This window comes from Mesorhizobium sp. LjNodule214 (assembly GCF_964252735.1).
Classification (GTDB): Bacteria; Pseudomonadota; Alphaproteobacteria; order Rhizobiales; family Rhizobiaceae; genus Mesorhizobium.
In genome coordinates, this window is the sequence record NZ_CAXUPE020000005.1 from 57,672 (window position 1) to 170,182 (window position 112,511).

The window sequence follows — 112,511 nt, forward strand, 5'->3', positions numbered from 1 at the left end:
CTCCTTTGATGCCGGAATCGACGCTGAACTCTGTAATGACGGGACTAGCCATGTCGAATCTCCTTTACGCCCGTGGCTTTCCGGGTCTCGAGCGGGATGGGGGAAAGTGTGTGCGGTTTTCGCCCGCCGCATCCCGCTCTAACCTGTTGGGATCGACCCCCGGCCATCCGGGGAAGTCGCTTGCATGGTTCGTGGCCCAATCGTGCCAAACGCCGGAAGCGCCACCCGCAACAGTATTGAACCGGCTACCGTCGAAACGGATGCCAATTTTGGCTGCTGCCTCGGCGATCCGGGGGGCCGAGTGCGCTCTCCGCGCCTTGATCATGGTGATCCCAGGCGGGAAAATCGAGCTGCCGTTCCCGGTCGGCTCCGGATCACAGGCTGGGTTGTAGCCGTCCTTGCCGGTTTCGACGGTGAAGCGGTGGCTGCGATCAGCAGGCTCGGGACTGGCCAGGTTGAACTGTTCCATGGATAAAAGTTGACCGCGAAGACCGTGGCGGATCCGTTGCGCCTTGGAGCGACTTTTCGCCATGTCGAACGCTCGACATGAGCGCGCGGAAACGCGCCGCAGCCTATTTCCGCGCGTTCTTCAGTTTGTTCAGGGTGGATAGATAAGTTTGGAACTCGCTGCTAATCCCACCAGAAGCGGCGGGTCCTGTCGATAATTCAGGTGCTCTTTCGTGAATCGGCGTAGGACGCGAGCACTCGCGGTAGTAGACCGCTTGTCTTGGAAGAGCCTCGTGCCGACAGGCGATATGTCTCTTCTTGGCAAGCTACCGCACTCGCGGTGAACTGTTTCCACTCATCCCGTTGCTGCGAACGCCGCCCCGGCGTCATATCCTCAATGAACGACACAACTACAACGTTTTTGCTCCAGCTATGATAATACCAGCTTGGCGTACCTCAAACAACGTGCGAATCCGCATTGCATTTGTCAGGACATGTCGCCGAAGCGCTATGTTCCGGGCCGCCGGCCTCCGAAGCAGGAGTAGACATGAACCCGACGGGATTTCGCGCGCTGAAGGTTTGTCGCCTTCCTTCGATAATCTCCAGGTCGTGGATGGCTGACATGGCCGCGTGGAGTCGACCCTCCATCGACTCAAGCCGTAGGGCGAACGGCGGCTCTGGAGAAGCGCCAGGAAGATCCGGAACTGGCGCGGCCGAGACGGCCGGCACATGGGCTCGGATTATACCGCGATGGAGCGTTCTACGTCTCAATCGGGTGGCAAGCGGAAAAGCAGCCATCAATCTCCAATTACCGGATTGTTCCCGCATAGCTGGCATTGCTCGAGCCGCTTTTTACGGCGAGTTGCTCCCGCTGCCATGGGACTGCAATGCTCTCAAAGAGGCTCATCGTCGGAAAGCGGACGTGATAATCTGAAGCCACATGCTTTTCGCGGCGGCTAGCGCCCAGTGGAGAGAGGGCACATCAAAAATGAGCGGCGGGCTGGAATTTGACGAAGAGACCAGCCGAAAGGTCGAAGCGCTCTATTTGACTCCCGACGTGGTCGAACAGCGGTGCCAAGTGCTGAAGGCACTGCAGCTGAGGGAGGGCGAACGGATTCTCGACATCGGTTCTGGCCCCGGACTCCTGGCTTATGACATGGCAGCTTCCGTCGGGCCCGACGGCCGTGTGTGCGGTATCGACATCAGCGACGACATGCTGGCCATGTCCAGAAAACGTTGCGCCAATCGGCCTTGGGCCGAATTCCTGCGGGCGGAGGCAACCAAACTGCCCTATCCGGACGATGATTTCGATGCTGCCGTATCAACTCAGGTCTACGAATATGTTGCCGATATTCCGGCAGCGCTCGCGGAGCTTTACCGGGTAACGCGCCCGGGCGGTCGCGTGGTTGCTCTGGATACGGACTACGATTCGTTGGTAATTTACACGGGCGATCAGCCGCGCATGGAGCGGGTGCTTTCGGCTTGGGACGAACATTTTGTACACGGCGGGCTACCCCGGACCTTGTCGGGGCAGCTCCGCGACGCCGGGTTCACGATTCGACAACGCGATGTGATTCCGATGTTCAATCCCGAGTACCACGACAATACCTACGCCAGACGCATGCTGGCTATCATGGCGTCCTTTGTAGTCGGGCGCAGAGGCGTGTCCCAGGAGGAAGCAAACGCTTGGCTTGCTGAGTTTTCTGAACTTGGCAAGCAGGGAAAGTTCTTCTTCAGCCTCAATCGGTACCTTTTTGTCGCGGACAAGGTTGCGGTTACATGACCGGTGATGTTCAGTGGAATCAATGTCGCGTTAGCGGTCAACTTCCGTCGTACCCTGCTCGATCGCGGATGGCCGGATTGGGTCAACTCAAGCGCGAACGGCGGCTCTGGAGAAGCGCCAGGAAGGTCGGCAATTGGCGCACGTGGTCGGGTTGGTGCGTTCAGACTTCAGATTGCCTGATGAGGCTCGGGAAAGTCCCGCCGGGTGAACTTTGCCGTCTGGGCCGGATTACCGGAACGGGCAGTGAGCGCACAGAAGCGGACGTCCTGTTAGAGCGAACTGAATCTGCCTGTCTATGGTCCTCAAAAAGTGGCGTCGATCTGAGCAGCGACCAATCTTTGTAGGCGCCACAAATAACGGTCTCGAATACCGCGCTTTTCCAGGTGGAAAACGGGGTTGTAGAGGTATTCGGCTCCGGACCCCCAGTGTCCACAGGCCCTTACATGTCGATCAAGAGATTCTTCGTTCCCACTATTCCGACGTTCCAGGCAACGTGGACTATGTCTGGGGGCGGTGGCGTCCCGCCGACCTCGACGAACTCATAAAGACCTGGCCAGCGCGTTCGGGAGCCAAGCCGGAGATTGATGGCGCAGTCTGGTGGCAGCCGAGTCTCGACGAACTCAGGGTTGCGCGAAAGTCGGCTCGCAGACTGGAGAGACGGCGCAGCCGGCTGTGAAGCCTAATTGCCGCCGTTCAGGCTCTTCTCGATCTGCCCGGCTGAGGCCAGGATGTCGTCAAAGCTCGGCGGAGTGCCGAAGATCATGGCGGTGGTGTTCTCGTAGTCCCGGGCCAACGCGTCCACCATCTCGGGTATCGGCGTGATCGCGAAGCTGCCCGTTACGGCCGAGGCGAGATCATAGTCCGGACGATCGAAAAACATGCGCGCGTGGCGCACGCAATCGGCGCCAAGATCGAGGTCGGCGAGCGCAGCCTTGCCGGCTTCCGACTGCATGAGACAGTGCAGGTCATAGTAGTGCCGTGAAACCCGCTGCCCTGCCTGCCGCAGTTCGCCGCGCCGCTCATACCAGCGGCGCAGTCCGTGAGCGATCACCACCTTATCCCAGAACGTCCGCGTCGCCTTGATCGTGGTGACTTCCGGTACGGCGAGATCAAACCCTGCTGCTTCCCCGGCGACGTAGGGGGTAATCGTGAGGGGACCGTGGGGATCGAGCGCCGATTTTGCCCCGGATTCGAGACGTATCGCCGGTCGGACATAGGCTCCGTCGCGCGGTTCCACCTCAGGATACCAAAGCAGCAGGGTTTGCCCGTCGGGATCGGCTTCGTCGATCTCCACGCGGCCGGTCCCGTTGATCACGTCCGCCAATTGAGCAGCGAGGAAGTCTCGCAGCGGGCCCGTGATGTAGGCGCGACATGCGTCCCGGATGGCGTCGAGTTTGGCGCGGCGCTTCTTGTTCGACAGCGCCTCGAGTTCTTCGACAGCGGCAGGCTCTTCGAGATCGTCTCGGAACACGGTGACGTCGATGTCCTCGGAGAAGCGCTTGATGAGGTCATAGCCCTTCGACAGCGACGTACCGCCCTTGAACAGCAGCCGCGGCTCTCCCGCAGGCCGTTCGTGATAGAGCGCATTGAGCGCCCAGCAGACCCAGAAATCCTTTTCTATATTGCCGACCGGGGCACCAATGCGATTGGCCGTGGCGAGGAACAGATCGAGCCGGTCACGTGGCGGCGCGGCAATAATCTGACGGTAGGCATAGGTACTCATGGCTTGCCCTCGAGCCCAGCGCTCGGGCTGAGCAGTTGGCGCAGGAACTCCTGCATCCAGATCGGCACGGCGGGGAGACCGGCGCGCAGATCCTCGCGGATCGCCTCACCGTGTTTGGGGTCGGCAAACAGGCGACGCAGCGTTGTCTCAATGCGCTTGCGTTCTTCCGGCTTGGTGAGCATGTCCTGTAGCCAATGCAGAGCCTGGACGACTCGCATTCCTGGCCGGTCCGCCCAATAGAGGCGGCTCGGGGCCGCGTACTTGAAGTGGATTTCCTGGCTACCGAGCTTGATCGGCTTCAGCCGGGCATCGACCAGCACCTCAATCCGCGCTGGGACCGCAGTGGTGAGGCCGAGATCGTTGGCGGCCGTCATGCCGTCGATGACGGTGCGCGCGTTGTCGCGACGCGTCACGGCACGGATCACGGCGCGATAGTCCGGCACGGTGGCCCGGCCGGTCAGACTGTTTGTCCGCGGTCGATCGTAGAGCCCCCGGTCAATGCGACGCAGCTCGCCGCTTGCCGCCAGGCGCTGCAGGCTCTTATCCACCGCCGCCCGACCGCCCAGGTTAGCGAAGTCGGCCGGCGTCCAGACCTCGTCGGGTTTCGCTTCGATCCGCGCCAGCACGCGCGAGCGGATGTCGGTATCGAGGTCAGCTGTCATGTCCGAAATATGCGACAAATTTCGGACCGAGGCAAGGAGAAGTCCGAAGAATGCTACAAATTTCGGACAACGCTTTGGCCCGCGCCTCAACCGAAACGACGTTCACTTTTTGTGCTTCGAAAGTCGCATAAAAGGCAGTCTGGAACTCAACAGCGGACCTATGGGCTGCTTCCTGATCCATCACCAACCTGCCGAAGGAGAGATCTGACCAAAAACGGACTCTGCGAGACGTTTCGCCAGCCGGCTCCCAGTCGCCTATTGGCAAACTGGTCGAACGGCCTCGAACCTGAGACGGCCCCTGCAGCTCCCAACATATCCAAGATTCGCTCTTATTCAGGCGCTTTCGTCCAGCCAGACGTTTTCGAAATTCTGTTCGAACGTCGGATGGATGCCGTAGTTCTTTACCGACTTCGTCGAGTGATTGTAGATCTTGCGCCAGTAGGGCTGGATGATGACGCCGGACTCCTGCAGGATCTTCTCGATGTCGACCATCAGTTCGCGCCTCTTGTCGATGTCGGCGACGGTCAGCGCCTTGGCGATCTTTTCATCGAGTTCCTTGTTGGAATAGGCGGATTCGTTCCACGATTCGCCGGTGCGATAGGCGAGCGCGATGACCTGCACGCCGAGCGGGCGCATGTTCCAGTTGGTCATCGAGAAGGGATATTTCGTCCAGTCGTTCCAGAAGGTGGAGCCCGGCAGGACGGTCCGCTTGACCTTGAACCCGGCTTCGCGGAGCTGGGCTGCGATCGAATCGGCGGTGTTCTTGTGCCAGTCCTGGTCGAGCCCGATCAGTTCGTGTTCGAAGTCCATCTGCCCAGCCTCCGTCATCAATGCCTTGGCCTTGGCGATGTCGCGCGACACTTTCGGCAACTTGGCATATTCGGGATGGATGGCGCAGACGTGATGATTTTCGCCGAGCGTGCCGGTATCCCCATAGCCAAGCTTCAGCACGGTCGCATTGTCGACGGCGAGCTGGATGGCCTGGCGCACCTTCTGGTCGTCGTAAGGCTTGTTGTTGACGTTGGTGCGCGCCACGATGGTGTTGGCAGTCACCACCTCGTGCTTGACCAGCCCTATCTTGTCGAGGATGTCGACATAGTCCGCCGTGGTCTCGTAGTTGGTGTTGACCTCGCCGGATTCGAAGGCGCTGATCATGGCGTTGGCCTCGGTGCCGTAGTCGATGAATTCGATACCGTCGAGATGGGCTTCGCCGCCCCACCACTTGCCATTCACCCGGCGCTTCAGCACGACTTTCGAGCCGACATCGTAGGACACCAGTTCGAAAGGTCCGGTGCCGATCGGGTGGGCGACGAAATTGCTGCCCATTTTCTCGTAGTCGCGGTGCACGATCAGCGCCGGATAGTCGGAGAAGCCGGCGATGATCGAGATGTCGGAGGCCGGCAGCTTGAGCTTGATCGTGTAGTCGTCGACCTTGGTGATGGCGCCTTCTAGCGGCTTGCCTGTCTTGGCGTCGATGAGCGCGCCCATGCGCGCCGCCATCGAATTGCCCTCGGCCGACTTGTCGCACCAACGCGTCAGGTTGAAGACCACGTCATCGGCGTTGAAATCGTCGCCATTGTTCCATTTGACGCCCTGGCGCACCTTCAGCGTGTATTCCGTGGCGTCGTCGTTGATTTCCCAGCTTTCGAGCAGGATCGGCTTGAAGGTGAATTCGTTGGTGTATTTGACCAGCGGCTCGAGCGTCTGCCGAGTGACATTGGCCATTTCGGACCAGTCATAGGTCCGCGGATCCTTCTGTTCCTTGACGCTGGTTGCGACTTTCAGCACGCCGCCCTTTTTCGGCTCCTCGGCCCGCGCAACCGTCGGCGCGGCGAGGCCAAGCATTGCGTAAGCCGCGGCTGTCGTAGCGCCGAAAGCGCTGGCGATCGCCAGAAACTCACGACGGTCGACCGTGCCTGCCTTGGCGCTCTCGGCCATTGCCTCGACGAAATCGGGAATGCGGCCGCCATCGTTCTTGAGCATTGTCATCAAACTCTCCCCTTGGTTTCCGTCCCGGACGCGCTGTTGCTTGCAGCGGCTCTTGGCCGCATCGTAGACTTTGGCCAGCGCGATGGGATCGAAAAGAATTCAGCACCGGCTGAGAATAATTCCAGTTTGATGTGACGATCGCCCTCGCTCGCGCCCTGGCAAGTCAGCGATCAAGCGGCGCGACCACCAGATCGATCAGCCGGCTAAGTCCTTCGCTGTCCAGCGCGTCGAAGGAGAGCGCCATCGCCTCCATGTCGTCGGCCCGGTCCTTGCCGATCAAGCCATCGGTGAAGGTCACATATTTCTGATGAAACTCGTCCGCGCTCATCGGGTTGTCGCGGTCGCCTTTCGGCGTGCGCGGCTCCGACATGATTTCGCGGCCGTCCTTGAGATAGAGCGTCACGTCGGCCCAGCGCTTGCCGACGCTGATGCGAGTGTAGTGCTCGGTTTCGACCAACTCGGTGGCGTTGGAAATACGACGGATCTCTTCATCCTGCAGAACCTGCGGCAGTAGCTCCTGCGGTCCGATCTTGCCTCGCACGATCATCGTCGCGACCGGGAACGCGATCGAATAGCTCATCTCGTCCAGCGTCTTCGGATTGTGGCCGGCAAGCCGCACCGCATAGTGAAACGTCTGGATGCGCACGCGCGCGACATCCTTGCTCGACAGCTTGTTGTCGCGGATCAGATCGCGCGCGGCATCGATCGAGGGATGTGCCCAGCGACACACGGGGTAGGGTTTGTATGAGGTATCTTCGACGACACGCCAGGCCTGTCCGAGATCGCGCCACCAAGGCGCGGCGGCTTCCCCTTCTGCCGTGATCGCCGGTGCACCGGTGAAGCCGAGTTCCGCCATATAGGCCGCCATGACGCCCGATGGCGCGCCCCAGCCGACGCCGTCGCGCAGCATGGTCGGGAAATCGATGCAGCGCATCATCTGGCTGCGTGGACCGTGATATTCGGCGATGCCCGCGGCATGGCGCGTCTGCTCTTGGCTGAGCCCCAACAGCCGGGAAACACCGGCCGCCACGCCGACCGCGGTCCACGCCCCGGAGGTGTGGTAGTCGGGTACGGTGGCGTGAAGCGTCAGCCCGGCGCGATAGGCAACCTCGTAGGCGACGGCCAGCGCAATCATCAGGTCTTCGCCGGAGATAGCGGCGCCCGAGGCCCTGAGCGAATCCGCAACGGCGAGCAGGGCCGGAAACACCGCCGAGCCGGCGTGGCCTTTGCAGGGGCTGGTGGTGTCATGCCCGTCGATGGAATCGATGGTGAAGGCGCCGGCAAAGGCGGCGCCGGCCGGACTGACCGGGCGTCCGTCGAAGATCATCCGGGCCGCGCCGATTTCCGGCGACGAACGCCACAGGCGATCGGCAACCTTCCTGGTGATCGAAGAGATCTCTGTCGTTGAGCCCACCGCCGCCACGCCGAGCGTGTCGGCAAAACTGCGCCTGAGGATGGTGCGGACCTCTTCGGGGATGGCGTTGTATGTCAGGCTGGCGGCAAAGTCGGAAAAACGGATCACGTCGAAAACCTCCTGCAGTCTCAATAGGACAGGCGCCGCTTGAGCGTTCGTCGGCTGTTCAAGGTGGACACGGTCATGTTCGGGCCGAGATGGTCGACGCCAACTTTGACGTGGATGACCGCAGCTTTGCGGCTTGCCAGTGCGCGCTCGAATGCCGGCGCGAACTCGTCGGTTGCTTCCACCGTTTCGCCATGGCCGCCATAGCCGATCGCCACGGTGGCAAAGTCGGGATTGGTGAGGCCGGTGCCGGAGTTGCGGCCGGGAAAGGCGCGTTCCTGGTGCATGCGGATGGTGCCATAGGAGCCGTTGTCGACGATGATGAAGATCGGATCCAGGCCGTACTGGATCGCGGTGGCGAACTCCTGGCCGTTCATCAGGAAATCGCCGTCGCCGCCGACATAGATTGCGGGCGCGTCCTGGTCGGCGATCTTGGCGGCAACCGCCGCCGGCACGCCAAAGCCCATGGCGCCGCAGACCGGCGCCAGCCCGCCGCGAAACCGGCGATAGCGGAAATGGATGTTGGGCCAGTCGGACGCATTGCCGGCGCCGGTGGTCATGAAAGCGTCGGCCGGTAGCTGCTGGCTGAGGAAGCGCATGACCGCGCCCATATCGACCGGGCCGGGCTGCGGAACAAGCTCGAGCATGGCTTCGTAGCGGCGGCGCGCCGAGGCGCAAATCGCAGTGCGTGTGGGATGCTCCTTGCGTGGAATCAAGGTCAGGGCGGTGGCAAAGGCGTTGGGGTCGGCCTGCACCAGAAGATCGGCCTGGTAGAGCCGGCCAAGCTCCTCGGCGCCCGGGTGCACGTGGACCAGCCGGCAATGCGGGATCGGTGCTGGAATGAGCGAGAATTTCAGCGTCGTGCCGTCACCGAGACGGCTGCCGACGACAAGGATGAGATCGGCCTCTCGGCAATAGTCGTTGGGCATCGGCGTGCCGCCGAAACCAAGGTTGCCGATGTAGTGCGGATGGTCGTTTGGAAACAGGCCCTGGCGGCGGAAGCCGACAGCGACGGGAAGGCCGAGAGTTTCCGAAGCCTGGATGATGGCGTCGTGGCCGGCTTGCGTCCAGTTGGCGCCGCCAAGCAGCAGCAGCGGCCGCTTCGAGTGCGTGAGCAAGGTCTCGATCGTGACCATGTCGGAAGCCAATGGCGCGACAGGCGTCGCCATCGCCGGTTTCAGGTCGGGCGTGTCGCTTTCGGCCTTGAGAACATCTTCCGGCAGAACCAGAACCACGGGACCGGGTCGGCCGGAAATCGCGGTTCGCCAGGCCCGGTTGACATATTCGGGGATGCGCGACGGCCGATCGATTTCCGCCACCCATTTGCTCATCGGGCCGAAAACACGGCGGTAGTCGAGTTCCTGGAACGCCTCGCGGTCGCGATGCGCCGTCGGGATCTGGCCGACCAGCAAGATGAGCGGCGTCGAGCCCTGATAGGCGGCGTGCAGGCCGATCGCGGCATTCATCGCACCCGGACCGCGAGTGACGAAACAGACGCCCGCATCGCCGGTGGCGTCGGCGTAAGCCGTCGCCATGAAGCAGGCGCCGCCCTCTTGGCGACAGGTGAGGTAGCGGATGGCGTTGGCGTGCTGCCACAATGCGTCGAGCGCCGTCAGGTAACTCTCACCGGGAACGCCGAAGACCGCCTTGCAGTTGTTCTGCAAGAGCGCGCTGATGAGAATCTGACCGCCGTTTCGCAAGATCGCCCCGCTTTTCGCGCGACCGTAGGGGCGCGTCCGAAGCGTCTCAATCGAATAAAATTTCGATGCCGATGAATTTGATTGCGACCGGCGGCAAAGGTCAGGACCAAGCCCGTCACTCGACCCGAAGGCCTGTGCTGAGCGACAGCAGCCAAGCTTTGAAATGCTTGACCCGGGCGAGGGCGGCCGAGCGCTTCGGCGCGATGAAGTAGTAAGCGCCGCCGGTGGGTACGTCTTCAGCAAAGGGGGCGATCAGAGAACCTCGCTTCAACAGGAGGTCGCCATAAGGTCGCCGGTTCATCGCTACGCCCATGCCTTCGCTTGCGGCAAGCAAGGCGTGGGAGCGGGAGTCGAACATCAGTTTGGGTATCTGGTTCGAGCCGGGAACGCCCATCTTCTCGAACCAGAAATCCCATTCATGCGGCACGTATTCGCAGCCGATCAGCCGCCGCCCAAGCAGGTCCTCCGGCGTCTCGATCGGCCCGTTGTGGCGCAGATAGTCCGGTGAGACGACCGGCGCGATGACCTCGTCGATCAGCTTTTCGCACATGTGTTCCGCAGGTGCCGCCATGGCGTAGCGAATGTCGACGTCGATGCTGGAACCGGAGAACTCGATCTCATCCGGTTTGGTCATCAGCTTGACGGTGATCTCGGGATTGGAGGACAGAAAATCGTCCAGCTGCGGGATCAGCCACATCTGCGCCAGCGACTGGAACAGATGGATGGTCAGGCCGCCATTCTTGGTGACCTGCATCACCGACAGTGTGCTCGCCTCGATGCGGTCGAGCGCATCGCCCAGCCCTTCGAGATATTTCTCGCCGATTTCGGTGAGTTTCAGGCCGCTCTGCTCGCGCAGGAACAGCCTGGCGCTGACGAAGGTCTCGAGCGACTTGATCTGATGGCTGACGGCGGAACTCGAAATCAGCAGCTCTTCGGCGGCGTCGGCCAGGCTGCCGGCCCGTGCCGCCGCCTCGAAGGCCCGCAAGGCGGCAAAGGGAGGCAATCGCCTTGCCATTATTTTCGCAACTCCTCACCCACCGGAACCGACTGCTCCAGCGCGGCACCTATAGGGGTTTTCCGGAGGCGGTGGAAGATTTGGATTTTGGATATGGTGTCGTCACATCCGCATGCGCAGCCCTTGCGGGTCGTAGCGCGGTCCGTTGGATGCCGACGCAGCGCGGCGCTTGCCGTTGATCTCTACCTCGAAGCCGGCGCCGGTCTGGGCGACATGCGACTTGAGATAGCCGAGCGCCAGGCTTTCATGCGTCGCGTAGCCGTAGGCGCCCGACGTGACGTAGCCGACATAGGCATTGTCGCGGAACACCGGCTCGCCGCCGCTGCAATCGGCGTCGTCCGCGTCGACGGTCAGTGTGACAAAGCGCTCGACGGCGCCTTGCGCACGATGTCCGCGCGCCGCCTCTTCGCCGATGAAGCCCGAGCGTTTCCAATCGACGAAACGGTCCATGCCGGTCTCCATTACCGTGTAGTCCGGCGCGAGATCAAGGCCCCAGCTCTTGAAGGCCTTTTCGACACGCAGGCTGGCCAGCGCTCTGCTGCCGGCCGGCACCAGGCCAAGGTCGGCACCGGCCCGCAACAACGCATCGTAGAGGCCGGCCTGGTACATTGCGGGCGTGTAAATCTCGTAGCCGAGCTCGCCCGAAAACGAGACCCTGAGCACGACGGCGTCAGTCGCTGCCTCGATCTCCATGCGCCTGACCGACAGGAACGGAAACGCTTCATTTGACACGTCACTGTGCGTTACCTTGGCCAGAATCTGCCGCGCGCTCGGCCCGGCAAGCATCAGACCGCTCCAGCTGTCGGACAGGTTCTCGACCGATATGCCCGGTGTCTTGTGCGCATCGAACCAGCGCATGTGCTGACCCTGCATGGTGCCGGCGCCAAGCAGCAGATAGCTGCCGTCGTCGAGCTTCGAAACGGTCAGGTCGCCGGTCAGCCGGCCTTTTTCCGACAGCATCGGCGACAGTGCGACGGCGCCGGACCGCTCGGGGATCCGCCCCGCCAGCAGCCACCGCAGCCAGCCGGATGCGGCGTCGCCCGAGATCCGGTATTTGGCGAAGGTCGATATCTCGAACAGACCGGCGGCATTTCGCACCGCCTTGCATTCCTTGCCGACGGTGTTCCACCAGTTCTGGCGGGCATAGCCGAAAATGTCATGCTGCTCGTCGCTCTGGCGGGCAAACCAAAGCGGCTGCTCCCAGCCATTGTTGAAGCCGAAGACCGCACCCCTGGCCTTCTGCGCGGCGTAGGCCGGGAATGTCCGCAACGGCCGGCCGGCGGCGCATTCGAGATGAGGGTAGGGGCGTTCCTGCCGGTTCTCGTAATAATATTTGGTCCGCTCGAAGGTGAAGCGCTTGCCGGCCCAGCGGCCGAAGCGGGCGACATCCCAGAAATTCACGTCCATCTCCGGCTCGCCGTCGACGATCCATTCCGAGATCACCTTGCCGATGCCGGCGCCCTGGTTCAGGCCGCTCATCACGCCGCAGGCGCAGAAATAGTTCTTCAGCTCCGGGTGCGGCCCGAGCAAAGGTCCAAGGTCGGGCGAAAAGATCATCGGCCCGTTGATGACGCGCTTGATGCCGGCTTCACCCAGGCATGGCATGCGGTCCATCGCCACCTCGAAATTGCGATCCATGCGCGCCAGGTCGTTGGGCAGAAGCTCGTGGCCAAAATCGAGCGGCGTGCCATCGAAGGCCCAGTGATGGCAGGTGTTCTCATAGGCGCCGAGCAGGATGCCTTTGCCCTCCTGGCGCGAATAATAGCCGGCCTCGCTTTCGCCGATCGTCGGAAGTTCGTGGTCCATCGCCTCGATCTCGGGGATCGCATCGGTCACCAGATAATGATGCTCGACCGGCTGCAGCGGCAGCTTGATGCCGGCAAGTGCGCCGACTTCGCGCGCCCACAGGCCGGCGGCATTGACGACAAAGTCGGCATGGATGATGCCATCCGGCGTCTCGACATCCCAGCCGCCGTCGGCGCGCGGTGTCGTCGCGGTCACCGGCGTGTGGCGGTGGATTTTCGCGCCAAGCTTACGCGCGGCAGCAGCAAAGGCGTTGGTCGCCGATGACGGGTCAACGTGGCCCTTGATCGGTTCCCACAGCACCGCCTTGAGGCTTCTGGTGTCGAGGACCGGTGCGCGTTCCTTGGCTTCTTCGAAGGTGATCCATTCCGCCTCGACGCCGTTGCGCCGGGCACGGGCGCGGGCAATGGCCAACGTGGTGACCTCGTCGTTCGATGCCGCCAGATGCATGCCGCCGGTCGGGTGGTAGCCGACGGCCTGTCCGCTTTCCCGCTCGATCTCCGGATAGAGATTGATCGTGTAGACCTGCAGCCGTTGGGCATTGGAGGGTCTGGTCAGAGAGAACAAATTGCCGGCGGCGTGCCAGGTCGAGCCGGATGTCAGTTCCGAGCGCTCCAGCAGCACCACCTCCTTCCAGCCCTTCCTGGCCAGATGATAGAGGATGGCGCAGCCGGTTATCCCACCGCCGATCACCACCACGCGGGCATGTGTATCCATTCCGTCAGAATTCCACTTTTTGTTGTTGTTAAAGGGCGCTAGCGCAGCGCCTCCAGCTCGATCTTGCGCCGCGCGACGTAGTCCTCGAGCTCCTCGATCACCGCCGGATCGATGGCCGGCGCCTCATATTCGTTGACCATCTGCTTCCATATCCCGTTGGCGCGGCGGGCAGCGTCGGGGCTGCCCTTGTCCTGCCAGTTCTCGAAGTTCGACCAGTCGGAAACCAGTGGCTTGTAGAAGGCGTTCTCATAGCGGGCGAGCGTGTGCGCGGTGCCGAAAAAGTGGCCGCCAGGGCCGACTTCCTTGATCGAGTCCAGGCCGATCGTATCTTCATTGACGGTGAGCGGCGTCATCCAGGCGCACATCATGCGCACCATCTCGATGTCGAGGATGAACTTTTCGTAGGACCCGACCAAGCCGCCCTCCAGCCATCCGGCGCCGTGATTGAAGACGCTGGCATGGCCCGTCAGCGCGCCCCATAGCGACATCATGGATTCGTACGCCGCCTGCGCGTCGGGCGCGTTCGATGCGTTCACATTGGACGAGCGCCACGGCAAGCCATAGCGGCGCGCCATTTGGCCGGTGGCCTGGGCGCCGAGCGTGAATTCGGGTGTGCCGAAGGCCGGCGATCCGGTCTTCATGTCGGCATTGCAGATAAAGCCGCCGTAGATGTAAGGGCAACCGGGACGGATGATCTGAGTCAGCGCGCAGCAGGCCAGCGTCTCAGCATTCTGCATGACCAGCGCACCGGCAACCGTCGCCGGCGCCATCGCGCCTGCCAGGCCGAAGGGTGTCACGCAGACGACCTGTCCGAGCCTCGCATATTCGATGACGCCTTGCGCGATCTCGCCGTCGAGCACCAGCGGCGTGTTGGTGTTGGTGTTGACGAAGAACACAGGGTTGGCGGCAAGACCGTCCTCGTCTTCGCCGTACCAGATCTTGGCCATCTCGATGGCATCGCGGGCACGGTGGCGACCGATGGTCAGCGGCTTCCACGGCTTGTCCGACAGTTTGCAGCAGGCCAGGTAGAAGTCGAGATAGCGTGTGTCGGCCGGCAGGTCCTGGGCCTCGACGCTGGTGCCGCCCTCGATCTGCAGCACGTCTGTCATGTGCGTCATCTTCAGGAAATTTTCCTGATCGCGAAACGTGCCGGCGCGGCGGCCGTGATCGAGATCGGACACGAAAGGCGGGCCGCTGACCGCGGTGAAGGCGACCTGGCCTTGGCCCATGAAAAGCTTTTTTGCCGGGTCGCGGCCACGCACGGTGACGACCGCCGGCGCCTTGGCGACCAGCGCCAGCAGGCCCTCGCGATCGAAGACGACGCGTTCGGTGGCGTGGTCGACGGAAAAGCCTGCGCTGCCAAAGAGCTTGCGCGTCTCCTCGTCCTGGATGCGCATACCGACATCTTCGAGCACCGACATGGCGGCGTCGTGGATCGTCTCGACCTGCTCCTCTGTCAGAACCTCGATAGGGGCATGGGGATTGCGGAGCTGCAGCCACTCCCTGGAGAATTCCAGCCTGCCGTCGCGCACCCTGCGCACTCTGGCCGTCGTTCGCATGCCTGCCCCGCAGTGGTTCGATCTTCGGCCGCAAGTTGAGGAGCTTTGGCCACGAACGGCAATTGAAAACGCTTCAGCCGGCAATGAGTGAATTTCGTCGCTAGGCATATTGCCATACTCGCCTCGCGTCCCGCTCTTGGCGAATTCAGCAGCAAAAATCGCTCCACACAGGCGTCCTGATGCGCGGGGTTTCGTATCAGCCACTCATCTGCGCGTACGAGAACTTTTTCGATAGATGCCGCATCATCGCCGATTTATGCGAGGTCAAAATCGCATAAGATGCGGCGTGGAACTCGAACATTCCGCTCAGGGCAGGCGCGCGGCCGCAAACTGTGGTAGGTGCTCGTTGCACATATCTTGGTCGCCCAGAGTGCCTCGTTGAGGCCATGCCGGCAAAGGCGGAAAGATGTCGGCCTACACGCGTTGGCCCGTGGGCAAGGGCCGTAATTGCCCCTTGGCGTGCTCGGAGGTTAGGGCATGTGGAACGATGTCCCTATCGCAGTGTTAAAATGGCGAAAAGAGGGAGGCAGTACGGTGGCTGATCTCAAAGAGACGGCATTGGTCGGGCGGCTGGCGGCGCGGCACGGGTTGTCAAGGGACGCGGTAGAAACCGTGCTGCGTGCCCTGCGCTCGGGCGGCGGTTCCATGGCCCAGTTCAGCCATGCCGAATTCGGCGGCATGTCGCAGTGGTCATCAGGCATGACAATGGTCGGCGACATGTTCAACGATGCGCTAAGGGCGAAGCTGAACGCTGTGGCCACGGATCTCGCAGCTTATCTGCGGGAGAATCCTGAGGTCGCCCGTAATGAACCTGCCGAAGTGAGCTACAGATCGCAGCAGCAGGTAGCTAAAAGTTGGCCGAGCGGACTCGGCACGCCCTCATCGACAGGATCGCAGAACCATCTGCGCTACGCGATCTATCCCGACTCGCGGCGACTGGTCATCGAGGATGCCGGCCGGCGCACGATGTACGACACCGGCGATCACGTTATTTCGGGGATCGCCCAGGCGCAAAGTACGGATGCGACACTGACATTCCGCAGCCAGAACGGCCTTGTGCGGCTCTCGGAGCTGAAGAAGGTCGAGGCTTAAGGCGCGGCCCTACTAATGCCTCGCGGTGATGCTCGCGCCCCGCTCCATTCACCGCAGCGCGAGGCGCCTAAAGACGTCCTTCTTCGCCTCTTTTCGGTTCCGCCGCCGCTCCGTCTGCGGCCCGTTCGAGCGCAACCATTTTCTTGACCAGGGCCAGCAGGTCGCGCTTGGTGCCGTGCGGCAGAGACACGACCTGTTGGGCGAGTTCCATGGTGTCGCGCGCTTCCTCCGGGGTGCGGCCCCATAAATGCGGGGCAGCGCTGAACAGCATTTCCATCGGCATGAACCCGAGGATTTCGCAAAGGTGGATCATGCGGGTGACGTGCATTTTTGAGAATGCGCGTTCATAGCGGCCATAAACCTGCATCGAAAGGCCAAGCAAGGGCGCGAGCTCGGCGCGCGTCAGATCCTTGTTCTCGCGCGCCTTGCGGATGAAGGTGGCGATTCTTTCATCGATCTCGCCGAGGGTTTTGATGCCTTCGAACCCCGGGCGGCGGAAGACAGGTTTATCGATCTCGGGATCGATCGTCTCAACCAATTCCATTTTGTTTTTATAGGCGTCCATATCCTTATGCACGTCCTCTCCCTTCTTGCTTCTTTCCAGTCGCGGACAGGGCGACGACCTCAATCAAACATTCAAAACGGGATTGACCCAAGTAGGCCCCGGCACTCTCTTGCACCGCGATAAGCGGGGAGGCAGGACAGCGCTTTCGCTACTCGCAAATAAGCAACCATCAGGGCCGTGCTGCGCTCGCCTTGCATGGTTCTTTCCAGCGGAAGCCTGCATTCACAACGCCCTTGAGCTGGCGCGGGGACAGGCACAGCCCGCTGAGAGAAAATCAGCGCGCCCTGGCTGCAACCATTCGCCAAGCACCCGGCTTTCCCTGGAACACAGCTTCGACAAGTTTTTCCCCATCGACCCACCCCAGATGCGCGTTCGCACGCGACAGAATCTTTGCCAATACTAATACATCGCTTCACGGTAACCGTCGATCCAGTGCCGTGCATTGAGATATCCCAATTGGATAAGCGAAACAGCTCGCCTTTGGCGGTTTCGTCAGATGGCCGGATGGCCGCTGTGACAGCGGATTCCATAAGCCCGTTCAATGGAGAAGTGGCTTTTGAGCCTTCACCAAAGTCGAAGCCTCGGCGACCGATCAACGGTGCGGCGTAGATGCCAATAAGGATACCGATCGTAATCCCGAGCAGAAGGCTTCGACCGCTCACGGATCAATAGCCGTTGTCTCGGAGAAACTGGTCGATGGCGGCCTTTATGATCACCGTCATCTTGATGTCGTTGTCGAAGGCGGCCTTTTGCAGTCGCATCTTGGTGTCGTAGTCCAGCGGGCAATTGACGTAGTGCTTGGCTTCTCGCGTGTGCGCTCGTTTCAGGTCGCGCAGGCGATAGCGTCCCTCCTCCTGAGCCAAAGCACGTTCGATCGCCTTGCTCTTGCGCTCTTCCCCGCTCGGGTTCGGCAGACTGCGCCGCGGCCGTTCTCTTGTCGCATCCGCTTCTGAAGCCGGCGCCGCTGTTGGTTCCGGTACAGCCGTTCGCGCCTCCGCCTCTTCCGACACAGAGGCTGGCTTCATTGTGGCTTTGGATGTTTCCGGCTTCGGCCGTCGCGGTGCGATCGGAAAGTCAGAGACGGATAGTTTGCCTGGCTTAGACATTTCCCACCCTTTCCCGGTTTGCCGCGATATGGCGATCGAGCTCGGACACAAACGCCGCGACCTCCGCGCGACCCTTCATGACCGGGTCGGTCAGGTCGAGCATCTGCAAGGTGCCGAGGCCGTTACGAATTTCGCGGTAGCAATTTCTTTCGGTGAGCTCGGTTTCCATCAGCGTCGATTCATAGCCATTGTCGCGAAGATTGGTGATGAACGGACGGATCAGCCTGTAAGCCTCGAGAACGCGGCCCGGCAAGGCGATGCGTGTCACCACGTTGACGTGGGGAATCGTACGCCCCTCCCTATCGCCAATATCCGCCGTGATGGTGGCGGCTTCGCCGGCCGCCTTGATTTCATCCTGGTTCGGCTGAATTGGCGTCAGCACCAGGTCCGAGTTGCGGATGATCGTGTCGCGGATGACGCTGTCGACACCCGGTGAGTCCATCAGGATTACGTCGTAGACGCCGTCCTGTTCGGCGAGCGCGGTTTCAATGCTTCGCTGGGTTGCCGCGCTGAGCAGCTCGATGTTGGCCGGAAGATTGTCCTTGGCCTCACATCGCTTCCACCATTCGGCGAGGTTCTGGCGCGGATCGGCGTCGATCAGAAGAACCTTCTTTCCATGAATAGCGTACTCGCCGGCAACGAGGATAATGACCGTCGTCTTCCCGGCGCCGCCTTTTCCGCTGATCGCACAAATTCTTCGAGGCATATCTGATCCCGCTTTTGCCGTCTCCAAAGCTTGAACGCGGCAGGCCGTCGCCACGCTCATGCCTCCTCTTGAGCAACAGCATTTCCAAACGAAGTGAATGCGAAACCTCGCATTGCGTGTTCACCACGATGCGATCGCGCCTCACCTAGCGTGTGATACTTCAATCACATTTTAATTTCACATCATAACGTCGTCGCATGTGAACACATCGTGTGAAACAAGTCGTGTGAAACGAGATCAACCGCGCGCTGCCGCTTGAGTGATCCTGGAAGTCTCGACTGTCGCCCAATTCCCCTGGTTGACCGATGAAGTCGCCACCGGCCCTTCCCGCTGCTTTTGTGGTGAACCCCGGAGCCGCGCGAAGGTCGTCTGTGACGCTCGCACGCAGTCCGCCAGGGCGAAGAGCGGAGCGTCCCTTGCGGGCGAGTACGAGGGGCACACAAAGGCCGACAAAGCGGTCCTGGAGGTGAACCCTGGAGAGCGTTTTAGCGTTTGATGGGCAGCGGCCTTCGTCCGCTGCCCATGGTCGCGATAAAGTCGAGCGATGTGTGGGTCGCTCCAAGTTTTCCTCTGTTGAGTGAGAATTTCACGTCTATTGATGGTGGCAGGATACGGAAAAATGTGCGACATTTTTCCCGACGATCGAGGAACCAGCCCTCGATGCCTGCCGCAAGCGCCAGAGAGGGGGCCCAAGGCCAATGGACGACGCGAAATTCGAGGTCCGGCTCGAGCCGGACCGGAAGGGTCGGATGGTGCATGCCCGCGTCAGCGCGGACGAATATGCAGCGATCGAAAAGGCCGCGAAGGCGGCCGACATGACGGTTTCGGGATTTTTCCGGTCGCTGATCCTCGAAGGCGCCGGCGTACGACCGATCCTGACTAAGGATGATCGGCTCGTCATGGCGCTGCTGCTGGAGGACATGCGCGCGATCGGCGTGAACCTGAACCAGGTGGCGCGATCAATAAACAGCGGCAAGAGCGTTCACCCGAGCGAGCTCGACATCAATCTTGGCAACGTGCAGCGCGTCCAAGCGGCCGTTTTGACGGAGCTGCGATCGCTATCGAAACGTGCCGGTCACAAGCGGCGAGGGGAGGCGTAGTTGGAAATTTTCTTCGGCGCCTTCACCAGCGAATGGGAGCAGCGGCGCGCGGCGTTGCTGCATGAGTTGTCGCTTGGTGGAAAGCGGCGGTCGGCCGGGGAAGAAATGCGGCGGCGGCTGAAGGCCCTGGCAGAGCTAGGCGGCGGCGGTGGTGTTGGTGGCGGCGGAGGCAGCCAGCCGAAAATGCGGCGGACGGCCGACAGGCCGATCTTCGCGGCCGAGACGCGGGCAGCAGCGGCGTCCCGTCCAATAGAAGCGCGGCTTGCGGCGGTTGCCCAAGGCAGCCAGCCCGCGGTTGTCAAAATGGCATCCTATGGCGCCGGCGCGAGGGTAGGGGCGATGCTGAATTATGTGTCGCGCGGCGGCGAGCTCGCCGTCGAGAACGAGAACGGCGAGCGCATCAGCAGCCGCGAGGATCTGGCGCGGTTGCGGGGAGACTGGAACCATCTGTTCCAGAACCGTGCAGAGAGCCGCGATATAGGCAGCTTCACCGTGGAGATTGCGACTGCGGCGGTTTCGTCAGACGAGTCGATGCATGAGCTGGTCAGGAACAGTTTGAAGGGCGCGTTCGGCGATCGCCGCTATGCTTACGCTGTCACGCGCCAGGCCGACGGCGCGCTGACGGTTCAAGGTGCGGTCGTTCTCAGAAGCGCGCAGGGGGAGCGGCTGACTGGCGACGACAAGGCCGCCAGCATTGTTCAGGCGCGCTACGACGCCACTGCGGCCGCGCAAGGGACAGAAGCACGGTTCTCGTTCCTAGGCTACGGCAACGGTGTCGAGTATGGCGCCAGCAAATTGCGGAGCCTGGTCGAACGTCATGACGGCAACGTTCGCGACGACCGCGGCCAAGTCCTCGGTGACGAAAAACATGCTGGCGATCTGGTGCAAAAGGAATGGCGCGGTGATCTGCACAGCCGCAAAGGCCGCGACGTGATGCACCTGATCATGTCGGCCCGGGCCGGCACGAATGTCGAGGCGTTTGAAAACGCTGCACGCGACTTCCTTGCCGAGCAGTTCGCCGGCCATCGCTACGTGTTTGCCATGCATGATCCGGCCAATGATCCGAAGGAAGAAGGGGAGGGAGGCAAGCGGCCGCATGTCCACGCGCACGCGATCATCACGATGCGATCGGAATCGGGTGATCGGATCGAGACGACCCCGCAGGTGTTTCGGGAGTGGCGGGCCACAATGGCGCAAATGGCCCGGGCGCAGGGAATAGCGATGGAGATGACCGATCGTCGCGAGTTCGCCAGTCCGCCCGCCTTTACCCGCAATCAGGTGAGGCCGGTGAGCAGGGAAGGGCGGACCGAGCACGTCGGGACCAGCGAGGCGGCGCAGGGACGGTACGACGCCAAGCGGGGCGGACGGCGCAGTCTGGCGAAGGCCGAGAGAAGCCGGGAGTATGCCATAAAGGCAACGCAGAGTTGGAAGAAAATTGCGCTCGCCAGCGGTGATCGGCGTGTTGTCGCTTATGCAGAACAGCAGCGAGATCATTTGACGGCAAGCCTTTCAGCAGGTCAGACGGAAGCTACACCCAATGTGGTGCATGCAGATTTCGGATCAAAATTCCGCACCAATCTGGTAACCTTGCAGAAAGTCGTTTTGGAGGGCCAGGAAATGCGCGAGACAACGCGGGCAGAGTTTGAAGCCTATGAAAAGAAGGTCGAGACGGCCTTGTTCCGGCTGGAGCGGAGCGTCGGTCCGGACGAGGGAAACGACTTTGATGAAGTCGCGTCTGTTGCTCGCGAGCATGTGAACGGCCGGCGCGAGCTGATGGAGCTTTACGAGCTGAAGGGCCAGGCACAGGCGGAGCAGGGGGCTGCGACCGAGCCAGACGAGCGCGGCAAGCGTCGCGACGATGCGAATGAACGGCGGGATGCGGCAGGCGCCAAACACGGTGAGGCGGTTGTCGAGGCGGCAAATGACATTCTTATGGACATCGAAACCAGTCGCGAGGGTTTGGATAGAATTGAGGCCGGTGAGCTTTCCAACGATCCAAGGGTATTGCGAGCTGATATTGAGCGCGGACTGGCTCGCGCGGCAGAGCTTGCCGTCCAGGGCAACACCTATATGCGCGAGGTAGCCGAGAAAGATCCGGAGCTCAAGCGCGCCATCGAGGCGGCAGAGCAGACCGAAGAGCGGCCGGCACAAGAGCAGGGCAAAACCCCTGCCAACGTCGATGCCGTGACCGAACAGCAGCGAGATCCTCGCCCCGAGGAGGCCGGGCGTCGGCCGGACGAACCGGCCGAGCAGGCTCACGAACTGGCGTCGACCGCAGATGCTACAGATCGGCTGCAGGACAAGTCGAACAGGGACAAGGAGGCCGCACAACGCGGCGGTGAAACGACGCGGAGCGATCCGGCGCAACAGCACATTCCTCGCCTCGAGGAGCTGGAGCGCGAGGAACTAGAAAGAAGGGAACGCGACCGCGGCGACCGGGACCGTTAGAGGACCATGTTCAATCGACAGGATTACGTTTACCAGAGCAACGACCCGAAAGGTGACGAGGGATTTGGCAAGCTATTTGGTATCGTCATCTGTTTCGTTTTCTTCCTGGGTGCAGTGCAGGTTGCCTATGAAACGGTGTCTGGCTGGTACCAAAGCTTCATGCAGTGGAGCAGCGAAATGTTGGCTTTTTTGGGCGGCTTGTGGCCGTTCTGATAGTTACAGGCCCCCTGGCGCTCAAGTCTTGTGCAAGGATAAGAAAATGGCAGACGAACTGAACCGGAATCCGACTGCTGACGAAATCGCCGGTATGCAGTGGTGGAATTCACTTACCGAGGCTGAGCGCGCGGACTGGCTGGCCCGGGCGGATTCGGCAGTGCCCGCCGAGGCTTGGGCAGCCTATAAACGTCAAGGGCGGCTCGATCTAAAACCTGCTGCAGGGATCCACTAATATAGACCAAGGAAAAATCCGAGTGAGGCTGCTGACGTTCGCCGTACGCAGCGCATAAAGTGACACCGCGGAAATTGAAAATCTGCAGCGATGCGCCGAGTACAGCGACGGGCTGCAATTCCAGGAAAAGTGCGAAGCGGTTTTCCGTCCGGAATTGCGTAAAAACAAATGCTTAGTGCGGGTCGACGGTTCTATCAAAAGCTGAACCGCTTGTCTTATGACTTTCCGTCGTTTCGAGGCCAGAGTGGGGTTGCCGCCTGCGGGCGTCACCACAGAGCCGCCGCGCCGAGACCGAGAACCGTCCAACGAACTGCGGGCACTGATTAAGGCGCACAAGGCAGCACACGCGGCGTTCTGCAAGGCCGTCCAGGAAATGGGCGGCAGCAGCCGCGACTACGACAGCGCCAGCCGAGCTGAGGAAAGGGCGCTGCTGGCGATCTGCTGCCTGTCCTGCGGTCAGGGAAGGCGATCGCCTCGCCAAGGTCCGATACCTTTTAGAGATCGAGGCGCGCGGCGAACTCGACCTGCCAGGGCACATGCAGGCTCTTCTCCGCTCGACGATATGGAAGGGATAGAACCGACCGCGCGTGGCCGATCAGATACCATCAGATCACTCGAAGCTCACCGGCTGACGTCTTTCCGGTACGTTTGTCCTGCACCAGTTCGTAGTTGACCTTCTGGCCATCGTTGAGGCCCCGCAAGCCGGCCTGCTCAACAGCGGAAATATGCACGAACACATCCGGGCCGCCCTGATCAGGCTGAATGAAACCAAAACCCTTTTGCGAATTGAACCATTTTACCGTTCCGGTAGCCATAGAGCGCCCCTTTTCTGACAGGATGACCGCGTACTGATCCCTGGGCGTTTAGCGGCACGATCAGTAGGCCAAGCATATCCATGACGGTCACCCATTGCCACCACGGAAAGTGCACCGGATGTCGCCCCGCGGTAGTGTCTCAGTTTGCCAAAGCGCCCCAGCCCCCGACCGTCGGGCCGCTGGACCCGGACTCTACTTCCGCACGATCCATTCCAGCAAGTCGGGATCGACCTTCGCTATGCCGGTGAAATCTCGGACCATTTGTGAGGCATATTCCCGCCATCGATCTTCAGGGATGTGCTCTTCGAAGACCGCTTCGTGGAATGCGCTTCGTAGGATTTCACTCTCGAGTGCTGATACCTTGGTGCATGACATATCAGTCTCCCGCTCAAAAAGGCGGAAGCACTGCCAGCTCCCAAGCGTCCGCAATGCCCTCTATTCGATACGGACGACTTGAGAATTATTCGCCGTATGGCGACATTCGCGAGTCACACGAATTTGATGGCGTTGCCGTTTTGACGCGAAGCAATTTCAAGCTGAGACACTACTCACCCCGCACTTGCGCCTGTCGACCCCGCCAGGTCTACAACCTGCTGGCGCGTTATCGCGTCGATCGGAGAGTGACGTCCCTGCCGCCGCGCGCACTCGCCCGCACGCGGAAAAAGCGGCTTCATAAGGGCATCGCTGTGCGAGTGAAGCCTCGGTCACGGGGCCTGGAAACATCGACGGGGCATTCTGCCGTCGATGCGGGCCGAAATCCACAGATCGCTGGGACCAGCGCAGTTCGGCGGCGGCTCGATCTATTGCGGCACGCCGCGGTCCCAACCCGACGAGGATCCGGCTAGTTCGCGGGCTATCCGGCGCGCAGCCGTGTTTTCGGACGTGCAATCGGTTCGGCAAATTGAACGGTCACTGAAATCGTTAGCGGAAAATCACTCCCATCTTAGCGCGCAACTCTAAGAGCCTGACCCGAAAGTCGATTCTGGGCAGCTGTCCCTTGCCTGCTTCCGCGCGTTGCCATATCGATTTGTCCTACAAATATGGAGACCATGATGGCCGGCGCCCCCACAGATAAGAAGAAATTTCGCTCGCAGGAGTGGTTCGACAACCCTGATAACCCCGGCATGACGGCGCTCTACCTGGAGCGCTACCTGAATTACGGCCTGACGCGGGCCGAGCTGATGTCGGGCAAGCCGCTGATCGGTATCGCCCAGACCGGATCGGATCTGTCGCCCTGCAACCGCCATCATATCGAACTGGCGAAGCGCGTGCGCGAAGGCATCGTCTCGATGGGCGGCATCCCCTTCGAATTCCCGTGCCATCCGATCCAGGAGACCGGCAAGCGCCCGACCGCGGCACTCGATCGCAACCTTGCCTATCTCGGCCTGGTCGAGGTGCTGTACGGCTATCCGCTCGACGGCGTCGTGCTCACCATCGGCTGCGACAAGACCACGCCCGCAATGCTGATGGCGGCGGCCACCGTCAACATTCCGGCCATCGCGCTGTCGGTCGGCCCGATGCTCAATGGCTGGCACAAGGGCAAGCGCACCGGCTCCGGCACCATCGTCTGGGAGTCGCGCCAGCGCCTGTCGGCCGGCGAGATCGACTATGACGAGTTCATGGACATCGTCGCCTCCTCGGCGCCGTCCACCGGCTATTGCAACACCATGGGCACCGCCACCACCATGAACTCGCTGGCCGAGGCGCTGGGTATGCAGTTGCCGGGTTCGGCCGCCATTCCGGCGCCCTATCGCGAGCGCGGCCAGATTTCCTACGAGACTGGCAGGCGCATCGTCGAGATGGTGCATGAGGATTTGAAGCCGTCCGACATCATGACGCGGCAGGCGTTCGAGAACGCCATCGTCGTCAATTCGGCCATCGGCGGCTCGACCAACGCGCCGATCCATCTCAACGCCATCGCCCGCCATCTCGGCGTGCCGCTCGACAATGACGACTGGCAGACGGTCGGCCTCAATGTGCCGCTGATCGTCAATCTGCAGCCGACGGGCGAATATCTCGGCGAGGACTATCACCATGCCGGCGGCGTGCCGGCCGTGGTGGCCGAACTGCTGAAGGCCGGACTGTTGCCGCACCCCGACGCCGTGACCGCCAATGGCAAGTCGATCGGCGACAATTGCCGCAGCGTGGCCAACGAGAACGCCGACGTCATCCACACCGTCGCCAAGCCGCTCAAGGCCAATGCCGGCTTCATCAACCTCAAGGGTAATCTGTTCGATTCGGCGATCATGAAGACCAGCGGCATCTCGCCGGAATTCCGTGAGCGCTATCTGTCCAATCCGAAGGACCCGGAAGCCTTCGAGGGCAACGCCATGGTTTTCGACGGACCGGAGGATTACCACGCGCGCATCGACGATCCGGCGCAAGGCATCGACGAGCACACGATCCTGTTCATGCGCGGTGCCGGCCCGATCGGCTATCCCGGCGGTGCCGAAGTCGTCAACATGCAGCCGCCGGCCTATCTCATCAAGAAGGGCATCCACGCGCTGGCCTGCATCGGCGACGGCCGCCAGTCGGGCACGTCGGGCTCGCCGTCGATCCTCAACGCTTCGCCGGAAGCGGCGATCGGCGGCGGCTTGGCGCTGCTCAAGACCGGCGACCGTGTCCGCATCGACCTGAACAAGGGCACCGCCAACATCCTCGTCAGCGACGAAGAGATCGCGCAGCGGCGTGCGGCGCTGCAGAACAATGGCGGCTTTCACTACCCGCAACACCAGACGCCGTGGCAGGAGATCCAGCGCGGCATGGTCGACCAGTTCTCGGCCGGAATGGTGCTGAAGCCGGCGGTGAAATACCAGGATGTGGCGCACACCAGGGGTGTGCCGAGGGACAATCACTGAGGGGCGATTGCGTGCCTTGCGTAAACGTCGAATGACGGCTAGATCCGGATCAAGCCGTCATTCGAGTTTTTGGCATTTAGGTCAATATATCCCGCGTTTTGAGTTTCTCAGCGGGCTGATCCTGGCAGACCTTGCGATCGTCCATCATCTCGCTTTGATCACACCGCCTACATCGCCTTGCGGCTCAAGTAATCGCGAGCACGCCATCACTCGAAAGCTTTTCCAACCACAGCCGCACGGCGTTGGAATCGTAACCACTGCCTTTGCAGCATCAACCACACGCGCGCCTGGGTGTCGGCAAATCCAGCCTTTCGGGCAATCGCATCGTCGGCGATGAACGTTGCCCAAGTCAGGAGCCGGCGCGAACCTGATCTCCCCAATAGCCGCTGCCGTCGGTGAAAGGCATAAGTGGTTCCGTCTGTGTTGTTGCGGGCGTACCTTCAGCCACTCACCAAATGGAGGCAATGATGGCTAGCGAGGTAAAATGGGAAGAATACCGTGACCGGTTGCTGACGCAGATCGAGGAAGGAGAATCGCTTCTCAACGAACTTCACACCGGCACCATGCGCCTACAGAGGCGAAAGGCGGGCCGAACTGTATGGACCGACTACACTGACATCGCGACCCAACGCGCAGCCGAGGCAATTGCCACGTTCAAAGCAATTGTAGCCATGATTGAACAAGAACACTTGCTGTGACTGGCTACTCTCCAGAGTAAACGTGGCGACCTGTTCGAGGCCTAAATTCCCCAGCGTTTCCTGGGTTGGCCGAGGCGGGATACCTGACCAACAAGACGGTCTTCGAACTCAAGCAATGCAAACCTTCAGCGGTGATCAAAAGCGCGGCAATCGAGCCGGCGTCCTGCAATGCGGTGCGCACCACCTTGACCGGATCGACGATGCCGGCCTTGATCATGTCGACATAGGTCTCGTTCTGGGCGTCGAAGCCCTGATTGTGATCCTTGCTGTCGGTGAGCTTGCCGACGACGATCGAGCCTTCGACGCCGGAATTCTCGGCGATCTGCGGATCGGCGCCTTCGAGTGCCCGAAGCACGATCGAGATGCCGGCATTCACATCGGCATTGGCGCCGGTCAGCCGTTGAGCGCCGACCTGGCGCGCAGCAGTGCTAAACCGCCGCCGGGAACGATGCCTTCTTCCACCGCCGCACGCGTCGCATTCAGTGCGTCGTCGATGCGGTCCTTCTTTTCCTTGACTTCCGACTCGGTGGCGCCGCCGACGCGGATGACGGCAACGCCACCTGACAGCTTGGCGAGACGCTCCTGCAGCTTTTCCTTGTCATAGTCCGAGGTTGTCTCCTCGATCTGGCCCTTGATCTGCGATACACGCGCCTGGATGGTCGCCTTCGGGCCGGCGCCGTCGATGATCGTCGTGGTGTCCTTCTCAATCAGCACGCGCTTGGCGCGGCCGAGCATCTCGATGGTGACGTTTTCGAGCTTGATGCCCAGATCCTCGGAAATCATCTGGCCGGCGGTGAGCACGGCGATGTCTTCCAGCATCGCCTTGCGGCGGTCGCCTAAGCCGGGCGCCTTGACGGCCGCGACCTAGAGGCCGCCGCAGCGTCATCGTCATTCTCGACAATCTCGGCTCCCACAAGGGGGCTGCCATGCCCGACATGTCAACGGTTACCATTGGTGTCCGAATTTTCTATGACATCCACCATTCTCGAAAACTCGTTGCAGAGAATTCGCTTATCGGTTTCGTCCACGGGATTAATGAAGACCTCTCCGCGAAACTTTTCGATCCAGTGATGTCCTGACCCAAAGGTACGTAGATGGTTTCCGATCTCCCGGATCGCTGACTGACCAAGATCTGGATGCAATCGAAATTTCATCGGCTAGAGAAAGCCGTTGGCGCGACTAATGCGTTAACCCGGCTTCACCCACTGGGTGAGCCTGGCGCACGCCCCGACTACCGCCGCCGCTACGTTCATGATCACCAATCAACTCTGTCCCTACTTCCCTGAAGGCTCTGATGACCTTCTGCTGTGCATCGACAGCCCCCAGCACAGCACCTTCGGCGGCCTCCATGCGTCGAATGGTTGGTACCGAAAGTCCCGAGCGTTTAACCAACGTCTTCCGATCCCTCCCGAGCAGGGCTTTGGCCGCGCGCATCTGCGAAGCGCTGATCATAGCGGATACTCCGGACCTTTAGTTCTCATGTGAACAAACCGGTTCAGCCTAACGCTTTTAGCCGCGTCGTTCCCAACCGTTGATGCCCAGATGCTCCTGGGGGGTGAAGCGGATCTTGTATTGCATCTTGCGGGAGCCTTCGACCCAATACCCGAGGTAGACATAGGGCAGCTTCAAAGCTTGCGCCCGATTGATGTGGTCAAGGATCATGAGCGTTCCGAGCGACGTGCCTCTGTCATCGGGATCGTAGAAGGAATAGACCATCGACAGGCCGTCAGTCATGACGTCGGTCAGCGCAGCGGCGACGAGCACGCCGTCGCTGGTTTTGTCCGTCAGCGGGCCCGGTCTGCGGCGCCGGTATTCAATTACCTGCGTATTAACGTGCGTATCTTCGACCATCATCGCATATTCGAGGATGCCCATGTCGGACATTCCGCCTGCACGATGCCGCGCGTCCACATAACGTCGGAAGAGGGTAAATTGCTCGGTTGATGCCTGAGCCTTGTGGGCGGAACTGATGAGGTTCCTGTTGCGCAGCCAAACCCGTTGCATCGAGCGCGCCCTATTGAATTCTTTGACAAGGACCCGCACCGATATGCAGGCGTGGCAGGTCTCGCAGGCTGGTCGATAGGCAATGTTCTGCGATCGCCGGAACCCGCTTTGTGACAAGTGATCATTCAGTTCGGCTGCCTTTCCGTCGACAAGGTGCGCGAAAATCTTTCGCTCGAATTGGCTTTCCAGATAAGGGCAGAGCGTTGGGGCGGTCAGATAGAACTGTGGCGAAGATTGTGGGTGGTGTGTCATTCGTCTTCTTTCAATGTGCTGGGCAGCATGGCCCTGCGATCGGAAAGGTCAACCGCTCTTCGAAGAGATTGAACTTGGGTCGCCTTCAACACGTCAATTGTGGGATTTCACCCGGTTGCGGCCTTGAGCGCGTACCTTTACCTCGTGCGTTTGATTGGGTCACACCTATTGTCCTATTCCGCTTTTTTACCGCCCCTTAAGTCCTCGCGCGCATGGTTGTCGATGCCATTGAACTCACAGCTATCTGCCAAGGATTTTGGAAATATATGTTTTCTATCGCGGCGGAAGCCGTGAGAGTCGCTGAGGGTCGAATTCTAAGGGGCTGAACGAGGCGGATTGATGGGAGCGAGTGTGTGTACCGGAGTACCAAGTCATGAGACCACGTGGCAATCTGGTCGGACTGAAGCAGTTTCAGGTGAATGAGAAGCGGTGGCAGCTGCTGCAGCTTGACATGATGATTGCCGATTTCGATCGAATGGCGCAAGAACTGGACTTCCAGATCAATGCCGAGGAAAAGAAAGCCGGCATCTCCGACATCAACCATTTTGCCTATCCAACCTTCGCCAAGGCTGCCCGTCTGCGTCGAGACAACCTCAAGAATTCGCAATCGGATCTTCTACGGAAGAGAACAGCGGCCGAGCCGTCCTTGAGCGAAGCCGAAGCAGAGCTGTCCAGGGCGCAAATGCTGGAATCACGCAGCGACAGGACCCACGACCGCGAACCCGGTAACCGGAACCATGATCGGCTGATCTAGTCATTGCGCGCACCCAATTCGCAACTCCCGACGGGTCTTTGACCGCGATGAGGCGTCCGGCATCTGTATGCCCCGCACCAACGAATTTATCACCAATACCGGAGCAGAAAGCCAACTACGCCTGCTTCCGGCAAAATCACCGCTGTCGATCAATTTGCATGCCTGTGTGACGCATCTTGACTGCTATATCAAACATCACTATACAACTTTTGTATCACTTAATTGCCAGTTGACGAGGGAGTAGTGTGATAACTTCTGCGTAAATGCGAGCTGCGCGGGCACTTCTGGGTATCGATCAGGTCAAACTGGCCGAATTGTCCGGAGTATCCATCGCTACCATTCACGCATGGAAGCCAGTGATGGCAACGTACGCGGCGTGCTCGACTCGCTGACCAAGGTCATTCAGGCACTCAACAGCGTGGGTGTCGATTTCGTCGGCGACCATGAGCGGAGTGATCGGGGCGTCCGCTTGCGTCAACCCGACGTGCTTCTGGGGAAAGCGCATTGAAAGACCGTCTTAGCGACGGCAGCCGCCGACGTTCCCGCCGCCTTCAACTTAGGAAGGCTAACACCATGGACATGAAACCTCTCTCACCACCTTCGGCCCGGCCGACCCTTGTCGAGCTGTTCACACCGAAAATCACTACCGTGCTGCGCGAGGGTTACGGGTCTGGCCAGCCTTCGTGCCAACTTGCTGGCCGGACTGACCGTCGCAATTGACTCATGCCGCTGTCTATCGCGATTGCCATTGCCTCGGGCATAACGCCAGCTTCGGACGTTGCTTCTCATAGCCTAGGACCGAAAAATGCGATTGGGGTATGCCCTTCTAAAAGTGACTGACGAAGACGGGGCAGCTCAGACCGCACGCCTGCTGAAAGCCGGGTGCGACCGGGTCTATCTTGAAAGGTCTTTCCGTCAACCGCACCTGGTAACCCTGCTTGGGACCATCAAGTCAGGTGATGTCCTGGTGGTCGATGATCTTTCCAGGCTTGCCCCTACACCCGGCAAGTTGAGCATGGTGTTAGGATCGTTGCGTATTCTCGACGCCGGATTGGTGTCGATTGCAGATAAAATTGACACTGTGGACTGGCTACCCAACCAGGCAGCCCGGGTGTTCGAGGCTTTTGATCGCCTCGACCACCCTCGCAAGGCTGACAACGACGATTTAGACAACAAGCAGATCGCGGCGGCGCGTTTGATGCTTTCGTCACAGACAATGTCGGTGCCCGAGGTAGCAGCGCAACTGGGCGTCAAGGAAAGCGTCCTGCTTCAAAAGCTTGGCGCCAACTGGTTGGTTGCACAGGTTCTTATTTCGTCATTGCATCTGCTCTGATGGTGCGCCCCGCGAGTTCTCGCTAAAGTCTTTTTCAAAGCCGCGGCGGGTGGTGTTGCCAAGTCGAAATCCGGCGATGAGGACACCGCGCTCACAATCCGGTATAATGCAGACCCTGTCGGGCCTTGACGACGAAGCCAACTAATTCAGGCGGCAGTTGCTAAGGGTCGAGGGAAAGCCCCGTCCACTTCAACGAAACAAAGCGTGTCGATTTACCCGGTTCCCAGAAGGACGAACGATGATGAAGCCGAACGCTTGGAGGCGTCTCGTAGACGAACCGCATGCGATGACAGTGATTGACGTGCAGCCCATTGGGATGGCGGACGAAACCGTGCGAGTGGTTGTCTACACACGAGACGTTTATCACGGCGTGGCTGCGCTTGCGGCTCTGCGATCTGCCATTACGGAGGTTATTCAGGGGGTGGCGGAAGGCACCCTGTTTGGTGCTCAAGATCAGAACGGCCACCTTGAATATGAGTGGCAGTCGCCCATGGCGAATGCGACTCGGGGGCACCGGGAACGGTAGTCGGTGCTGGTATTCTGCGAACCCTTTTCTCGGCTTTGAAGGATGGAGCAGCCGGAGGACGCAGAATTCAAACTGGCGTGTAACCCTCGATCGCGGTCAGGTCGGTTCCGGTAGGGGGCGAAATGACACCCTAGGTTCACCTCGACGCGAGCGGTTTGCTCATGTTGATCCCGGTTACCCGAAAGCCGGTGACTTCATAAACATGCCTAGCGCGTTTGTTAGCGTCAGCTACTCGGAGCTTTATTTGTTGAAAACCTTTGCGTTCTAGCTCGTTTTCGAGAACCTTTAAGGTTTACCGAGGCCTTGACCCTGATACGCAGGGAACATGTGAGAATCGCTGATGAACGCCGCGCGCTTACCGGATTTTATTGGAGATGTATTGGTATTATTTGCTGGGCAGCATTCGCGGCCTGGTGTTCATATTATGTCATTTGAGCGACATCTCTTGGCTACATCGCCGACGGTGTTCTTGCTGATGCCTAGATCGCGAGCGATCCAGCGATAGCTGCGGCCTTCGGCAATTAAAGCCATCACCTTTGGTGCCAGCCGATCTTCTTACCGCGTGCGTTCGCGGCAGCGAGACCGATAGCGCGGCGATCCGGGCCATTGCAAGGAAAGGACCCACGAATGGAAATTTTACGCCACTTGTCTATCCAGCGCACATTTCGACCAAAGGTCGGAGAGTGAGTTAGCCAGACGGTCAATGTCTGAGTCCGTATGCAGCGGCGAAGGCGTAATGCGCAATCTCTCCGTGCCACGCGGCACGGTCGGATAGTTGATCGGTTGCAGGTAGATCCCATATCGATCGAGCAAGATGTCACTAATCCATTTGCATTTTACGGGGTCGCGTACCATCACTGGTACAATATGGCTCGGATTTTGAAGACATGGGATACCAATGTTCTTAAGCCGTCTGCGGACTTTTCTCACGCACTCCCGGTGTCGGCCACGCTCTAAGTTCGATGCTTTCAAATGACGGATCGAGGCTAGCGCGCCGGCCGCAACCGCCGGCGGGAGCGCTGTGGAGAAAATGAACCCGGAAGCGAATGAGCGGACAAAATCGCAGACGACAGCGGACCCGGTGATGTACCCGCCCATTACGCCAAATGCCTTGCCAAGCGTTCCCTCGATGATCGTGACACGGTTCATCAGTCCCTCGCGCTCGGCGATACCACCGCCGTGCGGCCCGTACAGGCCAACCGCATGGACCTCGTCGAGATAGGTCGTCGCACCGTGTCTCTCAGCAACCGCGAGGATTTCGGCGAGCGGCGCAATATCGCCGTCCATCGAATAGACGGATTCAAAGACGATAATTTTTGGGCGCTCGTAGGGGTACTCGGAGAGAATGCGGTCAAGATCCTTGGGGTCGTTGTGCTTCCAGATCCGCTTCTCGGCCCTGGAATGGCGTATTCCCTCTATGATCGAGGCGTGGTTGGCCTCATCGGAAAGAATCAGGCAGCCCGGTATATTGGCGCCGAGGGTTCCGAGGGTGGCCCAGTTCGACACATATCCGGAGGTGAAGAGGAGGGCAGCTTCCTTGCCATGCAGATCAGCAAGTTCGCGCTCGAGAAGGACATGATCATGGCAATTGCCGGATATGTTGCGGGTGCCTCCGGCACCGGCACCGGATTTATCGAGGGCTTCGTGCATAGCGGCAATCACTGTTGGGTTCTGCCCCATGCCCAAATAGTCATTGGAACACCACACGGTCACGTCGCGCTTCAAGCCGCCGGCATGGCGTATAGCGTGTGGAAACGAGCCGGCGTAACGTTCAATCTCCGCAAAGACCCGATAGCGCCCTTCCTTGTGCAAGCCATCAAGCCTTGCGGCGAGGAGAGCTTCGAAGTCCATAGTCCTACCTTCCACCGATTTATGGAGTCTTGTTCATTCTCTCGGTGCGTCAGAAGGCCAACGACTGGCGCTGGTCGACGCCGGATTTGTGGGAATCCGAATGGCGTTCGATCAGGTCAGGGTATTGCGAGGTGACCAGCTGCAGGTCCGCGAGCTTTGTAAGGTGGATTGACCAGCCGCCGTCGACCGCGACCCCCAGCGCATCGCCCGAGCCGAAATCGGTGAGGTAGCGGACCAGAGCAACAACATCTTGCGCTCCGAGCTCGCGTCGTACCCTGACGACAAACCATTCGGCGGGTTGGCAATGCAGACCGGGTGCCGGGTGGTGGTGATCGCTGGGGGCTTCCGCAGTGCCGCATGGTCGCACAGAGTCTTCGGTTGAGCCACTTCCGTTGCTGTTGCTTCCGCTGTCATCTAGTAGGTCAAAGTCCATCATCCGTATCTGTATTCCTTCTTTTTCAACGGTCATCTTGCATGTAGGCCTGCCGTAACTCTCCAGAGACGGTTAGGCAGGTGGAAGATCAAACAGGTCACTTCTTGATTTAGTTGCACTTCGTCTTTCATCTAGAACGCCGATCTTGCTTGGATCGGCCTGTCTTTTGATCATCAAGCTTGTTAAGCAGATCGGCGGCGTCAGACGCATCTTCCTTGCTAAGGCCGACCATAACGCGGGAAGGCGTTTCTGTGGGCCGTTCAGGGCGATTGTCCAGAACGGACCAACTGCCACCTGTCGGCTCTTGACTTGACGTATACCGCCGCTTCATTGAGCGATCAGACCTCATGGCTTCCCCGCTAAGTCCGTTGAACGACCCTGCTGCACAACCGTAGTTGGGTTCCAAACGAACATTGGAATCAGTGAGTCCGGCCTGTTAACCCGACCGGGTGCGCCAGGCGTACGCCGCGCCCCCCGTCATTGCTGCGCTCATGGTCCCCGATCATTTCAACGCCCTCAGCTTTGAATGCGCTTATGACTTTCATGAGCGTCTCGGCGACACCCCGTACGTCGCCTTCGCTGGCCTCCATGCGTTGAATGGTCGGGAGCGAAACGCCAGCACGTTCAGCCAGAGTTCTCTGGTCCATTCCGAGCAAGGCCCGTGCTGCTCGCATCTGCGAAGCGGTAATCATCTCCAAATTCTCCGGACCTGCGAATCCCTTGAAAAACTACATCGCGAAAAACCGCTTAGCGGCGCCAAGGCAACGGCCTTGAATGCACCTAGCTGTCATCCGGGGCTGCCCGCCCTAGCCGTGATAGCCAAAAAGCACTGAGCAATACGCCCTTGACCCGTGGCAGTAAAACGAGGATCAGCACAACGACAATTAGCACCAGTAACAGCATCGTAACAACGAAATGAGATGTCAGAAGAGTCTGAAATAAAAAATAAAGCGGTGCTGCAGCGATGCTTGCCAACAGGATCGTAAACCATGGCGCGGCGTCGTCTGATTCAATATCACCAAAGCGTGCGCTGCACTCGGAGCAACTTTCCACTTGTTTCAGATATGCGCGGAACAGTTTTCCCTGACCGCAATTTGGGCACCGCCCCATGAAGCCCCGCGTCAGCGCGACTTGCAGAGTCGGACGCGCCCCTTCTGTGCCATCACTGCCCATCATGTCTCATGTATAAGACTTGACCCTAAATGCATCAACCCATAAATATCTGCTATTCGACATGACTAGAAGAAATGGCTCGGAGTGAGCCTGCCGGCTCCCTTTCCGCCTCGCCGATTTTTCTTGAAATGCGAGTTTGCCATTAGAAAACATCGGAGACCGGCCAGCCCCCACTTTCGGGCAGAAGGGCCTCATTCGCGGCGATCGCGGCCATATTGACGACGCCTCGACTTGTACAAGAGGGTGCCAAAATATGTGCAGGTTTGTTTGGCCCCATCAGGATTGGCCCGATGGACAACGCGTCGTTCATTTCCTTGAGCAAGGTCATCGCAAGGTTTGCAGCGTCAAGGTTCGGAAATATCAGCAGGTTTGCCTCACCCTTCAATATGGTGTCGGGCACATAATGTTCACGCAGACGTTGATTTAGCGCAAGGTCACCTTGCATCTCGCCTTCGACGATTAGAGTGGGGTCCGCCTCTCTCAGTTTTCCATAGGCTTCGCGCATTTTGAGCGCACTCTCGCCATCGCGAGACCCAAAATCGGAATAGCTTAACAACGCTACGCGCGCGGTGATGTTGAAATGCCTGAGATGGTCTCTCGCCAGAAGCGTCATGCTGACGATCTCATCGGCACTTGGGTTCGTAGTCACATAAGTGTCGGCAAGGAAGAAAACACCCCGAGGGATAACAAGCATCGAGAGCGCTGAGGCCTCTTTCACAGAGTCCGCTAGCCCAATGATAGAGCGGATGTCTCGCAGGTGTTTGACATAGCGTCCCTGCAGACCGCAGATCAGGCCATCGGCTTCGCCGCGTTTGACCGCGAGTGCGCCGATTACCGTGGTGTTCGTGCGGACCACGGAACGCGCCGTTTCAGGCGCTACGCCGCTCCGGCCGACAAGAGAATGGAACAACGCGACATAATCGCGGTAGCGTGGGTCGTCTTCAGGATTGATGATCTCAAAATCGCGTCCTGGTTCAAGCGTAAGGCCGAAACGTGCAATGCGCTGTTCGATCACGGCCGGCCGGCCGATCAGAATCGGGCGCGCGATGCGCTCTTCTATGATCACCTGCGTCGCCCGAAGCACTCGTTCATCTTCGCCATCGGCAAAAACGATCCTCTTACCCTGGTTCCGCACACGGTCGATGATTGGCTTCATCACCAGGCCCGAGCGGAAAACGAAGCGGTTGAGGCTATCGTGGTATGCGTCGAAATCGGCAATCGGGCGCTTCGCGACGCCAGTCTCCATTGCGGCCCGCGCTACCGCCGGAGCGATCCTCAAAATCAGCCTTTGATCGAAGGGGTCCGGGATGATGTGATCCTGTCCATATATCGCCGGCTCGCCCGATGGGGATGCTTCAAGGCCGGGCTCGTGGGCCAACTTGGCAATCGCCTTCACCGCCGCAAGCTTCATCTCCTCGTTAATCGTCGTGGCGCCGACATCGAGAGCGCCGCGGAAGATGAAGGGGAAGCAAAGGACGTTGTTGACCTGGTTGGAATAGTCAGAGCGCCCTGTGCAGATCATGGCGTCGGGGCGAACTGCCTTCGCTTCTTCGGGCATGATTTCGGGCGTTGGGTTGGCAAGCGCGAGCACCAGCGGATTTTTGCCCATCGCCTTGAGCATTTCGGGCTTGAGAACGCCAGGCCCAGAGAGTCCGAGAAACACGTCGGCGTTGTCCATCACGCTGGCAAGCGTTGTCGCATTGGTAGTCTGGGCGTATTTCCCGCGCCAGCGGTCAACGACACTGACACGTTTATGGGTGACCAGACCGCCTTTGTCTGCGACCCAGATGTTTTCGTATTTGGCGCCGAGCGCCACAAGTAGATTGAGGCAGGCGATAGCCGCTGCCCCGGCGCCCGACGTACAAATTTTTACCTTCTCGATGCTCTTTCCAGCAAGTTCGAGTCCGTTGAGAACAGCGGCTCCGACAATGATGGCCGTGCCGTGCTGGTCGTCGTGAAAGACCGGGATGTTCAAGCGCGCGCGAAGCGCTTCCTCGATCTCGAAGCATTCCGGAGCCTTTATGTCTTCAAGATTGATACCCCCGAAAGTGGGCTCCAATGGCGCTATGATGTCGACGAGTTTTTTTGGGTCTGTTTCATCGATCTCGATGTCAAAGACGTCGATGCCGGCAAATTTTTTGAACAGGACGGCCTTTCCCTCCATTACGGGTTTTGCGGCGAGTGCACCGATGGCGCCGAGGCCCAGCACGGCCGTGCCATTGGATATGACTGCCACCAGATTGCCGCGCGAGGTATACTTGGCCACCGTCTCTGGGTTTGCCGCGATTTCTTCGCAAGGCGCCGCCACACCGGGCGTATAGGCGAGCGCCATATCACGTTGATTGCCAAGGGGTTTGGTCGGCTGGACTTCTAGTTTTCCCGGGCGCGGATGCTCATGATATTGAAGCGCTGCTTCCCGCAATCCCTTTTGTTGCTCATTCGTGTCGGCGGTCATCGCGGCGCCTTCCTATTCGTCTGGTTGATAATCAAAATCTCGGCATTTCGTTGCGACTTAGGATTTCATGGACCGACGTAGCCACACTATGTTTCTTAAGTCAGATCATTTTGCGGACGGAAAAGCTCTTTCCAGTGCTTTGGAAACCGTTGCGGCCGGCCTGAGCTGTTGACAAGCGCGCACTCCACCCGGGCCGTGATCAGAATGTCGGCACCTCGCCGAATCGTTTGTGCCATCAGGACGCGGGCACTGGAGATCTTTGCCGTCGTCGTTTCGACAGTGACGAGATCATCAATTCGGGCCGGTCGTCGAAAATCGATTTCCAAGCGTCGGATAATCCACGCCAATGGCGCGTCAAAATGGCCATCCGCGCGTTTAAGATATCCAACCCCAACCAGCCGCAGATACTCGATGCGGCCCCGCTCCAAGAATTCCAAGTATCGTGCGTGGTAGACCACTCCGGAAAAATCCGTATCTGCATAATAGATGCGGGCCTCCAATCGGTGGCCGGTATCCGTCAATTTTCCCGTCATTATCGCTCCGCGATCGACAGCGGATGCTCTTTGATTGCCCATACTTACCGTCCGTCCGTGTCAAATCGACAGAGTTGTCACGAATTGTTCAATCGCGCTCCGATCCCGGTGACCGCGTGCTCCAGATCACGCTTAAAAGCAGCCCTTTGGCGCGCGGCAGAACGACGAGCGCCGCACATAAAGCCACCACCGGCCATAAGGTCATCGAAACCCAATTCGGCAAAGATGTTCGACTTTCGACAGCAAGGGCAGTTGGTACAACGAGATGGCCGACAACCAGAATCGTGAGCCAGGGAGCTGCATCATCGGACCGGATATGCCCGTACTGCTGACCGCAAACATCGCAGTGATCCACCTGCTTCAAATATGACGCAAATAGCCTGCCTTTTCCGCAGTTGGGGCATCGTCCAAGCAGCCCGCGTCGGGCGGCGACACCGAGAGTGGGCCTTTCGCTTTCGTGCTCTTCGGGCGTCACATGACCGCGCCTTTGCAAATAAGATACGCCGTTTCACAGCGAGGCAGGCCCGTTGCGGGCGGTCTTTTCACATGGTCAGCCGTTGGCCGATTCATAACGCCCTCCTTGCGGCGTGGGCATTGGCGCCAAAACCGGCCACTACGGCGCTCATCAAGCCTGACCAAGTGACCAAGGCGGCCCAGGCACACTCAGGAGAGACGGCCTCGATCAACGAAGCCGGCGGAGGGCGAAGCGCCAATACCGCAAATCCAACCGATGCTAGCGTAAGCTGGGTCAGCAGGCTTTTTGTCGCATGATCCGGCGCGGTCGGAAGCATCAAGCGCGATGCAAGGCGGATACGCGCAGCAGTGAAATAGACAACCCGATTATAGGTCAGGGCTATCCCAAAGGCCATCGCGAGATAGATGCACCGCAGAATGGGGACGAGCGCGTCCAATTCGGATTTGGGTTTAGCGCCGACATCCGGAGGCGCCAGAACGATCAGGGCGTGTCGTGCGGCCAGCAAGACGACAAACGTGGCCAGAACTGCGGCTATGCATTGAGTGCATGCGGCGACAAGGCCAGCCAGAGAAAGCCGCAGCACCGCCATTTAACCTCTGGGAGCACCTGTCTTGACGTTCACTCCCTCAAGCAGCGCGAGCAATCCCTTTAGAATCTCCATCGGCGGCGGTGGGCAGCCGGGAATATGCAGATCGACTGGCAGCACCGCAGATACCCCGCCCATGACGGCGTAGCTCCCGGCAAAACACCCGCCGTTCAGGGCGCAGTCGCCGATGGCAACCACCCATTTGGGGTTGGGTGTAGCATCGTAGGTTCGGTGCAACGCCTCGCGCATATTCTTGGTAACCGGCCCGGTGACGAGCAGCACATCGGCGTGGCGCGGGGACGCAACGAAACGGATTCCGAAGCGCTCGATATCGTAGAAGGCGTTGCTCAGGGCGTGCATTTCGAGTTCGCAGCCATTGCAGGAACCGGCGTCGACCGCGCGGATGGACAGACTTCGGCCCAATCGCTTGTGTGCCGCGCCGTCAAGAGTGCGCGCGAGTTCGTTGATCGCCGCATCGCCTGCCGGCGGTGACTGCTCGGTAAGCGGCGGTTGAATCAGGCTTCTTAGGAGGAGCATTCGCATCGCAGCAGCCTTTAAAGATCATGGCCCGAATAAGAGCAGTTGAATGACTTGTTGCAGAGCGGAAAGTCGGCCACGATGTTGCCCTCGATAACTGCCTCGAGAAGCGGCCACTGGAACCAAGAGGGATCGCGAAGGTGACAGCGCTCAACGGTGCCGCCTTCGCCAATGCGCAGCCAAGCCAGAATGTCGCCACGGAAACCTTCGACGAGTGCCATGCCTTCATGCGGCCCGTTTGTCTGCGCAACATCGACACGGATCGGGCCGCTCGGTAGTTGTCGCAGGATTTGTTCGACCAGAGATAAGCTCTGCTTGACCTCATGGATGCGAATCCAGACGCGGGCGTTCACGTCGCCCTCCTGGAGGAGAGGCACATCGAAAGCCAGCTCATCATAGGGAGGATAGGCGAGATCGCGCCGCACATCGAAGTCCCGACCGGAGGCTCGGCCGACATAACCCCCGGCGCCATATTGCCCGGCGAGCTCTGCGTTGAGCCGGCCAGTTGCGACTGTCCGATCCTGCAGCGAGGCGGTGTTGTCGTAGAGTTCGACCAGTGCGGGAAACCGCCGCCCGATTTCTGCGATCAGAGACCGAATCGCTGTCGTCCCCCCATCGCTTAGATAGCTTGCTACTCCTCCGGGCACGACACGGTCGCGCATCATACGGTGGCCGAACGCGGCGTCGCTGGCGCGCAATACACGCTCGCGCAGCACGCCGCAGTGGGCATGCATGAGTGAGAAAGCGGCGTCGTTGCAGATGGCGCCGATGTCGCCGAGATGGTTGGCCAGACGCTCCAGTTCGGCCATCAGCGCGCGCAACCAGACCGCGCGTGGCGGAACCTCGACACCCAGCGCCGCTTCGACCGCACGAACAAAAGCAAACGAATATGCCACGGTACTGTCGCCGGAGGTTCGGCCGGCCAGCTTGGCGGCACGGTGGATATCGGACCCCGCCATCAAGCCTTCTATGCCCTTGTGCGTGTATCCGAGGCGCTCCTCCAGTCGAACGATCGTTTCGCCACTTGCCGTGAATCGAAAATGCCCGGGTTCGATGATGCCGGCATGCACAGGCCCAACCCGGATCTCGTGCAGGCTTTCGCCCTCGGCAGGAAGAAAACGGTATGATGAAGCTGCTGTTGCGGCAGGACCCGGCGCCCCCAATGGACGGCTAAACCCCCATTGCCCATGATCGAGCCACAGCCGGGAATCAGGCGCACCCTGCGGCAACAGACCGAACAGGTCAGCGGCCGCGCGTTCCAGACGCATTGCAGGCGGATGCAACTGGCCGACCGATGGGTAGCGGCCGCCCGGGCATTCCAGACTAATCACGCCGGGCTCTGCGGCGTTTTTGTCCAGAAGCGCCATGTGCACGCTAGCAGGCTCGCCCCACAGACCGAGCAAGCTCCAGCGACCTGCAGCCAACTGTTCGGCGGCGAAATTCCACATTTTTGGAGCCACCACGGCACGCATCCAAGGAAAGTGCCGCTCGACGCGACGGCCGGCCAGGATGACGTCTTTGAGTGCGGGTATGGGTTTCTTCTTGGTCATCTGCTCATCCCAGCAGGTTTGCGACATGCTGAAACCATGTAACCAGCGGCGGCGGCAGATAGATGCCGGCGATCAACACAAGAGTCAGATGGGCGTACAGCGGCGCGTAGGATGCCTCGACAGGTGCAAGACTGCCTCGTGGCTCACCGAAAGCGACGCCAGTCAGCCGCAGCAGCAGGGCGCCAAAGGCAAGCAAGAGCCCGAATACCAAGGGGATGGCCAAAAGCGGGTGTCTCGCGAATGTCGAACTCACGACCAGGAATTCGCTCATAAAGATCCCGAGCGGCGGCAGGCCGGCGATGGCGACGACACCGATGACGAGCGCCCAGCCAAGCCCGGGATGGGTTTCCGTCAGCCCTCTTATGTCGGCGATCTTTTGCGTCCCCTTGACCTGCGCAATGTGGCCGACCGCAAAGAAGATCGCCGACTTGGTCAGGCTGTGCATGACCATATGCAGCAGGCCGGCAAAGTTGGCGAGCGGACCACCCATGCCGAAAGCAAAGACGATGATGCCCATATGTTCGATCGAAGAGTAGGCGAACAGGCGTTTGATGTCGCGGCGGCGGTAGAGCATGAAGGCGGCGAAGATGAGGGAGGTGAGCCCCATCGTGACCATCAACGGTCCCGGGGGTATCGCCTGCGGGCTTGCGGCCAGCAACAGCTTGAAGCGCAGCACGGCATAGAGCGCGACATTCAGCAGCAAGCCCGACAGCACCGCGGAAATCGGCGTTGGGCCTTCCGCATGCGCGTCGGGCAGCCAGGCATGCAAGGGGGCAAGGCCGACCTTGGTGCCGTAGCCGAGCAGCAGAAAGACGAAGGCGACGTTGAGCAAAGCCGGGTCGAAACGGGCGGCATGTTCGATCAGCACGGTCCAGACCATGGCATTCGTGCCCTCGCCGACGACCGGCTGGGCGGCCATGTAGACGAGGATAGTGCCGAAGAGGGCGAGCGCAATGCCGACGCTTCCCAGAATGAAATATTTCCAGGCCGCCTCCAGCGCCTCATGCGTGCGATAGATGCCGACCATGAGCACGGTGGTCAGCGTGGCAAGCTCCACCGCCACCCACATCAAGCCGATATTATTCGACACGAACGCCAGATTCATGCCGAACATCATGACCTGGTACATGGCGTGATAAAATCGCAGGTTTGGCGCGGTCAGCCGGCCGGTTTCCAGCTCGTGGCCAATGTAGGAGGCGCTGAACACGCTGGTCGTGAAGCCGACGAATGTATTGAGCACGATGAAAACGATGTTGAGGTCGTCGACGAGCAGGTATTGTCCCGGCGTGGGCCGGTCGGTGACGAGAAGCGACACTGCGGCGAGCAAGGTCAGGAAGCTTGCGGCGACATTCAGGCGCGCCGTGACCCGGTAGTTTGGCAGCGCCGCCAGGAGTACGGCTGCACCGACGGGTATCAGCAAAATGGCGGCCACCGCATTGAAGGAAAACGCGGTCAACGGCGTTCTCCCCTGTAGTCGTCGAGCGCGCCGACATCCACCGAGTCGAATCGTTCGCGAATGCGGAACAGGAAGACCCCGATGACGATGAACGCGATCAGGACTGAAAAGGCGACGCTGATCTCGACAACCAGCGGCATGCCCTTGGCGCCCGTCGCTGCAAGGACCAGGCCGTTCTCGAGCGACATGAATCCGACGACCTGGCTGACGGCATTCCGGCGGGTGACCATCACAAGGAGCCCGAGCAGGATGATGGACAGCGCGAAGGCCAGATCCTCGCGGGCCAGCGGGTCGGCGTCGGGAGTAATCCGCAGCATAAGCACCATCGAGAGCGTCACCAGGCCAATTCCCGCCAGCATGGTCGGGCCGATGCCAATGGCCGTCTCGATGTCGCGATGAATACCGAGGCGCTGAATGATGCGGTGAAGGCCCACGGGAATGATCATCCCCTTGAACACGAGGGCGATCGCCGCCGTGACGTAGAGATGATGGGCGTCCTGAATGTAGGCCTGCCAAGCCACGGAAAAGGCAAGGACCACTGCGTGAAGCGCGAAAACGTTGATCAGCGCAAAAAGACGATCCTGATAGAGCATCATAAAACTGATCAAGACCAGGCCGCCAGCGAGCAAATGGGCGATGTCGAAGATGAGGCCGCGCATCATAGGCTCCGCGATACAAAAAGGAGGAGCGTGCCGAGCAGGGCAAGCATCAGTGCCGCACCCAGGAAATCCGGGACGCGAAAGACACGCATCTTGGCAATGGAAGTCTCGAACAAGGCGAGAAGGACGCCACCCGCGGCCAGTTTGCCGATATAGGCGACCAATCCGAGCAAATAAGGCTTTGGCCCGCTCCCGTCCGTCACCAGGCCCCACGGAACGAAGACGCAGGAAATAAGCGACATATAAAGCAGTAGCTTGAGGAAGGCGGCGAACTCGATCATAGCCAGATGGCGGCCGGAATATTCCAGCACCATCGCCTCGTGAACCATGGTGAGTTCCAGGTGGGTTGACGGGTTGTCTACGGGTACTCGAGCGTTTTCGGCGAGCGCCACTATGACCAGAGCAATGAGGGACATGCCGAGCGATGCCCGCAGACCAACGTCGGACGAACTCATGAAAGCAGCGACCGTGGAGAGTTGCGTCGCTCCGGCGACCAGCGCGAGGCTGAACACGATCAAGAGCATGGCGGGCTCGGCCAGCGATGCGATCATCACCTCGCGGCTTGCGCCGATGCCGCCAAAGCTCGTCCCGACATCCATCCCCGCCAGCGCCAGGAAGAAGCGCGCGCTTCCAAGCAAGGCAACAATGGCGATGAGATCCGCGGTCCAGCTGAAGGTGAGGCCGGTGGCGAATGTCGGGATAAGTGCGGCAGCCACCCAAGTGGCGGCGAAGATCAGATAAGGTGTCACGCGAAACAGCCAGGATGCGTTGTCGGCCAGGACGACTTCCTTGCGCATAAGCCGCATGAGATCGCGGTAGGGCTGGATCAGCGAAGATCCCTGGCGCCGCAGCAGTCTCGCCTTCACCTTGCGCACGAAGCCAGTCAGCAGCGGCGCCAGCAGAAGCACCAGCATCATCTGCGCGCCCTGGACAACCAGTTCTAGGATCAGGGCCATAGCGCGAGCACCAGAAGCAAGGTGACGAGGTAGAGGAAGACGAGGGTCAGATAGCGCCGGATTGTCAGGAACTGCAGATGGTTGAGTTTCTCGGTTGCAAAATCGAGGAACCCGGCGATCGGCTGATAAAGCGTCTCCCAGATGACATCGTGGGCTTCGACAGTCAGGCGTGCCGGACCGGTAGCGCCCGGCGCCGGCATATCCACATTTTCCCTGGCTCGGAACGCGAAAGTACCGAAGACGCGGCGGATAGGCTGCGCGAAACTCACCGCCGTGTATTGCGCGGCCGGCGTCACGTCCGGGAAGCCACAGCCCCAGGCGGGACCACGACGCAGCGCCTGTGAGGCGAAGCGGTGAATGACGAGTGCGGCAAGCGATGCGGAAGCGGCGATGAACAGGAACACCAGCAGGCCATTGTAGGAGCTGCGGCTCTCGCCGATCGGCACGATTGACAGCCAGGGCTGCGCCATCTGCACCGGCATTCGGTTGCCGATGAGCGAAAGCGTCACCGGCGAAAGGCCGTCTATTACGAAGCCCGGTAGAATTCCTGCCAGCAGGCAAAGGGCCGCGAGGATGAACATTGCCGCCAGCGCGTAGCGGTCAACTTCGTGTGCGTGTTCCACCACCGAGGTCCGTGGCCGGCCGAGGAATGTGATCCCGAACGCCTTTACGAAACAGGCGGCGGCAAGCGCCGCCGACAGCGCCAGCAGGCCACCAACAGCGGGCACCATGACTTTCAGGCCCCATTGCGGCAAATCCGGGCTCTGCAGTATCGCCTGGAAAGCCAGCCATTCGGAGACGAAGCCATTGAAGGGCGGCAGCGCGGAGATCGAAACGCAGCCGACGAGAAAGACGAAACTGGTCAGCGGCATGCGATGAATGAGACCGCCCAGTTTCTCCATGTTGCGCTCGCCGGTCGCTGTCAGCACGGCGCCTGCACCGAAAAACAGCAGGCTCTTGAAAAAGGAATGGTTGAGAACGTGGAAGAGTGCGGCGGTGAGCGCCAGCGCTGCGGCCGACGGCATCGCGTTCGCCTTGAAGGCGAGTGCGAGGCCAAGACTGACGAAGATGACGCCGATGTTTTCGATTGTGCTGTAGGCAAGGAGCCGCTTGAGATCCTTTTCCATCAACGCGTACAGGATCCCGAGAACAGCAGTCATGCCTCCGAGGAAAAGCACGACGACGCCAGACCACCATGGCGGTTCGCCGAGCAAGTCGAAAATAACGCGTATGAAGCCGTAGATGGCGACCTTGGTCATGACGCCGCTCATGAGGGCAGATACGTGGCTTGGCGCTGCAGGATGAGCGAGTGGAAGCCAGACGTGCAGCGGGACGAGACCGGCCTTGGAACCTGCCCCGAGCAACATGAGGGCCAGAACGGCACCCGTGACAAACCGGGTGGGCTCGGCTGCACGTATCGCCTCGAATGCGTAATTTCCACTCGAGCTGGACAGCAGACCGAAGGCGAGAAGCAGCGCCAGCGTGCCGAAGCTCGCCATGACAAGATAAATGTATCCCGCCCGCGTCGTACCCTCTTCGCGATGGTGCGCGATGACCAGCGCCCACGAGGTCAGGGACATGAATTCCCAGGAAAGCAGGAACGTGAAGGCGTCATCTGCGAGCACCACAAGGTTCATGCCTGCAAGGAAGGCGGGGAAGAATGGCAGTACCCGGTGCGGCGAAGCCTCATGACGGCCGTAACCGAGTCCATAAAGACTGGCGAGCGCACCGCCTAGGTTGACGACGACGAGAAAAAAAGCCGAGAGCGCATCGAGACGGAAGTGAGCCCCAATCCAAGGCAATCCGAGTGGCAGCGTGACAACCGACACACCCGGATCCACTGCGAAGTGGGTTAGGACAAGCACCAACAAGACGGCTGAAATGCCAAGGGTTACGCCATAAATCAGGCGCGTTGCCGAGTTGCGTCGACTGGCAGCTATGGCCAGCAGGACGGTTCCCAAAAGCGCGGCGACGCCCCATAGAAGAACCGCGACACTTGGAATCACGCCACACTCCTCATACTCAATTTGGCTTTCGAATTGTCGGTGCCGGAGATCTTGGCGGGATCGAAGTCTGCCTTCAGCCGCACCCCACGCCCGCTAGCCTGGCTGGTCGCGCCTTCTCCGATCAACTCGACGCCGGCGAGTTCAAGTGCCCCAATTAACTTCATGAGGGAATCGACATTCCCCCGGATCATCGCCTCGCTGGCTTCCATGCGCTGGATTGTCGGCACCGAGAGTCCGGACAATTCGGCGAGCCTGCGCTGATCGATGCCAAGCAGCGCCCTTGCGGCGCGCAACTGTGGAGCAGTTATCACGTGTCGCATCCTCTCTGTCAGCTTCAAGATATGATGTCTACACGTTGCAGCATATATTAAAATGTGTTAGGGTCAATAAGTGATGCACAAGATATCGATTTTGATGGCAACGCCGTCAGATCGACATGTTGGCAGCCGTGATGTGCTCAACTCCCGGGTGCATGCGCCGAGCCTCCGGGCCTTGGCATAGTCGTTTCATGATTTCCGGCCGAGCTGGCTCGGATTGGAAGAGACAGGGGATGAAGCCGACCGTGCGCTTGCAGCGAAGACCTCTTGCACCGCATTTGCGGATCTATCGGCTGACGATGACCATGATGATGTCCATCCTGCATCGGCTCACGGGAATCGCTCTCTATTTAGGCACGCTGTTGCTGACCTGCTGGTTGGTTGCGGCAGCGTGGAGTCCGGGAGCTTACGCCACATTTCAGTCCTTTATTGGCTCGCCAGCCGGAGAGATCGTCCTGCTCGGATACATCTGGACGCTTGTTCACCACTTGCTGGGTGGCCTTCGGCACTTTGTCTGGGACATGGGGAAGGGGTTTGATCTGCCGGCGGCAAACTTCATGGCGCGCGCAACGCTTGTGGGTTCGCTCTCACTAACCGCTGCGATTTGGATGGCGGGCCACCTGATTGGGGGACCGACATGACCAATATGCAAACGCCGATGAAACGCGTGCGCGGATCAGGGTCGGCTGGTGCTGGTACCGGTCATTTCTGGATTCAGCGGTTGACGGCCGTGGCCAACGTGCCACTCGCGCTTTTCCTCATAGCGTTGTTGTTGACGCGCATCGGGGCAGACTGTGCGACCGCCCGAAGCTCGATTGCTAACCCGTTGGTGGCGATTCCACTCTTGCTGCTCGTTCTTTCCAGCGTCTGGCATATGTGCGTCGGCATGCAGTCGATCATCGAGGATTACGTACAGGGGCCTGGCGCTAAGATTGTCGTGCTCATTCTCAACATTCTCTTTTCGGCAACGATCACTGTCGCGTGCCTTTATGCGGTGTTGAAGATCAGCCTCGGCCCGCAAGCCATGTGAATGAGAACGTAATGAGCACGTCAAAGGCATACGCGTTTGTCGATCACACCTATGACGTGATCGTCGTTGGCGCCGGTGGCGCTGGTTTGCGTGCTACCCAAGGCGCTGTCGAAGCCGGTCTGAAGACGGCATGCATCACCAAGGTATTTCCGACCCGCAGTCACACAGTCGCCGCTCAGGGCGGTATTGCAGCCAGCCTTGGCAATCTTGGCAAAGATAACTGGCAATGGCACATGTACGACACCGTCAAGGGGTCGGATTGGCTCGGCGATCAAGACGCTATTGAATACATGTGCCGCCAGGCTGTTCCGACGGTCATGGAGCTGGAACACGCCGGCATGCCGTTCTCGCGTACCGAGGACGGGAAAATTTATCAGCGTCCCTTCGGCGGCCACATGAGCAATTTTGGCGAGCGCCCCGTGCCAAGGGCTTGTGCTGCAGCAGATCGCACTGGGCACGCCCTGATTCATACGCTCTATGGGCAGGCCCTGCGTTTTGGCGCTCAGTTCTTCATCGAGTATTTCGTTCTCGATCTCATCATGGTCGATGGTGAATGCCGTGGCGTCGTCGCCTGGTCCCTAGAGGACGGCTCACTGCACAGATTTCGTGCGCAGACAGTCATCCTGGCGACTGGAGGCTATGGCAGAATCTATTATTCCTGCACATCTGCCCACACCTGTACCGGCGATGGCGGCGGCATGGTTCTGCGTGCCGGCTTGCCGCTCCAGGACATGGAATTCATGCAGTTTCATCCAACCGGGATTTACGGTGCGGGCTGCCTGATTACGGAAGGCGCGCGCGGCGAGGGCGGCTACCTGGTCAACTCGGAGGGCGAACGCTTCATGGAGCGCTACGCTCCATCTGCCCGGGATCTCGCCTCCCGCGATGTTGTCTCTCGAGCAATGACGGTTGAAATTCGGGAGGGGAGGGGCGTTGGGCCGAACAAGGACCATATCTATCTGCACCTCGACCATCTCGATCCCGCCATGCTGCGCGAGCGTTTGCCCGGCATATCGGAGTCGGCCAAGATCTTTTCTGGGGTCGACGTGACGCGCGAGCCGATACCGGTCCTGCCGACTGCCCACTATTGCATGGGCGGCATCCCCGCAAATTACCACGGCGAAGCGATCAGCGGCGCCAATGGCAATCCGGATGCCATTGTTCCCAGTCTCATGGCCGTGGGTGAGGCGGCGTGCGTGTCCGTCCACGGCGCCAACCGGCTTGGGTGCAATTCGCTCCTCGACATCGTGGTCTTCGGTCGGGCGGCTGCGTTGCGCTGCGCCGAACTGCTTGTTCCTGGCGCTGCGCAGCCGGCGCTGCCATCCAATGCAGGCGAAGCCACGCTCGACCGCTTCGACAAGTTGCGCAATGCCAAGGGGGACACACCGACACCCCGCCTGAGAGTCAGGATGCAGCACACCATGCAGAGCTATGCCACCGTGTTTCGAACGGCGGAGATCCTGCGAGAAGGCAAGGAAAAACTGAGGGAGGTGTGGGGCGGCCTCTCCGATCTGCGTGTTTCAGATCGCTCAATGATCTGGAATTCCGACTTGGTTGAGACGCTTGAGCTCGAAAACCTTCTTCTCCAGGCAACAACACTTGTCGATTCCGCTCTCGCGCGCACTGAAAGTCGTGGCGCTCATGCACGCGAAGACTTCCCTGATCGGGATGACAAAAACTGGATGACCCACACTTTGGCCAGGAGCGACGGCGAGGGTCATGTCAGCCTGAATTATCGGCCAGTCCACACATATACCCTCACCACGGACATCGCATACATCGAACCCAAGACCCGCGTCTACTGATGGCAATCCCTGCCGCGGCGCGTGACGGGTTTTCAAAGGAAGAGACGATGGTTCAGCTCACACTGCCCAAAAACTCCACAATCACAGCTGGGCGGACTTTCAAGAACGATGACGGCGCTACCAAGGTCAAAAGATTCCGCATCTATCGCTGGAATCCGGACGATGGGCAGAACCCACGAATAGACATCTATGAAGTCGATCTTGGCAAATGCGGTCCGATGGTTCTCGACGCGCTGATCAAGATCAAGGAAGAGATTGATCAGACACTGACGTTTCGACGGTCTTGCCGCGAAGGTGTCTGCGGTTCCTGCGCCATGAACATCGACGGAACCAATACGCTTGCCTGCACCAAAAGCATCGAGGATGTCGCTGGTGATGTGAAGATCTACCCGCTGCCCCACATGGAAGTGATCAAGGACCTGGTTCCTGACCTGACCCACTTTTACGCCCAGTACGCTTCAATCAAGCCTTGGTTGCAGACCATAACGCCAAAACCCCAGGGAGAATGGAAGCAAAGTCATCAGGATCGCGAAAAACTTGACGGTCTTTATGAGTGCATATTGTGCGCTTGCTGCTCGACCTCCTGTCCAAGCTATTGGTGGAACGGTGATCGCTATCTCGGGCCCGCCGTGCTCTTGCAGGCCTATCGATGGCTGATCGACAGCCGCGATGAGATGACGGGGGACCGTCTTGACGACCTTGAAGATCCATTCCGTCTCTACCGCTGTCATACCATCATGAACTGCACCCAAACCTGTCCGAAGGGTCTCAACCCGGCAAAGGCTATTGCCGCCGTTAAGACCATGATGGTCGAACGGCGGATTTAGAAACTTGGCCGCAGTGATGAAATCATGATCCGAATAGCGAAATATCATTCCGATTTCGGCAATATAGAGGTCCTTCGCGCCAAGGATACTGGCTCGTTCATCTATCGCCAGGGCGGTTGCTTTCAAAGTGAGTGTGACCAAAACGGCGTGAGCGTCGTACCCTACGTCCATGCAATCTTCGGCCTCCTCGCTCAGAAGCAGGTCACCGACGTGCTCATGATTGGCGGCGGCGGCGGCAGCTTGGGCACGATGCTCGATCGAGTTGGAGCACGGGTGACGATTGTTGACATAAATCCCCAGGCTTTTCAGATCGCACGACGACACTTTGGGCTCCCGCGCCATGTCGTCTGTTGTGTCGCCGACGGGGAGGAATTCTTACGCGCCGAACGCCAACGCTATGATGCAATCGTCCTGGACGCATACGTCGGGAAACGGATCCCAGAGAATCTACGGACTGAAACATTCTTTCGACTGGCGCGTAGCCGGCTAAAGAATTCTTCCGGCTGCTTTATCGGAAATGTTCATGCTCGCCACGATTTGGATCCTTTGCCGGATCGCGTTGCCGCCAGTCTCAACTCTGTTTGGAATGACGTCAGATTGCTTGATATCCGCGGTGTGCCAGACCGCAATGCCATCGTGATGGCTGGCAACGTTCACGAGCTGGTGCCGCCGAGAATGTTGATGCCGCCCGTGGTCGGCACGGATGATATCGCCTGGGATCTGAGTCGGCTCGCGTTCAGACCTTGGCGCCTGCCTCGCCAGACGGAGCAAAGCAAAGCGGGTTTTTGATATACCGCGGTGGGCACGAAAACACTGATGATCACCCTTCGTTCAGAAGTCCTAGCTGGCGGGTTTTACTTCCTGGAAGGACCTCGCTGGCATGATGGGACGCTTTGGATGTCAGACATGATCGGCCGTAAGGTTTACCGTCTTGGTCTTGATGGACGCACCGAAGTCGTCGCCGAGGTGCCAAACCGTCCTTCTGGTCTCGGCTTCATGCCGGACGGATCGCTTCTCGTTGTTTCGATGCGGGACCGCACTCTGTTGCGCCTCAAGAATGGTTCACTCGCCATACACTCCGATCTAAGTGCCTGCGCAACGGGCGAACCCAACGATATGGTCGTCGACCAGAACGGCCGGGCATATGTCGGCGTGTTCAGCTTTCGGAGAGAAACTGCGCCTGGTTATGCGGATGCAAGCATCGTGCTGGTCGAACCTGATGGACAGGCGCGAACAGTTGCACATGATTTGGCGTTCCCGAACGGGAGCGTAGTCACCGCGGACGGACGTCTCGTCGTGGCGGAGACCTTCGGCCATCGCCTTACCGCATTTAGAATTCTGGCAGACGGCACGCTCAGCCGCCCGACGCTCTTTGCCGAACTTGGCAACGTGGCGCCGGATGGCACTTGTCTCGATAGCGAGGGCGGGGTCTGGCTTGCCGGCTCCGGATCACCGTATTTCATGCGTGTCCTGGAAGGTGGAAGAGTCACTCACCAGGTTCGTATCCCACACTGTCAGGCTGTTGCTTGCGCCCTAGGGGGGCCTGACGGCAGAAGTCTATTCTGCACAACGGTGGATAAGAGAATTGAGGCCGTCGACGGCTGCTCTGCGACCGCACAGGTGCATGTCGCCTATGTCGAGGCCCCCGCGCTGCGATTGTTTGATAGTAGCTAGCGAGCGCGACTATGCGGTCATTGCTACCGCCAGAGACAATACTTGATACATTAGTAGCGGATTGGAGAGCAATCATGGCAGAGACGAATAAAAGAGCCGTATACCTCGGCACTTTAACCAAAGATAATCTGTTTAATTTGCCCAGTCAGGACGACAGGCGAAAAACCCGCAGCAATATCGAAGTCCGATCAATCGCTGACGTGGAGAAGGCAGAGCGGGACGCAAAGACAGCTCGGCTAAAGGCACAACGAATGGCGAAAGAGAAAGAATGAGGCTAGGGACGAAAAGCAAGGGATGGCGATCACGCGCCAGCCGAACTTTCTATCTCCTTGCAGCGTTGGCGGCGGCTGTGCTGGTTTTAATATTTGTCTTCCACAGATGACCTGACCTTCAATCGGATCGGTCGGTCGTCGCTGTTTATGTCGGCCCAGTACCGTCTGCGCCGGACTCAAGCGTCAGACGATCTTTCTGCGCTGCCCGAGCGATGGACTCGGCTTCAGCGAGAAGCGATTTTCCGAACCCGTTACTTTGATGCTCGGGATAGATGGCCGCCGCTGAAATATACCATGTGCCAGTGGCTATGGCCTTTAGAGCGTTTCATTTCTTGAGAGAATCGTAGGATTCCCAAAGCAGCTGGTTTGTGATTCAAGATGCTGGCTGGACGGAGGCCAGCGTCTGATGACACGAGCCCTTTCGAACGATCTTCGTGAGCGTGTTGTTGAAGCCGTCGGCACCGGCGAGAGCTGCCGTGTGGTGGCGTCGCGTTTTGGCGTCGCAGTGTCCTCGGTGGTGAAGTGGTCGCAGCGTTACCGTGCCACCGGCTCGGTTGCGCCGGGCAAGATGGGTGGACACCGCAAGCGTATTCTGGAGCCGCATCGGGCCTTCATCGTGGAGCGGATCAACCAGACCTCTGATCTGACGCTGCATCGGCTGAAGGATGAGTTGGCCGCGCGCGGGGTGATGGTCTCGCACAACGCGGTCTGGGTGTTCTTGAGGCGCGAGGGCCTGAGCTTCAAAAAAAACGCTGTTCGCTCTTGAGCAGGCCCGAGCCGACATAGCTCGTCGCCGCCAGCGCTGGAGGTCGTGGCAGGGTCGCCTCGATCCGGCGCGTCTGGTCTTCATCGACGAGACGTGGATCAAGACCAACATGGCCCCACTTCGCGGCTGGGGGCCAAGGGGACAGCGCCTGCGCGGCTTTGCCCCGCATGGCCATTGGCGAACCCTGACCTTCCTGGGCGCATTGCGCTGCGACGAACTCACCGCGCCATGCGTCTTCGACGGCCCGATCAACGGTGAATGCTTCCGCGCTTATGTCCGTCAGCAACTGCTCCCGACCCTGCGGCCAGGCGACATCGTGATCATGGACAATCTGGGCAGCCATAAATCTGCAGCCATCCGTCACGCCATCAAGGCCGCCGGCGCAAGGCTCTGGTTCCTGCCGCCCTATTCACCCGATCTCAACCCGATCGAGCAGACCTTCGCCAAGATCAAACATTGGATGCGCCACGCCCAGAAGCGAACTATCGAAGACACCTGGCGCCATCTCGGCACCCTCGTCGGAACAATCAAGCCAGACGAATGCGCAAACTACTTCAACAACGCTGGATACGCTTCCGTCAAAACATGAAGGAGTCTAGCTGACAGTTGCAGAAAATAAAAAACCTGCCGACCGAGAGGTGGGCAGGTTGCGGAAAATTCTATGACGATGAAAGGGAAGCTAACTTCCTTGGAATCCTCGTCGTCGCAGAATCGACACGCCACGCTGCACGATCATGCAGCATCGGCGTCGGATGATATCTGCGGGGCGAAGGTTGAAGCTCATAATGCAAACATGGTCAGAATTGTTTTACCCGTCAACGCATTGTTTCGCGCTTACTGATGGTTTCGCGTCCGACTTTTGCAACGTCGCAGAAATAGCATTTCGCGACAACACTTAGCGTCCACTCAGGGTCGAACCTTGCCGATCAGGCAGCGGCGAAACGCCTACCGTGAATCTGTGTCCCAATAATGCACAGGGGCCATATGGGAATAGCCCTTCCAAGGAAAAGAAACATCCATTGAAAGGCGAAGTACCCTTATCGTTGGAGATTGCCCCATCTCACGCACCCGCCGAAGCCGGCATTGAATAATGCTCTTTTCGTTGTGACCGCCGCTCGGCTCTAGAAAGGACAGATACCCGCACAGGTGGGCTTAGCCGGCTGTTAGCTTTGTCTTGGGCCGACAAATGCCCGGACAGCGCCGCTGCGCGCCTGACGGCTGCGCCTATACCGGCAACGCTAGACAGCTACCCCGACAGCCTTATATCCAGGTGCATCAAGCTGAGTGGCAGGTGCCATCACGACACGTCATACTGCTGCGCCAGCGAGGCGGAAAGCTGGTCGGCGAAACGGGCAGCGGCCACCGGTAGGGTGCGGCCCTTGAGTTGGCCGACATAGAGCATGCCAGCGGGCACGTCGCGCGGGTCGAGCGGCCGGGAGATCATGTCACCGGTCATCGTCTGGTGGGACAGGCCAATTGGGAAATGGAAGGTGATGATATCCTCCGAGATAGCGTGGTTGCGCAGGAATTCGAAGCTGTCCGACTGAATCACCGGCTCCAGCTGCAGCGATGACGATTGCGCCCCGATGTCGAGCAGGTAGCGCACGCCGTAACCTGATGTGGGAAGCGCGATTGGATAGTCGAGGCAAGCGCGCAACCGCACCGTCTCGTGAGAAGCCAGCGGATGATCGGGCCGCATAACCGCATGCACCGGCTGGTGCACCCGCATCAGCGTCATGAAAGCAGCCAGCCGGGCTGGCTCGTATACGATGGCGATGTCGGCCGTGTGATCGACCAAGGCACGCTCGGCCTCCTCCCGGTCGCGCAGGTGCACTCCGAAGGTCACATTCGGATGTTCCTTGCGGTAGAGCGAGATCTGCATCGGCAGATGGTAGGGCAATAGCGCCTGGCTGCAGGCGATCGCCACATGGCCGCGCCGGGCGCCAGCAAGGTCTGCAATCTGCGATTTCACGTGCTCCATATCGGATAACTGGTTGCGCATGTGATGCACTAGAAGCTCGCCCGGGCCGGACAATCGCACGCCGTGAGGCAGTCGCTCGAAAATCGCAACGCCGAGTTCGGCCTCCATCGCCAATATACGCCGGTTGAGCGCCGTCGAGGTTATGGCGAGCAATTCCGCGGCGGCGCGGATCGAACCGGTCTTGGCCACCACATTGATATAGTGAGCGGAGTTCAGATAACGCATCGGCAGCCTCCGGCATCACCGCTGCAATTCTTGCAGCAGGCTGAACAAAACATAGCACAAGACAGCAGCACCGTCATCGAGATAATTAATCCTGTCGATACATGGGTGAAGAAGTATCTTCAAGCGACATTGATTATTTAAAAACAATGAAAGATGGAATAATGTATTTATTCCACTTTCTTCAGTTAATTCATTAATTGAAAGGAGCAACCATGCGCTACATATCAATTGTAAGCTTAGCTTCTCTCGGTCTTATTGCCCTTGCAAATGTATCGGCGATTGCCGCCGAACAATGCGGCGACGCGAGCGCGTCATCGGGCCTACCAGGTTATACTCATCAATGTAGTGTGACCTCCAAGGCCAGCATCGATGAAAGCGTTATAGCGGACGTCGGCGAGCATAAAAGCTGCGGTTCGGATTGTGCGCAAGTCTACAGTCTGTGCAAGACCAGCAGGGGTAGAGACTGTCGCCAAGAATACAAAACCTGTTCTTGGAAATGCGTCTTTGGTGCGGCAATAGCGATTCGCTAGTAAAGAAAACCCGACATTTGAAATCTCTTGTGCGGAATTCTTGTTGGGCGTTTAGTGCGCGGGTCGGGCGTATGCGCGCCGAAATTACCATCACTGTTTCGCCCGCCGACCGCTGCCGCCTTCTAGCTGTGGTCATATGGCATAAGGTCCTTGAACAGAGCTTGGTACGCCAAATGTCATGCTTCGATTTCATTTCGGACTTTACCGAAAACGAATCTATCTTGGGATGGTAGCGTTTGCGACCAAGGGCAACCAATTGGACAACCTTTACACCGCCCCACAAGCGCGAATTGCTCACGGTGATGTCAGATGCCTTTCAATGGGACACAACGGTGCCAGCGGGTACTCTCGCCCTCGTCAAGCCTGATGGAGAGACGGTAGAATGCACCTTGACCCTGATGAGTGAGTGGCAAGTAAAGCTGCCTGACTACCTCAAAGTGCCTCACGGCGATCAAACCCAATCTTCATAAGAAACGGCAAGCAACCGGCTATTTCCAGGTGGGTAGCGGGGTGGATGGAAATCCGCTCAGTCCTTGTATCTTCTTGGAAACAAAGCATTTCTTGGGAGAAAATGGTGCCCAGAGGCGGATTGGTCCGCTTCCTCTATTCGGCATTGATTTTATTATGGAATTTCCAATCGACTTCGTTAGGATGTATCACACATCGTATGGCAGCCGCAACATCCATGCGACGGTTGCCGTTGCAGAATAGATATTTGCTTTTGCGTCCGGGCACCAAAAGTCTCAAATGCGCCACTTGCGGGCGGCGACGCACCGAACGACCTGATCGGGGCCGACAGCGGACTGGCAGCTTCAGGCTGCGGAAGCTTCAAGAGCGGACATTCAGGTCGGCGGGGGCATCGTCGTGAGCTGACCCAACCCAGACGTTCGCTACCGCGCATTGAATGTCGCATGTTGCTCAAAGTGCAGTCGCTCCGGCTGTTGGGACGAAGCGCCTGAGACGCCACCGGTTCGTCACTCGTACCCGTGTGCCGGCCCGATTTGCGGTGCGCGGACGGGCTTGGCTACTCCATAGAAAATGACAACGCCCTGGCCCCCGCAGCGGGTCGAAAGCGCCTCGCTAGGGTTGGCGTAACAGCTGTCGATATCCTGCCAGTTGTTCATCACCCATACGTTGCCCGCCGGATCGACGGCGAGATCGGTTTGCAATTGCAGGCCCCCACCGACATATCCTCCAGGCGGCGAAATCTGATCGCCGGTCTTCATACCGGGAGGGCAGTTCTCGGTGCGAGCACCGCACAGCTGCACGATTGGACTGCTAGGCATCGCAAAGTTGGAAATCCAAACGTTGTCGTTGCCGTCCACGACCGCAGCCCATGGACCGGGAAGACCGCCGCCCTTGAAGGGGCGAACCGGGGTATGGCGTGCCATCCGGCCGCAGCACCGTAACGCTGCCACTACCTCCCTCCTGCTCCGACATAGTCTTCGTCAGGTAGTCAGACGCCTTTGCAACACCCTCGAGCTTCACGCGTGCATCGAAGTCAAACAGATGGGCCATGCCCAGCAGCCCGCTGCCGAACCGTTCGGTGATCCAAACGTTGCCCAGGCTGTCGATGGCAAGGCCGCTATTGTTAAATCCGGTTTTGAATTTCTCCGCCTTGGTAGGATCGGCGGCGGGAAAGCGTGTAACGTGGTCGAGCGCGCTATTGGATACCCAGATCCGGTCCTGCTGGTCTATGGCAAGGAAAAACGGTGCCTTGAATGACTTGCACGGCTCCGCGCTATCGCCCTCGCAAACGATCCGGCCCGCAGCCAGATCCCCCTTGGGAAAGTAAACGAGCTGGCTCTTCTCGACGCCGAGAACCCAAACGTCTCCGCTTGGCGCGACGATGACACCCTGCATAAGACCAAGTTTGCCATCGAACGTGATGCCTTCGGGCGGCGTCAGCGGCTTGCCGTTCTTGTCAAATACTGTGATGGACTTGCTGCCGTAGTTCGTCAGCCAGGCATTGTCTTTGGCATCGACGGCCGCGCCAAAGGTGCCACCCTCCATGCCGCCGCCGGTAAAGCCCGTGGTGATCGGGGAGAGCGCACGACCGTTGGGAGCGAACTTGGTGGCGCTGCCTTGCCAAAGGGCATCCGACGCCTGCCAGCCGACGCTGAAGTTGTCGCCCACCCAAAGGTTGCCCTCACTATCGAACATTGCCTTGCCGCCCGCCCGATACCCCCCGCCATCGAACTTGAGCGGCAGAACCCACGCGCTGGGCGACAGGTTGAGATATGGCATGTACGGCACCGGCCGCAGGTTCTTGCCCTCGGGGACCGGATAGAACGCATCCAGCAGGGCGAACAGCCGGTTCGGTTGATACCAGGGATAACGGGCCACGTTCTCCGCCGCCGCCAGCGTGTCGGTCGGAGCGCCTCCTTGCTGAGGCGTGGCGGCCGCGAAGAGCTTGCTGCAAGCGTCGGGCGTCACGGTCGTCACACACCCTGACAGCACGTCGGCCAGCGTCGCGAAGTTGGCCATCGTCGGCGTCTGGCCACTGTTGAGAGGGTCCTGGATCGGCCCGCCCCAGCCGCCCGTCTCAAGATCGACGAAATTGGGCACGTTGCCCGCAGCGATCCTGAGGCCGAGCGCATGGCCCTTGATTGCAGCGCCGTCGAGAAACTGGGCGTGCGTCCACACCGAGGCGATTGTCGTCATCTCGTTGATAGTCACTTTGGCTGGCACTGTCGGACCCACCGCTGCCATGAGCGCGATGGCCGGGTTGTTTCCGCTTCCCTTGTTGGCCGTCGGTTCACCGCCGGTGGCGACGAGATACAGGTTGCTGTCGCCGCTCGGCGCCTGGGCGGAGTTCAGCGTGAAACGGCCATCCGCATCGCTTTCCGTCCTGGCGAGCTGCTTGGGGGCGTCGGCACTTGCAGCCCAAAGCGTGACCGTCGCGTTGGCGATTGGGGCACCCGCGCCGAGGACCTGACCTTCGAGCTGCTGTGCGGACGCCGGCGCGATAGCCACCACCATCATGGTGCCAAGTGCGAGCAGAATTAACCAAAGCCCCCGAGCGTGTTTCAATGCTCTCTCCTGTGGTGTTTTTTTGGCGTTACCACCCGCTGCCAACAAGTTGCCACCAATCTGTCGCCGTCATTGCGTGAGCCAAAATATTGATACGCGTCGCCCTGACGACAGTCTTTCTGGGCATTACTCTGGTGTCAAGATTAAGCAGGGATCGTCGAACCGCGATATTGCCCTTTAGGGAAACGGACAATGACGCGTTGATCCCATCTAAGGACGTTCATCCCGATCACTGACTCCGTCCGAGATTGGCGCGAACATGACCTCCAGCATTGTCACCCACGATGTCCGCTTCCGGGCGGAGGCAAAGGTTGCCTCTATGACGGAGATGAGGCGCTTTTCGGAACAGGGCTTTCTGGGACCGGAACCGGAAGTTCCGCTCCCGAGATGATGGGCCTAGAAGACCGAGCCCTCGCGTGATATCGCAGACTGCCTTGCTCCACTAACGAAGGATAGGAGCGTGTTCTTCGGCGGGACACCCCACACTCATGACCTGAGACCGGGTAGTGGGTCAGTTTGAATGTTTGGGCAGTGTGCCTATAAATTGACCCAGCCACACAAGCCCCTGTGGCCAGATGCCGAGTTCGGTATCCATGTGCCCAAGTTCGCCCGCGTCTACGAAGGTAGAACCCCAAGCGTCGGCAAAAAATTTCGCACGCTCGAAAGTGACCCTCGGATCATTGCGGCTTGCTAGCAGCATTGAAGGGAATGGTAGCGGGTCAGTCAACATCGGCGCGAAACCCCGGATCGGGGAGTCGGGCTGGTTATCAAAGCGATCCCGGTCAGAAGCCGCAACGAAGAAAGCACCAGCAATTCGCTTAGTATCTCCTTGTTGGGCCCAACGCATGACCAGAGCTGTTCCTAGACTGTGCGTTATGAAGAGTATCGGTTTGTCGGCGGCAGCGACCGCTTCGGCCAGAGTTGCCGCCCAATCCGAATAGACCGGTGTTTCCCAATCATCTTGCTCTACTCTGGTCACGTTTGGAAAAGTAGCCTGCCATTCCGACTGCCAATGGCCGGGCTCCGAATTGTGCCAGCCGGGCAAAATCAGAATGTCGAAGTCGCGAAGGTCGCGCATCAGAGTGCTCCGGCACGAATCCTCTTGTAGGGACCGCGTACCATCGGCTTCTCGGCTTCCTTCGCCTCGATCAGCGCAACGATGTCCGCTATCTCCCAAAGCTTGTCAGTGACGCCAGCAGCCATCGCCGGGGTCATGCGCAGAGAAGCATGAATGCGAACGAAGTTGTGCTTATCGGTCATGGTCTGAAGATGGCATGCACGTTTGCATATTTCTAGGCGGGCGGGATGCAATCGGGCATATTCCTTCCGGCCTAGATTTCAAACTGACCCACTACCTGAGACCGTTGTCGCTTGATCGAAATGAGTGCACAGTGGCTTCATGAGTGTATCCGACGAGACGTTGGCCAAGATTGCTGATGAGGTGTTCGATACAATGGCCGCACCCCGTGAGGTGCCTCCTTTCTCAGAGCGATTTCCAGGATTTGGCCTTGAGGATTCGTATCGGATCGTCAACGAGATCCGACGGCGACGGGAGGCTCGGGGTGAGCGCGTTGTCGGTCGGAAGATTGGCTTTACCAACGCTGCCGCATGGGCCGGCTACGGCATTTCGGGTCCGATTTGGAATTATCTCTATGACGCAACAACTATCGACTTGACGCCGGGAAGCACCTTTTCGATTGGCGGTTGGCCAAACGTCCGCATGGAGACGGAGGTCGCTCTGGGACTAAGTGAGGCACCCGATCCGAGCATGGAGGATATCGATCTTCTGCATTGCATCGAATGGGCGGCCCTCGACTTTGAGATCTGCACCTCGATCTTCCCGGATTGGCGATTCAAGGTATCCGATGCGGCAGCCACCGGCGTGCATGTTGCACTGCTGCTAGGCGTGCGACATCCTATCGGCGAAACTCGAAAACATTGGGCCGATGAGCTTGAATCTTTTTCGGTCACACTTTCAGAAGCGACAGGGGCGTACGCGATGGGAGGCGGTGCTCAGGTCCTCGGCAGCCCGATCAAGGCGCTGGGGCATCTTGTACGACAACTCGAGCTCTATGGAGGCGAGCCACTAGTCGCGGGTGAAGTTGTTACGACAGGCACGCTCACGCAAGCGCTACCCGCCGTGTCTAGCGAATTGTGGAGGGCTAGCGTCAAGGGCGCCCACTTTGGAGACATTGAGGTTCGGCTTACTTAGTCGGCGGCGCGCAGAGGCCAACCGGCCGTCAGGAAGGCCGGCATCAAAGCCAAGCCGATAGGCGAAAGTCGACATTGCGCCAAAAGCGGAAGTCAGACTGCCTCGATCAGGCCCAGCAAAGATTGGGTGTCCCGCACGTCGCAAAATACGTACGCCATAGCCGATAGCGTCCCTTCCTGTTCCGCGTCGGATAATGTCGCGCAAGCATCCGAGATGAAGAACACCTTGTAATTCATCATCATAGCATCTCTTGCAGTGGACTCGCAGCAGACCTGCGATAGGGTTCCGGAGATGATGAGCGTATCGACGCCGCGTTCCTGAAGGCGGGCGTGTAGATCCGATGAACCCGGAACGAAGGCGCCGAAGCGACGCTTCATAAGAACCAGATCCTCTTGGGCCACCTCCAATTCCGACCAGAGGGCGTGACCGGCGTTCCCAGGAGTGAATGCCTCTACAAGCCGGGCCCGACGTTCGGGTCCGCAGAAGTGCTCAAAAAAGACCGGCCAAGCGTGGATCGCCTCGGCATCTGCCGTATGCTGCGTATAGACTACAATCCCGCCTGCGGCGCGCAGGGCAGCGCTGATACGGTTGACATTTGGTACTATTGTGCGGGCCATAGGCACTTCCGCCACCTGACCGTAGTCCATGAAGCCGTTTTGCAGATCAACGACAATGTGCGCCGTGTGACGCGGACTCAGGCTGTCGAATACCGCGATGCCGCCACGGTTGCGTCCAACTCGTTCGCGAACCTCGTTCAGGATTCTAGCTTTATGCATGGGGTGCGTGCCTGACTGATGGCGGGCTAACCGCCTTCACGCATATCAAAGTTTGGGCCCGCGGATAAGGGTCGGTCACTGAACAGCATGGCGCGGTTCGCAGAGCGCGCGCTCCGTTCGAAACTAAGTCGCTTTGGGGTCAAAACCGGAAATGATTCCGCCTAAGCCGAATGTCTGCTTTCGGGCAACAACGCAGGAGACCTCAATGACGAACATGCGGCGCGAAGCTGCCTTTCGCACCGTGGAAGACGTATGTCGGCCTCGGTCAAAGGCGACCTTATCCGGTGGACGATCCATGCTGACATTGTGGCCAATTAAACGGCGAGCGATGATTGAGGTGCGGAAAGGCCGCTGAGGGGCCGTAAGCAGATCGGCAGCTTTCAAGCATCCAGTTGGCAAAAGCAGCCAATCAGCTCACGACCCAAGGGGACGCCGGGTGTAGGTCTGCTGACTAATCTGCCAGAGCCACTGGCTTGCCATGCGGTGTATTCAGATAGGCGTGTCGCCAGTCCTGTTCGCGTCTGTCCACCTCGGCCTGTAGCGCGAACCGACTCCTGTCCAGTATCTGCTCCAAAGCGCTCAGAAAGGCGCTGTAATAGATCGCGTCGGTGTCCATGGCAGTATCGGTCACCCGTCGATCAAGCTCGGCGCCCAGGGTCTGAGACCAATCCTCTGCTTCAATCTTTCCGTCGGCGATGAGCAGCTCGACCAACGCAATAACCTGAGCGTGCCATTGCTCGGAGAAGACCGGCTCGCCATCGCGATGGCGCCGGGCGCCACGGGCAATCTCAGGCCGGCTCAAGATAGCTGTCCCACATGTCAATCTGCAGGCTGTCTGCGCTGCCGCCGGCTTCAGGCCAAAGATCCGACATGCGAAACCGCACAACGTATGTCTGCTCGCGCCGTATCGTGCCGACAGCTTTCTCGTCGGGCAAAGGCTGTGGTCTGATCACGCTGTCGACAACCCCGGGCCGGCCGCGGACATACCCCGTCAGCCGCGTGTGCATTGTGGCGATGTCGCGCCGTGCCACAACCTTGTCGCCAGCTTTGAACCTTGCCTCTGTGGCCGGGCCCTCCACCGTAGGCCTGGGCGACTCGTATTCGAAGGTTCGACTTGAGGCCCTGCCATCGAAGAACTCCTGAACGCCCGCGACGCCTTCATCCACAGACGTGACCATCATGGCCAGAATCCATTTCTCGAAATAGTCGAGGCCGAGGTAGGCGTCCGGGGGAAGCCTTTCCAGGACGTGGCGATACCAATCGAGCGTCCATCCCGTGCGATCCGTCGACAGCTTTTTCATCGACATCATGGCGATCGCCCATGTGCGCGCCTTCCATTCATCGGAAAACAGAGCCGAGTCATCTTCTGCGACGTTCGGGATCGGTCTGAACCCTTGCCTGCCGCCGAGGTCGTGTACCGTATCCATCACCGCGCCTCCTGTTTTGGCGACAGGTCCCTCGTCGTCCCGATCATTGCATTGCGCGTTACGAGGCCGGCGAGGTCCTCTTCGGTCCAGCCGTCCGTCCCCTCCGGACGCTCTGGAACCACCATGTAGCGGCGGTCTGAGGTCGAATCCCACACCTTGACCTCAACCTTTTCCGGCAGGTCGGTTCCGAATTCAGCGAGAACGCCACGCGGATCGCGGACCGCTCGCGCCCGGTACTCGGTCGACTTGTACCAAGATGGAGACATTCCCAAGATTCCAAGTGGATAGCAGGAACACAAGGTACAAACGACAACGTTGTGGATATCAGGCGTGTTGAACACTGCGACAAGGGGATAATCCTTGTCGACGCTTGGGACGATTTCCGAAAACGCCTCGGCCGCATGTTTCGCGAGCCGTTCGGCGAACTCGGGGTCAGTCCACGCCCGCGCGATGACCTTGGCTCCATTCATCGGACCTACGTTTTCCGAGTAGTCGTCGAGCCACTTGTCCACGGCGTCGGCCGCTAGAAAGCCTTTCTCGACCAGTACCGTCTCCAGTGCTTTCAGGCGAAGAGCCGGTTCAGGCGGAAGATGGCTGTGCAATTCGCGATGAAGTTTGGCAACCTTGTCGGAATCGTATGAGCTCACTGATGCCCTCCCTGAGTATCATTCTCGCTTCGCACCGCGCTGGGTGGACCCTAAGGGTTGCGTGGCTAGCTCCCCGCTGACCATCAATGACCAGACTATTGGAGCAGTGCACTCGAGTCATTGACTTTCTGACCCTACGTCAGCTTCGAGATCGAAGGCGATATCGTGCAGTTTGGGCCCCCTGCAAGCGGCGACCGGACCGATCGCGTACCGGGCGAAAGGCTTGGGCTCGCTCGATCTAGCCAGCTGCATCACACCACTTTTATGAACACGGGGGCGGACTCGCCTTGACATTCAAAAGGCCAGAAGGCACCTTATGTTCGTATTGTCCGTACAACAGGGACAGACCGGTCAAATTTCTTCCAACATTCTCGATCTTCTCAAACGCCAAGAAACGATAGGGACGAAACATATGTCGATGGAATATCGTCTGCGACGGATATTACCCAGTGATCGCGTGGCGATCATAATGCCCGTTGACCACGGTCTGATATTCGACCGGATTGCAGGTCTGGAAACACCATCAGCACCCTTTGCCGCATGGGCCGATCAGGATGTGACCGGCTTCATGATGACCCCGGGGCAAGTGAAGCAAACTGAGAAGTTTTTTGCTGCAAAACCCCACCTCACCCGCGTTCTCACCATCGACACCTACTACGATTTCCGCGTCCTGGACGGCGGATCGCATGGTTTGATTACAACGGTTGAAGAAGCTGTGCGGATGGGGGTCGACGCCGTCAAGATGCTATTCCCGTGGAACATGTCCAACGCCGAGCGCGTGGCTATGTGCACCCGAGTTGGCAAGGTCGTCACCGCATGCGATCACTGGAACATTCCTCTCGTGCTCGAGCCGGTGGTCATCGGGGCTCCTCGCTCCGAGGATGTGATCGACCAGGAAGAAAAGGTGGCGCGGATCGCCTATGACCTCGGCGCGCATATAATCAAGATCGCTTTCCCCGGCGAGGAACGCACGAAACGCCTGGTGGATGAACTCAAGGTCCCGCTGGTGATCGCGGGCGGCCCCCTGTCAGGTCCTCCAAGCGAAACGATTGATGCCGTTGCACAGACAATCCGCGCCGGCGCGCGAGGCGTGATTGTCGGCCGCAATATCTGGCAACGTGACCGACGTGAAGGCGAGCAGACGTTGGCGGAAATCGCCAAGATTACCCGGAGCGTCAAGTTCCCCGACTGACTTTCGATACCTCCTCCCTTCGGAAGCAATTGGCGGAGACATTTGGCGGAAGGACGGCCCTTCCGCCAAATGCATTTAGGAGACAAGAGTCGCCTTCTAGTCTCTCTTGAATGACAGCCCCTGTAACGGGCATCGGCCTTCCAGTGCAGACATGGACAACATTTCAAATTTGTTGGCTGGCAAGGGACTCAAACAAAAGCGCCACAGCTTCAGCGCCTGGGTCAATATGGCCGACCAGTTGCCCCCCAGTCACATAAGACGCCCTGCCCGATCGAGCCTGCGTCATCGCAGCGGTGAGGTTCGCTCCTTCACGTGCGGCGGCTGCCGCGGCCGGAAGGCCCAGCGTCAATTCGTCGAGAGCCGGCGCAAGCGCATCGACCATTGTCCTGTCACCGATCCGGGCGCCGCCGATTTGCTGCAAGCGCTCCAGGCCGGCACGAAGAGATTCCGGCAGTTGGGCACCACCGCTGGCTGCTTCCCCCGCTGCCGAGAAGAAAATGGCCAGCAGAACACCCGACGATCCGCCTATGGTTTGGCTAAGCAACTGGCTGATGGAGCGATACAACGCTGGAGTGTCGTTCAGGGGCAGTTCATCGACCTGATCGCGAAGGGCTCGCGCCGCACCGGCCAGCGTCGACCCAGTATCGCCGTCTCCGGACTTTGCGTCCAATGCATTGAGATCAGACGCAGCAGCCAACAGTGTTGCGCAGATACCCAGAACTAGCTTGCGTACCTGGGCGTTCGCTGATGGCACGCGTGCCTTCGGCGCAATCCCGACCGGCATAGGGATCATCTGGGGCACGCCAAACTTTGAGAGTCCCGGCCACGCCGGAACCTGGACGTATGAGGTGATCGCGGCAAGATCGGCCGCCGAGGCCGGGTAAACCGACAGTGAAAAACCGCGCATGTCGAGTGCGGTCATCATGCCGGCCGGGCCGATAAGATGACTGATGCTCGCGGCGATGCCCGAGCGAGCCAGCTCATTCGTCAAAACGGCCATTTCCAGAGCGGACGTACCACCGAGATTGTTCAGCAGGGCAACGTGCGGACCCGGTCCCATGGCTTTGCCAAGCTTGGCAACAACAAGCGCTACAGCGCCCCGTGCCCCGGCGAAGTCAACCAGCTCAACGCCTGGCTCGCCGTGGATCCCGAGGCCCAGCTCTGCTTTGCCGACGGCAATGCGTTCCTCCCTCGGTGATCCAGGGACGGTGCAGGTGTCAAGCGCGATGGCAATACTGCGCGTACCGGAAATGACCCGCTTCGCTATGGCGGTCACGGCCTGAAGGTCCGCACCATTTTCGGCGGCCGCGCCAGCGATCTTGTGGACGAAAAGGGTACCAGCGAGGCCGCGTGGTTGCGGGATATCCGGCAGCGCAATGTCGTCGGCCACAATGACCATACTCACATTCTTACCCAGAGTACGGGCGCGCTCGGCCGCCAGGCCGAAGTTCAGTCGGTCGCCGGTGTAGTTTTTGACCACAAGCAAGCAGCCGGCGTCCCCGGTCACCGCCAGAATACCCGCCAAGACTGCGTCAACGGACGGCGAGGCGAAGATGTCGCCGCAGATCGCCGCAGTGAGCATACCTTTGCCCACAAATCCCGCGTGGCTCGGCTCATGACCCGAGCCACCACCGGAAACTATGGCGACTTTCCTGCGATCCCAATCTGCCCTTACGACGACCTTGATGTGAGGATAGCCGTCCAGCCGCGCCAACCGGCCGTTTGAAATGCCCACAAGCCCATCGATGGCTTCCGTAACGATGGTTTCGCGGCCGTTCAGAAATTGAGCCATAATCTTCTCCCTGTTCAAAGCGGCCGCTCCCCGCCCGCGTCTGTTGCCACGAAACGCTCGAACGCCTCGGCGTAATGTGGCTGCCACCGTTCGTTTGGGTAAATGACCGCCACAGGCGTATCGAGGCTGGTCCTATGTCCGGCGGCCGCCGCCGCGAAGATTGCGGCACCCAGGACGGATAGTTCTTTCTCCTGAGGGGCGTGCACCGGTTGACCAAACACGCTTGCGCGCAACTCCAGCAACGCACGGGAGCGGCTCCAGCCGCCGGTGGCGTAGACCGGACCTTGCGGCACGCCGAAGGCGTCAAGCCGTTCCAGCATGAGGCGGGCATTCATAGTGGCCCACTCGAGCAGTTGACGCTCCGTCGACATGCGATCACCGGCCCCCGTACCCGGATTACCGGGGAGCATCTCAAGTGCCATCACGCGACGGATCGCCTCCATGCCACCAGGAAAGCGGTTGACCGCCGCGGTGAACTCAAAAACACCAAGGCAGGCGAGTTTCCCCACCCCTTCGATCGATGGCATGAACGCGATCTTGGAATCGAAAGCGTCCCAAGTCAGCGCTGGAGCGTCGCCGTAGATCACGTTGGCCGTTCCCAATGAATCGACCCGGGCGTTCGCTGCCAGCTGGTGGATTGCATGGGCAGCAACCGGATGATCATGACCGCCCGCAACGAGAAGGGTTTGCTGGTCGGCGGCACCACTGTCGAGTAACACCGAACTCCGGACCGTCCCCACGGCGGTGCCTGCGCTGACGACCTGGGGCAAGACGGGGGCACGGCTGGCGGTCAGCAAGGGCGCAATCCATTCCCTGGCCGACGGATCAAAGCAACCGGTTCGTGACGCGAGCGTATCGCTCATGAATGGTACCCCTGCCCACGCAGCCAAGGGATAGTCGGTCAGCGATATCCAGTACGACGCCGCAATGGCCTGGTGCGGTAAATTCCGAGCCGACCAAAGCCATTTCGCCGCCGTGCGTGTCGGGTCTATGGAGATCCCCGAAAGTGGCGTGGCGGCTGCATTCCCCGCCAGCTCCTTGGCTTCAGCTGTTGCTCGCAAGTCAAACCAGGGGATGGCGGAGCCGAGTGGGTTCAGCGTCGTATCAACATACAACCCATCCTCACCAATGCCGGCGGACGAGATTGCCACCAATGGCTTCCCGCGGCCGAGTTCCGCCCAGCCACACACGAGCATTCGCTCGATGACAGTGACGAGATCGGCGGCGTCGGTCACCAGACCAACCGCGTCCCTCACTCGCGGCGTTGGCTCGGTGCGCAGCCAGACAAGCCTGTTGGACTCGTCGAAGAGCGCCACCTTGAGGTTGGTGCTTCCGATGTCGATACCGCAAACAAGCATGTCCATTCACAGAGTCTGAAGGTCTGAGATCAGCGGAAACTTAGCTGGGTCTTCACTGAGGTCCCTTCGCCCATGCTTTTGACAGCGGGCTCGAAATCCCAAACATCGAAGGTCTGGCCAACCAGCACCTCGGCTTCGCCACTGATATCCTGGATGAAATCGACTGCCTGGGCGAATTGCTCCGCACACGAGTTGGACCCGACGAAGGTCTGTTCGCGTTCGTACAGAAGAAAGGGGTTGAAGGGCGCGGTTTTGTCAGCGTCGTGGACGCCGACCTGCACCAGGGTTCCGGTCTTTTCCAGATGTTCCATTGCCTGCTGCAAGGCGGGCTGAACGCCGGCAGCTTCGAAAACGATGTCGAACAGATCGCCGCGGAAACCGGAGGGCAAGCGCGCCTCAGTGATTCCGATGCGCTTTGCGATCTCGAGTTTGGCCTGTGCCGGATCACAAATTGCCACCGACCCCGCACCTTGCGCCTTCGAGGCAAGCGCAATCAGCATGCCCATGGTGCCGCCGCCAATGACCAGGATGTTGCGGCCCCTGACCCTGCGCGACGATTCCACCGCGTGCAGGGCACAGGCAAGCGGTTCGATCAGGGCGGCTGCCCCGTCGCCGACATTTTCTTTGACACCCATTGCATTGCGCGCAGGAACAGCGACGAATTCAGCGGCTGCGCCAGGGCGGCCGACGCCAATTGGGGTGAGATGAATGCAAAGGTTCGGACGGCCCGCCTTGCACCACCGGCAATTTCCACAAACCACGTTGGGATCGACGGCGACGAAGTCCCCTTCCTTAAGGCCTTTGACGTTCCTGCCCACGGCCGTCACGTGGCCGGCAAACTCATGGCCCGGCGTGACCGGGTAGTGCGTCCCAACAAAACCGTGGTGGAGGATGTGCAGGTCGGTGCCGCATATTCCGCAGCGGGTCGGCTTGACGAGGATTTCGTCCGCGCTGATCGCCGGGACATCGCGTTCGACCACGCTCACCTTGTGATCGTCGGTGATCAGAACTGCTCTCATGCCGCTTGCCATTTGGCGAATTCCCTTAAGCTTCTCGCGTTCAATCATTGCCATCGGCATGCGGAGGTCTGACTCGCCTGCGCATTAGCCCCATCCGGGGCGGTAGACCGACCGTGCTCACGCCTCTAGTCGGAGGCCGTTTTCACCAAACAGGAGCGGGCGACCGGCCCTGGCGACACCCAGATGAACCGCATCACTGACGGAGACCTTGGTCAACGCGTCGAGCTTCACAGTGATCAGCTTGCCGGTTCCCAGGTTCACGTAGCAAAGCGTCTCGCTGCCGAGGTGCTCAACCACATCGACGACACCGGACATGGTGCCGCTATCATTGATCTCGATCATTTCGGGGCGAAGACCCACCGTCAGGCTGTCGCCTTGCACCAGGTTCGGCTGGAGCGGGACGATGATGTGAGATCCGCCGCTTAAGAACAATCTTACGCCGCCAGGCCCGACTTCAGCGACGCGAGCGTCAATCAGATTCATTTTCGGCGAGCCGATGAAGCCTGCCACGAACGTGTTTGCGGGATTATTGTAAAGATCGAGCGGTGTTCCGATCTGTTCGATGACCCCTAGCCGCAGGACAACAATGCGGTCTGCCATCGTCATCGCTTCGACCTGGTCATGGGTGACATAGATCATTGTCGCCTTGAGCTTGCGGTGCAATTCGGCCAGCTCGATTCTCATTTGGACCCTGAGCGCCGCGTCAAGATTGGAAAGGGGCTCATCGAACAGGAAAATCTTCGGCTCGCGCACGATCGCCCGTCCGATGGCAACCCGCTGGCGCTGGCCGCCCGACAGCTGCTTGGGCTTGCGGTCAAGCAGCTGCTCAAGTTGCAGGGTTCGCGCAGCTTCCTGCACTTTGCGGTTACGTTCGGCCACTGGCACGCCAGCCAGTTTAAGAGCGAAGCCCATGTTGTCGGCGACGGTCATGTGCGGATAGAGGGCATAACTCTGGAATACCATTGCAAGCCCACGGGCGTCGGCCGAGACGTCGTTCATCACCTCGCCATCGATCGTGAGTTCACCGGACGTAATTTCCTCGAGACCAGCGATCATCCGCAGCAGGGTAGACTTTCCGCAGCCGGAAGGCCCCACCAGCACGACGAATTCACGGTCCGCAACCTCGAGGCTGACGTCGTTGATGATGTGGACGGCGCCGTAATCCTTGTGAATGTTCGAGAGTTTGAGCGTGGACATGAATGGTTCCTATGTTACTTCACAGCGCCGAATGTCAGGCCGCGCACGAGCTGGCGCTGGGTGATCCAGCCGAAGATCAGGATGGGGGCGACCGAGGCAATGGAAGCGGCCGACAGTTTTGCCCAAAACTGCCCTTCGGAATTGGCAAAGGACGCGATCGCGAGGGCAAGGGTTCCCGCCTGGGTCGCGGTGATGTTGATGCTCCAGAAGGATTCGTTCCAGGCAAGGATCATCCCCAAAAGGGCGGTCGACGAAATGCCGGGCGCCGTGAGCGGTATCAGGAGATATCGCATCTGGGTCAGCGGACGGGCTCCATCCATTCGGCCCGCCTCCAGGATCTCGACTGGAACCTCCTTGAAATAAGAGAAGAGCATCCAGACGATCAATGGCAGGTTGCTCAGGCACGTGATGATGACCAACGCAATCCGGGTATCGATCAGGCCGAATTGGACCAGCAACAGGTAAATCGGGATAAGGACGCCGACGGCCGGCATAAAGCGCACCGAGAGCATCCAAAGCATGATGGCCCGGGTGCGCTTGGTCGGATAGAAGGCCATCACATACGCCGCTGGCGTAGCCAAAACGATGGCAATCACGGTGGAAGCCACCGAGACCGCTATGCTGTTCCAAGCATGGCGCAGATAGCCCACGCGATCATTCATCTCAATGAAATTCTCGAGAGTCGGGTGGAAGAACAGCAAGGGCGGGATCGCCGCCGCGTCCTGTTCGGTCTTGAAAGCGGCCAGCATCATCCAGAACACCGGGAAAGCCATGACGATCCCTGCCAGCCAACCTGCAATTGTTCTCGCCATATCCTGTGTTTTCAACGATTTGCGCTGCATCACAATTGCTCCGACATGACGCGGACGAAGAAGAAAGCGACGATGTTGGCAATCAGGATGGCAAAGACGCCTGCGGCAGACGCTAACCCCACATCGAAACCCTGGAGCGCGCGTGAGAAGATGTAGAAGGGTATGTTGGTCGTGGCTGATCCGGGCCCGCCCATGGTGGTGACATAGATTTCAGCATAGGTGCTCAGCAAAAAAATCGTTTCCAGCATGATCAGCACCGCAATGGGCCGATACAGGTGCGGCAGGACAACGTGGATAAACCGGGCAATCGCCTTGGCGCCGTCCATCTTGGCCGCCTCGATTTGCTCGCGGTCGAGCGATTGCAGCGCGGTCAGCAGAATCAACGTGGCAAAGGGTGTCCACGCCCAGGAAACGATGATGATGATGGCTGCCATCGGATAGCTGGAAAACCAGTCGATCGGTTGCAGGCCGACGAGCCGCATCATCCAGGAAATGAACCCCCAGACAGGGTGCAGGAGCAGGTTCTTCCATACTAGTGCAGCGACGGTCGGCATCACGAAGAATGGCGTGATGACAAGGAGGCGAGCAATCGAACGGCCTGGGAACGGCCCGTCATAAAGAACCGCGAAAGCGCATCCCAGGACGAGCGTGATGACCAGCGGAACGAACACCAAGATGAGCGTGTTCAACACGACGACCGGCAAGTCGGGATCGGTGAACAGGTACTCGTAGTTGACTAGACCGCCAAATTCCGGCGGCGGCACCTGCAAGTTATAATTCTGGAAGGAATACCAGAGGGTCAGCACCAAGGGCACGAATGCCCAGACCGCAAGGATTGCCACCGACGGCAGCAACAGCGGCCAGGTCTTGACCCGAAGAGTTGGCCGCGCCTTGGTTCGCCGCTGAACTGTATCAGTCGATGCTGTCAACTTGACCTCCCGTGTGCGGACCTGCGCCCCGAGCCAGCCGAGGCGCAGGAATTCATCCCGGCTTACTTGATATAGCCGGCCTTCTTCATGATCTTGTCAGAGTTGGCCGCTGCCGCGTCGAGGGCATCCTTGACGGACATCCTTCCAGTCAAAGCAGCCGCGATCTGCTGGCCGAGGAAGTTGTTGATGGCCTGCATTTCGGGAATGATGGGGAAGTTGATCCCGACGTAGGGCTTCGGCACAGCGGTGTTGTCGGTCAGGCTGGCGCTTTCGATCGCGTCCAGCGTCGGTTTTGCAAACGGGGCCGCCGCGAGATACTTGGGATTCTCATAGGTCGACTTACGGGTGCCCGGGGGGATGGTCACCCAGCCTTCCTTGTCGCCGATCATGTTGATGTACTCTTTGGATGTCGCCCATTCGATGAACTTCTTGGCTTCATCGGCATGCTGGGACGACGAAGGAATGCCCAAGGCCCAGGCCCAGAGCCACGCACCGCCCTTGTCCCAGGTCTCGACCGGGTTCTGGGCGAAGCCGAGCTTATCCGAAACTTTTGAACGCTTCGGGTCGAAGAGCAGTCCAGCGGCAACCGTGGCGTCGTTCCACATTGCGCACTTGCCTTCGGCGAGGAGATTCAGATTCTCATTGAACCCGTTGCCGACCACGCCTTGGGGACCATACTTGTTCGCGAGGTCGACATAGAAGCTGATCGCTTTGTTCCACGCCTCGCTGTTAACCGCGGAAGTCCAATCCATGTTGAACTGCACCCCGCCGAAGACGTTGCCTACCAGGCCCAAGAGAGCCATGTTCTCGCCCCAGCCGGGCAGGCCCCGGATGCAGATGCCGCTGAAGCCGTTGGACTTATCATCCAGCTTCGAGGCGAATTCCTCGATCTGGGTCCATGTCGGGTGTTCCGGCATGGTCAGCCCGGCTTTCTCGAACAAATCCTTTCGGTAGAAGGTCATCGCGCTCTCGGCATAGAAGGGAACCGAGTAGAGGTGGCCGTCATAGGACAGTGCATCACGGACCGTCGGCAGAATATCATCGACGTCGTAGGAAGCAGGCAGATTGTCGAACGGGACCAGCCAGCCCTGCTTGCCCCAGATTGGCGTCTCGTACAGGCCGATCGTGACGATATCGAACTGGCCGCCCTTGGTGGCGATGTCTGTTGTCACTCGCTGGCGTAAGGTGTTCTCATCCAGCACCAGCCAGTTCAATTTGACACCGGCCTCCTTCTCATACTCGGCCGAGTACTTCTGCATGACGACCATGTCAGGGTTATTGACGGTCGCGATCGTCAGAGTGGTCTCGGCCCGGACAATCCCTGTGAGGGACACGAGAGCAAGGCCAGATGAGAATAGTAGTCTCTTCAAGTTCATTACATCCTCCTGTTGATCTTTTTGGGTTCCAAGGTGAATGGCGAGCCGCTTGGAGGCGGCAGTCAAATGCGCGCGCATGTTCGGCGCGGTCGCTACATTTCAAGTCTGGTGCTTGGAGGCTCGGTGGGCAGCGCTAGTCAGGGATTACCAACCAGGGCTTGATGCAGAGGTCCCGTTCAGATTTTGCCAGCACGATTATTCCTCCCGACATAGGGACAGCCTCGCAAACTCTTAACGGGTTTGTCCAACCTGTCCCTCTTGTACGTACAGACCGTGCCACAGGAGGCCGGCGGAATCAAGCGGTAATGTTCCAGCCGGGAGTTGTATTGGATAGTTTTAGGGTCGTTGAAGGCTTGTCGGATCGGCCGACGCGACGACGGTTACACGCACCACATCGGTGCGCACCCATGACGTATAGTAGTCAAAGGGCTTCATGTCCTCGCCCCAAGATATGGACGTCACGAGCAGAAGAGGTGACCCTGGCTGCACGTCGAGAAACACAGATAGCTCTTCCGACGCGGAAACGGCTTCGACGGTGCGTCTCGCACCATAGATCCGATAGCCGCTTCCCTTAAGAATACGGTTGAGCGAGCCGCGTCGCTGCATAACATCGCTTTGGAGGACGATATCCTTGAGTTCCGGAAGCAGGTAGTTGACTGAGAGAAGGGCAACCTTGCCATCTAGCCTTCGCAGGCGACGCAGCAGGAAGCCCTTTTCTCCGTCCTGCATTCCCAATGCACGGGCTGCAGCTCCAGAGAACGCCGTGGTCGTTGCTTCCAAGACCTCCGTTTCAACATTCCGGCGGTCATGATCAACCTCGCCCTCAAAGAAGCCGTCTGCCACTTGAAGGACCCACCCCGCGCCCTTGTCCTTCGAGTTGACTACGAAGGCACCCCGACGGGGAATGACACGTATCTTGTTTTTGTCCTCAAGGCTCCGCAGCGCATCCCTGACTGTCGATCGCGCAAGGTTGTAAGTTCGGCACAGTTCGCTTTCGGTCGGAATGCGATCGCCAGGCCCATACTCCCCCCGGTCGATAGCTTCCTCTATTAGCCTAGACAGCTGTGCGTAAAACGGCTCAGGGGAAACCCGGTCAATAGACTGTTCCAGCTGCTTCGTCTGTTCCATTTCCGATCCTCATCTTGTACGAGGGCTGGAGGGTTGAGCAAATCGTTGTTGCGTCAAGGCAACCCGGCTTTCTTAACGTGTACGGCCCGTCAGTTGAGTACGTACAATAGCCCCAGGCAAGTGGGAAGGCATTTCCCATGCCACCCGTCCCGCCGGGTATGGAAGCGCAAAGTGAAGGTCGGGCCTCTGTCGGAAACCTGGCGCCACGCATGTCGGTGCCAGCCAGGCCTGGCTAGAGCTAACAGTGCTCTGTGAGTTCTGCCAAATGTCACTTTGCCGTCGGAGCATGAGAGTCCGCACGACGATGCAACCGCAGCAGCCCGGTTTGGAATCACGGTCTTCTCATACGCATGGATCATCGGGGCGAAACGCCAGCCTATGCGCAAACACATCTGCCAGCGTGGTCGTTTGGGCAGGAAGTCGGCTTTCAGGAAGCGCCAAAGGCACCCTCAATGGCCGCTGAGAGGCGCAAAGCTGCCGATTTTTCGCGCCCAAGATTGACCAATTCGCGTCAAGAGCCAACCTTTGCCGGCGGACAATCGATGCTAACATTGTGGCTAATTAAACGGCGCGCGATTATCGAGGCCCGGAAAGGCCGTTAAGGGCCGGTAGCGGCCCGACCGGTTCTGGTAGGAACGCGCGAGAATGCAGATATTCAATCCGGTGGGTCGGAAGTCTCGAACTGACCCTCTGCTGCCCTTCAAGCCCCGTCCTGGAACGTCCGCTTGGGTGGCAAACAGGCTTTGGTTAGCATTGCTGGGCGGCCATACTGAGGCGGATCATTCGGTCCTGTGGTATGAGACCTGCGTCGCGCAACCGCTCCTTTTCGCTCTTCGGCGCAGCCGTGTGCGATCCTGCCTTGCCTCGAAAATGTGCCAAACCCTTGTGGTCAAAGCGTCTGCCCTCCATCTTCAGCGAGGCAGCGGGTTAAATGACTGAAAGGAGGTGATGGCGATGAAGTGTCCGATCGATGGATCCGAATTGGTAAAGAGCGAGCGTCAAGGCATAGAGATAGATTATTGCCCGAGATGCCGCGGCGTGTGGCTGGATCGCGGCGAGCTTGACAAGATCGTTAAGCGCTCCGGGAGCGAAGCCATGCCTTACGGCACGCCACAGCGCAATCAGCCTTCTCAGCAGCCCTACCAGAAGAAAAGGAAGTCTTTTCTGGGAGAAGTTTTCGATTTTGACTGAGCTCTGACGACGTGGCACAGGGCGCCCGGTGTCGTGGCGCAAAGGACCGCTCAGGGTCCGTTCGAGCCATTGGTTGGGCGCCGACCAGACGACCGCTCATGGCGCTCCTTGCTCGTTCTTGGGCAGATGAGCCGAACGGCAACATTCCACACCCAAAGCAGCAGTTCGTTCGACGGCGGTCGAATTCACACCCATGACCCCAGCCGGTCGTTGCAAACCCCGCGAACGAATGTCTCGAAGTGGGACCCGATGCGGACCCTCAGTGCCTCGACGAGAAGCTTACGCCGGCAATCCAGCCTCGCGTAGAGCGGTAGCCAGCATCTCCATTCGTTCCGGTGTTGTGATCTGGCCGGAGACCAGCCCGTTTATCGTGAAACCGGGCTGCAGTTCCAGCACAACCCTGGCCGTCGACTTTGCTTCGGCCAACTGGCCGAGACGGATCATTGCCGCCGCGTGCAAATAGCACGGCACGCTGAACCGCGGATTGGCCGCCGATGCCCGGCTCGCCGCACTTGCAGCTTCCACGAAATTTCCCTTGAAAAAATGGCCGTAAGCAAGTCCCACATAGGGCATGTAGATCAACGGATCGTACGGACTAAGGCGGATTCCGATCTTGGCATGTTCCATTCCCAAATCGTCGCCGACCCAAGCGCGAATGATCGAACTGCACCCAAATGCAAACGCGGATGAGGGACTTAGCGCCAGCGAACGGTCAAGCGCCTCAAGCGCCGTTTCGTAATTGCGTTCCAGGACTCCAATCACAAAACCGCCCATTGCCAACGCCATGGCATCGTCACTGCCCGCTTCGATTGCTGCATGAGCATGGCGGAGCGCAGCCGCACGGGTTTCGGCGCGCAGTCCTGCACGCAAATAGCGCTGCTCGTGACACCAAGCCATGAGCCCATGGACTGCAGCATAGTCTGGCTCCAGCCGGATCGCCTGGTCCAGCAACAGAAGCGCTTTGTCTGCGTCCTCCGGCATCGCGGTTGCCGCTAAGGGGAGTGCCCGGAGGAAGAGGTCGTATGCGTCCAGATTGTCCGGCCGCTTGCGACGAGCACGGGCGACTTCCGCTTTGCGCAGGGTCGGTTCGACAGCACCGATGACGCTCATCGTCATCTGATCTTGGAGGGCGAAGATATCACCCAGCGTACCGTCATATTTGTCGGCCCAAAGGTGGGCCCCAGTCTCGGCCTCGACGAGTTGCGCTGTTATCCGAACACGCTTTTCTGACTTGCGCACCCCGCCTTCCAGGACGTAGCGGACGCCGAGTTCGCGGCCGACCTGTCGCACGTCGACTGCCTTGTCTTTGTAGATGAAGCTCGAATTGCGGGCGATCACGAACAACCATCTGATCCGCGACAGCCCGGTGATGATGTCTTCCACCACCCCGTCGGCGAAATATGCCTGTTCCGGGTCGCCACTCATGTTCTGAAAAGGCAGCACGGCAATCGAGGGCTTGTCCGGCAAGGCCAGTCCCCTCGATGACGCGTCGGATGCGGTAGTCGTGGTCTCAGTGGCGTTGTGACCCGACCGCACGAGATAGGCGCGCAGCGGCCTGGCTATGTTTTTGAGGGACTGCTCGCCAAGATCGACGAATTCTTCCCTGACCTTGTCGCGCACCTGCCGATAGGCATCTTCGGACAAGCAAATCCCGCCGGCCTCGCAAATGCCCTCGATGCGCGCGGCTATATTGACGCCGTCGCCCATCAAATCGCCGTCGGTCTCCTCGACCACATCGCCCAAATGGATACCGACACGGAACTCGATACGGCGCTCGGACGTCAGGCCGGCGTTCCGCTCGACCACGCCGTTCTGCACCTCAATAGCGCATCTCAGAGCATCGACGACGCTGCGAAACTCGACAAGACTTCCGTCACCTGTGCGTTTCACCACCCGCCCGTGATGCAATTCGATAGCGGGATCGATCAGGTCGCTGCGGAGCCCCCGCAGGCGCACCAAGGTGCCCTCCTCGTCCGCGCCGGCGAGGCGGCTGTAGCCGACCACATCCGCGACTAGTATCGCCGCGATCTTGCGGGTTTCGCTCATAGCGCCCTCTGCGGCTATCGAGATTAGCACAACGAACCGATCACCGCCTCCCCAACTCGATGGGTACGATCCAGGCGAAGAAAAGTAATTTTCAATCGACGGTCGAATGACCGCTTTGGGCTCGAGACGCGACCTTCGCTGCATTCAGCGCCGATGTCACGAAATGGCGCTACTTGCTGGTTCTCATCTGCGAGACGAAAGGCAACATTCGACCCCGTTGCGGACGCTCGTTCGCAGAAGGCGTACGGTGAAGTTTGACCCGATTGAGACATTTCTCGCCCGGACCACAAAGGTCGGGTTCAGGTGGGTTCCTCGTCATTCGTACTGGCGGCCCCGCAAACTGGTTGCGCACGGGAGCGAAGGCTGCTTCAACTCGCCAATGCGTAGAGCTCCCAGCTTTCGGGAATACCCTTCATCTCCCGGTGTCCGACAGATATGAAGTTCAGACCGGAGCCGACCGCCAGGTCCTTCACCGTTCTGGAGGTAAGGATCGAGCCTGGGGCCGATTCGGCCATGATTCTCGCAGCCAAATGAACTGCTAAGCCGCTCAAGTCATCGCCGCGACGCTCGCACTCTCCGGTGTGGATTCCGGTCCGTAATTTTAATCCGAGAGCGTTCGCATCGCGCGCCAGCGCCTGGGCACATTCGATGGCTGGGGTCGGCCCGACAAAGGCAAGCATGTATCCATCGCCAGTGTGTTTGACAATTTGCCCACCCAAAGCTGCGGTATGCCGGCGTGCACTCGTGTCCAGATGTTCAAGAACCATCCGCCAACGATCATCCCCCATGGCACTCAACGCGGCGGTGGAATCGACGATGTCTGTGATCGCCACGGTGACAAGCGCCCGATCAACATTTGCGGATGCTCGCTCACCGGTGAGAAATTCCTCCATTTCCTCGACTAGCCGGTCCTGATCGCCATACCAAGGGATGTGGTCGTTGCCAGGCAGGGGGCGAAACTCGGCGCCGGGAATCCGGGCAGCCAGATAGCGTCCTTCATCGATTGAGTGCCAACGATCGCCCTCGCGATGCAGGACAAGCGTCGGGGCCTGTATCGCAGGAAGGACCGCGCGAACGTCGATTTCGTTATTCAGCCGGGTGATCCGTTCCGCGGCGCGAGGGCTGGCGGAAAACCGAAGATACGCTGCAAACCAGTTTCGGACACTGAGGTTCCCGGCGACGCTCGGTGCACCTTCGTCAAGGTCGACGGGTTGTCCCCAATTCTTCATGAACGAGGTGACAAATTCTTCGAGCTCCTCTCGGGTCTGGCCCCAAGGATAATCGGACGCCCGGGCGCGACGCGCAAAGGCGCCGTAGAGCACCAGCGCCCTAACGCGTTCTGGGTGGGTGGCAGCAAAGAACGAAGCTATACCGCCGCCCTCAGAAACTCCGAAGAGCGCCGCTTGCTCTGACCCCACTGCATCGAGAACGGCTCTGATGTCCTGGGCCCTTTGATCGAGCGTCGGAAAGCCGACATCCCGGTCGGACATTCCGGTGCCTCGTTTGTCGAATGTGATCAAACGGGAGAAGCGACCGAGCTTGCTCAGAAAACGAGCATACTCGGGGCTTTCCCAAGCATATTCGATGTTGCTGAGCCAGCCCTGGACATAGAGCAGGTCGATCCGTCCGGCGCCGACGACCTGGTAGGCGATCGAGATATCGCCGCACCGGGCATAACGCGTCTCAGGTCGCTGCATGGCCGCCTGTCCAATCGGTTGGTGGCTACGAAACGGTTGCCACATACGCAGGTACGCAGGGCAAAGGTACTGAACCAAAGCGACAAATGGAATGGTGCTTTTACCGGAAGACTGGTCCGAAAGAAGGGGCAGAGAACGCCGCATTGAGCCTTTCGTCGAGCGTTGGCCGGACGTCAACTCCTGGCGCGACCACGACCTTCAGCATGGTCAGCTGCGATGTCTGCTTCCAGGCGGAGGCAAAGTTCGCCTCTATGGCCGACATGCGGCGCAAAGCGGTCGTTCTTTCGGCTCCACCAAGGTCAGTTGCGCAGAGAGTGCGGCCGTAATAGTCCATGGGTCGCCCGCTGCGGTTTCTGCGGTCCGGAAATTACTAGCAGTTGGCACAATCAGATTACCGCCTCAGCGCGGTGATCATTCCCAATCGAGACGACTTGGCAGAGCTAGCAATCGATCCTAAATCACCTGGCGAGGTTTGGTATTCCGCTCGATAGTTGTCACGGCCAACGAAACGCCGGGTCACTCCTTCATCGCAAATGGCGGGTTCCGATGGCCGTATTTGTCATCCGCGGCGGCCCATGCATTCCAATCGATCGAGATTGGAAGGTTTTCATCATGCGCATCCCAAACTATGATCTCCCAGGCCGGATACTGTCCCCGACAATGCTTGGCATGTGCCTCGGCATCTTTCATGCCGTCGACATCGAACGTGAGGCCAAGCGCCGCGTCGGTAATGATGTCCGTCCACCAAAAGCGAACGCGCGTTGGCGACCAATTCATAAAGAGGCTGGTTTCTATGAGACCAACGAGTCCATTCTGGCCTGGGCGGCGCGCCAAGACGATTGCACCCTCTAGTTGGGCTCGGCTTCGTTTCCAGGACAAAACATTCGTCATTTGGATTCCGTTCATCGATGTAGCTTCGCCAGCGCCGGGCTCGATCCGTCGTCAGAATGAAAATGGCCAGTACCGTGTTTAGATGCCGCCACCACTCAGCGGCCGTGAAGTCCCTGGGCGCGGACTAAGTCCCCCCGCGCTCCGCGAGGATGGCCGCCAATTCCCGGCCCGCTATGCGGGATTGGGCACCGTCAATGTAGTGTTTTTCGGTCATGGCGAACGACCGATGTCCGAGCAGATCTTTGGCCGCCCGGATGTTCTCAGGGTCCACGACCGAGATGAAGGTGGCAGCAGCGTTCCGGAAGCGATGAGGACTCACCTCAAAGCCCAAACCTACGCGCGTCCATTTGATGATACGCCTCCTGATCATCTTGTCGGTCATTGGACGCCCTTCGTACGGCCAGAGACTATTGTGTGTGTCAGCACCCGGGAACTCCGGACGGATCTGATCAAGATAAATGTCCATGTAGCGAGATAGACGCTTTGACAACTCGTAATCTTGTGCGGTCCTGGTCTTGGTGTTTTCCGCTGGCACCGTCAGGTACCATCGCTGCCCGACACACACGACATGGTCGTCAAGCTGCAGAAGAGAGAAAGCTCCCCTGCGCATGGGAGCTTCCATCAGCGTCGCGATCAGGAGGCCATCGCGATAGGCGACAACACTGCTCTTCGTCAGACGCCCGAGAGCATTGGCCTTGATCAGCGCACGATCCATCAGGCGCAGGCCAACGGCATAGAGTTCCGGACTCAACACCCGTCGATGCTTGATTGGCTCCGCTTTTGCAGCAATCCGCCTGGAGATGCGGTAGAGCCACTGCCAGTCACGATCCGGACAAAACGCCCGGATCGTATAGAACAGACGTCCAAGGCGATGTGCGATGGTCGTCTCCCGGCAGTTTTCGCGGAGATACTCGACGTAGTCCTCGATGAACGACCGATCAATCCGCTCATGAGGCGGAAGTTTGAGAGCTTCGGGGAGAATGTGGGAAAGGAAGCCAAGCCACAGGCCGTAGTCGGCTTTCCTGCCATATTTGGTTGATGGAGCCAGAGAGGCTCCTGGTCCACTGTCAAAGATATCGTGCTGTTCGACTGCCAGCTCCCAGAGGCGTCTATCTTCGAGCGGCCAAGCCTCAAACGGCATGCTGGCCGCTTACTGGCGGCTCGTCCGGCTAGAGCCTTCATTGCGCAACGCGCTTCCGTAGCGCAGAGTTGCCGTGTGTAGTTGAGGGATAGCAATGGCCACTCGTCCAGCGTCTCCGTCACAAGAAGTAGCGGTCAGCGGGCTTCGCGACCCCGGCGTTCGGGCTGACTACAAGCCTGAGTTCAACGGCAAGAAGTGCGTGAACCCGTCTTTGCGCCTACGGCAAATAGATGAGCTCGGGTCTCCAATCGATAGAATGAAGCTCATGTGGCCCGATGCTACTTAAGGGACGGCAACCCGGTTTTTGCGGCCCAACAAGCCAGTTGGCTTTAGGGGTCAGATATGAGCAAAACGACTCTCTGTGCTATCGCTATCCTCGCGATCAGCGTCGGCTGTGCCGAAGCCAGGGACCGCAAGGTCCCGCCGGCTTGCATCGCGTCAAGCCCGCTCTTCGAGGTCCTGGGTGGCAAGTGTTTTCTCGTCAAAGGTTCGATGATCTATGGCGACATCGCCGATCTTTCCCAGATAATTCACTTGGGCTGGTAGCCAGGGGGCATCGGCGCCAGACGTAAAGAAGGCCCGCTGGCGAGCTTCCCTCTCGTGCGCTATTGGCCGCATGGGCTCGCGCTGGACGTTCCAAGAACTGATCGACGCACGTGAATCGACTTCTGGCGCTCGGCAACGCCGACCGCCGGACCGTTTTCGTCCTCGGCGACCAGGATCGCCTTGGCGCCAATGTCGGAGAGATAGAAATCGAGTTCGTCGGCCCGGTAGGCGGGATTGAGCGGCGCCGTCGAAGCGGCGGACGCCACCGCGACGAAGGCCGTCGCCATTTCCGGTCCGTTGGGCAGCACGATGGCCACCCGATCACCACGGCCGACGCCGAGCGCATGCAACTGTTCGGCCGTCTCGCGGATCAGACTGCGCAATCCGCCATGCATGAGGGTCGTCCGGTCGGGCGCCGAGATCGCCGGCGCGCCGTCTGCACCTGCGGCGATCCGAGCGATGATCGATTTCGCCTCAGACAACCCTGACCTCGATGTCGCCAACACTGTCGATATGGCCGGTGAGAATGTCGCCGCGCTGGACGGCGCCAACGCCGGACGGCGTCCCCGAAAGGATAATGTCTCCGGGCATGAGCGTAAACAGGCCAGACAGGTAACTGATCATTTCAGACACCTTCCAGATCATCTGGTTGAGATCGCCCGTCTGCTTGCGCTGCCCGTTCAGGTCCAGCCAGATCGCACCTTGGGCGGGATGGCCGATCGCGCTTGCAGGAACCAGCGGGGTGCATGGCGCCGACGCCTCGAAGGCCTTGCCGACCTCCCATGGCCGACCGAGATCCTTGGCCACGGCCTGCAGGTCGCGCCGCGTCATGTCGAGGCCGACGCCGTAGCCGAAAACGCAGTCGAGCGCTTTGTCCGCCGGAATGTCCTTGCCGCCGCTTTTCAACGCCACCACCATCTCGATCTCATAGTGAACGTCGCTGGAAGCCGGCGGATAGGGAAATTCGCCGGACGTATTGAGGTTGTCGGGGTTCTTCTGGAAGAAGAAAGGCGGCTCCTTGTTCGGATCGTGGCCCATTTCGACGGCGTGCGCCGCATAGTTGCGGCCGACGCAATAGACCCGGTGCACCGGAAACAGCTTGTCGGACTGAGCGACCGGGATGGCCGGCATCGTGGTCGGTTCGATTGCGTAGTCTGCGCCGTGAATGTTCATTATCTTGCTCCTGCGTAGTATTCGACTTTGGCTTCGGCCCGCTCGATCAGTTCGGCGATCAGGAGGGCGAAGGCGAAAAGGATGATGGTGAGGGCCCAGAACTCGGCCATGCGGAAATTCCGCGAGAAGGTCTCGAAGAGTGCGCCATAGCCGACGATGGCGACCAGCAGTTGGCCGATCACAACGCCCTTCACGCCACGGATGAGGCCGAGCCTTATGCCGGCGAGGATTTCCGGCAGCGCCGCCCAGAGGATGATTTTCAGGTACAGCGCCCATCGCGAAGCGCCATAGGAGCGCGCCATCTCGATGAGCGACGGCGAGATATGCCGGACGCCGGCGCGGGTATCGAGGACGATGATCCAGATCGCAAACAGGAACACCGCCGCGACGATTGTCCTTTCGCCGAAGCCGAACAGGATCATCAGCACCGGCACCAGCGCCGAGAGCGGCGCGCTGGAAAAGATGTTCACCCACATGCCGAGCAAGTCGTCGGCGATCTTCACGCGGCCCATGAGAATGCCGAGCGGCACGCCGATCACAATCGACAGGACCATTCCGGTGAAAAAGGCGCGCAGCGTGGTGACCGTCGCGCTCTGCCAGGACGGAGTCTGCACCAGACCGACAGCCGCGCTCAGCACCTCGCTGAGGGGCGGCAGCAGGAAGACCAGATCGAGCCTGCCGACGATCTCCCACAGCACGCACCAGACAAGCAGCGATGCCATCATCGGGACGCGGTAGCCGAACAGGGTCATCTCAGGGCCTCATTCGGCATATTGCTTCAACCCCCGCCAGATTTCCTGAACCGTATCGAGATAGAGCTTGTCGCGGTGAATGAGGTCGGGGTCGCCGGAGCGGTCGATCTCGGGCTCGATGATCTGCGAAACCCTGCCGGGCCGGGGCGACAGCAGCACGATGCGGTCGGATATGTAGACCGCCTCCTCTATCGAATGCGTGACGAAGATGAAGGTCTTGTTCTGGTTGCTGCGCAACCTGATCAGGTCTTCCTGAAATTTCCGCCGGTTCTGCTCGTCAACAGCCGAGAACGGTTCGTCGAGAAGCAGCACGTCGGCATCGACCGCCAAGGCGCGCGCCAGACCAACGCGCTGGCGCATGCCGCCCGAAAGCTGGTGTGGATACTTATCCTCGAACCCAGCGAGCCCGACCTCGGCAATGTAGTGGCGGGCGATCTCCTCGCGTTCGGCTCTTGCCTTGCCGCGCAGTTCGAGCCCGAAGGCGACGTTGCGGAGCGCGGTTGCCCACGGCATCAGCGCAAAATCCTGGAACACGAAGGCGCGCTCGGGTCCTGGCGCGCTGACCACCTTGCCGTCGATCGCGATTGTACCGGCATCGGCCTTGATCAGCCCGGCGATGATCTTGAGCAGCGTCGTCTTTCCGCAGCCGCTCGGGCCGAGCAGGCTGGTCAGCTTGCCCCTGGGAAAGTCGAGGTCTATGCCGCGCAATGCCTCGGTGCTCCCGTAGCTCTTGGAGATTCCCCTCACCTCGACGATCTGATCGATTGGCGCGGGCATCGATGACGGTTCCTTTCGCAGTACAGCAGCGCGCATCTCAGGCTCCTCTTGTCTCGGGCCTGAAAACACGGACCTCGATCCACTGCAGCACAATCAGCGTCAGGGTCGAAAGCGCGATAATCGAGGCAATCGTTGCATACATTTCGGCATAGTCGGCGCGTGAACGGTGAAAGGTGATCAGGTCGCCGATTCCGGTCGGCGTGATCAGCAATTCGGCCAGCACGACGCCGACGAAGCCCGCCGCCACGCCCAGACGCAGACCCGCAAAAATGACCGGGCTGGCGTCGGGAAGGATGATCCGTGTAACCACTTGCCAGCGCGTTCCAAGGAACGAGCGGCACATGACGACGAGCGACTCGTTGACGTTTCGCACCGCCTTGTAGGTGTTGAGCACGATGACCGGCAAAGCCAGTATCATCACCGCAAGCGTCTTGGCGGTCATGCCGATGCCGTAGACGAAAGTCACCATCGGGATGAAGGCCGCGACGGGTGCGGCCTGCAGCACGATAAACACCGGGATCAGCAGCCATTCGCCGGTGCGCCACAGGCCGCACAGCGTTCCGAGGCCGACGCCGAGGAAAGCCGACAGCACTATGCCGAGCAGCAAGGGTTGCAGCGTCGAAACATACGCCAGAGGCAGGCTGCCGTCGGCAATCAGCCCGATGAAGGCGGTGAAAGTGGCCGAGAAGGTCGGAAACGCAAAGCTCACGGGTATGCGGCCGGCGATTTCCCAGATGCCCGCAAAAAGAGCGATGGAGACCAGCCTGAGAAGAACTGGCTGGTCCCGCCATCCACCCACCTCGCCGCGTGCTGAAAGGGTAGCGAGACCAACGGCCTCGCTTTCCGTCCTGATGCCGGTCGCCATCCGCCAGACCTATTTCTTGCCGAGCTTGGCAACGGCGCGGTCGATAGCGGCGACGTCCCAAAAGTCCTCGACCTTAAGGGAGGCCGGGTCGCCTTCGATCTGGCCGGCCAGGCTGAAGAACGCAAAGTCGTCTGCTGCGGCCTCCGCGCCGCCGCCGTTCAGCACCAGGCTGCCGGCGCCCGCCGTCTCCTTGTAATATTCGGAGATTTCCGTGTCGGCCTCCGCGCCAAGGTCGGGCAGCAGCTTGTACTTGTTGCGAAACTCGACCGCGACGGCGGGGTTCTCGGTGATCTCGCGCGCCGTCTTCATCAGTTCCTCGACGAGGATATCGACATCGGCGGCATTGTTCTTCAGGTAGTCGGCGGTGGCGAACAGACCTTCGTCGGTGGCGCTGAGGTCATCGACGGGCAGCACGATGAACTTGCCGGGCGCTTCTGCCTCGAGCGCACGCCGATTGGCCGCGTCAACGATTGAGGCTTTCAGCGTGCCCTGGATAAGCGCGTTGCGCCGAACCTCGGAGCCCGGGACGTAGCTGACGGTGCCGAGCTTGATACCGTGGGTTTTGGCCATCAGGAGCATGACGGCCTCTGTCCCGGAGCCGCGCGCCTGCACCGCCACGTCCTGTCCGTCCAGATCCTTCCATTCCTTGTAGAATTCACTGTTGACCACCGGGAAGAAGCGCAGCGTCGAAATCTGCGCAAACAGACGAATGGGAACGCCCACCTTCTGGATCAGCGTATAGGGTGCGCCGATGCCGACATCTGCCTGGTTGCCGACGATGGCTTGCGCAGCCAGATCTTCGTCGTTGAGGATGATCAGCTCGACGTTTACTCCGCGCTCCTTCGCGCGTTCGATGGCCGTGAGTGTCTGGATGGATTCGATTCCCGGCAAATCCCCGAACGCGATCCGCATATCGCCGGCGCTGGCAGCCTCGATCGACATTGCACTGCCGATCGCCGCGGCGAGCGCTGTTGCAAGGACGGCACGTCTGGTCAACCTGGTCATTTTGCTTCCTCCCGTTTTTCTTGTAACCAATTCTGTAAATGGTTAGGGATTTCAGCCAGATTGGTCAAGCAGTAATTCGCGCCGGGTTGCGATTGACTCGTGATCCGTGGCCCGCAATTCGGATGTTGACGGATTCAACCAATCAATTTATCACCAAGCACAAGAATCAATCGCGAATTGGTTAAACCAATGGATATTGTCGGAGACGGCGGCCACGCCGCGCTGGTGCAGCTTCAGGCCTATCTGGCGCAGATGGACCTGTCCGGCGAAACGCGGCTGCCGGCCGAGCGGGAGCTTTGCGAAAGCCTCGGCGTTTCGCGTGGCGATTTGCGCAAGGCGCTGGCAGTGCTCGAGAAGGACGGTCGCATCTGGCGCCACGTCGGCAAGGGCACCTTCGTCGGAAGCGGCCCGATCGAAGAGACGATCGGCATTTCGGAAATCGCCGGGCGCACCAACCCGGCTGATGTGATGCGCGCGCGCCTTATCATAGAGCCGGAAATCGCGCGCGAGGCAGCACTGCATGCCACGCTTGACGACATAGCCGCGATGCGGAAGTCGCTCGCCCAGACGCGCGAAGCCGCAACATGGCGGCAATACGAGAACATCGACAATCTGCTTCACCGCCAGATCGCTGAGGCGAGCAGCAACAAGGTGCTGCTCGGCCTGTTCGACGTGCTGAATGCCGTGCGGCGTACCGTGGTGTGGGGCCGACTGCGTGCCGATGGTGCGCGCCCCCCGGCCGACCATCACAGTTTTGCCGATCACGAGAGGATCGTGGAAGCCATTGCCGAACGTGATCTTGCAGGCGCTGCGACCGCTATGCGCCTGCATCTGCTGCAGGTCGGTCGACGTTTAATTCCGGTCCATGAGGCTGCTGAATAGCCCGCTTCGAACTCGCCGTGGTCACCGGCGGCGGCCGAGGCATTGGGCTCGCGTGCGCGGATGCGCTTGGCGAGGCCGGGGCGCGGTTGGTCATCATCGAGCCCGATGAGCAGATCGACAGTGCCGGCAAGGATGCATTGACCGCGAAAGGGTATTCGGCCGAACTGATGCTCGGCGACGTCACTTCGTCGGCAGGGATGACCGAGATCGCCGACAACTAGCCGCTCGGGGCACGCCGGCCTCGATCCTCATGAACAATGCCGGTTTCGGCAGCAGCGGCATTTCGTCGGAAGATGTCGGCGATGGACTGTGGCTGTGGATGAACGTCAACGTCAACGGCGTCTTCTGGTGCTCTCGCGCTTTCGGCCGGCACATGGCACGCTTCGCTGAAGGGTCTTTCGAAGCCGGGAGTGTTGAACTACGTGTGACGGGTGCCATCAACAAGACGGAGAAAATTGACGAACGGGCCCAATACCATTTCGCTCAAAAGTCACAGGCTTACCCGCTAGTGCTCAATTCAAAGAATTAAGCGTAAAGCGTTGATATATAAATATTTGATGGACCCCGGGAGACGTATTCAAATCGTTGATTGAAGCCGATGGCCTTGCCTGACTTCGCCCGCTTCGGCGCCGCGTCCGCCAGCTTCAGTATAAAAGGCGCAGGCTCCCAGCGCCGCTGCGACTGACGTACAACTGGGCAGCGGGCGCACTTCGCACACCTGCACAATATTTGGGCGGCCTGCCGCTCCAACGGCATCGGATCGTGACAGTGCTTTCAAAAAGCCCCGACAGGCACCGACTTCGGTGGTTTGGCATGTCTGTTGCTTTGCCTTGGCGACCTATCGGTTTTGTCCAGTCAGAAGGGAAAAAATGATGAACCGTCACAACGCGTGCATGCTGGCCTTCGCCGCCATGCTTGGAATGACCATGGCTCCGTCTTCGCAGGCGCGGGCTGACGCCTTGAGCGACATCGGCGCGCGGGGCAGTGTCCGCATCGCGGTCCCCCAGGATTTCCCGCCTTTCGGCAGCGTCGGCACCGACATGGCGCCGCAAGGCTACGACATCGACATGGCCAACCTGATTGGCGAAAAGCTCGGCGCCAAGGTCGAGATCGTTCCGGTCACCAGCGCCAACCGCATTCCCTATCTTCAGACCAACAAGGTCGACCTGGTCATATCCAGCCTCGGCAAAAACCCCGATCGCGAGAAGGTCATCGACTTTTCGGCCGCCTACGCTCCTTTCTTCAATGGCGTGTTCGCTCCTGCCGATGTCGCGGCGGCGAAGCCGGAAGACCTCGCCGGCAAGACCGTTGGCGTCACCCGCGGCGCGATCGAGGATCTCGAACTGACCAAGGTCGCGCCGGCGAGCGCCGACATCAAGCGCTACGAAGACAACAACGGCACCATTTCGGCTTTCCTCTCGGGCCAGGTCGAAGTGATCGCGACGGGCAACGTCGTTGCCGCCGCCATCCTCGAGAAGAACCCACCAAAGCGGCCCGAACTCAAATTCCTGATCAAGAACTCGCCTTGCTACATTGGCATGAACAAGGGGGAACTGGCGCTTGCGGCCAAGATCAACGAAATCATCGCCGCCGCGAAGTCCGACGGGTCCCTTAACGCGATCTCGCAGAAATGGCTGAAGGCGGACCTGCCGGCGGACCTGTGATCGTCGCGTGGCCGGTGTCGGTAGCAGCCCATGATCTATCACTTCGATTTCGGCTGGCTGGTCGACTATTTTCCGGTCCTGCTCAAGGGCATCCGGATCACCGTTCAGCTCACCCTGGTCGGTGCGCTTCTCGGCGTGGCGCTGGGCACCGCCTGTGCCTGGGTCCGTGCACTCGGGCCGAACTGGCTGAAACCCGTTGTGGCGGTGTATGTCGAACTGATCCGCAACACGCCCTTCCTCATCCAACTGTTCTTCATCTTCTTCGGCCTGCCGTCGCTCGGCATCAAGATGTCGGAACTCACCGCCGCCAACCTCGCCATGATCGTGAACCTCGGCGCCTACAGCTGCGAGATCATCCGCGCCGGCATCCAGGCCACGCCGCGCGGACAGTTCGAGTCCGGCGCCAGCCTCGCCATGACTCCGTTCCAGACCTTCTGGTACGTGGTCCTGGTCCCGGCGCTGCAGCGCATCTGGCCGGCGCTGTCGTCGCAGATCGTCATCGTCATGCTGGGTTCGGCGGTCGTTTCCCAGATCGCGCCCGAAGACCTGACCTTCGCCGCCAACTTCATCCAGTCGCGCACGTTCAGGGCCTTCGAAACCTACATCGTCTCCACCCTGATCTATCTGGCCCTCGCCATCCTGCTGCGCCAGCTTTTGGCCGGCCTCGGCCGGATGCTGTTTCCAAGGAAGGCGTCGCGATGAGACACGCGCCATGACTCAGTTCACCTTCTGGGACATCCTGCGCAATCTGCTTCTGGCCACGCGCTGGACCATCCTGCTGTCGCTGGTTTCCTTCATCGGCGGCGGGGTGGTCGGCGCGGCCCTGCTGTTCCTGCGCATCGGCGGCCGGCGCTGGGCGCAGCTCCTGTCTCGCGGCTACATCGAACTGTTCCAGGGCACGCCGCTGCTGATGCAGCTGTTTCTCGCCTTCTTCGGCCTCGGCCTGTTCGGCATAGACGTTCCCGCCTGGCTCGCCGCCGGCGTCGCGCTCGTCCTGTGGACTGCCGCCTTCCTCGCCGAAATCTGGCGCGGCTGCGTCGAGAGCATCGCCAGGGGCCAGTGGGAGGCGTCCGCCAGCCTCGGCATGGGTTACCTCCAGCAGATGCGCTACGTCATCCTGCCGCAGGCGCTGAAAGTGGCTGTGCCGCCCACCGTCGGCTTCTCGGTGCAGGTAGTCAAGGGCACGGCGCTGACCTCCATCATCGGTTTCGTCGAACTGTCGAAGGCCGGTTCGATCGTCACCAATGCCACGTTCCAGCCGTTCACTGTCTATGGGCTGGTCGCGCTCATATACTTTGCCTTGTGCTGGCCGCTGTCGAAATCGAGCCAACTGCTGGAAAGGAAGCTCAATGTCGCTCATCGCAATCACTGAGGTGAAGAAGCGCTTCGGCGACAACGAGGTGCTGAAGGGGATTTCCATCGACGTTGCGCCAGGCGAGGTCGTCGCCATCATCGGTAAGAGCGGTTCCGGCAAGTCGACGCTGCTGCGCTGCATCAACGGGCTGGAGACCATCGATGAAGGTTCGATCATCGTCGCCGGCGCCCAGTTCCTGCCCGACGAGACGCATCTCAAGGCGCTGCGTCTGAAGGTCGGCATGATCTTCCAGCAGTTCAACCTGTTTCCGCACCTGACGGCTGGTGGCAACGTCATGCTGTCGCAGATGGTGGTCAAGAAGACGCCGAAGAAGGATGCCGAAGCGATCGCCCGAAAGATGCTCGAACGCGTCGGCCTCGCCCACAAGTTCGACGCCTTGCCGGACGAACTGTCTGGTGGCCAGCAGCAGCGCGTCGCGATCGCCCGTGCACTTGCAATGCAACCCATCGCGCTTCTATGCGACGAGATCACCTCGGCACTCGATCCCGAACTCGTCGCCGAAGTGCTGGCCGTCGTCAAGGAACTGGCGGCGGAAGGCATGACGCTGGTGATGGTCACGCATGAGATGCGTTTTGCCCGCGATGTCTGCTCGCGCGTCGTCTTCATGCATCAGGGCCGGGTCCACGAGATTGGCCCTCCAGAAGAGGTCTTCGCCAGCCCCAGAACACCGGAGCTCAGGCAATTTCTCGGAGCGAGTTAGTTGGTGTAGCCGCCGCTCACCTTGTTCTTCAGACAGAGAGAATTCAATGCGACGGTTTGGCGATCAAGCTCGCCCAATCGGCTATGAAGCGCGCGCGCTGGATCTGGTCTTGCGCGGCAAGCAACGAGGGACCAACGCGAATGGGCCGCCCTATTCCCGATTCCATTAGCGCTGCTGGTCCGTCGACCCCGTCGGGCAAGGGCGACTTCTCGGAAAAGAAAAAGGCCTGCTCGCGCGCGACACGCTGGCCGCGCTCCGACAGCAGATAGTCGAGAAATCGCGCGGCGAGATCGCGGTTGCCGGTAGTTGTCGGGATCAACACGCCCCTCGAGAGGATTAGCGCATAGTCGCGCGGCACCACGATCTTTAATTCGGATTCTTGAGGTAGGCAGCATAGGCGTAGGATCCCAGGATGTTGTACGCGATACAGATGTTGCCGACGGCGAGTTCGCCGAGGACCTCGGCATTGCAGCAACGTTTGACTGCTTCCGCGCGACTGAAGCCAAGCAGTCGCCCATAAATCGTCGGAGCCTGTCGTGCGTCTCTTGCGGGCGTGCCTGCTAGGGCCGGGGTCGCAAGAACAAGCGGTGGCACCGGTGCTACGAAAACGACCTGGACCGCCGCCTGGGGTCGCCGTCAACCTGGCGCGCCGCGCCGGCGAATAGGGCATGTTGGCTTTGAGCATCAGGCAGTAAGCAGAACTGGTCCATGGTCGCAGAACTCAACGCCGACTTTCTGGCCTGCCTCGAACTGCGCGTCGACATTTGTCGAAATCGCGAACACCGCGCCGAATTCGGTATCGACCATGAATTCCAGATGGCTGCCGACATAGGTGACCTTCTGCAGCGTGCCGGGAAGCGTTCCGGGGGCGCCCGCGCTGCAGATTTCGATGCGGCCCGGCCTTACCGCCAGCCTGGCAGGGCCCCGCCTTTGGTCACGTGCCGGCAATTTCAACGACAACGGGCCGAGTTCCACCGTCGCCACATCCTTCTCTACGTCCGTTATCCGGCAATCGAAGATATTCGCCTCGCCTATGAAATCGGCGACGAAGGCGCTTGACGGCGCGTCATAGAGGTCGCGCGGCGTGCCATCCTGGGCGATCACTGCGTTGTTCATGACGATGATGCGGTCGGAGACCGCGAGCGCCTCTTCCTGGTCATGGGTGACATAGACCACCGTCAGCCCAAGGTTCCGCTGGATCTCGCGGATTTCCTCGCGAACATGTCGCCGCAGCTTGGCGTCGAGGTTGGAGAGCGGCTCGTCGAACAACAGCACTTGCGGTTCCAGCACCAGGGCGCGGGCTACCGCCACACGCTGCTGCTGGCCGCCGGACAGCTGGCTGGGCAAGCGATCGCCGAAGCCGCTGAGGCCGACGAGTTCCAAGCCAGCCTTCGCCTTGTCGGCGGCGTCCTTCTTGCTGAAGCCGGAAAACTTCAGGCCGTATTCGACATTCTCTCGGACTGTCATATGCGGAAACAGCGCGTAGGACTGGAAGACCATCGACACGTCGCGGTCAGTCGCCGGCAGTCGCGTCACGTCGGCGCCCCCGATCAGGATCTGGCCGCTGGTGGCAAGTTCGAGGCCAGCGATCATGCGCAAGGTCGTCGTCTTGCCGCAACCGGACGGTCCCAGCAGCGTCACCAGGTTGCTCGCCTCAATGAACAGCGAGATGTCGTTGACCGCCGCCGCCTTGCTCCTTCCGTAGACCTTGGTGACGTTCCTGAACTCCACCGAGGCGGCGTTGCTTTTGATCTCAGCCATGTTCGATCATGTTCTCGTTCGTGCTTCTATCCGGCGCCCGCCACGCCGACATTGGTGCGGGACTGTGAAAGATCGGTTTCCACGTGGCGCCGCCCGACGGCGAGCTGCATCAGCCCGATGACGGCCAACATCACGCCGATAAGGACGGCCGAATAGGCGATGGCGATGCCGTATTCGTTGTTCTCGACGCGGCCGACGATGTAGCTGGTCGACATGTTGTATTGCGCACTGACCAAGAAGATGATGGCACTGATCGCCGTCATCGCACGGACGAATGAATAGATCAGCGCCGCCAGGATAGCCGGCCGCAGCAGCGGCAGCACCACCTTGCGGAAGGTTTGCCAGGAATTGGCGCCGAGCGTCAGCGACGATTCATCGAGTAGGCGTCGCGTCAACAAATTGCGCGTCGGGGACATAGGGTTGGAGGAACTTATCATAGAAAGCGCGGCAGCCAGACAGCTTGCCCTCTTGTTGGACAATCACAACGTCTAGCGCGCAATTGGTCAAGCCGGGCTGATCGGCCGTGTAAAGCACCTGCTCGCTGTTCATGCACGGCACCACGACGGCAACCAACGCCGCAAGTACCTCTACGATCCCTACCAGACCAAGCCGGGTCTCAAAGACGACCGAACTCGTTAAGCAACTCTTCAAGTGTTTTCCCTTGGGCGACCCATTCGCGGGTCTTCTGTTCGCGCGCTGCCTGTTCGCGCGCGAGCCCCACGACCGCTTCGGCGCTGGCTACCGGCACGACGGTCACGCCGATCGTGTCGGCAACCACGAAATCGCCGGGATTGATAGGTACGCCGCCGCATTGAATTGGCACGTTGATCGAGAGCTCATCCTTTCGGCCTGAATACATTGTGTGCGTGCCTCGCGCCGTGATGGCGCGGGCCCATATCGGCCAGCCGATCGCCTCAAGCTCGTCGATGTCGCGGCCGGAGCCATCGATGATCATGCCGCGAATGCCGCGGTTCCTGGCGAGCCCGCCCATCAGCCCGCCGCACACCGAGGTCTGCCGGTCGCCGCCCGCGTCGACGACGATGATGTCACCATCCCTGCCCATCTCGATTGCCCTGAGCGGGTCAACGAGGTCTCCCGGCGAGAGCTGGACCGTGAGGGCCTGGCCGACGATTCTCGCCGGAAACGGCGGCTTGATCTCCGAATCCATCACGCCCTGACGGTATTGAGCGTCGGCAAAGACGCATGAGGCGCTGTAGCATTTGGCGACCTCTTCGAACTTCGCAAGCAGCACCGGCTGCCGCTCGAAATCGTTGAACACCTTTAGCATCGCATGACCTCCCTCATCTTCGTACCGGCGTTCGCGCCAGCTCTACTGCGTTAATCGGGTTGAGCGGCATGCCGCCGGTCAGCACGCGCGCGACTTCAGACGCGGCGGTTTCGCGGGCAATTCGGATCGACTCTTCGGAATAGTACGCCGCGTGGGGTGTGACGATGACATTGGGGAGCGAGAACAGCCGATTGCTGCTTGGGTTCCACTTGGCGAGCTTGGCCGGCTCCTCTTCCGGATCATCCAGGCCGGCGCCGGCGATGCGGCCTTCGGTCAGTGCCCGATAGAGCGCGCGGTTGTCGATGGTCGGACCACGGCCGGTATTGACGATAATTGCCCCCTTCTTCACCTGGCGGAATTCCGTCTCACCCAGGAAATGCCGGGTCTCGGGGGTGATCGGCACCTGCATCATCAGATAGTCGGAGTTTTGGAGAATCTCTGCCTTGCCGACGCTGCGCGCGCCTTTCGCCTCGGCGACGCCCTTCTCGATGTACGGATCATGAACAAGGATATCGACGCCGAAGCCTTTGGCGCGCTCGGCAATCGCCCGGCCGATCTTGCCGAAGGAGACAATGCCCATCGTGCGTCCCTTCAACCGATGGATCGGTTGCCCGGTCTGCCAACGCCAGATCCCCTCATGGGTCGCGGTGTTGTATTGGAAAAGCTTGCGGGCGAGCGCAAGCCACAGCCCGATCGCATGGTCGGCGACCTCGTCGGTGCAATAGTCGCGGACATTGGTGACAAGGATGCCCTTGGCGGTCGCGGCGTCGACATCTACGATGTCGACGCCGACGCCATAGCGGGCGATCACCCGGCAGCGCTGCATGCGTTCGATTGTTTTCGCGCCGATGCGGGCATACTGGTTCATCACCGCGTCACAGTCGACCGCCTCAGCAGCCAGTTCCTCCTCCGACTTGGCCTGGAGCCCCACGACTCGCGCGCCGACTGCCTCCAGAACGGCCCGTTCGATGTCCAGATTGCCGTAATCGTAGTCGGTGATGACGACCTTGGGATGTTCTGCCATGCCGCGTCCCTCCCGCGCCTTAGACATAGGCGCCGGCCGAATAGGTGAGCTCGTAGGAATGGCTGTAGAGCTCGATGATGTTGCCGAAGGGATCCTCGCAATAGATCATGCGGTAGGGCTTTTCGCCGGGATAGTAGTAGCGGACCTGGCTCATCCGCTGGCGGCCGCCGAGGGACTCGATGAGCTTGACGCGCTCTTCGAGATGCTGGTCCTGCAAGCAGATGTGGAAGATGCCTGGACGCCAATATTCGAAGGGCCGCTCCTCCGGACGAGTCTTGGGGAACTCGAATAGCTCGATGCCAATGCCGTCGCCGGTCGAGAGGTGGGCGATCCGGAAACTTTCCCAGCCGGTCCCGAAGACGTCGTCGCACATCTGGCCGATGGCGCTGTCGTCCTGGGAGACCTTGGTCGGCCCCATGATCACATAGCAGTCGAAGGCCATCGAATAGAACTCAACAGCTCTTTCGAGGTCAGGGACCGTAATGCCGATGTGGGAGAAGGTTATGGCAGTCATTGATCTACCTTTCCTTTGCGTGTTGGCGCGGTGAGCGGGCCGACGACGAAGGCGAGTACACGGCCGACCTCGGCGCGCCACATGTCGACACCGACCGCGGTCACGATGATCGCGCCGATGATGACGTTCTGGGCTGAAGCCGGCACGGCGTTGAGGTTGAGCGCGTTCTGGACGATCACGATGGTAAGCGCGCCGATCACGGTGCTCACGATCTCGCCGCGACCGCCGGCGAGACTTGCGCCGCCGATCACTGCGGCGGCGATCGCCGATAGCTCCATCCCAACGCCATAATTGGGCGAGCCGGAATTGAGCCGTGCGGCCATGAGCACGGCGCCGACCGCCGCCATCGCGCCGGCAATGACGAAGGCAAGGAAGCGCGTGCGGGCGACATTGAGCCCGGAGAGCGCCGCCGCTTGCGGGTTACCGCCGACCGCGTAGATCGTGCGGCCGAAGGCGGTGTAGCGCATGACGAAGAAGGCGAGTGCGTAGAGGCCGACGACGTAGAAGAGCGGCAGCGGCACCCCGAGAAGCGAGCCGTAGAAGATCGGCTCGAGTATCGGGTGCACGGAGAATACCGGCGAGCCGTTGTTGAACATGAAGGCGGTGCCGCGGAACGCCGAGAGTGCCGCGAGCGTGGTGATGAACGACGGGATACGAAGGTAGGCGGTGAGGACGCCGTTCACGGCGCCAAGGAGCACGCCGATCAGAAGGACGAGCAGAATCGCCAACGGCAGCGGCACGCCCCCGAATTTGATCGTCATGGCGAAAACCATAGTCATCAATGCGATGGCCGAACCGGGGGAAAGGTCGATGCCGCCGGTGAAGATCACGATGGTCGAGCCGATCGCAACGATCGCAACGATGCTCACCTGCAGAATGAGGTTGGACAGATTGCCGACATCGAGAAAGCGGTTGGTGGTGAGCGCGACGACGACAGCCACCAGGAGAAGGGCAGCAAGCGGACCGACGATCTGGTTGCTCACCAACCGCTTCATGCGGCAAGCTCCTCCTGGTCGGCGGAGGCCTTGACCAGGTCGGCCTTGTCGAGGCTCCTGGCATCGCGGATTGCGACGATCCTTCCGCGGCTTACAATGCCGATCCGGTCGCTCATCGCGAGCAGCTCGTCATAGTCGGAGCTGATCAGGATGACGCCCTTGCCGGCGGCTGTAAGCTCGTTGATGAGCTGATACACGGCGATCTTGGCCCCGACATCGATACCTTGGGTCGGCTCGTCGAGAACGAAAAGCTCGGCCTCCGCGAACAGCCACCGGGCAATCACGATCTTCTGCTGGTTGCCGCCGGAAAGCTCGCCGACCAGCGCCGTCCCGGCAGTCGGCGTGATTCTGAGGCTCTGGATCAGGCCGTGTGCAAGGCGTCGTTCGCGGGCGTGGTCGAGCATGGCTCGGTGCGTGATCCGGCCGAGCCCGGCGATCGAGATGTTCTCGAGCCCGCTGAAATTGAAGAAGAGCCCGTCGGATTTTCGATTCTCCGGCACAAGCGCGATCCCGGCGGCGATCGCGTCGCGCGAGGACAGAAGCTTGAGCGATTTGCCGCGGAGCCGGATTTCGCCTTGCCGAAGCACATCGACCCCGAACAGGGCGCGGGCGATTTCGGTGCGGCCGGAGCCGAGCACGCCGCCAAGGCCGAAGACCTCGCCGCGGCCAACCGTAAAGCTAGCGCCGGTGACGCGGTTGCTCGTGTGGATGGAGCGCACGTCGAGGAGGGCGTCACCCGTGGCATTCGCCGCCTTGGGAAAGTGTTCGTCGACGCGGCCGACCATCTTACGGACAATGGCCCTGATCTCGACCGGCGTTTCCGCTGCGTTCGATACCACGCGCCCATCCTTGAGGATCGTTGCTTCGTCGACGAGTTCAACGACCTCGTCTAGGCGATGCGAGATGTAGAGGATGATCCTGCCATCGTCCCTGAGGCGCAGGAGAAGGCGATGAAGCTCGGCGATCTCGTCGGGGCCGAGGGCGGTGGTCGGCTCGTCGAGAATGATCATCGAGGCGTTGGCCGCGATCGCCTTGGCGATCTCCACGAGTTGCTGGCCGGCGGTTGAGAGTTCGCCCACGATCGCGTCCGGGTCGATCGCGACGTGGATGCGGCCAAGCACGCGCCGGGCTCCCTCGCGCATTGCCGGCCAGTCTATCCGCCATCGGTTTCGCGGAAGCCGGCCGAGATAGATGTTTTCCGCGACCGATAGCGTTTGGACGAGCGAGAACTCCTGAAAGACCGTGGCGATCCCCGCGCGCCGCGCGGCGATCGGGTCGGAAAGCACGACCGGCCGGCCCGCACACAGGATCTCGCCCGAATCGGGCTGATGCACCCCGCACAGCACCTTGACAAGCGTGGACTTGCCGCAGCCATTCTCGCCGAGCAGGCCGTGAATCCGCCCGGCAACGAGGCTGAGCGACACGGAATCGTTCGCCACGACGCCGGGGAAACGCTTGGTCACGTTCCTCAGCTCCCAGACGGGAACGCTCTCTTCCATAGCTCTCCACGCGATCCTTGCTTTGCCCGAGCGGGTGGTCCGGCCGAGCGAGGGAAGGTGCTGCTTAAGGAACGTGAGTTCCTCTCAATACTGTATCGACGGCTTCGGATAGAGCTTGTCGGCCGCCTGCAGAACCGGTAGCACATTGGCCTTGTCGACAATCGTTGTCGGCGTTTCGACAAAGCCTCCTGCAAATTTGCCGTCGAGCACGTCGAGCGCGACCTGCAACGCAATCTGGCCCATGACGAATGGTGTCGTGTTGACAGTCGCGGTGACCGTGCCTTTGTTGATCTCCTCGAGAGCGGCGGTGTCGCCATCATTGCCAAGCAGCATCAGGTCGTTTCGACCGAGCGACTTAGCGGCGAGTTGGGCACCCATGATCATGTAGTCGTTCGCGGCAAAGATGACGTCGACGTCCGGATGACCCTGGAGCAGGTCCATGCCGGCGGTGTTGCCACCCTCAACATTCCAGCCGCCGGGAATGCTCGCAACAATATCCACATTCGGCTTGCCCTTGACAGCGTCGAGGAAGCCGCCAACGCGCTCTGTCGAATGATAGCCGGGCTGGCCTTCGATGACCGCGGCTTTGACCGATTTGTCGCCGAGCCTCTCAAGGAGGTATTCGCCGATCTTATGCGTGCCTTTGCGTTGCGAATAGCCGACCACGGCATGGACCGGGGTCGGAAAGTTGGCGATGTCGGAGTTGACGATGACGACGGAGATGCCTTTGTCGACGGCCTGCTTGACGAGCGGAGCGGCGGCCGCCTCGTCATGGGTCGACAGGACGATGGCGTCGACGTCCTGGGTGATCACGTCCTGGATCATGCCCATCTGGCCGTTGATGTCGGCGCCGCTTTGCGGGGCGAGCATGAAGGTCTCAACATTGCCCTTCTCGGCCGCTGCGGCTTTGAGGCCCTCGCCGATGGCGATGTAGTAGTTGAACTCGGTCGCCGGCGGCATGTAGGCGATGCGGATCTTGTCCTTGCCGGCGCCCTTGGTGATCGGCGCCTGTGCGCCCGGTTGGAGCGGTTGCGGTGCGGCGTAGTCGATGGCGAGGGCAATACCGGTCGCCGTGAGTATTACGACCGCGCTTGTCGCTGCTATCGCGATCAACGATCGAAAGCTGAAGCTCATGTCTTTCCTCCCTTGGACGCTTGACGGGTTCTATCCGGCGAACGGCGCGTCCACGACGCCGCGCACGCCGGGTTTGAAAGCGAAGAGAGAGCCGGCCGTCGGCTCGGCGGCGATCTGCTCCCGCGTCGCCTCCAGTCGCGATGTGGTGATGTAGAGAGTCTCGAGTTCAGGCCCGCCGAAAGCGCAGCAGGTCGGCTTCAACACCGGCACCTCGACCACCCGATCGATGCTCCCGTCGGGCAGGATGCGGACGACTCGCCGGCCTTCCCATTCGGCATTCCACACGGCGCCTTCAGCGTCGACGCACGAGCCGTCCGGAATGCCCGGCTCTCCCTTGAAATCGTTGAGTACCTGTCGGTTGCCTGGAACCCCGGTGCCCGGATCGTAGTCATAGACCCAGATGGTTCCGACGGAGGTGTCGGCGAAATACATGCGGCGCCCGTCGGGCGAGAAACAGGTCGAGTTGGCGCAGCCAACGCCGGTAATGATCGTCGTTACCGATTCGTCGGGATCGATCCGCAACACGGTCGACTTTTCCGGTCCGGAACCCTCGTTCATTCCGCCAGCGATGAATCGGCCCTGGCGATCCGTGCGGCCGTCATTGAGGCGCGTCGCCAGTTTGTCGGGCTCGAAGCGATGGATCGTCGCGAGTTCGCCGGTGCCGGGGTCGAAGAACGCCACCTCCTTTGCGAGGGCGAGAATGAAACCGCCTTTCTCGCGGGGCGCGAAGCAGCAGACGCGGTCCGCCATGGCGATTGAACCCGAAGCACCTGATGAGGGTTCGAGCCACCACAGACGCTTCCCGTGGATGTCCGTCCACCAGACCCGGCGGTCATGGTGGTTCCACAGAATTCCCTCGCCGTGCAGGTTACGGCAGTCGAGCGCGAGCTCGGCTCTGTCCATGTCTCCTCCCCGGAGCACGTACCTTGGCTTCGTAACGGGCCGTCAGCGAAGCCGCTTCTTGTTGCCGAACTTTCTGGTGTCTGGTATATCACCTTGCAGATGGCAGGCAATACCAAAATCAGCGGCCGGCTTCCCGTCGCCAGGATCAAGCGACCCAAATCGCTTGCGGAAACCGTGCTCCACCAGCTCCGCGAGTCGATCGTCCACGGTGACCTCGCGTTGGGTCAGCCTCTCTCTGAACGTCAGCTCGCCGACGATCTCGGCGTGTCGAAGACTCCCGTCAGAGAGGCGCTCGCCCAGCTCCGCGCCGAGGGCCTGGTGCTGATCTATCCGCAGCGCGGCGCCTTCGTCTTCACGCTGAGCGCTCGCGAGGTTCATCAGATCTGTGAATTCCGGAGTGCGGTAGAAACGGCGGCGCTGAGGCTCGCCATCGCGCGCGGCCCGGATGGCTTCGCGGCGGAGCTTGAAGACATCGTGCGCGGCATGGCAGCCGCGCAGCGGCAGGGCGACCAGCGGCTCTATCTGTCCCTGGACACCCGCTATCACGCGGCCTTCTTCGAGCACTGCGGCAATAGCTATCTCCGCGACAGCTATGCGCGCTATGTCGGCAAGATCGCAGCGCTCCGGACCCACCTTGCCGGCAAGCCGCTTCACACGAAGCTGTCGTTCCAGGAGCATCGACAGATGCTCGACACCATCCGGCGTGGCGACGCAGACGCAACGATAGCGGTTCTGGATATCCATATCGGACGGACGCGCGAGACCTATTCCAACGGAATCGAGGACATTGCCGCCGCGGATAAAGGAATTCCGGAGGCGAGCTGATGGCGGCACCGCTCCTCGAGCTCAGCGGCATCACGAAGTGGTACGGCACGACGCGGGCCCTTGGCGACGTCGATTTCGATCTGAGGCAGGGCGAGGTGCATGCGCTTGTCGGCGAAAATGGTGCCGGGAAATCGACACTCCTCGCCATCCTCTCCGGTGTGGTCGCGCCCGACAAGGGTACGATCAACATAGACGGGCGGGCGGTCACCATTGACGACCCATCCAGAGCGCAGGCGCTCGGCATCAGCACAGTCTTCCAGGAGCTTAGCCTCGCCGGGGCCCTAACGGTCGCCGAGAACGTCTTTGTCGGCCGAGCTCCGACGGCCTGCGGGGTCATACGCTGGAGCGAGCTCCGGCGGCGGACCCAGCAGATCCTCTCCCCCTTCGGCATCGAAATCGATGTCGGTCGCCCGGTTGACCGCTTGCCCGCGGGCACGCGCCAGCTCGTCGAGATTGCCAAGGCGCTGTCGCTCGACGCTCGCATACTTCTCCTCGACGAGCCCACCTCGGCGCTCACCTCCGATGAGGTCGCAGTGCTGTTTGACATCATCACTCGGCTTAAGACCCGGGGCATCGGCATCGTCTATGTGAGCCATCACATGGCCGAGGTCTTCCGGATCGCCGACCGCGTCACCGTGCTACGCGATGGCCGAAGGATGACCACGCGCGCGGTGCCGGAGACTTGCATCGACGACGTCGTGCGCGCCATGGTCGGCCGGAACCTCGAAATCTTCGCAGCCGAGACGGCGCTCGTGCCGGGTCCGGTGGCGCTTGCAGTCCGTGGCAACGGAGCCAAGGGCAAATCTCGACATCTGGAGCTTGAAATACGGTTCGGTGAGGTCGTCGGTCTCGCGGGCCTGATGGGATCGCGCCGCAGCGAGCTTGCACGCAGCCTCGTCGGCCTGCGGCAGCCGTCTGGAGGAACTGCGATCGAGATCAAGGGCCGTCCGACGCGCCTGCGTGGTCTCCGCGACGCGATGGCCCGCGGCATCGCCTATGTGCCGGACGATCGCAAAGCGGAAGGCCTGTTCCTGTCGATGTCGGTCACCGATAATTTCGTCGTGACTGCGCTTCGCAGCTTTGCGCGGCTCGGTTGGATTGAGAGGGCGGCGGCGACGGCGGCGGCGGGTAGGGCGGTCGAACGCTTCCGGATACGAGTGCCGAGCCTTGCGGCGGCGGCTGGAAAACTCAGCGGCGGCAACCAGCAGAAACTGATGCTGTCGAAGTGGCTTGCGAGCGACCCGGCGATCGTCGTGATTGACGAGCCGACCAAGGGCGTCGACGTCGAAGCGAAAAGGGAGATCCACAAGGAAATCCGCCGCCTCGCTGCTGCCGGTAAGGCGGTTCTCTTGATCTCCTCCGACCTCCCGGAGCTCTTCACCATCTCCGATCGGATCGTCGTCATGCGAGAGGGACAGATCGTCGGCGATCTCCCGACACGTTTGGCAACGGAAGAGAGCGTAATGGCTCTTGCCTCCGGCATCGGTCACAAGCGCGAAGGGGAGGCGGCATGAGCGTCGACGAGGTCGGTCGGTGGCCTTCGCGTGTCGGCAGCCGTGTCCTTCGGCGCTTCGTCGAGACGCGCGAGTTGACGCTCCTGGTTCTTATCGTTGCGATCATCGTCGGAATGTCGCTGGCTTCGCCGGTCTTCCTGTCGCTGGCGAACTTCCGGGCGATAGCCATCGGCATGGCGCCGACCGTGATCATCGCTGTGGGCATGACGGTGCTCCTGGTCTCTGGTGGATTCGATCTCTCGGTCGGCTCGGTGCTGGCGCTAGCGAGCACCGTGACGGCGCTTCTTCTGTTAAGCGGCGCCTCCATCCCGCTGGCGATTCTTGGTGCGCTTGCTCTTGGCGTCATCATCGGCCTTGCCAACGGCATCGTCGTCACCAGGATCGGTGTCAATCCCCTGGTCGCCACTCTCGGCTCGATGTCGATCGCCCGCGGGATCGCCTTGGTGCTGACCGAAGGATTCTCGCTCAGCAATCTACCGCCGGCCTTCGGGTGGGCCGGCCGCGCCGAGATTCTCGGCCTGCCGTTTCTTCTTTGGGTAGCGCTCGCACTGGTGGTCGTCTTTGACCTCGCCATGCGGCATGGAAGCTTCTTCCGGCAACTCTACTACATCGGCTCGAACGAGAAGGCGGCGCGTCTGTCCGGTTTGGCCGTCGATCGCGTCCGCACGCTCGCCTACATGCTGAGCGGTCTGCTCGCCGCGCTTGCCGGCGTCCTCCTCGCCTCGCGGCTGATGAGCGGTACGCCTACGGCCGGCAACGCGCTCGAATTGCAGGTGCTCGCAGCCGCCGTGATCGGCGGCGCAAGCCTGCGCGGCGGGGAGGGCACCGTCTTGGGTGCGTTTCTCGGCGTCGTCTTCGTCGCCTTGATCAACAACGCCATGACCATGCTCGCCGTGTCGATCTACTGGCAGATGATCGTCACCGGCGCCGTTCTTGTCGTGGCCGTTGCGCTCGACATGCTGGTGCGCCGCGGCGACGATTAAGCCAGGGCCCACTGGGCCCCAACCGAAGAAGGGAGGAAACTGATGACGACACTCAATCTCGACCGCCGCAGCCTGATGAAGCTCGGCGGCATTGGCCTTGCCGGGACGGGACTCGGCCTCGTACCCCAATTCAGCGATGAAGCGCTCGCCCAGGGCGAGGGCATGGAATACGTGTTTCTCTCCATCGTCACGCAGGTGCCGTTCTGGGTCGACCACCGCAAAGCTCTCGAGGACGCCGCTAGATCGCTGAACATCAAGACGAGCTTCACTGGCCCGCTCGACTTCGACACCGTCGCCCAGGCGCGGCAACTCGATGAGCTGATCGCGCGGAAGCCGGCCGGCCTCCTGATCTTTCCTGGCGACGCGGCCTCGCTTGCAGCCGGCATCGACCGGGCCGTCGATGCAGGAATTCCGGTCGCCATGATCATCGGCGATGCGCCGGGCACCAAGCGCGCCGTGTATCTCGGTATCTCGAACCTCGAAGCCGGCAAGGTCGGGGGCAAGATGCTTGCTGAGGCGATCGGCGGCAAAGGCAAGGTGATCCTGGGTTCGTTCCCCGCGCCTTCGGTTCTGGAGCGGGTCGAAGGTTACAAGGCCTACTTCAAGAAGTCCGCGCCTGAAATCGAAGTGGTTGACGTGGTCAACGATAAGGCGGATCCGTCTTATGCTCCCACAGCCTACAGCCAGTCACTCCTCGCTCACCCTGACGTGGTCGGTATCGGCGGCACCGACGGCGACAGCGGCAAAGGTGCTGCCATCGCGGTGAATGAGACCGGCCGCCAAGGCCAGGTCAAGATCGTCGCCATGGACCGGAACGACGACATGCTTTCCTACATCGAGGACGGAACTATCGTCGGCGCCGTCGTTCAAAAATCCTATGTCGAAGCGTTTCTCGCCGTGCATCTGCTTCATTGGCTGAACACCGACGGAATGAAGGTCGTGCCGGACTACAAGGCGGCCGGCGTCAACCCCTTGCCGGAAAAGGTTGAGACTGGCGTGATGCGCCTCACCAAGGATAACGTCGCCCAATTCAAGCACTGAGCGACAGGCCGGGCCGCGGACCCTCCGCGGTCCGGTGGGCGATGGGGGTATAACACCGCTGACCAGGTCACTCGAGATGGCCTAGGCTCCGGACGGAATCAGGATCAACGCCCTCGCGTGGGGCTGGATAGTGACGCCGCTGACGAAGCTAGGCCGGACGATCTGGAGCGAAGCCGAAAGAGCTGTCTGTACGATTATCTTCTAGAGCCTACAGCTACGCCCCTGACCGTCGAAAACATGAGCGTCGGCCGGGTCGAAGCGGAAGCGGACAGACGAGCCGATCATCATCGGCGGTTTGCCTTGTAGTTCCACTGTCACGAGCTGGGGCAGGCCGTCGATCTTGAGATAGAGCAAGCTTGTGCCGCCGAGCCGCTCGACGAGGACGGTCTCGGCCGCGATGCCCTCATTGTCGGCGAGCGAAATGGCATTGGGGCGCACGCCGATCTCCGCAGCTTCGCCTGACGGGAGGCGCAAGGCTTCGCGAATGGAAAAAAGCGGCTGGCCGTTCGCCGCCAGACGGAAACCGACGGCATCGCTCGCCCGTTCCACGACGACTTGCAGGAAGTTCATCTTCGGTTGGCCGAGAAAGCCTGCGACGAAACGGTTGGCCGGCCGCTCATGGAGATCGAGCGGCGCGCCTTCCTGCACGACCCGGCCCTTGTCCAGGATAACGATGCGCTCCGCCAGCGTCATGGCCTCTACTTGGTCATGCGTCACGTAGATCATGGTCGTCTCGAGCTGCCTGTGGAGCCGTGCTATCTCGACACGCATCTGCGCACGCAGATCGGCGTCGAGATTGGACAGCGGCTCGTCGAAGAGAAAGACGTCGGGCTTCCGCACGATCGCGCGGCCGATTGCGACCCGCTGGCGCTGGCCTCCGGAGAGCTCGCGCGGCCGGCGCCCCAGGAGTTCCTCGATCTGCAATATGGCCGCCGTTTCCGCGACCTTCCGGTCGATCTCGGCCTTATCCGTGCCGAGCATCTTCAAGGCAAAGCCCATATTCTCGGCTACGTTCATATGCGGGTAGAGCGCATACGACTGGAACACCATGGCGATGCCGCGGTCGGCCGCTGCCACCTCATTCATCGGCTTGCCGCCGATGCTGAGCTCGCCCGAACTGACCGATTCCAGGCCGGCGATCATCCTGAGCAAGGTCGACTTGCCGCAGCCCGACGGGCCGAGGAACACGATGAGCTCGCGGTCGGGAATCATCAGTGAGACATCGCGCACTGCCTCGACCTTGCCGAAGCTCTTTGAAACATTCTTCAGCTCCACTGACGCCAAGTCACGATCCCTTCGCAGCGACGGCCCACATTTCGATCTCCACCAGAAAGCCGGGCAGCAGGACGGACTGCGCGACGGTGCGCGCGGTCACCATCACCTTTTCATGGACCGCGTTGAAGCGCGCCCAATGGCCGAGATCGGAGAGGTAGATGTGGACGTTGAAGACGTCGCGCAGGCCGCAATTGGCGGTCGCCAGTTGGTTCTCGCAGTTCCGCAGCGTCGCGGCCGCCTGCTCCTCGATCGTGTCGCCCACCACATTGCCGTCTATGTCGACCGCGACCTGGCCAGAAATGACGACGAGGTGGCGGGCGTCGATCTGCAGTACCGGTGAATAGGGCCCGGCGGTCACATGTTGTGTCGCATCGCGCGGGCGGGTCTTGAGCAGATGCCGGACTTCGTCGTCGATTCCCTGGTCCATGACGCTACCCCTTGACTGCGCCGCCGAGCAGCCCTTCGACGACAACGCGCCACACGAGCACAACCAGCACGAGGGTCGGGACGATCGCGAGGAAGATCGCCGTGTTGAGCAGGCTCCAGGAAACGTCCGTGTTACGCGCCAGAGCCGCCATCACGACCGACACCGGCCGGGTGCTCGCGTCGCCCGACAACACCATCGAGAACATGTATTCGGAGTAGGAGAGCATGAAGGCGAAGAGGCCGGTTGCGCCGATCGACGGCAGCGCGAGCGGCAGCGCGATGCGCAGGAACGCCTGGAGGCGGCTGCAGTGGTCGAGGACCGCGGCTTCGAAAAGGTCCTGCGGTATCTTGCGGAAGAATACGGACAAGATCAGCACGGTAAAGGGCAGCGCCCTGGCCGTGTGGACGAGGATGATTCCAGTCCGGGTTCCGGTCAGTCCCAAACCCTCGAGCATCATGTAGATTGGCGTGACCAGCGCCACAGCGGGAACCAGCGGCGCAAGGATCAGGAACATGAAGCTAAGCTTCTTTCCTGGAAACGCATGGCGCGCGTAGATGAACGCTGCTGGCGCGCCGAGTAGCATGTTCAGCAGCATCGCGCTGAGCGCGATTATCGACGAGTTGATAAGGCTGCGCGGCACCTGGCGGGCGGCGTCCGAAATCATTGCACGGTTGGCGCTCTCCTGGCGGTAGGAGGCCGGAAGCTCGCCGGTGAAGACATAGCGGTAGTTCTCAAGGCTCGGCCCATCCGAGAGCACGCTCCGGTTGGGATCGAGCAGGATGCGGTCGGGGACAAGGCTTCCATAGAGCGAAAGCGCCACCGGTCCGCCGGCGAAAAGCAGGACCAGCGACGCGAACAGGAAGGTGAGTGCCGGATAGCGGCGGCCGGGCATCTCAGTCGCCTCCGAACAGGTCGGAAGGCAGGGCGCGCGTGATTGCAAGGATCATCACGGCCGAGATTGCCACAACGATGAAGGCGACCGCCGAGCCCGCGCCGAAGTCATACATCGAGAAGCTTTCCTTCCAGATCTGGAAGGACAGGAGCGTGGTGGCCGTCCCGGGACCGCCGCCGGTCATGGCGTAGACCAGGTCATAGGTCGTGAAGGCCGTCAGGGCATTGTAGATCAAAAGGACGACGACCATCGGCTTGATCTCGGGAAAGATCACATAGCGGAAACGCCTGACCGGACTGCGGCAATCGATCGCCGCGGCTTCAAGAGTTTCGGAATTGATAACCGAAAGCGCCGCCATGATGAGCACCACGGCAAATGGGATCTGCGTCCAGACATGTGCCAACACAACCGAGATCAGCGCGAGCTTCGGCGAGATGAGCCATGGGATGGAGCCGTCGATCAGGCCCATCGCGCGCAGCGCGCCATTGAGCACGCCGAAGCTCGGGTGGAATACCCAGATCCACAGCACGGCGCTGACGGCTCCCGGCAGGACCCACGGCAGGAGCACGATCGAGCGGACAATCTGCGAGCCGAAGAACCTGCGCTGGAGGAGCAGGGCGGTCAGGGTGCCAAGCACCACCACCATCGGAGCAGCGATGACGCTGAAGATCAGGGAATTGTAAAGCGCATCGAGGAAATATTCGCTCGTCACCACCCGGACATAATTGTCGATCCCCGCAAACGGTGTGTCTGGGAAGAGCAGCAGGACCGAGTGCAGGCTGGTCCACAGCGCATACGCGATCGGGTAGATCGTCATCAACGCCACCGGCAGCAGCGCCGGCAAGAGCCAGGAGGCCGGGAAACGTTGCATGGTCCACATGGGCAGGTCCGCCAGATCAATAATTGCCAACGTAGCTTTTGATGACGCGGCGAGCGGCCGCTATCGGCAGCTCGCCGCTCGTTGCGAACCTAGCGACTGGCGAACTGTTCCCGCATCTGGTTCCAGCGTTCGGCACCGTCCTTCATGACCTGCTCGACGGGTGCCTCGCCAACCATCGCCTTAGCGAGCAGCGGACGGAAATAGGCGGACCATTGCGCGCTCCACTCGGTCCAGGTTCCGGCTCGCGCCGTCGCGACCTGTTCCTTCAGCGTGGGCACGTCAATCCACTTGCTCCAGGCAGCAATAACGGTTCGCTCCTCGAACAGCGGAAGCTGCCCGAAACCGAGCCCCTTCTCGGCAGCCCATCGCCTGGCAACCGTATAGGGCTTACCGGCCATGAAGTTGATGAACTTCCAGGCGGCTTTGGCGCGTGACGGATCGGCCGCCGTCTTCGCCGTCACCGCATAGAATTTCGCGAAGCCGAGAGTGGTGTGCCTCTCGCCCGGCATAGGCGCCAGGGCGAACTGGCCGGCAAGCGGCTGGTCGGCCGCGTTGTTCATCGCCGCCAGCACATAGTTGAAGACGACGGTGAAGGCGTGCTGGCCTGTGTTCATCGCCAGGATGATCTTCGTCTCATGCGTTTCCGGCTGCACCAGCCCCTTGGAGAAGGCGTCGGCGAGCCACTGCAGTTGCTTGTAGGCTCCGTTCTCCGGATTGTCGAAAACGGCCTTCTGCTCTGCATCGAAGAGTTCGGTGCCGCGGCCGTAGGCCTGCGCCACGAAGGCGTCGAAGAAGTTCGGGAGCTCTTGGTTGTATTCATAGGAGATCGGATGCTCCATGCCGCCAGCCTTGAGGTTTTCGGCAGCCGCGGTTACCTCCTCCCAGGTCTTGGGCACGGCGATGCCCTTATCCTGAAGGATCTTCTTGTTATAGATGAAGGAGATCGTATCGGCGTAATAGGGCAGGCCGTAGAGCTTGCCCTTGTAGGTCATGTCGCTCGAGGCAAAGCCGGCAATGTCCTTCTTCAGGTCGTCCACCGCGCCTGCCGGCGCGATGTCGTCCAGCGGCGCCACAAATCCGGCTGCGGCCCAGGCTGGCAACCAATCCTGACCGCCATAGATTATATCGGTGGGTGTACCGCCACGAAAGCGCAGGACGAGGCTGTCCTGATAGTCCGGCCAGGTGTAGTCGGTGACCTTTACCTTGATACCCGGATTGGTTGCCTCGAACTTCTTGACGTTGTCCTGAATGGTTTCAAGGGAATAGTTCCAGACCACGAACTCCAGCGTGATGTCCTCGGCCAGGGTCGGATTCGTCAAGAAAGCGCCGGAAACCAGCACTGCAGCGGCCAACAGCTTACAGAGTTTCATCGAGACTCCTCCCTTCGCCTCGGCGCACCTTCGAGCCTTGATCCGCCGGCGCAACCATCAAATGGTCGTTGACTCAGGGCTTTGCGGTTGGACAATATGAACCGATCATGATCAATTGCAACCTTTTTGAATGGCTTTGGAGACGTAAGCGCGCCAGGATTTTCGATGATGCGCCGTCCGACTTTAGGAGATGGATCAAATGCGGTGGGAAGAACTGAGCTCTCCGGATGTCGCATCGCTTGATCGGGAGCGCACCGTGGTCATGCTACCGTTGGGCTCGGTCGAGCAGCACGGCAATCATATGCCACTCGGTACCGACACCATGCTCGCCCATGCCGTTTCCTTGGCGGCGGCGGAACGAGCCCGCGACGCCGTGGTGCTGCCGCCACCCTGGTTCGGCTTCTCGGTGCACCACATGCGTTTCCCCGGCAGTGTCACGTTGAGGGCCGAAACGCTGATCGCGGTGGCGGAGGACGTCGTCGCCTCGCTGGTGCAGCACGGTTTCCGCCGCATCCTGATCGTCAACGGCCACGGCGGAAATGCCGGCGTCATCGATCTGTTGGCGTCCACGCTCGGATATCGGCACTACGGGGCCGCCAGGATCGCCGCACTCACCTATTTCCATCTGGCACGTCAGGCGATCGCGGAACTGAGGCGATCGGAGCCCGGCGGCTTGGGCCATGCCTGCGAATTCGAGACCGCGATGGTCCAGCATCTGCGCCCCGATCTGGTGAGGATCGAAAAGGCCGACGCGACCTATCCGGATCCTGGATCGGCGTATCTGACGACCGATCTTTTGGGGTCATCGGCGATCCGCACCTATCATGATTTTGCGGACCTCTCGCCAACGGGCACGCTCGGCGACCCTCTCCTCGCCAGCCCGGAGGCGGGTTCGGCCTTCTTCGAAGCTGTCGTCGGCGCGCTCTGCGCCTTCATCGAGGACTTTCGTGGCTGGCGGATTCCGGAATCGCCCAAATGATCCAGCGCCTTGAGGTCGGTGTGATTGGGCTTGGCTCTTTCGGCCTGCGCCATGCGTTGATCTATGCTGAGCATCTGTCCGACGCGCTTGCTGGATCGGTTGAAGCGGGCCTGCCCGTTGATGTCGAGTGCTGATTGCTCCAGATTGCGCACGAATGGTTGACTTGTGTTGACTGATTCTGCTTCTTGCCAAGTGTTTCACGGGACCTGACCTTCGATGGCGTACTCCGCAGCACCGCCGGAACTGACGGCAATAGCCACCAACGACCGGGCGACGCCGTCGCTCGTCTACCGTTCGCTGCTGCGCGGCATCAAGGATGGCCTCATGGTCCCCGGTGCAAAACTGCCCAACGAGCGCGAGCTCGCCCAACAGCTCGGGACCAGCCGCACCGCCGTCCGCAGCGCTCTAGCCATGATGGAACGGCAGGGGCTTGTGCACCGGCGGGTCGGCAGCGGCACGTTTCTGGCCGACGATGCGCACGACGTTTTCAGCCGAATGGACCAGACCAATGCCGCGAGCCATGAGGCGGTCCCTTCTTTTGCCGAAATCGTCGAAGGTCGGCTGCTGTTCGAGCCGGCGATGATGCACCTCGTCGTGACGCGTGTCGACGACGACGAGATCTCGGAGATGCGGCGAACCCTAGGCGAGATCGTCTCCGCGCCCAGTTGGGAGGATTTCAAGGAGAGCATCTACGCGCTGCATCGGCAGATGTTCGCCAGCACCAAGAACAAGTTTCTGGTGCAGATCATGAACAGCATTTTGAACGAGCGGCGGGCGGTTCATTTCGACGGCCGCAACACCGATAAGCCGGCGCCGGAGCCGGTGCGGAAGCAGACCCACAAGGACTTGCAGCTCATCGTCGACGCGATCGCCGCCCGCGATGCGGCGCGCGCCGAGCAGCTGGTCTCCGACCATCTGATGCGCTCGCTCGCCACGGTCAACATCTGGCAGTAAGCCGTTACAGAGCCGATGGGATCGATCGGTCGCCGTTCCTGTTGAAGCCGCTGCCCTCGACCAGCCGGAATTGATGGGTCCAGCATCAGATGGGACCCGCTCAGGGGCGAAAGCCAGGGATTTCAGGTGTCAGCGAGTAGCTTTCCGTTGCTTGCTGTGCTTTTTGCAGTACCGCCAGAGCATCTCCGGCCTTCCAGTTGTCGGAGAGAGGGCTTCTCCAAGGCGGTTGAAGGCGATGCGGCCGGCGATTTAATCCGAAGTGCTACAGAGTTGTGGTGACAGCTACGCTGCCGTCATCGGGCGCGGGACCGTACGGAACAATGCGGGAAGGTTGACGATTCTGGCCCACGAAAAAGCCAATAAAATCAAGGATGTTGGTACATCCTCCGGGCCCACCAAATTATTACATATCAGTAGGTTACGCTTAATTCTTCGAGTTTGAATTGAGCGTTGTCGGATAAATCCACGAGTTTTCAAGAAAATGATTTTGGGCCCGTTCGTCAATTTTCTCCGTCTCGTTGATGGCACCCGTCACACGTAGCTCAAGCCCCCCGGTTTCGAAAGACCTTGCAACGGTGCGTGCGGTAATCGGCGGCAACGACGTGCAATTAGGCGGGTTCTGAAGTCGGCCACAGCCTCAAAATGCTCGAAGGCAATCGCCATTCGGTTGATCGTGGCGCGGGAACTTGCCCGGCAGACCGTCCATGGCGCCCGACTGCTCGCCAGTATGACTGATCGTGACCCGGCCATGCTGCACCAGTCCGAGTGGAACGACCGCAGCGGCCCTGGCGTACTGATGAGCGAAGCGGGAGTCGACCCGATCGTGGCGCGAGTGGTCGAAGCCGCACGTGCCCGCTCAGTGGTGCGTTCCGGAAGACCTGTCCGAGCGCGGCATCGCGTACGATGCCCGTAGCCGCGGCAAGGGCTTCTC

At 60.2% G+C, this 112,511-nt stretch carries 108 protein-coding genes and 6 pseudogenes (1 of these 114 only partly in view); 39 read left to right on the top strand and 75 right to left on the bottom strand.

The window, feature by feature from the left end; all coding sequences use genetic code 11:
* Positions 1-64 precede the first annotated feature (64 nt).
* Complete coding sequence (locus ACSQ3Z_RS33935) at positions 65-532, bottom strand: hypothetical protein (protein ID WP_436175501.1); 468 nt, start codon at positions 530-532, stop codon at positions 65-67.
* A 903-nt stretch (positions 533-1,435) separates the two neighbouring features.
* Between ACSQ3Z_RS33935 and ACSQ3Z_RS33940 the strand changes: the two genes are divergently transcribed.
* The gene (locus ACSQ3Z_RS33940; protein ID WP_258118459.1) at positions 1,436-2,230 is read left to right on the top strand and encodes a methyltransferase domain-containing protein; all 795 of its coding nucleotides are present in this window, start codon (positions 1,436-1,438) and stop codon (positions 2,228-2,230) included.
* 302 nt (positions 2,231-2,532) lie between these two features.
* On the opposite strand, the pseudogene ACSQ3Z_RS33945 reads toward ACSQ3Z_RS33940, so the two are convergent.
* The 9 genes and pseudogenes from ACSQ3Z_RS33945 to ACSQ3Z_RS33985 form a co-directional block, all read right to left on the bottom strand.
* A pseudogene (locus tag ACSQ3Z_RS33945) lies at positions 2,533-2,670 on the bottom strand (gamma-glutamylcyclotransferase); the annotation flags it as partial.
* 239 nt (positions 2,671-2,909) lie between these two features.
* Positions 2,910-3,953 (bottom strand): nucleotidyl transferase AbiEii/AbiGii toxin family protein, encoded by a 1,044-nt coding sequence (locus ACSQ3Z_RS33950; protein WP_436175502.1) that lies wholly within the window; start codon positions 3,951-3,953, stop codon positions 2,910-2,912.
* Positions 3,950-4,615, bottom strand: a complete 666-nt coding sequence (locus tag ACSQ3Z_RS33955; RefSeq protein WP_436175503.1) for a DUF6088 family protein — start codon at positions 4,613-4,615, stop codon at positions 3,950-3,952. Before ACSQ3Z_RS33955 ends, ACSQ3Z_RS33950 begins: the two co-directional genes overlap by 4 nt.
* Positions 4,616-4,948: 333 nt before the next feature.
* A complete protein-coding gene (locus ACSQ3Z_RS33960; protein ID WP_436175504.1) occupies positions 4,949-6,604 on the bottom strand; it encodes an ABC transporter substrate-binding protein in 1,656 nt (551 codons plus the stop codon).
* A 163-nt stretch (positions 6,605-6,767) separates the two neighbouring features.
* Positions 6,768-8,126: an MmgE/PrpD family protein gene (locus ACSQ3Z_RS33965; protein WP_436175505.1), complete on the bottom strand. Its 1,359-nt coding sequence runs from the start codon at positions 8,124-8,126 to the stop codon at positions 6,768-6,770.
* A 20-nt stretch (positions 8,127-8,146) separates the two neighbouring features.
* Positions 8,147-9,823 (bottom strand): thiamine pyrophosphate-dependent enzyme, encoded by a 1,677-nt coding sequence (locus ACSQ3Z_RS33970; protein WP_436175506.1) that lies wholly within the window; start codon positions 9,821-9,823, stop codon positions 8,147-8,149.
* Between the two features lie 115 nt (positions 9,824-9,938).
* On the bottom strand, positions 9,939-10,838 hold the full coding sequence (locus ACSQ3Z_RS33975) for a LysR substrate-binding domain-containing protein (RefSeq protein ID WP_436175507.1): 900 nt from the start codon (positions 10,836-10,838) through the stop codon (positions 9,939-9,941).
* A 102-nt stretch (positions 10,839-10,940) separates the two neighbouring features.
* Positions 10,941-13,358: an FAD-dependent oxidoreductase gene (locus tag ACSQ3Z_RS33980; protein WP_436175508.1), complete on the bottom strand. Its 2,418-nt coding sequence runs from the start codon at positions 13,356-13,358 to the stop codon at positions 10,941-10,943.
* 38 nt (positions 13,359-13,396) lie between these two features.
* Positions 13,397-14,917 (bottom strand): trimethylamine methyltransferase family protein, encoded by a 1,521-nt coding sequence (locus tag ACSQ3Z_RS33985; RefSeq protein WP_436175509.1) that lies wholly within the window; start codon positions 14,915-14,917, stop codon positions 13,397-13,399.
* Between the two features lie 534 nt (positions 14,918-15,451).
* Here ACSQ3Z_RS33985 and ACSQ3Z_RS33990 point away from each other — a divergent pair.
* The gene (locus ACSQ3Z_RS33990) at positions 15,452-16,009 is read left to right on the top strand and encodes a hypothetical protein (RefSeq protein WP_436175510.1); all 558 of its coding nucleotides are present in this window, start codon (positions 15,452-15,454) and stop codon (positions 16,007-16,009) included.
* A gap of 67 nt (positions 16,010-16,076) precedes the next feature.
* Here ACSQ3Z_RS33990 and ACSQ3Z_RS33995 read toward each other — a convergent pair whose 3' ends face one another.
* From ACSQ3Z_RS33995 to ACSQ3Z_RS34005, 3 genes are all read right to left on the bottom strand, one after another.
* Entirely contained in the window at positions 16,077-16,574 is a 498-nt protein-coding gene (locus tag ACSQ3Z_RS33995; RefSeq protein WP_436175511.1) for a helix-turn-helix transcriptional regulator, read from the bottom strand.
* Positions 16,575-17,239: 665 nt separating this feature from the next.
* Positions 17,240-17,584: a hypothetical protein gene (locus ACSQ3Z_RS34000; protein ID WP_436175512.1), complete on the bottom strand. Its 345-nt coding sequence runs from the start codon at positions 17,582-17,584 to the stop codon at positions 17,240-17,242.
* Positions 17,585-17,672: 88 nt separating this feature from the next.
* On the bottom strand, positions 17,673-18,386 hold the full coding sequence (locus ACSQ3Z_RS34005; protein WP_436175670.1) for a ParA family protein: 714 nt from the start codon (positions 18,384-18,386) through the stop codon (positions 17,673-17,675).
* 698 nt (positions 18,387-19,084) lie between these two features.
* Between ACSQ3Z_RS34005 and ACSQ3Z_RS34010 the strand changes: the two genes are divergently transcribed.
* Genes ACSQ3Z_RS34010 through ACSQ3Z_RS34025 form a run of 4 tightly spaced genes read left to right on the top strand, consistent with a single transcriptional unit; the run spans position 19,085 to position 22,382 of the window.
* Positions 19,085-19,486: a MobC family plasmid mobilization relaxosome protein gene (locus ACSQ3Z_RS34010; protein ID WP_436175513.1), complete on the top strand. Its 402-nt coding sequence runs from the start codon at positions 19,085-19,087 to the stop codon at positions 19,484-19,486.
* Complete coding sequence (locus ACSQ3Z_RS34015) at positions 19,487-21,934, top strand: relaxase/mobilization nuclease domain-containing protein (RefSeq protein ID WP_436175514.1); 2,448 nt, start codon at positions 19,487-19,489, stop codon at positions 21,932-21,934.
* A gap of 6 nt (positions 21,935-21,940) precedes the next feature.
* The gene (locus ACSQ3Z_RS34020; protein WP_436175515.1) at positions 21,941-22,147 is read left to right on the top strand and encodes a hypothetical protein; all 207 of its coding nucleotides are present in this window, start codon (positions 21,941-21,943) and stop codon (positions 22,145-22,147) included.
* Positions 22,148-22,193: 46 nt separating this feature from the next.
* Complete coding sequence (locus ACSQ3Z_RS34025) at positions 22,194-22,382, top strand: hypothetical protein (RefSeq protein ID WP_436175516.1); 189 nt, start codon at positions 22,194-22,196, stop codon at positions 22,380-22,382.
* 605 nt (positions 22,383-22,987) lie between these two features.
* Here ACSQ3Z_RS34025 and ACSQ3Z_RS34030 read toward each other — a convergent pair.
* Entirely contained in the window at positions 22,988-23,197 is a 210-nt protein-coding gene (locus tag ACSQ3Z_RS34030) for a cold-shock protein (RefSeq protein ID WP_436175517.1), read from the bottom strand.
* Between the two features lie 1,052 nt (positions 23,198-24,249).
* Between ACSQ3Z_RS34030 and ACSQ3Z_RS34035 the strand changes: the two genes are divergently transcribed.
* Both ACSQ3Z_RS34035 and ACSQ3Z_RS34040 read left to right on the top strand, forming a co-directional pair.
* Positions 24,250-26,055: an IlvD/Edd family dehydratase gene (locus ACSQ3Z_RS34035; RefSeq protein ID WP_436171854.1), complete on the top strand. Its 1,806-nt coding sequence runs from the start codon at positions 24,250-24,252 to the stop codon at positions 26,053-26,055.
* A 464-nt stretch (positions 26,056-26,519) separates the two neighbouring features.
* Entirely contained in the window at positions 26,520-26,753 is a 234-nt protein-coding gene (locus ACSQ3Z_RS34040; RefSeq protein WP_436175518.1) for a hypothetical protein, read from the top strand.
* Between the two features lie 118 nt (positions 26,754-26,871).
* On the opposite strand, the pseudogene groEL reads toward ACSQ3Z_RS34040, so the two are convergent.
* The 3 genes and pseudogenes from groEL to ACSQ3Z_RS34055 form a co-directional block, all read right to left on the bottom strand.
* A pseudogene (groEL, locus tag ACSQ3Z_RS34045) lies at positions 26,872-27,617 on the bottom strand (chaperonin GroEL); the annotation flags it as partial.
* Between the two features lie 315 nt (positions 27,618-27,932).
* The gene (locus ACSQ3Z_RS34050; protein ID WP_436175519.1) at positions 27,933-28,205 is read right to left on the bottom strand and encodes a helix-turn-helix domain-containing protein; all 273 of its coding nucleotides are present in this window, start codon (positions 28,203-28,205) and stop codon (positions 27,933-27,935) included.
* Positions 28,206-28,262: 57 nt separating this feature from the next.
* Positions 28,263-29,009: an arginyltransferase gene (locus tag ACSQ3Z_RS34055; RefSeq protein ID WP_436175520.1), complete on the bottom strand. Its 747-nt coding sequence runs from the start codon at positions 29,007-29,009 to the stop codon at positions 28,263-28,265.
* A gap of 373 nt (positions 29,010-29,382) precedes the next feature.
* Here ACSQ3Z_RS34055 and ACSQ3Z_RS34060 point away from each other — a divergent pair, with 373 nt between their 5' ends.
* From ACSQ3Z_RS34060 to ACSQ3Z_RS34075, 4 genes and pseudogenes are all read left to right on the top strand, one after another.
* Positions 29,383-29,763, top strand: a complete 381-nt coding sequence (locus ACSQ3Z_RS34060; RefSeq protein WP_436175671.1) for a flagellar export protein FliJ — start codon at positions 29,383-29,385, stop codon at positions 29,761-29,763.
* A gap of 263 nt (positions 29,764-30,026) precedes the next feature.
* Positions 30,027-30,271 (top strand): annotated as a pseudogene (locus ACSQ3Z_RS34065) (helix-turn-helix domain-containing protein).
* Positions 30,272-30,342: 71 nt separating this feature from the next.
* Positions 30,343-30,531: pseudogene (locus ACSQ3Z_RS34070) on the top strand (SulP family inorganic anion transporter); the annotation flags it as partial.
* Between the two features lie 37 nt (positions 30,532-30,568).
* Positions 30,569-31,096, top strand: coding sequence for a recombinase family protein (locus ACSQ3Z_RS34075; RefSeq protein WP_436175521.1), 528 nt, complete (start codon positions 30,569-30,571; stop codon positions 31,094-31,096).
* 1,162 nt (positions 31,097-32,258) lie between these two features.
* On the opposite strand, the gene hemA is transcribed toward ACSQ3Z_RS34075, so the two are convergent.
* The 15 genes from hemA to ACSQ3Z_RS34150 all read right to left on the bottom strand — a co-directional run bounded on the left by hemA (position 32,259) and on the right by ACSQ3Z_RS34150 (position 46,603).
* Positions 32,259-33,473 carry a 5-aminolevulinate synthase gene (gene hemA, locus ACSQ3Z_RS34080; protein ID WP_436175522.1) on the bottom strand — a complete coding sequence of 405 codons (1,215 nt, stop codon included), beginning with the start codon at positions 33,471-33,473 and terminating at the stop codon, positions 32,259-32,261.
* A 49-nt stretch (positions 33,474-33,522) separates the two neighbouring features.
* On the bottom strand, positions 33,523-33,942 hold the full coding sequence (locus tag ACSQ3Z_RS34085; protein ID WP_436175523.1) for a hypothetical protein: 420 nt from the start codon (positions 33,940-33,942) through the stop codon (positions 33,523-33,525).
* Between the two features lie 383 nt (positions 33,943-34,325).
* Entirely contained in the window at positions 34,326-34,598 is a 273-nt protein-coding gene (locus tag ACSQ3Z_RS34090) for a helix-turn-helix domain-containing protein (protein ID WP_436175524.1), read from the bottom strand.
* An 88-nt stretch (positions 34,599-34,686) separates the two neighbouring features.
* The gene (locus tag ACSQ3Z_RS34095) at positions 34,687-35,082 is read right to left on the bottom strand and encodes a DUF983 domain-containing protein (protein ID WP_436175525.1); all 396 of its coding nucleotides are present in this window, start codon (positions 35,080-35,082) and stop codon (positions 34,687-34,689) included.
* A gap of 139 nt (positions 35,083-35,221) precedes the next feature.
* Entirely contained in the window at positions 35,222-37,534 is a 2,313-nt protein-coding gene (locus ACSQ3Z_RS34100) for an NADP-dependent malic enzyme (RefSeq protein WP_436175526.1), read from the bottom strand.
* Between the two features lie 95 nt (positions 37,535-37,629).
* Positions 37,630-38,067 carry a YbgC/FadM family acyl-CoA thioesterase gene (locus tag ACSQ3Z_RS34105; RefSeq protein WP_436175527.1) on the bottom strand — a complete coding sequence of 146 codons (438 nt, stop codon included), beginning with the start codon at positions 38,065-38,067 and terminating at the stop codon, positions 37,630-37,632.
* 88 nt (positions 38,068-38,155) lie between these two features.
* On the bottom strand, positions 38,156-38,542 hold the full coding sequence (locus ACSQ3Z_RS34110; protein ID WP_436175528.1) for a DUF983 domain-containing protein: 387 nt from the start codon (positions 38,540-38,542) through the stop codon (positions 38,156-38,158).
* A gap of 91 nt (positions 38,543-38,633) precedes the next feature.
* Positions 38,634-39,131 (bottom strand): hypothetical protein, encoded by a 498-nt coding sequence (locus ACSQ3Z_RS34115; protein ID WP_436175529.1) that lies wholly within the window; start codon positions 39,129-39,131, stop codon positions 38,634-38,636.
* Positions 39,132-39,671: an NADH-quinone oxidoreductase subunit B family protein gene (locus ACSQ3Z_RS34120; RefSeq protein ID WP_436175530.1), complete on the bottom strand. Its 540-nt coding sequence runs from the start codon at positions 39,669-39,671 to the stop codon at positions 39,132-39,134.
* Positions 39,672-39,682: 11 nt separating this feature from the next.
* Positions 39,683-41,215 carry a nickel-dependent hydrogenase large subunit gene (locus tag ACSQ3Z_RS34125; RefSeq protein ID WP_436175531.1) on the bottom strand — a complete coding sequence of 511 codons (1,533 nt, stop codon included), beginning with the start codon at positions 41,213-41,215 and terminating at the stop codon, positions 39,683-39,685.
* A 4-nt stretch (positions 41,216-41,219) separates the two neighbouring features.
* Positions 41,220-42,671, bottom strand: coding sequence for a hydrogenase 4 subunit F (locus ACSQ3Z_RS34130; protein ID WP_436175532.1), 1,452 nt, complete (start codon positions 42,669-42,671; stop codon positions 41,220-41,222).
* A complete protein-coding gene (locus ACSQ3Z_RS34135; RefSeq protein WP_436175533.1) occupies positions 42,668-43,330 on the bottom strand; it encodes a hydrogenase-4 component E in 663 nt (220 codons plus the stop codon). Before ACSQ3Z_RS34135 ends, ACSQ3Z_RS34130 begins: the two co-directional genes overlap by 4 nt.
* The gene (locus ACSQ3Z_RS34140) at positions 43,330-44,286 is read right to left on the bottom strand and encodes a respiratory chain complex I subunit 1 family protein (protein WP_436175534.1); all 957 of its coding nucleotides are present in this window, start codon (positions 44,284-44,286) and stop codon (positions 43,330-43,332) included. The genes ACSQ3Z_RS34135 and ACSQ3Z_RS34140 overlap by 1 nt, the downstream gene beginning before the upstream one ends.
* Complete coding sequence (hyfB, locus tag ACSQ3Z_RS34145; protein ID WP_436175535.1) at positions 44,277-46,292, bottom strand: hydrogenase 4 subunit B; 2,016 nt, start codon at positions 46,290-46,292, stop codon at positions 44,277-44,279. The genes ACSQ3Z_RS34140 and hyfB overlap by 10 nt, the downstream gene beginning before the upstream one ends.
* On the bottom strand, positions 46,289-46,603 hold the full coding sequence (locus ACSQ3Z_RS34150) for a helix-turn-helix domain-containing protein (RefSeq protein ID WP_436175672.1): 315 nt from the start codon (positions 46,601-46,603) through the stop codon (positions 46,289-46,291). Before ACSQ3Z_RS34150 ends, hyfB begins: the two co-directional genes overlap by 4 nt.
* A 239-nt stretch (positions 46,604-46,842) precedes the next feature.
* On the opposite strand from ACSQ3Z_RS34150, the gene sdhC reads away from it, so the two are divergent.
* The 7 genes from sdhC (at position 46,843) to ACSQ3Z_RS34185 (ending at position 52,217) form a co-directional block, all read left to right on the top strand.
* The gene (gene sdhC / locus ACSQ3Z_RS34155) at positions 46,843-47,250 is read left to right on the top strand and encodes a succinate dehydrogenase, cytochrome b556 subunit (RefSeq protein ID WP_436175536.1); all 408 of its coding nucleotides are present in this window, start codon (positions 46,843-46,845) and stop codon (positions 47,248-47,250) included.
* Positions 47,247-47,639, top strand: coding sequence for a succinate dehydrogenase, hydrophobic membrane anchor protein (gene sdhD, locus ACSQ3Z_RS34160; RefSeq protein WP_436175537.1), 393 nt, complete (start codon positions 47,247-47,249; stop codon positions 47,637-47,639). The genes sdhC and sdhD overlap by 4 nt, the downstream gene beginning before the upstream one ends.
* Before the next feature lie 11 nt (positions 47,640-47,650).
* Positions 47,651-49,444, top strand: a complete 1,794-nt coding sequence (sdhA, locus tag ACSQ3Z_RS34165) for a succinate dehydrogenase flavoprotein subunit (RefSeq protein WP_436175538.1) — start codon at positions 47,651-47,653, stop codon at positions 49,442-49,444.
* Between the two features lie 47 nt (positions 49,445-49,491).
* Positions 49,492-50,271: a succinate dehydrogenase iron-sulfur subunit gene (locus ACSQ3Z_RS34170; protein ID WP_436175673.1), complete on the top strand. Its 780-nt coding sequence runs from the start codon at positions 49,492-49,494 to the stop codon at positions 50,269-50,271.
* 24 nt (positions 50,272-50,295) lie between these two features.
* Positions 50,296-51,060, top strand: coding sequence for a spermidine synthase (locus tag ACSQ3Z_RS34175; RefSeq protein ID WP_436175539.1), 765 nt, complete (start codon positions 50,296-50,298; stop codon positions 51,058-51,060).
* Positions 51,061-51,087: 27 nt separating this feature from the next.
* Positions 51,088-51,945 carry an SMP-30/gluconolactonase/LRE family protein gene (locus tag ACSQ3Z_RS34180; protein ID WP_436175540.1) on the top strand — a complete coding sequence of 286 codons (858 nt, stop codon included), beginning with the start codon at positions 51,088-51,090 and terminating at the stop codon, positions 51,943-51,945.
* A 74-nt stretch (positions 51,946-52,019) separates the two neighbouring features.
* Positions 52,020-52,217, top strand: coding sequence for a hypothetical protein (locus ACSQ3Z_RS34185; protein ID WP_436175541.1), 198 nt, complete (start codon positions 52,020-52,022; stop codon positions 52,215-52,217).
* Positions 52,218-52,362: 145 nt separating this feature from the next.
* On the opposite strand, the gene ACSQ3Z_RS34190 is transcribed toward ACSQ3Z_RS34185, so the two are convergent.
* The gene (locus ACSQ3Z_RS34190; protein WP_436175674.1) at positions 52,363-52,527 is read right to left on the bottom strand and encodes a GNAT family N-acetyltransferase; all 165 of its coding nucleotides are present in this window, start codon (positions 52,525-52,527) and stop codon (positions 52,363-52,365) included.
* A gap of 96 nt (positions 52,528-52,623) precedes the next feature.
* Here ACSQ3Z_RS34190 and ACSQ3Z_RS34195 point away from each other — a divergent pair.
* A protein-coding gene (locus ACSQ3Z_RS34195; protein WP_436173611.1) for an IS630 family transposase occupies positions 52,624-53,572 on the top strand; the annotation gives its coding sequence in 2 pieces (ribosomal slippage) (positions 52,624-52,959 and positions 52,961-53,572; 948 coding nt in all).
* A 708-nt stretch (positions 53,573-54,280) separates the two neighbouring features.
* Here ACSQ3Z_RS34195 and ACSQ3Z_RS34200 read toward each other — a convergent pair.
* The 5 genes and pseudogenes from ACSQ3Z_RS34200 to ACSQ3Z_RS34220 form a co-directional block, all read right to left on the bottom strand.
* Positions 54,281-55,189, bottom strand: coding sequence for a LysR family transcriptional regulator (locus ACSQ3Z_RS34200; protein WP_436175542.1), 909 nt, complete (start codon positions 55,187-55,189; stop codon positions 54,281-54,283).
* A gap of 1,504 nt (positions 55,190-56,693) precedes the next feature.
* Entirely contained in the window at positions 56,694-56,945 is a 252-nt protein-coding gene (locus ACSQ3Z_RS34205; protein WP_436175543.1) for a hypothetical protein, read from the bottom strand.
* A 52-nt stretch (positions 56,946-56,997) separates the two neighbouring features.
* Positions 56,998-58,752 (bottom strand): hypothetical protein, encoded by a 1,755-nt coding sequence (locus ACSQ3Z_RS34210; RefSeq protein ID WP_436175544.1) that lies wholly within the window; start codon positions 58,750-58,752, stop codon positions 56,998-57,000.
* Positions 58,753-59,263: 511 nt separating this feature from the next.
* The gene (locus ACSQ3Z_RS34215) at positions 59,264-59,830 is read right to left on the bottom strand and encodes an RBBP9/YdeN family alpha/beta hydrolase (protein WP_436175545.1); all 567 of its coding nucleotides are present in this window, start codon (positions 59,828-59,830) and stop codon (positions 59,264-59,266) included.
* Positions 59,830-60,000: pseudogene (locus ACSQ3Z_RS34220) on the bottom strand (IS1 family transposase); the annotation flags it as partial. The pseudogene ACSQ3Z_RS34220 and the gene ACSQ3Z_RS34215, both read right to left, overlap by 1 nt.
* A 151-nt stretch (positions 60,001-60,151) precedes the next feature.
* Between ACSQ3Z_RS34220 and ACSQ3Z_RS34225 the strand changes: the two are divergent.
* Positions 60,152-60,964 carry a 2-keto-4-pentenoate hydratase gene (locus tag ACSQ3Z_RS34225; protein ID WP_436175546.1) on the top strand — a complete coding sequence of 271 codons (813 nt, stop codon included), beginning with the start codon at positions 60,152-60,154 and terminating at the stop codon, positions 60,962-60,964.
* 92 nt (positions 60,965-61,056) lie between these two features.
* On the opposite strand, the gene ACSQ3Z_RS34230 is transcribed toward ACSQ3Z_RS34225, so the two are convergent.
* The 4 genes from ACSQ3Z_RS34230 to nthA form a co-directional block, all read right to left on the bottom strand.
* Complete coding sequence (locus tag ACSQ3Z_RS34230) at positions 61,057-61,740, bottom strand: isochorismatase family protein (RefSeq protein WP_436175547.1); 684 nt, start codon at positions 61,738-61,740, stop codon at positions 61,057-61,059.
* A 451-nt stretch (positions 61,741-62,191) separates the two neighbouring features.
* Complete coding sequence (locus tag ACSQ3Z_RS34235; RefSeq protein ID WP_436175548.1) at positions 62,192-62,542, bottom strand: hypothetical protein; 351 nt, start codon at positions 62,540-62,542, stop codon at positions 62,192-62,194.
* Positions 62,529-63,167, bottom strand: coding sequence for an SH3-like domain-containing protein (locus tag ACSQ3Z_RS34240; RefSeq protein ID WP_436175549.1), 639 nt, complete (start codon positions 63,165-63,167; stop codon positions 62,529-62,531). The genes ACSQ3Z_RS34235 and ACSQ3Z_RS34240 overlap by 14 nt, the downstream gene beginning before the upstream one ends.
* Positions 63,167-63,814 carry a nitrile hydratase subunit alpha gene (gene nthA / locus ACSQ3Z_RS34245; RefSeq protein ID WP_436175550.1) on the bottom strand — a complete coding sequence of 216 codons (648 nt, stop codon included), beginning with the start codon at positions 63,812-63,814 and terminating at the stop codon, positions 63,167-63,169. The genes ACSQ3Z_RS34240 and nthA overlap by 1 nt, the downstream gene beginning before the upstream one ends.
* A 316-nt stretch (positions 63,815-64,130) precedes the next feature.
* On the opposite strand from nthA, the gene ACSQ3Z_RS34250 reads away from it, so the two are divergent.
* Complete coding sequence (locus tag ACSQ3Z_RS34250) at positions 64,131-65,006, top strand: class I fructose-bisphosphate aldolase (RefSeq protein ID WP_436175551.1); 876 nt, start codon at positions 64,131-64,133, stop codon at positions 65,004-65,006.
* Between the two features lie 163 nt (positions 65,007-65,169).
* Here the strand turns inward: ACSQ3Z_RS34250 and ACSQ3Z_RS34255 are convergent, their stop codons facing one another.
* The 8 genes from ACSQ3Z_RS34255 to ACSQ3Z_RS34290 all read right to left on the bottom strand — a co-directional run bounded on the left by ACSQ3Z_RS34255 (position 65,170) and on the right by ACSQ3Z_RS34290 (position 74,617).
* Positions 65,170-66,798, bottom strand: a complete 1,629-nt coding sequence (locus ACSQ3Z_RS34255; RefSeq protein ID WP_436175552.1) for a dihydroxyacetone kinase subunit DhaK — start codon at positions 66,796-66,798, stop codon at positions 65,170-65,172.
* A gap of 14 nt (positions 66,799-66,812) precedes the next feature.
* Entirely contained in the window at positions 66,813-68,162 is a 1,350-nt protein-coding gene (locus tag ACSQ3Z_RS34260; RefSeq protein WP_436175553.1) for an FGGY-family carbohydrate kinase, read from the bottom strand.
* Between the two features lie 23 nt (positions 68,163-68,185).
* Positions 68,186-69,223, bottom strand: coding sequence for an alcohol dehydrogenase catalytic domain-containing protein (locus ACSQ3Z_RS34265; RefSeq protein ID WP_436175554.1), 1,038 nt, complete (start codon positions 69,221-69,223; stop codon positions 68,186-68,188).
* 69 nt (positions 69,224-69,292) lie between these two features.
* Positions 69,293-70,372, bottom strand: a complete 1,080-nt coding sequence (locus tag ACSQ3Z_RS34270; protein WP_436175555.1) for an ABC transporter ATP-binding protein — start codon at positions 70,370-70,372, stop codon at positions 69,293-69,295.
* Between the two features lie 14 nt (positions 70,373-70,386).
* The gene (locus tag ACSQ3Z_RS34275) at positions 70,387-71,214 is read right to left on the bottom strand and encodes a carbohydrate ABC transporter permease (protein ID WP_436175556.1); all 828 of its coding nucleotides are present in this window, start codon (positions 71,212-71,214) and stop codon (positions 70,387-70,389) included.
* Positions 71,214-72,041 (bottom strand): carbohydrate ABC transporter permease, encoded by an 828-nt coding sequence (locus ACSQ3Z_RS34280; RefSeq protein ID WP_436175675.1) that lies wholly within the window; start codon positions 72,039-72,041, stop codon positions 71,214-71,216. Before ACSQ3Z_RS34280 ends, ACSQ3Z_RS34275 begins: the two co-directional genes overlap by 1 nt.
* A gap of 134 nt (positions 72,042-72,175) precedes the next feature.
* The gene (locus ACSQ3Z_RS34285) at positions 72,176-73,489 is read right to left on the bottom strand and encodes an ABC transporter substrate-binding protein (protein ID WP_436175557.1); all 1,314 of its coding nucleotides are present in this window, start codon (positions 73,487-73,489) and stop codon (positions 72,176-72,178) included.
* 336 nt (positions 73,490-73,825) lie between these two features.
* A complete protein-coding gene (locus tag ACSQ3Z_RS34290) occupies positions 73,826-74,617 on the bottom strand; it encodes a GntR family transcriptional regulator (RefSeq protein WP_436175558.1) in 792 nt (263 codons plus the stop codon).
* A 954-nt stretch (positions 74,618-75,571) separates the two neighbouring features.
* Between ACSQ3Z_RS34290 and ACSQ3Z_RS34295 the strand changes: the two genes are divergently transcribed.
* Positions 75,572-75,808, top strand: a complete 237-nt coding sequence (locus ACSQ3Z_RS34295) for a zf-TFIIB domain-containing protein (RefSeq protein ID WP_436175559.1) — start codon at positions 75,572-75,574, stop codon at positions 75,806-75,808.
* A 279-nt stretch (positions 75,809-76,087) separates the two neighbouring features.
* Here the strand turns inward: ACSQ3Z_RS34295 and ACSQ3Z_RS34300 are convergent, their stop codons facing one another.
* The 4 genes from ACSQ3Z_RS34300 to ACSQ3Z_RS34315 all read right to left on the bottom strand — a co-directional run bounded on the left by ACSQ3Z_RS34300 (position 76,088) and on the right by ACSQ3Z_RS34315 (position 81,583).
* Positions 76,088-77,854: an adenylate/guanylate cyclase domain-containing protein gene (locus tag ACSQ3Z_RS34300; RefSeq protein WP_436175560.1), complete on the bottom strand. Its 1,767-nt coding sequence runs from the start codon at positions 77,852-77,854 to the stop codon at positions 76,088-76,090.
* A 368-nt stretch (positions 77,855-78,222) separates the two neighbouring features.
* Entirely contained in the window at positions 78,223-79,695 is a 1,473-nt protein-coding gene (locus ACSQ3Z_RS34305; protein ID WP_436175561.1) for an adenylate/guanylate cyclase domain-containing protein, read from the bottom strand.
* A 372-nt stretch (positions 79,696-80,067) separates the two neighbouring features.
* Positions 80,068-80,442: a hypothetical protein gene (locus ACSQ3Z_RS34310; RefSeq protein ID WP_436175562.1), complete on the bottom strand. Its 375-nt coding sequence runs from the start codon at positions 80,440-80,442 to the stop codon at positions 80,068-80,070.
* A 124-nt stretch (positions 80,443-80,566) separates the two neighbouring features.
* Complete coding sequence (locus ACSQ3Z_RS34315) at positions 80,567-81,583, bottom strand: tyrosine-type recombinase/integrase (protein ID WP_436175563.1); 1,017 nt, start codon at positions 81,581-81,583, stop codon at positions 80,567-80,569.
* Positions 81,584-81,925: 342 nt separating this feature from the next.
* On the opposite strand from ACSQ3Z_RS34315, the gene ACSQ3Z_RS34320 reads away from it, so the two are divergent.
* Positions 81,926-82,129, top strand: coding sequence for a hypothetical protein (locus tag ACSQ3Z_RS34320; protein ID WP_436175564.1), 204 nt, complete (start codon positions 81,926-81,928; stop codon positions 82,127-82,129).
* A 59-nt stretch (positions 82,130-82,188) separates the two neighbouring features.
* On the opposite strand, the gene ACSQ3Z_RS34325 is transcribed toward ACSQ3Z_RS34320, so the two are convergent.
* The 6 genes from ACSQ3Z_RS34325 to ACSQ3Z_RS34350 are packed head-to-tail and all read right to left on the bottom strand — an operon-like array spanning position 82,189 to position 86,701.
* Positions 82,189-82,611: an AMP-binding protein gene (locus ACSQ3Z_RS34325; RefSeq protein ID WP_436175565.1), complete on the bottom strand. Its 423-nt coding sequence runs from the start codon at positions 82,609-82,611 to the stop codon at positions 82,189-82,191.
* A complete protein-coding gene (locus ACSQ3Z_RS34330; RefSeq protein WP_436175566.1) occupies positions 82,604-83,302 on the bottom strand; it encodes a fumarylacetoacetate hydrolase family protein in 699 nt (232 codons plus the stop codon). The genes ACSQ3Z_RS34325 and ACSQ3Z_RS34330 overlap by 8 nt, the downstream gene beginning before the upstream one ends.
* On the bottom strand, positions 83,302-84,054 hold the full coding sequence (locus tag ACSQ3Z_RS34335; protein WP_436175567.1) for an ABC transporter permease: 753 nt from the start codon (positions 84,052-84,054) through the stop codon (positions 83,302-83,304). Before ACSQ3Z_RS34335 ends, ACSQ3Z_RS34330 begins: the two co-directional genes overlap by 1 nt.
* A 9-nt stretch (positions 84,055-84,063) precedes the next feature.
* Complete coding sequence (locus tag ACSQ3Z_RS34340) at positions 84,064-84,867, bottom strand: ABC transporter ATP-binding protein (protein ID WP_436175568.1); 804 nt, start codon at positions 84,865-84,867, stop codon at positions 84,064-84,066.
* Position 84,868: 1 nt separating this feature from the next.
* Positions 84,869-85,696: an ABC transporter permease gene (locus ACSQ3Z_RS34345; RefSeq protein WP_436175569.1), complete on the bottom strand. Its 828-nt coding sequence runs from the start codon at positions 85,694-85,696 to the stop codon at positions 84,869-84,871.
* Between the two features lie 9 nt (positions 85,697-85,705).
* Positions 85,706-86,701, bottom strand: coding sequence for an ABC transporter substrate-binding protein (locus tag ACSQ3Z_RS34350; RefSeq protein ID WP_436175570.1), 996 nt, complete (start codon positions 86,699-86,701; stop codon positions 85,706-85,708).
* 189 nt (positions 86,702-86,890) lie between these two features.
* On the opposite strand from ACSQ3Z_RS34350, the gene ACSQ3Z_RS34355 reads away from it, so the two are divergent.
* The 7 genes from ACSQ3Z_RS34355 to ACSQ3Z_RS34385 all read left to right on the top strand — a co-directional run bounded on the left by ACSQ3Z_RS34355 (position 86,891) and on the right by ACSQ3Z_RS34385 (position 91,322).
* Positions 86,891-87,583, top strand: coding sequence for a FadR/GntR family transcriptional regulator (locus ACSQ3Z_RS34355; RefSeq protein ID WP_436175571.1), 693 nt, complete (start codon positions 86,891-86,893; stop codon positions 87,581-87,583).
* 17 nt (positions 87,584-87,600) lie between these two features.
* Complete coding sequence (locus ACSQ3Z_RS34360; protein ID WP_436175572.1) at positions 87,601-87,804, top strand: SDR family NAD(P)-dependent oxidoreductase; 204 nt, start codon at positions 87,601-87,603, stop codon at positions 87,802-87,804.
* A 29-nt stretch (positions 87,805-87,833) separates the two neighbouring features.
* Entirely contained in the window at positions 87,834-88,112 is a 279-nt protein-coding gene (locus tag ACSQ3Z_RS34365; protein ID WP_436175573.1) for a hypothetical protein, read from the top strand.
* Between the two features lie 364 nt (positions 88,113-88,476).
* Positions 88,477-89,247: a transporter substrate-binding domain-containing protein gene (locus tag ACSQ3Z_RS34370; RefSeq protein ID WP_436175676.1), complete on the top strand. Its 771-nt coding sequence runs from the start codon at positions 88,477-88,479 to the stop codon at positions 89,245-89,247.
* Between the two features lie 30 nt (positions 89,248-89,277).
* Positions 89,278-89,949 (top strand): amino acid ABC transporter permease, encoded by a 672-nt coding sequence (locus tag ACSQ3Z_RS34375; RefSeq protein ID WP_436175574.1) that lies wholly within the window; start codon positions 89,278-89,280, stop codon positions 89,947-89,949.
* Positions 89,950-89,959: 10 nt separating this feature from the next.
* The gene (locus ACSQ3Z_RS34380) at positions 89,960-90,619 is read left to right on the top strand and encodes an amino acid ABC transporter permease (protein WP_436175575.1); all 660 of its coding nucleotides are present in this window, start codon (positions 89,960-89,962) and stop codon (positions 90,617-90,619) included.
* A complete protein-coding gene (locus ACSQ3Z_RS34385) occupies positions 90,597-91,322 on the top strand; it encodes an amino acid ABC transporter ATP-binding protein (RefSeq protein ID WP_436175576.1) in 726 nt (241 codons plus the stop codon). Before ACSQ3Z_RS34380 ends, ACSQ3Z_RS34385 begins: the two co-directional genes overlap by 23 nt.
* Before the next feature lie 43 nt (positions 91,323-91,365).
* Here the strand turns inward: ACSQ3Z_RS34385 and ACSQ3Z_RS34390 are convergent, their stop codons facing one another.
* The 10 genes and pseudogenes from ACSQ3Z_RS34390 to ACSQ3Z_RS34435 all read right to left on the bottom strand — a co-directional run bounded on the left by ACSQ3Z_RS34390 (position 91,366) and on the right by ACSQ3Z_RS34435 (position 100,440).
* Positions 91,366-91,641 carry a hypothetical protein gene (locus ACSQ3Z_RS34390; RefSeq protein ID WP_436175577.1) on the bottom strand — a complete coding sequence of 92 codons (276 nt, stop codon included), beginning with the start codon at positions 91,639-91,641 and terminating at the stop codon, positions 91,366-91,368.
* A gap of 365 nt (positions 91,642-92,006) precedes the next feature.
* Complete coding sequence (locus ACSQ3Z_RS34395) at positions 92,007-93,083, bottom strand: ABC transporter ATP-binding protein (protein WP_436175578.1); 1,077 nt, start codon at positions 93,081-93,083, stop codon at positions 92,007-92,009.
* Positions 93,084-93,109: 26 nt separating this feature from the next.
* A pseudogene (locus tag ACSQ3Z_RS34400) lies at positions 93,110-93,463 on the bottom strand (ABC transporter permease subunit); the annotation flags it as partial.
* 236 nt (positions 93,464-93,699) lie between these two features.
* Entirely contained in the window at positions 93,700-94,371 is a 672-nt protein-coding gene (locus tag ACSQ3Z_RS34405) for an RraA family protein (protein ID WP_436175579.1), read from the bottom strand.
* Between the two features lie 13 nt (positions 94,372-94,384).
* Positions 94,385-95,395, bottom strand: a complete 1,011-nt coding sequence (locus tag ACSQ3Z_RS34410; protein ID WP_436175580.1) for a C-terminal binding protein — start codon at positions 95,393-95,395, stop codon at positions 94,385-94,387.
* A gap of 19 nt (positions 95,396-95,414) precedes the next feature.
* Positions 95,415-95,909, bottom strand: coding sequence for a VOC family protein (locus tag ACSQ3Z_RS34415; protein ID WP_436175581.1), 495 nt, complete (start codon positions 95,907-95,909; stop codon positions 95,415-95,417).
* On the bottom strand, positions 95,906-96,904 hold the full coding sequence (locus ACSQ3Z_RS34420) for an ABC transporter permease (RefSeq protein ID WP_436175582.1): 999 nt from the start codon (positions 96,902-96,904) through the stop codon (positions 95,906-95,908). The genes ACSQ3Z_RS34415 and ACSQ3Z_RS34420 overlap by 4 nt, the downstream gene beginning before the upstream one ends.
* Positions 96,901-98,403, bottom strand: a complete 1,503-nt coding sequence (locus tag ACSQ3Z_RS34425) for a sugar ABC transporter ATP-binding protein (protein ID WP_436175583.1) — start codon at positions 98,401-98,403, stop codon at positions 96,901-96,903. The genes ACSQ3Z_RS34420 and ACSQ3Z_RS34425 overlap by 4 nt, the downstream gene beginning before the upstream one ends.
* A gap of 84 nt (positions 98,404-98,487) precedes the next feature.
* Entirely contained in the window at positions 98,488-99,537 is a 1,050-nt protein-coding gene (locus tag ACSQ3Z_RS34430) for a sugar ABC transporter substrate-binding protein (RefSeq protein WP_436175584.1), read from the bottom strand.
* Between the two features lie 30 nt (positions 99,538-99,567).
* A complete protein-coding gene (locus tag ACSQ3Z_RS34435; RefSeq protein WP_123149326.1) occupies positions 99,568-100,440 on the bottom strand; it encodes an SMP-30/gluconolactonase/LRE family protein in 873 nt (290 codons plus the stop codon).
* A gap of 99 nt (positions 100,441-100,539) precedes the next feature.
* Between ACSQ3Z_RS34435 and ACSQ3Z_RS34440 the strand changes: the two genes are divergently transcribed.
* The 4 genes from ACSQ3Z_RS34440 to ACSQ3Z_RS34455 are packed head-to-tail and all read left to right on the top strand — an operon-like array spanning position 100,540 to position 104,803.
* Positions 100,540-101,265, top strand: coding sequence for a GntR family transcriptional regulator (locus ACSQ3Z_RS34440; protein WP_127851822.1), 726 nt, complete (start codon positions 100,540-100,542; stop codon positions 101,263-101,265).
* Entirely contained in the window at positions 101,265-102,779 is a 1,515-nt protein-coding gene (locus ACSQ3Z_RS34445) for a sugar ABC transporter ATP-binding protein (RefSeq protein ID WP_436175585.1), read from the top strand. The genes ACSQ3Z_RS34440 and ACSQ3Z_RS34445 overlap by 1 nt, the downstream gene beginning before the upstream one ends.
* The gene (locus tag ACSQ3Z_RS34450) at positions 102,776-103,762 is read left to right on the top strand and encodes an ABC transporter permease (protein ID WP_436175586.1); all 987 of its coding nucleotides are present in this window, start codon (positions 102,776-102,778) and stop codon (positions 103,760-103,762) included. Before ACSQ3Z_RS34445 ends, ACSQ3Z_RS34450 begins: the two co-directional genes overlap by 4 nt.
* Before the next feature lie 42 nt (positions 103,763-103,804).
* Positions 103,805-104,803 (top strand): substrate-binding domain-containing protein, encoded by a 999-nt coding sequence (locus tag ACSQ3Z_RS34455; RefSeq protein WP_436175587.1) that lies wholly within the window; start codon positions 103,805-103,807, stop codon positions 104,801-104,803.
* 201 nt (positions 104,804-105,004) lie between these two features.
* Here ACSQ3Z_RS34455 and ACSQ3Z_RS34460 read toward each other — a convergent pair whose 3' ends face one another.
* From ACSQ3Z_RS34460 to ACSQ3Z_RS34480, 5 genes are all read right to left on the bottom strand, one after another.
* Positions 105,005-106,087, bottom strand: coding sequence for an ABC transporter ATP-binding protein (locus tag ACSQ3Z_RS34460; RefSeq protein ID WP_436175588.1), 1,083 nt, complete (start codon positions 106,085-106,087; stop codon positions 105,005-105,007).
* A 1-nt stretch (position 106,088) separates the two neighbouring features.
* Positions 106,089-106,505 (bottom strand): RidA family protein, encoded by a 417-nt coding sequence (locus ACSQ3Z_RS34465; protein ID WP_436175589.1) that lies wholly within the window; start codon positions 106,503-106,505, stop codon positions 106,089-106,091.
* Positions 106,506-106,509: 4 nt separating this feature from the next.
* Positions 106,510-107,397 (bottom strand): carbohydrate ABC transporter permease, encoded by an 888-nt coding sequence (locus ACSQ3Z_RS34470; protein ID WP_436175590.1) that lies wholly within the window; start codon positions 107,395-107,397, stop codon positions 106,510-106,512.
* Position 107,398: 1 nt separating this feature from the next.
* Entirely contained in the window at positions 107,399-108,277 is an 879-nt protein-coding gene (locus tag ACSQ3Z_RS34475; protein ID WP_436175591.1) for a carbohydrate ABC transporter permease, read from the bottom strand.
* An 89-nt stretch (positions 108,278-108,366) separates the two neighbouring features.
* A complete protein-coding gene (locus ACSQ3Z_RS34480) occupies positions 108,367-109,647 on the bottom strand; it encodes an ABC transporter substrate-binding protein (protein WP_436175592.1) in 1,281 nt (426 codons plus the stop codon).
* A gap of 199 nt (positions 109,648-109,846) precedes the next feature.
* Between ACSQ3Z_RS34480 and ACSQ3Z_RS34485 the strand changes: the two genes are divergently transcribed.
* The 4 genes from ACSQ3Z_RS34485 to ACSQ3Z_RS34500 all read left to right on the top strand — a co-directional run.
* Complete coding sequence (locus tag ACSQ3Z_RS34485) at positions 109,847-110,626, top strand: creatininase family protein (protein WP_436175593.1); 780 nt, start codon at positions 109,847-109,849, stop codon at positions 110,624-110,626.
* Positions 110,623-110,760 (top strand): hypothetical protein, encoded by a 138-nt coding sequence (locus ACSQ3Z_RS34490; RefSeq protein ID WP_436175594.1) that lies wholly within the window; start codon positions 110,623-110,625, stop codon positions 110,758-110,760. The genes ACSQ3Z_RS34485 and ACSQ3Z_RS34490 overlap by 4 nt, the downstream gene beginning before the upstream one ends.
* 82 nt (positions 110,761-110,842) lie before the next feature.
* On the top strand, positions 110,843-111,580 hold the full coding sequence (locus ACSQ3Z_RS34495) for a FadR/GntR family transcriptional regulator (protein ID WP_436175595.1): 738 nt from the start codon (positions 110,843-110,845) through the stop codon (positions 111,578-111,580).
* A gap of 848 nt (positions 111,581-112,428) precedes the next feature.
* On the top strand, positions 112,429-112,511 hold the 5' end (the start) of the coding sequence (locus tag ACSQ3Z_RS34500; protein WP_436175596.1) for a DUF3363 domain-containing protein. The gene runs 385 nt beyond the window's last position; only the first 83 of its 468 coding nucleotides appear in the window; its start codon is at positions 112,429-112,431; its stop codon lies off the right edge, out of view.

Bases quoted from the DNA above. Each gene is read 5' to 3' on its own strand.
- ACSQ3Z_RS33935 (WP_436175501.1), bottom strand. From the start codon at position 532: ATGGCGAAAAGTCGCTCCAAGGCGCAACGGATCCGCCACGGTCTTCGC.
- ACSQ3Z_RS33940 (WP_258118459.1), top strand. From the start codon at position 1,436: ATGAGCGGCGGGCTGGAATTTGACGAAGAGACCAGCCGAAAGGTCGAA.
- ACSQ3Z_RS33950 (WP_436175502.1), bottom strand. From the start codon at position 3,953: ATGAGTACCTATGCCTACCGTCAGATTATTGCCGCGCCGCCACGTGAC.
- ACSQ3Z_RS33955 (WP_436175503.1), bottom strand. From the start codon at position 4,615: ATGACAGCTGACCTCGATACCGACATCCGCTCGCGCGTGCTGGCGCGG.
- ACSQ3Z_RS33960 (WP_436175504.1), bottom strand. From the start codon at position 6,604: ATGACAATGCTCAAGAACGATGGCGGCCGCATTCCCGATTTCGTCGAG.
- ACSQ3Z_RS33975 (WP_436175507.1), bottom strand. From the start codon at position 10,838: ATGGCAAGGCGATTGCCTCCCTTTGCCGCCTTGCGGGCCTTCGAGGCG.
- ACSQ3Z_RS33980 (WP_436175508.1), bottom strand. From the start codon at position 13,358: ATGGATACACATGCCCGCGTGGTGGTGATCGGCGGTGGGATAACCGGC.
- ACSQ3Z_RS33985 (WP_436175509.1), bottom strand. From the start codon at position 14,917: ATGCGAACGACGGCCAGAGTGCGCAGGGTGCGCGACGGCAGGCTGGAA.
- ACSQ3Z_RS33995 (WP_436175511.1), bottom strand. From the start codon at position 16,574: ATGGACGCCTATAAAAACAAAATGGAATTGGTTGAGACGATCGATCCC.
- ACSQ3Z_RS34005 (WP_436175670.1), bottom strand. From the start codon at position 18,386: ATGCCTCGAAGAATTTGTGCGATCAGCGGAAAAGGCGGCGCCGGGAAG.
- ACSQ3Z_RS34010 (WP_436175513.1), top strand. From the start codon at position 19,085: ATGGACGACGCGAAATTCGAGGTCCGGCTCGAGCCGGACCGGAAGGGT.
- ACSQ3Z_RS34020 (WP_436175515.1), top strand. From the start codon at position 21,941: ATGTTCAATCGACAGGATTACGTTTACCAGAGCAACGACCCGAAAGGT.
- ACSQ3Z_RS34025 (WP_436175516.1), top strand. From the start codon at position 22,194: ATGGCAGACGAACTGAACCGGAATCCGACTGCTGACGAAATCGCCGGT.
- ACSQ3Z_RS34030 (WP_436175517.1), bottom strand. From the start codon at position 23,197: ATGGCTACCGGAACGGTAAAATGGTTCAATTCGCAAAAGGGTTTTGGT.
- ACSQ3Z_RS34035 (WP_436171854.1), top strand. From the start codon at position 24,250: ATGGCCGGCGCCCCCACAGATAAGAAGAAATTTCGCTCGCAGGAGTGG.
- ACSQ3Z_RS34040 (WP_436175518.1), top strand. From the start codon at position 26,520: ATGATGGCTAGCGAGGTAAAATGGGAAGAATACCGTGACCGGTTGCTG.
- ACSQ3Z_RS34050 (WP_436175519.1), bottom strand. From the start codon at position 28,205: ATGATCAGCGCTTCGCAGATGCGCGCGGCCAAAGCCCTGCTCGGGAGG.
- ACSQ3Z_RS34055 (WP_436175520.1), bottom strand. From the start codon at position 29,009: ATGACACACCACCCACAATCTTCGCCACAGTTCTATCTGACCGCCCCA.
- ACSQ3Z_RS34060 (WP_436175671.1), top strand. From the start codon at position 29,383: ATGAGACCACGTGGCAATCTGGTCGGACTGAAGCAGTTTCAGGTGAAT.
- ACSQ3Z_RS34075 (WP_436175521.1), top strand. From the start codon at position 30,569: ATGCGATTGGGGTATGCCCTTCTAAAAGTGACTGACGAAGACGGGGCA.
- hemA (WP_436175522.1), bottom strand. From the start codon at position 33,473: ATGGACTTCGAAGCTCTCCTCGCCGCAAGGCTTGATGGCTTGCACAAG.
- ACSQ3Z_RS34085 (WP_436175523.1), bottom strand. From the start codon at position 33,942: ATGACCGTTGAAAAAGAAGGAATACAGATACGGATGATGGACTTTGAC.
- ACSQ3Z_RS34090 (WP_436175524.1), bottom strand. From the start codon at position 34,598: ATGATTACCGCTTCGCAGATGCGAGCAGCACGGGCCTTGCTCGGAATG.
- ACSQ3Z_RS34095 (WP_436175525.1), bottom strand. From the start codon at position 35,082: ATGATGGGCAGTGATGGCACAGAAGGGGCGCGTCCGACTCTGCAAGTC.
- ACSQ3Z_RS34100 (WP_436175526.1), bottom strand. From the start codon at position 37,534: ATGACCGCCGACACGAATGAGCAACAAAAGGGATTGCGGGAAGCAGCG.
- ACSQ3Z_RS34105 (WP_436175527.1), bottom strand. From the start codon at position 38,067: ATGACGGGAAAATTGACGGATACCGGCCACCGATTGGAGGCCCGCATC.
- ACSQ3Z_RS34115 (WP_436175529.1), bottom strand. From the start codon at position 39,131: ATGGCGGTGCTGCGGCTTTCTCTGGCTGGCCTTGTCGCCGCATGCACT.
- ACSQ3Z_RS34120 (WP_436175530.1), bottom strand. From the start codon at position 39,671: ATGCGAATGCTCCTCCTAAGAAGCCTGATTCAACCGCCGCTTACCGAG.
- ACSQ3Z_RS34125 (WP_436175531.1), bottom strand. From the start codon at position 41,215: ATGACCAAGAAGAAACCCATACCCGCACTCAAAGACGTCATCCTGGCC.
- ACSQ3Z_RS34135 (WP_436175533.1), bottom strand. From the start codon at position 43,330: ATGCGCGGCCTCATCTTCGACATCGCCCATTTGCTCGCTGGCGGCCTG.
- ACSQ3Z_RS34140 (WP_436175534.1), bottom strand. From the start codon at position 44,286: ATGGCCCTGATCCTAGAACTGGTTGTCCAGGGCGCGCAGATGATGCTG.
- sdhC (WP_436175536.1), top strand. From the start codon at position 46,843: ATGAAGCCGACCGTGCGCTTGCAGCGAAGACCTCTTGCACCGCATTTG.
- sdhD (WP_436175537.1), top strand. From the start codon at position 47,247: ATGACCAATATGCAAACGCCGATGAAACGCGTGCGCGGATCAGGGTCG.
- sdhA (WP_436175538.1), top strand. From the start codon at position 47,651: ATGAGCACGTCAAAGGCATACGCGTTTGTCGATCACACCTATGACGTG.
- ACSQ3Z_RS34170 (WP_436175673.1), top strand. From the start codon at position 49,492: ATGGTTCAGCTCACACTGCCCAAAAACTCCACAATCACAGCTGGGCGG.
- ACSQ3Z_RS34175 (WP_436175539.1), top strand. From the start codon at position 50,296: ATGATCCGAATAGCGAAATATCATTCCGATTTCGGCAATATAGAGGTC.
- ACSQ3Z_RS34180 (WP_436175540.1), top strand. From the start codon at position 51,088: ATGATCACCCTTCGTTCAGAAGTCCTAGCTGGCGGGTTTTACTTCCTG.
- ACSQ3Z_RS34185 (WP_436175541.1), top strand. From the start codon at position 52,020: ATGGCAGAGACGAATAAAAGAGCCGTATACCTCGGCACTTTAACCAAA.
- ACSQ3Z_RS34200 (WP_436175542.1), bottom strand. From the start codon at position 55,189: ATGCGTTATCTGAACTCCGCTCACTATATCAATGTGGTGGCCAAGACC.
- ACSQ3Z_RS34205 (WP_436175543.1), bottom strand. From the start codon at position 56,945: ATGAAGACCGGCGATCAGATTTCGCCGCCTGGAGGATATGTCGGTGGG.
- ACSQ3Z_RS34215 (WP_436175545.1), bottom strand. From the start codon at position 59,830: ATGCGCGACCTTCGCGACTTCGACATTCTGATTTTGCCCGGCTGGCAC.
- ACSQ3Z_RS34225 (WP_436175546.1), top strand. From the start codon at position 60,152: ATGAGTGTATCCGACGAGACGTTGGCCAAGATTGCTGATGAGGTGTTC.
- ACSQ3Z_RS34230 (WP_436175547.1), bottom strand. From the start codon at position 61,740: ATGCATAAAGCTAGAATCCTGAACGAGGTTCGCGAACGAGTTGGACGC.
- ACSQ3Z_RS34240 (WP_436175549.1), bottom strand. From the start codon at position 63,167: ATGGATACGGTACACGACCTCGGCGGCAGGCAAGGGTTCAGACCGATC.
- ACSQ3Z_RS34250 (WP_436175551.1), top strand. From the start codon at position 64,131: ATGTTCGTATTGTCCGTACAACAGGGACAGACCGGTCAAATTTCTTCC.
- ACSQ3Z_RS34255 (WP_436175552.1), bottom strand. From the start codon at position 66,798: ATGGCTCAATTTCTGAACGGCCGCGAAACCATCGTTACGGAAGCCATC.
- ACSQ3Z_RS34260 (WP_436175553.1), bottom strand. From the start codon at position 68,162: ATGGACATGCTTGTTTGCGGTATCGACATCGGAAGCACCAACCTCAAG.
- ACSQ3Z_RS34265 (WP_436175554.1), bottom strand. From the start codon at position 69,223: ATGATTGAACGCGAGAAGCTTAAGGGAATTCGCCAAATGGCAAGCGGC.
- ACSQ3Z_RS34270 (WP_436175555.1), bottom strand. From the start codon at position 70,372: ATGTCCACGCTCAAACTCTCGAACATTCACAAGGATTACGGCGCCGTC.
- ACSQ3Z_RS34275 (WP_436175556.1), bottom strand. From the start codon at position 71,214: ATGCAGCGCAAATCGTTGAAAACACAGGATATGGCGAGAACAATTGCA.
- ACSQ3Z_RS34285 (WP_436175557.1), bottom strand. From the start codon at position 73,489: ATGAACTTGAAGAGACTACTATTCTCATCTGGCCTTGCTCTCGTGTCC.
- ACSQ3Z_RS34290 (WP_436175558.1), bottom strand. From the start codon at position 74,617: ATGGAACAGACGAAGCAGCTGGAACAGTCTATTGACCGGGTTTCCCCT.
- ACSQ3Z_RS34295 (WP_436175559.1), top strand. From the start codon at position 75,572: ATGAAGTGTCCGATCGATGGATCCGAATTGGTAAAGAGCGAGCGTCAA.
- ACSQ3Z_RS34300 (WP_436175560.1), bottom strand. From the start codon at position 77,854: ATGAGCGAAACCCGCAAGATCGCGGCGATACTAGTCGCGGATGTGGTC.
- ACSQ3Z_RS34305 (WP_436175561.1), bottom strand. From the start codon at position 79,695: ATGCGGCGTTCTCTGCCCCTTCTTTCGGACCAGTCTTCCGGTAAAAGC.
- ACSQ3Z_RS34310 (WP_436175562.1), bottom strand. From the start codon at position 80,442: ATGACGAATGTTTTGTCCTGGAAACGAAGCCGAGCCCAACTAGAGGGT.
- ACSQ3Z_RS34315 (WP_436175563.1), bottom strand. From the start codon at position 81,583: ATGCCGTTTGAGGCTTGGCCGCTCGAAGATAGACGCCTCTGGGAGCTG.
- ACSQ3Z_RS34320 (WP_436175564.1), top strand. From the start codon at position 81,926: ATGAGCAAAACGACTCTCTGTGCTATCGCTATCCTCGCGATCAGCGTC.
- ACSQ3Z_RS34330 (WP_436175566.1), bottom strand. From the start codon at position 83,302: ATGAACATTCACGGCGCAGACTACGCAATCGAACCGACCACGATGCCG.
- ACSQ3Z_RS34335 (WP_436175567.1), bottom strand. From the start codon at position 84,054: ATGACCCTGTTCGGCTACCGCGTCCCGATGATGGCATCGCTGCTTGTC.
- ACSQ3Z_RS34340 (WP_436175568.1), bottom strand. From the start codon at position 84,867: ATGCGCGCTGCTGTACTGCGAAAGGAACCGTCATCGATGCCCGCGCCA.
- ACSQ3Z_RS34345 (WP_436175569.1), bottom strand. From the start codon at position 85,696: ATGGCGACCGGCATCAGGACGGAAAGCGAGGCCGTTGGTCTCGCTACC.
- ACSQ3Z_RS34350 (WP_436175570.1), bottom strand. From the start codon at position 86,701: ATGACCAGGTTGACCAGACGTGCCGTCCTTGCAACAGCGCTCGCCGCG.
- ACSQ3Z_RS34355 (WP_436175571.1), top strand. From the start codon at position 86,891: ATGGATATTGTCGGAGACGGCGGCCACGCCGCGCTGGTGCAGCTTCAG.
- ACSQ3Z_RS34365 (WP_436175573.1), top strand. From the start codon at position 87,834: ATGAACAATGCCGGTTTCGGCAGCAGCGGCATTTCGTCGGAAGATGTC.
- ACSQ3Z_RS34370 (WP_436175676.1), top strand. From the start codon at position 88,477: ATGCTGGCCTTCGCCGCCATGCTTGGAATGACCATGGCTCCGTCTTCG.
- ACSQ3Z_RS34375 (WP_436175574.1), top strand. From the start codon at position 89,278: ATGATCTATCACTTCGATTTCGGCTGGCTGGTCGACTATTTTCCGGTC.
- ACSQ3Z_RS34380 (WP_436175575.1), top strand. From the start codon at position 89,960: ATGACTCAGTTCACCTTCTGGGACATCCTGCGCAATCTGCTTCTGGCC.
- ACSQ3Z_RS34385 (WP_436175576.1), top strand. From the start codon at position 90,597: ATGTCGCTCATCGCAATCACTGAGGTGAAGAAGCGCTTCGGCGACAAC.
- ACSQ3Z_RS34395 (WP_436175578.1), bottom strand. From the start codon at position 93,083: ATGGCTGAGATCAAAAGCAACGCCGCCTCGGTGGAGTTCAGGAACGTC.
- ACSQ3Z_RS34405 (WP_436175579.1), bottom strand. From the start codon at position 94,371: ATGCTAAAGGTGTTCAACGATTTCGAGCGGCAGCCGGTGCTGCTTGCG.
- ACSQ3Z_RS34410 (WP_436175580.1), bottom strand. From the start codon at position 95,395: ATGGCAGAACATCCCAAGGTCGTCATCACCGACTACGATTACGGCAAT.
- ACSQ3Z_RS34415 (WP_436175581.1), bottom strand. From the start codon at position 95,909: ATGACTGCCATAACCTTCTCCCACATCGGCATTACGGTCCCTGACCTC.
- ACSQ3Z_RS34420 (WP_436175582.1), bottom strand. From the start codon at position 96,904: ATGAAGCGGTTGGTGAGCAACCAGATCGTCGGTCCGCTTGCTGCCCTT.
- ACSQ3Z_RS34425 (WP_436175583.1), bottom strand. From the start codon at position 98,403: ATGGAAGAGAGCGTTCCCGTCTGGGAGCTGAGGAACGTGACCAAGCGT.
- ACSQ3Z_RS34430 (WP_436175584.1), bottom strand. From the start codon at position 99,537: ATGAGCTTCAGCTTTCGATCGTTGATCGCGATAGCAGCGACAAGCGCG.
- ACSQ3Z_RS34435 (WP_123149326.1), bottom strand. From the start codon at position 100,440: ATGGACAGAGCCGAGCTCGCGCTCGACTGCCGTAACCTGCACGGCGAG.
- ACSQ3Z_RS34440 (WP_127851822.1), top strand. From the start codon at position 100,540: ATGGCAGGCAATACCAAAATCAGCGGCCGGCTTCCCGTCGCCAGGATC.
- ACSQ3Z_RS34445 (WP_436175585.1), top strand. From the start codon at position 101,265: ATGGCGGCACCGCTCCTCGAGCTCAGCGGCATCACGAAGTGGTACGGC.
- ACSQ3Z_RS34450 (WP_436175586.1), top strand. From the start codon at position 102,776: ATGAGCGTCGACGAGGTCGGTCGGTGGCCTTCGCGTGTCGGCAGCCGT.
- ACSQ3Z_RS34455 (WP_436175587.1), top strand. From the start codon at position 103,805: ATGACGACACTCAATCTCGACCGCCGCAGCCTGATGAAGCTCGGCGGC.
- ACSQ3Z_RS34465 (WP_436175589.1), bottom strand. From the start codon at position 106,505: ATGGACCAGGGAATCGACGACGAAGTCCGGCATCTGCTCAAGACCCGC.
- ACSQ3Z_RS34470 (WP_436175590.1), bottom strand. From the start codon at position 107,397: ATGCCCGGCCGCCGCTATCCGGCACTCACCTTCCTGTTCGCGTCGCTG.
- ACSQ3Z_RS34475 (WP_436175591.1), bottom strand. From the start codon at position 108,277: ATGTGGACCATGCAACGTTTCCCGGCCTCCTGGCTCTTGCCGGCGCTG.
- ACSQ3Z_RS34480 (WP_436175592.1), bottom strand. From the start codon at position 109,647: ATGAAACTCTGTAAGCTGTTGGCCGCTGCAGTGCTGGTTTCCGGCGCT.
- ACSQ3Z_RS34485 (WP_436175593.1), top strand. From the start codon at position 109,847: ATGCGGTGGGAAGAACTGAGCTCTCCGGATGTCGCATCGCTTGATCGG.
- ACSQ3Z_RS34490 (WP_436175594.1), top strand. From the start codon at position 110,623: ATGATCCAGCGCCTTGAGGTCGGTGTGATTGGGCTTGGCTCTTTCGGC.
- ACSQ3Z_RS34495 (WP_436175595.1), top strand. From the start codon at position 110,843: ATGGCGTACTCCGCAGCACCGCCGGAACTGACGGCAATAGCCACCAAC.